General features: G+C 44.5%; 104 protein-coding genes, 6 tRNA genes, 1 pseudogene and 1 riboswitch. Of the genes and pseudogenes, 45 read left to right on the top strand and 66 right to left on the bottom strand.

Going from position 1 to position 108,569, the window contains the following annotated elements:
* Positions 1-381: 381 nt before the first annotated feature.
* Positions 382-1,179, top strand: a complete 798-nt coding sequence (locus I2494_RS15450) for a DUF4184 family protein (RefSeq protein ID WP_218467754.1) — start codon at positions 382-384, stop codon at positions 1,177-1,179.
* Here the strand turns inward: I2494_RS15450 and I2494_RS15445 are convergent.
* Positions 1,149-1,976, bottom strand: coding sequence for a nucleotidyltransferase domain-containing protein (locus I2494_RS15445; protein WP_218467753.1), 828 nt, complete (start codon positions 1,974-1,976; stop codon positions 1,149-1,151). The genes I2494_RS15450 and I2494_RS15445 overlap by 31 nt on opposite strands.
* A 203-nt stretch (positions 1,977-2,179) precedes the next feature.
* Between I2494_RS15445 and rtcR the strand changes: the two genes are divergently transcribed.
* The gene (rtcR, locus tag I2494_RS15440) at positions 2,180-3,778 is read left to right on the top strand and encodes an RNA repair transcriptional activator RtcR (protein WP_218467752.1); all 1,599 of its coding nucleotides are present in this window, start codon (positions 2,180-2,182) and stop codon (positions 3,776-3,778) included.
* A gap of 80 nt (positions 3,779-3,858) precedes the next feature.
* Here the strand turns inward: rtcR and clpB are convergent, their stop codons facing one another.
* The 3 genes from clpB to rluD form a co-directional block, all read right to left on the bottom strand.
* Positions 3,859-6,432, bottom strand: coding sequence for an ATP-dependent chaperone ClpB (clpB, locus tag I2494_RS15435; RefSeq protein ID WP_218467751.1), 2,574 nt, complete (start codon positions 6,430-6,432; stop codon positions 3,859-3,861).
* Between the two features lie 138 nt (positions 6,433-6,570).
* Complete coding sequence (yfiH, locus tag I2494_RS15430) at positions 6,571-7,302, bottom strand: purine nucleoside phosphorylase YfiH (protein ID WP_218467750.1); 732 nt, start codon at positions 7,300-7,302, stop codon at positions 6,571-6,573.
* Positions 7,302-8,279: a 23S rRNA pseudouridine(1911/1915/1917) synthase RluD gene (rluD, locus tag I2494_RS15425; RefSeq protein ID WP_218467749.1), complete on the bottom strand. Its 978-nt coding sequence runs from the start codon at positions 8,277-8,279 to the stop codon at positions 7,302-7,304. The genes yfiH and rluD overlap by 1 nt, the downstream gene beginning before the upstream one ends.
* A gap of 133 nt (positions 8,280-8,412) precedes the next feature.
* On the opposite strand from rluD, the gene bamD reads away from it, so the two are divergent.
* Positions 8,413-9,144: an outer membrane protein assembly factor BamD gene (bamD, locus tag I2494_RS15420; protein WP_218467748.1), complete on the top strand. Its 732-nt coding sequence runs from the start codon at positions 8,413-8,415 to the stop codon at positions 9,142-9,144.
* 209 nt (positions 9,145-9,353) lie between these two features.
* On the top strand, positions 9,354-10,532 hold the full coding sequence (locus I2494_RS15415; protein ID WP_218467747.1) for a pyridoxal phosphate-dependent aminotransferase: 1,179 nt from the start codon (positions 9,354-9,356) through the stop codon (positions 10,530-10,532).
* A 75-nt stretch (positions 10,533-10,607) separates the two neighbouring features.
* Here I2494_RS15415 and rplS read toward each other — a convergent pair whose 3' ends face one another.
* From rplS to I2494_RS15390, 5 genes are all read right to left on the bottom strand, one after another.
* Positions 10,608-10,964: a 50S ribosomal protein L19 gene (gene rplS / locus I2494_RS15410; protein ID WP_130592852.1), complete on the bottom strand. Its 357-nt coding sequence runs from the start codon at positions 10,962-10,964 to the stop codon at positions 10,608-10,610.
* A 56-nt stretch (positions 10,965-11,020) separates the two neighbouring features.
* A complete protein-coding gene (trmD, locus tag I2494_RS15405; RefSeq protein ID WP_218467746.1) occupies positions 11,021-11,767 on the bottom strand; it encodes a tRNA (guanosine(37)-N1)-methyltransferase TrmD in 747 nt (248 codons plus the stop codon).
* Positions 11,768-11,821: 54 nt separating this feature from the next.
* Positions 11,822-12,352 carry a ribosome maturation factor RimM gene (rimM, locus tag I2494_RS15400; RefSeq protein ID WP_130592856.1) on the bottom strand — a complete coding sequence of 177 codons (531 nt, stop codon included), beginning with the start codon at positions 12,350-12,352 and terminating at the stop codon, positions 11,822-11,824.
* Between the two features lie 19 nt (positions 12,353-12,371).
* Positions 12,372-12,620 carry a 30S ribosomal protein S16 gene (rpsP, locus tag I2494_RS15395; protein WP_130592857.1) on the bottom strand — a complete coding sequence of 83 codons (249 nt, stop codon included), beginning with the start codon at positions 12,618-12,620 and terminating at the stop codon, positions 12,372-12,374.
* 275 nt (positions 12,621-12,895) lie between these two features.
* On the bottom strand, positions 12,896-14,311 hold the full coding sequence (locus I2494_RS15390; RefSeq protein ID WP_218467745.1) for an amidohydrolase family protein: 1,416 nt from the start codon (positions 14,309-14,311) through the stop codon (positions 12,896-12,898).
* A gap of 242 nt (positions 14,312-14,553) precedes the next feature.
* On the opposite strand from I2494_RS15390, the gene I2494_RS15385 reads away from it, so the two are divergent.
* Positions 14,554-15,675: a M20 family metallopeptidase gene (locus I2494_RS15385; protein ID WP_218467744.1), complete on the top strand. Its 1,122-nt coding sequence runs from the start codon at positions 14,554-14,556 to the stop codon at positions 15,673-15,675.
* A gap of 68 nt (positions 15,676-15,743) precedes the next feature.
* Here the strand turns inward: I2494_RS15385 and murP are convergent.
* The 4 genes and pseudogenes from murP to ffh all read right to left on the bottom strand — a co-directional run bounded on the left by murP (position 15,744) and on the right by ffh (position 20,565).
* A pseudogene (murP, locus tag I2494_RS15380) lies at positions 15,744-17,199 on the bottom strand (PTS N-acetylmuramic acid transporter subunit IIBC).
* Positions 17,200-17,223: 24 nt separating this feature from the next.
* On the bottom strand, positions 17,224-18,126 hold the full coding sequence (gene murQ / locus I2494_RS15375; RefSeq protein WP_218467743.1) for an N-acetylmuramic acid 6-phosphate etherase: 903 nt from the start codon (positions 18,124-18,126) through the stop codon (positions 17,224-17,226).
* Positions 18,127-18,307: 181 nt separating this feature from the next.
* Entirely contained in the window at positions 18,308-19,168 is an 861-nt protein-coding gene (locus I2494_RS15370; RefSeq protein ID WP_218467742.1) for an SIS domain-containing protein, read from the bottom strand.
* Between the two features lie 38 nt (positions 19,169-19,206).
* Positions 19,207-20,565 (bottom strand): signal recognition particle protein, encoded by a 1,359-nt coding sequence (ffh, locus tag I2494_RS15365; RefSeq protein WP_218467741.1) that lies wholly within the window; start codon positions 20,563-20,565, stop codon positions 19,207-19,209.
* 173 nt (positions 20,566-20,738) lie between these two features.
* Here ffh and I2494_RS15360 point away from each other — a divergent pair, with 173 nt between their 5' ends.
* Positions 20,739-21,530 (top strand): cytochrome C assembly family protein, encoded by a 792-nt coding sequence (locus I2494_RS15360; RefSeq protein WP_218467769.1) that lies wholly within the window; start codon positions 20,739-20,741, stop codon positions 21,528-21,530.
* A 65-nt stretch (positions 21,531-21,595) separates the two neighbouring features.
* Positions 21,596-22,891, top strand: coding sequence for a CNNM domain-containing protein (locus tag I2494_RS15355; RefSeq protein ID WP_218467740.1), 1,296 nt, complete (start codon positions 21,596-21,598; stop codon positions 22,889-22,891).
* Positions 22,892-22,968: 77 nt separating this feature from the next.
* On the opposite strand, the gene luxS is transcribed toward I2494_RS15355, so the two are convergent.
* The 4 genes from luxS to yqaB form a co-directional block, all read right to left on the bottom strand.
* Positions 22,969-23,484, bottom strand: a complete 516-nt coding sequence (gene luxS, locus I2494_RS15350) for an S-ribosylhomocysteine lyase (protein WP_218467739.1) — start codon at positions 23,482-23,484, stop codon at positions 22,969-22,971.
* 155 nt (positions 23,485-23,639) lie between these two features.
* On the bottom strand, positions 23,640-25,202 hold the full coding sequence (gshA, locus tag I2494_RS15345) for a glutamate--cysteine ligase (protein WP_218467738.1): 1,563 nt from the start codon (positions 25,200-25,202) through the stop codon (positions 23,640-23,642).
* Positions 25,203-25,274: 72 nt separating this feature from the next.
* Positions 25,275-25,703, bottom strand: a complete 429-nt coding sequence (locus I2494_RS15340; RefSeq protein WP_218467737.1) for a YqaA family protein — start codon at positions 25,701-25,703, stop codon at positions 25,275-25,277.
* The gene (gene yqaB, locus I2494_RS15335) at positions 25,700-26,266 is read right to left on the bottom strand and encodes a fructose-1-phosphate/6-phosphogluconate phosphatase (RefSeq protein ID WP_218467736.1); all 567 of its coding nucleotides are present in this window, start codon (positions 26,264-26,266) and stop codon (positions 25,700-25,702) included. Before yqaB ends, I2494_RS15340 begins: the two co-directional genes overlap by 4 nt.
* Before the next feature lie 382 nt (positions 26,267-26,648).
* Here yqaB and pagP point away from each other — a divergent pair, with 382 nt between their 5' ends.
* The 4 genes from pagP to mgrA all read left to right on the top strand — a co-directional run bounded on the left by pagP (position 26,649) and on the right by mgrA (position 30,797).
* Positions 26,649-27,200, top strand: coding sequence for a lipid IV(A) palmitoyltransferase PagP (pagP, locus tag I2494_RS15330; RefSeq protein ID WP_218467735.1), 552 nt, complete (start codon positions 26,649-26,651; stop codon positions 27,198-27,200).
* Between the two features lie 171 nt (positions 27,201-27,371).
* Positions 27,372-28,481 (top strand): sodium-potassium/proton antiporter ChaA, encoded by a 1,110-nt coding sequence (gene chaA / locus I2494_RS15325; RefSeq protein ID WP_218467734.1) that lies wholly within the window; start codon positions 27,372-27,374, stop codon positions 28,479-28,481.
* A 203-nt stretch (positions 28,482-28,684) separates the two neighbouring features.
* The gene (locus I2494_RS15320) at positions 28,685-29,722 is read left to right on the top strand and encodes an NADP-dependent oxidoreductase (RefSeq protein WP_218467733.1); all 1,038 of its coding nucleotides are present in this window, start codon (positions 28,685-28,687) and stop codon (positions 29,720-29,722) included.
* Positions 29,723-29,804: 82 nt separating this feature from the next.
* Positions 29,805-30,797 carry an L-glyceraldehyde 3-phosphate reductase gene (mgrA, locus tag I2494_RS15315; RefSeq protein WP_218467732.1) on the top strand — a complete coding sequence of 331 codons (993 nt, stop codon included), beginning with the start codon at positions 29,805-29,807 and terminating at the stop codon, positions 30,795-30,797.
* Positions 30,798-30,846: 49 nt separating this feature from the next.
* Here the strand turns inward: mgrA and I2494_RS15310 are convergent, their stop codons facing one another.
* On the bottom strand, positions 30,847-32,076 hold the full coding sequence (locus I2494_RS15310) for an Nramp family divalent metal transporter (RefSeq protein WP_218467731.1): 1,230 nt from the start codon (positions 32,074-32,076) through the stop codon (positions 30,847-30,849).
* A gap of 596 nt (positions 32,077-32,672) precedes the next feature.
* On the opposite strand from I2494_RS15310, the gene I2494_RS15305 reads away from it, so the two are divergent.
* Positions 32,673-33,650, top strand: coding sequence for an isoaspartyl peptidase/L-asparaginase family protein (locus I2494_RS15305; RefSeq protein WP_218467730.1), 978 nt, complete (start codon positions 32,673-32,675; stop codon positions 33,648-33,650).
* Between the two features lie 86 nt (positions 33,651-33,736).
* Here the strand turns inward: I2494_RS15305 and I2494_RS15300 are convergent.
* Positions 33,737-33,812 (bottom strand) — tRNA-Ala (locus I2494_RS15300).
* Positions 33,813-34,025: 213 nt separating this feature from the next.
* Complete coding sequence (gene gltX / locus I2494_RS15295; protein WP_218467768.1) at positions 34,026-35,441, bottom strand: glutamate--tRNA ligase; 1,416 nt, start codon at positions 35,439-35,441, stop codon at positions 34,026-34,028.
* Between the two features lie 247 nt (positions 35,442-35,688).
* On the opposite strand from gltX, the gene I2494_RS15290 reads away from it, so the two are divergent.
* From I2494_RS15290 to I2494_RS15270, 5 genes are all read left to right on the top strand, one after another.
* Positions 35,689-35,764, top strand: a tRNA-Val gene (locus tag I2494_RS15290).
* A gap of 62 nt (positions 35,765-35,826) precedes the next feature.
* Positions 35,827-35,902: transfer RNA gene (locus I2494_RS15285), tRNA-Val, on the top strand.
* 40 nt (positions 35,903-35,942) lie between these two features.
* Positions 35,943-36,018, top strand: a tRNA-Val gene (locus I2494_RS15280).
* Positions 36,019-36,024: 6 nt separating this feature from the next.
* Positions 36,025-36,100: transfer RNA gene (locus tag I2494_RS15275), tRNA-Lys, on the top strand.
* A 69-nt stretch (positions 36,101-36,169) separates the two neighbouring features.
* Positions 36,170-36,256, top strand: a tRNA-Leu gene (locus I2494_RS15270).
* Between the two features lie 86 nt (positions 36,257-36,342).
* On the opposite strand, the gene I2494_RS15265 is transcribed toward I2494_RS15270, so the two are convergent.
* The 3 genes from I2494_RS15265 to zipA form a co-directional block, all read right to left on the bottom strand.
* The gene (locus I2494_RS15265; RefSeq protein ID WP_218467729.1) at positions 36,343-36,558 is read right to left on the bottom strand and encodes a DUF3820 family protein; all 216 of its coding nucleotides are present in this window, start codon (positions 36,556-36,558) and stop codon (positions 36,343-36,345) included.
* A 23-nt stretch (positions 36,559-36,581) separates the two neighbouring features.
* Positions 36,582-38,603, bottom strand: a complete 2,022-nt coding sequence (gene ligA / locus I2494_RS15260; RefSeq protein ID WP_218467728.1) for an NAD-dependent DNA ligase LigA — start codon at positions 38,601-38,603, stop codon at positions 36,582-36,584.
* A gap of 91 nt (positions 38,604-38,694) precedes the next feature.
* Positions 38,695-39,597, bottom strand: coding sequence for a cell division protein ZipA (gene zipA / locus I2494_RS15255; RefSeq protein WP_218467727.1), 903 nt, complete (start codon positions 39,595-39,597; stop codon positions 38,695-38,697).
* Positions 39,598-39,814: 217 nt separating this feature from the next.
* Here zipA and cysZ point away from each other — a divergent pair, with 217 nt between their 5' ends.
* Positions 39,815-40,576, top strand: coding sequence for a sulfate transporter CysZ (gene cysZ, locus I2494_RS15250; RefSeq protein ID WP_218467726.1), 762 nt, complete (start codon positions 39,815-39,817; stop codon positions 40,574-40,576).
* Positions 40,577-40,628: 52 nt separating this feature from the next.
* Here the strand turns inward: cysZ and I2494_RS15245 are convergent, their stop codons facing one another.
* The 11 genes from I2494_RS15245 to I2494_RS15195 all read right to left on the bottom strand — a co-directional run bounded on the left by I2494_RS15245 (position 40,629) and on the right by I2494_RS15195 (position 51,563).
* Complete coding sequence (locus I2494_RS15245) at positions 40,629-41,033, bottom strand: WbuC family cupin fold metalloprotein (protein ID WP_218467725.1); 405 nt, start codon at positions 41,031-41,033, stop codon at positions 40,629-40,631.
* 1 nt (position 41,034) lies between these two features.
* Positions 41,035-42,234, bottom strand: coding sequence for a glycosyltransferase family 4 protein (locus I2494_RS15240; RefSeq protein ID WP_218467724.1), 1,200 nt, complete (start codon positions 42,232-42,234; stop codon positions 41,035-41,037).
* Positions 42,234-43,364, bottom strand: coding sequence for a non-hydrolyzing UDP-N-acetylglucosamine 2-epimerase (wecB, locus tag I2494_RS15235; RefSeq protein ID WP_218467723.1), 1,131 nt, complete (start codon positions 43,362-43,364; stop codon positions 42,234-42,236). Before wecB ends, I2494_RS15240 begins: the two co-directional genes overlap by 1 nt.
* Positions 43,364-44,467, bottom strand: a complete 1,104-nt coding sequence (wbjC, locus tag I2494_RS15230) for a UDP-2-acetamido-2,6-beta-L-arabino-hexul-4-ose reductase (protein WP_218467722.1) — start codon at positions 44,465-44,467, stop codon at positions 43,364-43,366. The genes wecB and wbjC overlap by 1 nt, the downstream gene beginning before the upstream one ends.
* A 1-nt stretch (position 44,468) precedes the next feature.
* Complete coding sequence (locus I2494_RS15225; RefSeq protein ID WP_218467721.1) at positions 44,469-45,503, bottom strand: polysaccharide biosynthesis protein; 1,035 nt, start codon at positions 45,501-45,503, stop codon at positions 44,469-44,471.
* A gap of 7 nt (positions 45,504-45,510) precedes the next feature.
* Positions 45,511-46,308 (bottom strand): glycosyltransferase, encoded by a 798-nt coding sequence (locus I2494_RS15220; protein ID WP_218467720.1) that lies wholly within the window; start codon positions 46,306-46,308, stop codon positions 45,511-45,513.
* 25 nt (positions 46,309-46,333) lie between these two features.
* Positions 46,334-47,347: an EpsG family protein gene (locus I2494_RS15215; protein WP_218467719.1), complete on the bottom strand. Its 1,014-nt coding sequence runs from the start codon at positions 47,345-47,347 to the stop codon at positions 46,334-46,336.
* A 15-nt stretch (positions 47,348-47,362) separates the two neighbouring features.
* Entirely contained in the window at positions 47,363-48,613 is a 1,251-nt protein-coding gene (locus I2494_RS15210) for a flippase (protein ID WP_218467718.1), read from the bottom strand.
* 61 nt (positions 48,614-48,674) lie between these two features.
* Positions 48,675-49,223 (bottom strand): dTDP-4-dehydrorhamnose 3,5-epimerase, encoded by a 549-nt coding sequence (rfbC, locus tag I2494_RS15205; protein WP_218467717.1) that lies wholly within the window; start codon positions 49,221-49,223, stop codon positions 48,675-48,677.
* A gap of 209 nt (positions 49,224-49,432) precedes the next feature.
* A complete protein-coding gene (gene rfbD / locus I2494_RS15200; RefSeq protein WP_218467716.1) occupies positions 49,433-50,323 on the bottom strand; it encodes a dTDP-4-dehydrorhamnose reductase in 891 nt (296 codons plus the stop codon).
* A 151-nt stretch (positions 50,324-50,474) separates the two neighbouring features.
* Entirely contained in the window at positions 50,475-51,563 is a 1,089-nt protein-coding gene (locus tag I2494_RS15195) for an LPS O-antigen chain length determinant protein WzzB (protein ID WP_218467715.1), read from the bottom strand.
* Positions 51,564-52,155: 592 nt separating this feature from the next.
* Between I2494_RS15195 and cysK the strand changes: the two genes are divergently transcribed.
* From cysK to crr, 4 genes are all read left to right on the top strand, one after another.
* A complete protein-coding gene (gene cysK, locus I2494_RS15190) occupies positions 52,156-53,124 on the top strand; it encodes a cysteine synthase A (RefSeq protein ID WP_218467714.1) in 969 nt (322 codons plus the stop codon).
* Between the two features lie 544 nt (positions 53,125-53,668).
* Positions 53,669-53,926: a phosphocarrier protein Hpr gene (ptsH, locus tag I2494_RS15185; RefSeq protein WP_047781613.1), complete on the top strand. Its 258-nt coding sequence runs from the start codon at positions 53,669-53,671 to the stop codon at positions 53,924-53,926.
* Positions 53,927-53,971: 45 nt separating this feature from the next.
* Positions 53,972-55,699 carry a phosphoenolpyruvate-protein phosphotransferase PtsI gene (gene ptsI, locus I2494_RS15180; protein ID WP_218467713.1) on the top strand — a complete coding sequence of 576 codons (1,728 nt, stop codon included), beginning with the start codon at positions 53,972-53,974 and terminating at the stop codon, positions 55,697-55,699.
* 201 nt (positions 55,700-55,900) lie between these two features.
* Positions 55,901-56,410, top strand: coding sequence for a PTS glucose transporter subunit IIA (gene crr / locus I2494_RS15175; RefSeq protein ID WP_108901690.1), 510 nt, complete (start codon positions 55,901-55,903; stop codon positions 56,408-56,410).
* A 66-nt stretch (positions 56,411-56,476) separates the two neighbouring features.
* Here crr and I2494_RS15170 read toward each other — a convergent pair whose 3' ends face one another.
* The gene (locus I2494_RS15170) at positions 56,477-57,814 is read right to left on the bottom strand and encodes an ATP-binding protein (protein WP_218467712.1); all 1,338 of its coding nucleotides are present in this window, start codon (positions 57,812-57,814) and stop codon (positions 56,477-56,479) included.
* Between the two features lie 6 nt (positions 57,815-57,820).
* A complete protein-coding gene (locus I2494_RS15165; RefSeq protein WP_218467711.1) occupies positions 57,821-58,498 on the bottom strand; it encodes a response regulator transcription factor in 678 nt (225 codons plus the stop codon).
* Positions 58,499-58,765: 267 nt separating this feature from the next.
* Between I2494_RS15165 and I2494_RS15160 the strand changes: the two genes are divergently transcribed.
* Together I2494_RS15160 and I2494_RS15155 are read left to right on the top strand one after the other, a co-directional pair.
* Positions 58,766-59,956: an efflux RND transporter periplasmic adaptor subunit gene (locus tag I2494_RS15160; protein ID WP_218467710.1), complete on the top strand. Its 1,191-nt coding sequence runs from the start codon at positions 58,766-58,768 to the stop codon at positions 59,954-59,956.
* Positions 59,957-59,960: 4 nt separating this feature from the next.
* Positions 59,961-61,922 carry a MacB family efflux pump subunit gene (locus tag I2494_RS15155; protein WP_218467709.1) on the top strand — a complete coding sequence of 654 codons (1,962 nt, stop codon included), beginning with the start codon at positions 59,961-59,963 and terminating at the stop codon, positions 61,920-61,922.
* 63 nt (positions 61,923-61,985) lie between these two features.
* Here I2494_RS15155 and cysM read toward each other — a convergent pair whose 3' ends face one another.
* The 8 genes from cysM to I2494_RS15115 all read right to left on the bottom strand — a co-directional run bounded on the left by cysM (position 61,986) and on the right by I2494_RS15115 (position 69,007).
* On the bottom strand, positions 61,986-62,870 hold the full coding sequence (cysM, locus tag I2494_RS15150) for a cysteine synthase CysM (protein WP_218467708.1): 885 nt from the start codon (positions 62,868-62,870) through the stop codon (positions 61,986-61,988).
* Positions 62,871-62,909: 39 nt separating this feature from the next.
* Positions 62,910-64,004: a sulfate/thiosulfate ABC transporter ATP-binding protein CysA gene (gene cysA, locus I2494_RS15145; protein WP_218467707.1), complete on the bottom strand. Its 1,095-nt coding sequence runs from the start codon at positions 64,002-64,004 to the stop codon at positions 62,910-62,912.
* Positions 63,994-64,869 (bottom strand): sulfate/thiosulfate ABC transporter permease CysW, encoded by an 876-nt coding sequence (cysW, locus tag I2494_RS15140; protein WP_218467706.1) that lies wholly within the window; start codon positions 64,867-64,869, stop codon positions 63,994-63,996. The genes cysA and cysW overlap by 11 nt, the downstream gene beginning before the upstream one ends.
* On the bottom strand, positions 64,869-65,702 hold the full coding sequence (cysT, locus tag I2494_RS15135) for a sulfate/thiosulfate ABC transporter permease CysT (protein WP_218467767.1): 834 nt from the start codon (positions 65,700-65,702) through the stop codon (positions 64,869-64,871). The genes cysW and cysT overlap by 1 nt, the downstream gene beginning before the upstream one ends.
* A 2-nt stretch (positions 65,703-65,704) precedes the next feature.
* Entirely contained in the window at positions 65,705-66,712 is a 1,008-nt protein-coding gene (gene cysP, locus I2494_RS15130) for a thiosulfate ABC transporter substrate-binding protein CysP (RefSeq protein WP_218467705.1), read from the bottom strand.
* 218 nt (positions 66,713-66,930) lie between these two features.
* Positions 66,931-67,827, bottom strand: coding sequence for a Dyp-type peroxidase (locus I2494_RS15125; protein ID WP_218467704.1), 897 nt, complete (start codon positions 67,825-67,827; stop codon positions 66,931-66,933).
* 130 nt (positions 67,828-67,957) lie between these two features.
* Positions 67,958-68,536: an RpoE-regulated lipoprotein gene (locus I2494_RS15120; RefSeq protein ID WP_218467703.1), complete on the bottom strand. Its 579-nt coding sequence runs from the start codon at positions 68,534-68,536 to the stop codon at positions 67,958-67,960.
* Positions 68,537-68,581: 45 nt separating this feature from the next.
* Positions 68,582-69,007, bottom strand: a complete 426-nt coding sequence (locus tag I2494_RS15115) for a GNAT family acetyltransferase (protein WP_218467766.1) — start codon at positions 69,005-69,007, stop codon at positions 68,582-68,584.
* A 157-nt stretch (positions 69,008-69,164) separates the two neighbouring features.
* Between I2494_RS15115 and I2494_RS15110 the strand changes: the two genes are divergently transcribed.
* On the top strand, positions 69,165-69,623 hold the full coding sequence (locus tag I2494_RS15110) for a YaiI/YqxD family protein (protein ID WP_218467702.1): 459 nt from the start codon (positions 69,165-69,167) through the stop codon (positions 69,621-69,623).
* 474 nt (positions 69,624-70,097) lie between these two features.
* On the opposite strand, the gene napC is transcribed toward I2494_RS15110, so the two are convergent.
* From napC to napF, 7 genes are read right to left on the bottom strand one after another with little or no spacing between them, the layout of a single operon-like run.
* On the bottom strand, positions 70,098-70,697 hold the full coding sequence (napC, locus tag I2494_RS15105) for a cytochrome c-type protein NapC (protein WP_218467701.1): 600 nt from the start codon (positions 70,695-70,697) through the stop codon (positions 70,098-70,100).
* Between the two features lie 11 nt (positions 70,698-70,708).
* Positions 70,709-71,158: a nitrate reductase cytochrome c-type subunit gene (gene napB / locus I2494_RS15100; protein ID WP_218467700.1), complete on the bottom strand. Its 450-nt coding sequence runs from the start codon at positions 71,156-71,158 to the stop codon at positions 70,709-70,711.
* Positions 71,155-72,105 (bottom strand): quinol dehydrogenase ferredoxin subunit NapH, encoded by a 951-nt coding sequence (locus I2494_RS15095; RefSeq protein WP_218467699.1) that lies wholly within the window; start codon positions 72,103-72,105, stop codon positions 71,155-71,157. The genes napB and I2494_RS15095 overlap by 4 nt, the downstream gene beginning before the upstream one ends.
* Complete coding sequence (napG, locus tag I2494_RS15090) at positions 72,105-72,857, bottom strand: ferredoxin-type protein NapG (protein WP_218467698.1); 753 nt, start codon at positions 72,855-72,857, stop codon at positions 72,105-72,107. The genes I2494_RS15095 and napG overlap by 1 nt, the downstream gene beginning before the upstream one ends.
* Positions 72,858-72,877: 20 nt before the next feature.
* Positions 72,878-75,361 carry a nitrate reductase catalytic subunit NapA gene (napA, locus tag I2494_RS15085; RefSeq protein WP_218467697.1) on the bottom strand — a complete coding sequence of 828 codons (2,484 nt, stop codon included), beginning with the start codon at positions 75,359-75,361 and terminating at the stop codon, positions 72,878-72,880.
* A complete protein-coding gene (napD, locus tag I2494_RS15080) occupies positions 75,358-75,627 on the bottom strand; it encodes a chaperone NapD (RefSeq protein ID WP_130592917.1) in 270 nt (89 codons plus the stop codon). The genes napA and napD overlap by 4 nt, the downstream gene beginning before the upstream one ends.
* A complete protein-coding gene (gene napF / locus I2494_RS15075; protein ID WP_218467696.1) occupies positions 75,611-76,117 on the bottom strand; it encodes a ferredoxin-type protein NapF in 507 nt (168 codons plus the stop codon). Before napF ends, napD begins: the two co-directional genes overlap by 17 nt.
* Positions 76,118-76,486: 369 nt before the next feature.
* Between napF and narQ the strand changes: the two genes are divergently transcribed.
* From narQ to I2494_RS15045, 6 genes are all read left to right on the top strand, one after another.
* Positions 76,487-78,178, top strand: coding sequence for a nitrate/nitrite two-component system sensor histidine kinase NarQ (gene narQ, locus I2494_RS15070; RefSeq protein ID WP_218467695.1), 1,692 nt, complete (start codon positions 76,487-76,489; stop codon positions 78,176-78,178).
* A gap of 67 nt (positions 78,179-78,245) precedes the next feature.
* The gene (gene narL, locus I2494_RS15065; RefSeq protein WP_228350977.1) at positions 78,246-78,875 is read left to right on the top strand and encodes a two-component system response regulator NarL; all 630 of its coding nucleotides are present in this window, start codon (positions 78,246-78,248) and stop codon (positions 78,873-78,875) included.
* Positions 78,876-79,153: 278 nt separating this feature from the next.
* Positions 79,154-79,519, top strand: coding sequence for an ArsC family reductase (locus I2494_RS15060; RefSeq protein ID WP_228350976.1), 366 nt, complete (start codon positions 79,154-79,156; stop codon positions 79,517-79,519).
* Positions 79,519-80,655 carry a succinyl-diaminopimelate desuccinylase gene (gene dapE / locus I2494_RS15055; protein WP_218467693.1) on the top strand — a complete coding sequence of 379 codons (1,137 nt, stop codon included), beginning with the start codon at positions 79,519-79,521 and terminating at the stop codon, positions 80,653-80,655. The genes I2494_RS15060 and dapE overlap by 1 nt, the downstream gene beginning before the upstream one ends.
* Positions 80,652-81,362 (top strand): M15 family metallopeptidase, encoded by a 711-nt coding sequence (locus tag I2494_RS15050; protein WP_218467692.1) that lies wholly within the window; start codon positions 80,652-80,654, stop codon positions 81,360-81,362. Before dapE ends, I2494_RS15050 begins: the two co-directional genes overlap by 4 nt.
* On the top strand, positions 81,332-81,529 hold the full coding sequence (locus I2494_RS15045; protein ID WP_130592924.1) for a YpfN family protein: 198 nt from the start codon (positions 81,332-81,334) through the stop codon (positions 81,527-81,529). Before I2494_RS15050 ends, I2494_RS15045 begins: the two co-directional genes overlap by 31 nt.
* 10 nt (positions 81,530-81,539) lie before the next feature.
* Here the strand turns inward: I2494_RS15045 and I2494_RS15040 are convergent, their stop codons facing one another.
* Positions 81,540-83,594 carry a tRNA(Met) cytidine acetyltransferase TmcA gene (locus I2494_RS15040; protein ID WP_228350975.1) on the bottom strand — a complete coding sequence of 685 codons (2,055 nt, stop codon included), beginning with the start codon at positions 83,592-83,594 and terminating at the stop codon, positions 81,540-81,542.
* 73 nt (positions 83,595-83,667) lie between these two features.
* Positions 83,668-84,564 carry a LysR substrate-binding domain-containing protein gene (locus tag I2494_RS15035; protein WP_218467691.1) on the bottom strand — a complete coding sequence of 299 codons (897 nt, stop codon included), beginning with the start codon at positions 84,562-84,564 and terminating at the stop codon, positions 83,668-83,670.
* 471 nt (positions 84,565-85,035) lie between these two features.
* On the opposite strand from I2494_RS15035, the gene I2494_RS15030 reads away from it, so the two are divergent.
* Complete coding sequence (locus tag I2494_RS15030) at positions 85,036-85,671, top strand: FMN-dependent NADH-azoreductase (protein WP_218467690.1); 636 nt, start codon at positions 85,036-85,038, stop codon at positions 85,669-85,671.
* Positions 85,672-85,708: 37 nt separating this feature from the next.
* Positions 85,709-86,068, top strand: coding sequence for a helix-turn-helix domain-containing protein (locus tag I2494_RS15025; protein ID WP_218467689.1), 360 nt, complete (start codon positions 85,709-85,711; stop codon positions 86,066-86,068).
* On the opposite strand, the gene I2494_RS15020 is transcribed toward I2494_RS15025, so the two are convergent.
* The 5 genes from I2494_RS15020 to dapA all read right to left on the bottom strand — a co-directional run bounded on the left by I2494_RS15020 (position 86,045) and on the right by dapA (position 90,417).
* Positions 86,045-86,497 (bottom strand): DUF441 domain-containing protein, encoded by a 453-nt coding sequence (locus I2494_RS15020; protein ID WP_218467688.1) that lies wholly within the window; start codon positions 86,495-86,497, stop codon positions 86,045-86,047. The genes I2494_RS15025 and I2494_RS15020 overlap by 24 nt on opposite strands.
* Before the next feature lie 96 nt (positions 86,498-86,593).
* Positions 86,594-87,469, bottom strand: coding sequence for a KPN_02809 family neutral zinc metallopeptidase (ypfJ, locus tag I2494_RS15015; RefSeq protein ID WP_218467687.1), 876 nt, complete (start codon positions 87,467-87,469; stop codon positions 86,594-86,596).
* A gap of 216 nt (positions 87,470-87,685) precedes the next feature.
* Complete coding sequence (gene purC, locus I2494_RS15010; protein ID WP_130592930.1) at positions 87,686-88,399, bottom strand: phosphoribosylaminoimidazolesuccinocarboxamide synthase; 714 nt, start codon at positions 88,397-88,399, stop codon at positions 87,686-87,688.
* 85 nt (positions 88,400-88,484) lie between these two features.
* Entirely contained in the window at positions 88,485-89,522 is a 1,038-nt protein-coding gene (bamC, locus tag I2494_RS15005; protein ID WP_218467686.1) for an outer membrane protein assembly factor BamC, read from the bottom strand.
* Between the two features lie 16 nt (positions 89,523-89,538).
* Complete coding sequence (gene dapA / locus I2494_RS15000) at positions 89,539-90,417, bottom strand: 4-hydroxy-tetrahydrodipicolinate synthase (protein WP_218467685.1); 879 nt, start codon at positions 90,415-90,417, stop codon at positions 89,539-89,541.
* 144 nt (positions 90,418-90,561) lie between these two features.
* Here dapA and I2494_RS14995 point away from each other — a divergent pair, with 144 nt between their 5' ends.
* A complete protein-coding gene (locus I2494_RS14995; RefSeq protein WP_130592933.1) occupies positions 90,562-91,113 on the top strand; it encodes a glycine cleavage system transcriptional repressor in 552 nt (183 codons plus the stop codon).
* A 19-nt stretch (positions 91,114-91,132) separates the two neighbouring features.
* Positions 91,133-91,603, top strand: coding sequence for a thioredoxin-dependent thiol peroxidase (gene bcp, locus I2494_RS14990; RefSeq protein ID WP_130593760.1), 471 nt, complete (start codon positions 91,133-91,135; stop codon positions 91,601-91,603).
* Between the two features lie 61 nt (positions 91,604-91,664).
* On the opposite strand, the gene I2494_RS14985 is transcribed toward bcp, so the two are convergent.
* On the bottom strand, positions 91,665-92,732 hold the full coding sequence (locus tag I2494_RS14985) for an AI-2E family transporter (protein WP_130592934.1): 1,068 nt from the start codon (positions 92,730-92,732) through the stop codon (positions 91,665-91,667).
* A 414-nt stretch (positions 92,733-93,146) separates the two neighbouring features.
* Here I2494_RS14985 and bepA point away from each other — a divergent pair, with 414 nt between their 5' ends.
* Genes bepA through I2494_RS14970 form a run of 3 tightly spaced genes read left to right on the top strand, consistent with a single transcriptional unit; the run spans position 93,147 to position 95,469 of the window.
* Complete coding sequence (gene bepA, locus I2494_RS14980; protein ID WP_218467684.1) at positions 93,147-94,613, top strand: beta-barrel assembly-enhancing protease; 1,467 nt, start codon at positions 93,147-93,149, stop codon at positions 94,611-94,613.
* 25 nt (positions 94,614-94,638) lie between these two features.
* Entirely contained in the window at positions 94,639-94,989 is a 351-nt protein-coding gene (gene arsC, locus I2494_RS14975) for an arsenate reductase (glutaredoxin) (protein ID WP_218467683.1), read from the top strand.
* A gap of 30 nt (positions 94,990-95,019) precedes the next feature.
* Positions 95,020-95,469, top strand: coding sequence for a hypothetical protein (locus tag I2494_RS14970; protein WP_218467682.1), 450 nt, complete (start codon positions 95,020-95,022; stop codon positions 95,467-95,469).
* Between the two features lie 15 nt (positions 95,470-95,484).
* Here I2494_RS14970 and hda read toward each other — a convergent pair whose 3' ends face one another.
* The 4 genes from hda to upp all read right to left on the bottom strand — a co-directional run bounded on the left by hda (position 95,485) and on the right by upp (position 99,438).
* On the bottom strand, positions 95,485-96,192 hold the full coding sequence (hda, locus tag I2494_RS14965) for a DnaA inactivator Hda (RefSeq protein WP_130592938.1): 708 nt from the start codon (positions 96,190-96,192) through the stop codon (positions 95,485-95,487).
* A gap of 87 nt (positions 96,193-96,279) precedes the next feature.
* On the bottom strand, positions 96,280-97,554 hold the full coding sequence (locus I2494_RS14960) for a uracil-xanthine permease family protein (RefSeq protein WP_218467681.1): 1,275 nt from the start codon (positions 97,552-97,554) through the stop codon (positions 96,280-96,282).
* A 277-nt stretch (positions 97,555-97,831) separates the two neighbouring features.
* Positions 97,832-98,674, bottom strand: a complete 843-nt coding sequence (locus I2494_RS14955; protein WP_218467680.1) for an endonuclease/exonuclease/phosphatase family protein — start codon at positions 98,672-98,674, stop codon at positions 97,832-97,834.
* A gap of 137 nt (positions 98,675-98,811) precedes the next feature.
* A complete protein-coding gene (upp, locus tag I2494_RS14950; protein ID WP_130592941.1) occupies positions 98,812-99,438 on the bottom strand; it encodes a uracil phosphoribosyltransferase in 627 nt (208 codons plus the stop codon).
* A 219-nt stretch (positions 99,439-99,657) separates the two neighbouring features.
* On the opposite strand from upp, the gene I2494_RS14945 reads away from it, so the two are divergent.
* The 6 genes from I2494_RS14945 (at position 99,658) to I2494_RS14920 (ending at position 104,932) form a co-directional block, all read left to right on the top strand.
* Positions 99,658-100,644: a M28 family peptidase gene (locus I2494_RS14945; RefSeq protein WP_228350974.1), complete on the top strand. Its 987-nt coding sequence runs from the start codon at positions 99,658-99,660 to the stop codon at positions 100,642-100,644.
* A gap of 130 nt (positions 100,645-100,774) precedes the next feature.
* A complete protein-coding gene (gene purM / locus I2494_RS14940; protein ID WP_218467678.1) occupies positions 100,775-101,812 on the top strand; it encodes a phosphoribosylformylglycinamidine cyclo-ligase in 1,038 nt (345 codons plus the stop codon).
* Positions 101,812-102,450 (top strand): phosphoribosylglycinamide formyltransferase, encoded by a 639-nt coding sequence (gene purN, locus I2494_RS14935; protein WP_218467677.1) that lies wholly within the window; start codon positions 101,812-101,814, stop codon positions 102,448-102,450. Before purM ends, purN begins: the two co-directional genes overlap by 1 nt.
* Positions 102,451-102,616: 166 nt before the next feature.
* Positions 102,617-103,144, top strand: coding sequence for a spermidine N1-acetyltransferase (gene speG, locus I2494_RS14930; protein WP_130592945.1), 528 nt, complete (start codon positions 102,617-102,619; stop codon positions 103,142-103,144).
* A 262-nt stretch (positions 103,145-103,406) separates the two neighbouring features.
* The gene (locus I2494_RS14925) at positions 103,407-104,009 is read left to right on the top strand and encodes a TetR/AcrR family transcriptional regulator (protein WP_218467676.1); all 603 of its coding nucleotides are present in this window, start codon (positions 103,407-103,409) and stop codon (positions 104,007-104,009) included.
* A 23-nt stretch (positions 104,010-104,032) separates the two neighbouring features.
* Complete coding sequence (locus tag I2494_RS14920; RefSeq protein WP_218467675.1) at positions 104,033-104,932, top strand: hypothetical protein; 900 nt, start codon at positions 104,033-104,035, stop codon at positions 104,930-104,932.
* A gap of 18 nt (positions 104,933-104,950) precedes the next feature.
* Here the strand turns inward: I2494_RS14920 and I2494_RS14915 are convergent, their stop codons facing one another.
* Positions 104,951-105,187, bottom strand: coding sequence for a hypothetical protein (locus I2494_RS14915; protein ID WP_218467674.1), 237 nt, complete (start codon positions 105,185-105,187; stop codon positions 104,951-104,953).
* A 248-nt stretch (positions 105,188-105,435) separates the two neighbouring features.
* Here I2494_RS14915 and epd point away from each other — a divergent pair, with 248 nt between their 5' ends.
* Entirely contained in the window at positions 105,436-106,497 is a 1,062-nt protein-coding gene (epd, locus tag I2494_RS14910) for an erythrose-4-phosphate dehydrogenase (protein WP_218467673.1), read from the top strand.
* Between the two features lie 311 nt (positions 106,498-106,808).
* Here the strand turns inward: epd and thiD are convergent, their stop codons facing one another.
* The gene (thiD, locus tag I2494_RS14905; RefSeq protein ID WP_218467672.1) at positions 106,809-107,606 is read right to left on the bottom strand and encodes a bifunctional hydroxymethylpyrimidine kinase/phosphomethylpyrimidine kinase; all 798 of its coding nucleotides are present in this window, start codon (positions 107,604-107,606) and stop codon (positions 106,809-106,811) included.
* The gene (gene thiM / locus I2494_RS14900; protein WP_218467671.1) at positions 107,603-108,418 is read right to left on the bottom strand and encodes a hydroxyethylthiazole kinase; all 816 of its coding nucleotides are present in this window, start codon (positions 108,416-108,418) and stop codon (positions 107,603-107,605) included. Before thiM ends, thiD begins: the two co-directional genes overlap by 4 nt.
* A 34-nt stretch (positions 108,419-108,452) precedes the next feature.
* A riboswitch (TPP riboswitch) is annotated at positions 108,453-108,556 on the bottom strand.
* Between the last annotated feature and the right edge of the window lie 13 nt (positions 108,557-108,569).

Here is a 108,569-nt window from a genome sequence, read left to right as displayed (position 1 = left end):
AGATACCGTCTTGTGAGTGCCCACACAGATTGTCTGATAAATTGTTAAAGAGCATGGCCGACAGAAAGCTGCGCTTCCCGCGGCACGGGCTGCGTATATTACGCGAATCCGTTTCAGAGTCAAGTATTAAAACGTCTTAACGTTAACCTTATTCTCTGCCTGACGACGTTATCCGTTGTCAGTGGAGGCGCATTATAGGGACTCAAAATCTTCTGGCAAGTGTTAATTTTAAAATAAATGCTGACCGTTCATTTATTCACCAACTGATTAATACGCGTCTGATGATATATTCACAGTGAATAAATGATTTCACTTCATGTTGCCTTCACACAATTTCAATAAAGTCAGTAAATTAATTACATAGTCATATTGAAGAACCCGATGCCATTTACTTTCGCACATCCAGCAATCGTTTTACCTTTGGGCACATTTTTTGCCAGAAGATGCTCTCTGACCGGTTTAATTGCTGGCAGTATGGTGCCTGATTTTGAATATTTCTTAAGAATGGAGGTTAAAAGCCTTTACAGTCATTCGCTATCCGGTATTTTTTGGTTTGATCTTCCCGTAGCCCTGTTATTAAGCTTTATTTTTCACGGCGTAATCAGAAATAGTTTAATCAATAATCTGCCTCAGTTTTTATACTGTCGTTTATCCTATCTGACTCGATTGGACTGGCCTGCATATGCATATAAGCATATATCAGTGCTTCTTGGTTCTATTATGCTCGGCATCTTTTCTCATTTGCTTTGGGATAGCTTTACCCACAAAGATGCTTTCTTCGTCAATTATCTTCATTATGCTTCGGTCAATATCGAACTATTGGCCTATTCGGTTCCTGTGCACAAACTATTGCAACACTTAAGCACAGTGTTGGGAGGGTTAACTATCTTTACCTATTTGTGGCTCATGCCTAAAGATAATAAAACCAGCACACATATTTCATTAAAGTATTGGGTAGTCATTCTCGTTCTGTCATTCGTTATTTCTTTTATAAGGATTATGTTGATATACCCGGCCATTTCGCCAGGTATGGTTGTGGTCACATGTTTGTCTGCACTTATGATTTCATTAACACTCACACCTGTAATGCTAAAGATAAAAAGAGCCCGGAAATACTTTCAGGGCTCACGGGGCAAACTGATTAAGGCTCAGGGCATCACACATTCTTTTAATAAATGATCCAATGCCAATACCGATAACCGTTCTTCATCTTTATCCGCGTTAAACTGACTCAAAGCATATCGATCTAACTCTTGTTCAATAAAGTTATGTATCTGTACTAATTTTTCACCGTATTGGGATTCGGTATTTGTTCGTTTAACTTTCAGCAGATAGTCGATTTCACTCAGTAATGCTTTGTCTTCAACAATATCCAGTAATAAAGAAAACGGCATTGGCGGTACGCTTGCCCGTTCATCTATCCACTTAACCGCCAGCAGTGGTCGTAATACATAGAGATACTTTTTCAGTCGAACGGATTCTCCTTGCAAGTAACCACGAAAGTTCTTTTTTGCCATCGATAAATAGTGATAACGAGCTCGTAAACTGGAGAAGTGCTCAACCGCCAGAGTCCGAAATTTGTCCATAAAATCACTATCCTCTTGATAGACTATGGGTGAATCCAGCCATTCTAATAATGTTGGGTTAGCCTTTTTTAATAAACCCAGCGCCTTACGTAATTCCCAGCCGCTGATATCCAACTCATCATCCAGTGGACGTTCTATCACATCTCGTCCAGGTTCAACGGTCAGATACCAGTCGGCTTTATGTACATAGATAAACCGAACGTCATAATCGCTGTCCGTAGATGCAAATCCCCATCCCCTGCTCCCGGATTCACAAGCATACAAAACCTTCACATCAAACTTTTTTTCTATTTCTTCCAGTTCATTCAAAACGCGCTTTTTCATCTCTTCAGATACTGGATGGTCATCAACGGACAAATCTTTACGGTTAGTTAGTAATCCCTTTTGCATTATCATTCTCCTTTTTATTTGTTATTGCTTACAGTGTTACTTCCAGATATTGCAATCAGCCTGCCAACTCTCCCCCGCTGTTCAAAAATAAATTTAATTCATTGTTTTAAATGAAAATTAATATGATTACTTTAATGCTGGAGAATATAGAAGATATAAGATAATTTATTCCTTCAGATAATATTTATATTCAGGGATAAGTTATGAAACGGGTTGCTATTGGTGTATTAGGTACCGTTCTGGATAAACGCGGTAAGCGGGAGAACCGCTGGAATAAATGGCGTCCAACCGTGGGAATGTGTCAGCAGCCTGATTTACATATTGATCGGCTTGAATTAATTCATTCCGCCAGAGATCGAGGCATGGCTGAGCAGCTGGTTCAGGATATCCAACTGGTCTCACCACAGACTGAAGTTAAGCTCAATGCCATTACGTTAAACGATCCCTGGGATATTGAAGAGGTTTATACCAAACTATTAGATTTTTCTGAGCACTACCCTTTTGATCCTGAAAATGAAGAATATTTAGTCCATATCACCACGGGTACCCACATTGTACAAATCTGCTGGTTTCTGCTGACTGAGGCGCGTTATCTTCCTGGTAAGTTAATTCAGACCATGCCAGACAGGCACAATAAAGACGATGAGCTCCCGGGTAAACCAGAAGGTAATTACGCCATTATCGATTTGGACTTAAGCCGTTACGATCAGATCTCCACTCGCTTCCAACAAATCAGTGACAACTCGGTCTCTTATTTAAAAGCCGGTATTGCCACGCGTAATGCCACCTTTAACCGCCTGATTGAAGAAATTGAACGTGTCGCCATTCGTTCTACCGCACCGATATTAATGGTAGGCCCTACCGGTGCGGGTAAATCATTCCTTGCCCGACGTATCTATGAACTCAAACTGGAGCGACATCAAATAAGTGGTCGATTTGTTGAGGTTAACTGCGCCACGCTTCGGGGTGATAGTGCAATGTCGACGTTGTTTGGTCATGTTAAAGGTTCATTTACCGGAGCTCAAACTGACCGCCCAGGCCTGCTTCGGGCTGCCGATAACGGCATGCTATTTTTAGATGAAATTGGAGAGCTGGGGCTGGATGAACAGGCTATGTTATTGAAGGCCATTGAAGAAAAAAAGTTTCTTCCTTTTGGTAGTGATAAAGAAACACAAAGCCACTTTCAGCTGATCGCCGGTACCCATCGGGACTTACGCAAGCAGGTCAGTGAAGGTTTATTCCGTGAGGATCTGTATGCACGGATTAACTTATGGACTTATAAACTTCCCGGCCTGGCTCAGCGTAGCGAAGATATCGAACCCAATCTGGATTATGAATTGGCTCGTTTTGCTCGTGAACAAGGGGAACAAACTCGTTTTAATGCTGAATCACGCCGCAAATATCTCTCTTTTGCCACCTCATCTGAAGCGCTTTGGTCAGGTAATTTCCGTGAGCTGAGTGCCTCCATAACTCGTATGGCAACTCTGGCTGAATCAGGAAGAATTAGTGATGATATTGTAAATGATGAAATAAAGCGCTTGCAGGAAAGCTGGGGATATACCACTAAACCACTTTTATTGCCGGAACTGGATCAGCCAATAGATCTCTTTGACCAATACCAACTGCAAGCGGTTATTGAAATCTGTCATGCCAGCAACAGTCTGTCTGAGGCGGGAAGGAAGCTATTTGCCGTTTCCCGCCAGCAAAAACAGAACCCAAATGATGCAGACAGATTAAGAAAATATCTTTCTCGTTTTGGCCTTAGCTGGGAAGCCCTGAAAAAAGACAAAACAGAAACCTGATTATTTTCCTCTCATCGCATCGGGTAAACAGCCAAAAAAAGAGGGTGACAAATATCACCCTCTTTTTAATTGGTTACTGATTATTGCTTAGCAACAATCTTGTCACCCTCTACATCCAACACTACTGGTACGCCAGGTAATAACTGGCCAGAGAGAATTTGCTGTGCCAGCGGGTTCTCAATTTCCTGCTGAATAGCCCGTTTTAATGGACGTGCGCCATAAACCGGATCGTATCCCTCTTTGGCTAACAGATCCAAAGCCGCTTCGGACATGCTGATGACATAACCGCGGTCATCCAGACGTTGATACAAACGCTGCAACTGAATGCGCGCGATGGATTTAATCATGCTCTCACCCAGAGGATGGAATACCACCGTTTCATCAATACGGTTAATAAACTCCGGACGGAAGTGATGACTAACTACGCTCATCACCAACTCTTTCATCTCACCATAATCCAACTGACCAAAACGCTCCTGAATCATGTCTGAACCCAGGTTGGATGTCATGATCACCACGGTATTACGGAAATCAACAGTACGTCCCTGACCATCGGTTAAACGCCCATCATCCAGTACCTGCAACAGAATATTAAATACATCCGGATGCGCTTTTTCCACTTCGTCCAGCAAGATAACTGAATATGGACGACGGCGAACCGCTTCGGTCAGATAGCCACCTTCTTCGTAACCAACATAGCCCGGAGGTGCACCCACTAAACGAGAAACGCTGTGTTTCTCCATAAATTCAGACATATCGATACGTACCATGGCATCATCACTGTCAAACATAAAGTTAGCCAGTGCTTTCGCCAGCTCGGTTTTACCTACCCCGGTTGGTCCCAGAAACAGGAATGAACCTATCGGTCTGTTTGGATCGGATAAACCAGCCCGGCTACGACGAATCGCATTCGATACCGCTTCAACCGCCTCATTTTGACCAATTACTCGTTGATGCAGCTGTTTTTCCATACGAAGCAGTTTATCGCGTTCCCCTTCCAGCATACGATCAACCGGAATACCCGTTGCTTTAGCCAGTACTTCAGCAATTTCTGCATCTGTCACTTTATTACGCAACAGCTTCATGGTTTTGCCTTCAGAGCTTTCTGCCAGCGCTAACTGCTTTTCCAGTCCCGGAATGGTGCCATATTGCAATTCTGACATTCTGGCCAAATCGCCTACACGACGAGCCTGTTCCAGAGAAGTCCTTGCCTGCTCCAGATCGGACTTAATAGTCTGTGTACCAGAGACCGCAGCCTTTTCCGCTTTCCACTCTTCTTCCAGTTCAGAATACTCACGCTCTTTTTGCTCTAACTCTTCGTTCAGCATTTCAAGGCGTTTCTTGCTGGCTTCATCAGACTCTTTCATCAGTGCCTGCTGTTCCAGCTTTAACTGAATAATACGACGATCCAAACGGTCTAATGACTCAGGTTTAGAGTCCATCTGCATGCGAATGCTGGATGCTGCCTCATCAATCAGGTCAATCGCTTTATCCGGTAACTGACGATCGGAAACATAGCGGTGTGACAAAGTCGCCGCAGCAACAATAGCCGGGTCAGTAATCTGCACATGGTGGTGCAGTTCATAACGTTCTTTTAAACCACGCAGGATAGCGATGGTATCTTCAACGGTTGGTTCTGCAACATAAACTTTCTGGAAACGACGCTCTAATGCCGCATCTTTCTCAATATATTGCCGGTATTCATCCAGCGTTGTGGCACCGACGCAATGTAACTCACCGCGAGCCAGCGCTGGTTTGAGCATGTTGCCGGCATCCATTGCACCATCACCTTTACCGGCACCAACCATGGTATGTAACTCATCGATAAACAGAATGACACTACCTTCCTGTTTCGCCAGATCGCTCAGTACGCCTTTTAAACGTTCTTCAAATTCACCGCGATATTTTGCACCGGCGATCAGGGCTCCCATATCTAACGAAAGCACACGCTTATTCTTCAGCCCTTCAGGTACTTCACCATTCACAATACGCTGCGCCAAACCTTCAACGATTGCGGTTTTACCAACGCCCGGTTCACCAATCAATACCGGGTTATTTTTAGTACGGCGCTGTAATACCTGAATGGTACGGCGGATCTCTTCATCACGGCCGATCACCGGATCGAGTTTGCCTTGCTCTGCCCGTTCAGTCAGGTCGATAGTATATTTCTTCAATGCCTGGCGTTGATCTTCTGCACTCGCATCATCCACGCTTTCACCCCCTCTTAATTGATCAACCGCCTGAGTTAACCTTTCACTGGTTGCACCCGCTTTTTTCAACAGATCGCTTAACTGACCGCGTTCCTGTAGTGCCGCAAGAACAAACAGTTCGGAAGAGATAAATTTATCGTTGCGCTTTTGAGCCAGTTTGTCACACAGGTTCAGAATACGAACCAGTTCATTAGATGGCTGAACATCACCACCTGCGCCTTCCACTTGTGGGGCGCGACTTAATGCATCATCCAGGTCGTGACGCAACCGGTTAACATCAACTCCCGCAGAAGTTAATAATGGACGAATACTCCCACCATCCTGACTGAGCAAAGCGCTCATCAGATGAATAGGTTCTATAAATTGATTATCACGCCCTAACGCTAATGATTGAGCATCGGCCAGAGCGAGTTGAAATTTGCTGGTAAGACGATCCAGACGCATAACACCTCCAAAAACAAATCAACAATATATGTTGCTATGCCATATAGATAAGGGTGCGAATGCGTTTTTCAAGATCAAAGTCAATATAAATTTTTAAGATGGGTTCACAGAAAAAACAACTGATTCAATATCAATAAATTAATCAAACCAAATCAGACTGGCCATTCTGCCGGTATCTCTTTCACGCCGGTATGAAAAAAAGAGTTCAGGTTGGCTAACTGTACAGTAACTGCCGCCATAAATTTTTTGTATACCCAGAGATTGAAGACGCTGACGAGCCAACAGGTAGATATCCGCCAGGTATTTATCAGCTTTAGAGGTAAATGCACTATCAGCAAGCGAATTTACCGCCATAAAAGCATCACGAACTTCTGGCCCGACTTCAAACTGTGTTGGGCCAATTGCCGGCCCTAACCACGCAATAATGTTATCCGGCGTGGTCATAAAGTTTTCAACCGTTCGTTCAAGAACTCCCGCCTGAAGCCCTCGCCAACCGGCATGAGCCGCCGCGACTTCATCACCCTTTACCGAGCAAAATAGAACCGGAAGGCAATCGGCAGTCATGATGGCACAAACTTTACCCGGTGTGCGGGTGTAGCTGGCATCGGCACGTAAAGATGTTGGTATATTTTGCGTCAGTGTTAATACCTCAACGCCATGAACTTGTTCGAGCCAGGTAATATCGCCGGATATATTTAGTTGCTGCTCTAAACGTTGACGATTTTGTGATACCGCTGCGGGTTCATCACCAACATGGTTTCCCAGATTCAACGTTTTATAAGGAGCCTGACTAACACCGCCATTACGCGTAGTGTTAACCGCTTTCACTCCAGCAGGTGCTATCCATTCCGGCGTTATTAATGGGATCATTACCAGTTCAGCTCATCTTTAAAAAGTTCTGTATCAGCACGCAGTGCCGCGATAAGTTGTACCATATCTTCCGGTAATGGCGCATGCCATTCCATCAGCTCACCCGTAATTGGATGATGCAAACGTAGCATAATAGCGTGCAACGCCTGACGATCGAAAGAGCGTAATTGCTGGATAAAAGCTTCGGATGCGCCTTTTGGTGGACGAGGACGACCGCCATATAACGGATCACCAACCAGTGGATGGGTAATATGTGCCATATGTACACGGATTTGGTGAGTTCGACCCGTTTCCAGACGTAAGCGCAAGCGAGTATGAGCTCGGAAGTGCTCCATAATGCGATAGTGAGTAACCGCTGGCTTACCCATAGGATAAACAGACATATGGGTACGCTTGGTTGGATGACGCGCAATCGCTGCATCTACCGTACCGCCACCTGCCATAGTACCAATCGCTACCGCTTCATATTCACGAGTGATTTCTCTGGCCTGCAACGCTTCCACTAAACGAGTCTGGGCTGGTACCGTTTTTGCTACCACCATCAGGCCCGTTGTATCTTTATCCAGACGATGAACAATACCTGCACGAGGTACATCAGCAATTTGCGGATAATGATGTAACAAAGCATTTAACACCGTGCCGTCAGGATTCCCGGCTCCCGGATGCACCACAAAATCCCTTGGTTTGTTAATAACGATAATATCGTCATCTTCATAAACAATATTTAATGCAATATCTTGTGATTCCCAACGTACTTCTTCTTCGATCAGCGCATCAATTGCGATACACTCACCACCCAAAACTTTTTCTTTAGGTTTGGCGATTATTTGACCGTTTACTGATACACGCTCTTCCAAAATCCATTCTTTTATGCGAGAACGTGAATAATCAGGGAACAATTCGGCCAAAGCCTGATCTAAACGTTGTCCGAGTTGTGATTCGGCAACTGTTGCTGTGAGTTGTACTTGCTGTGACATAAAATAACTTCTTAAGTTTTAAGTTGGGTTTTCGCGGCAATGCCGTTTAAAATAATGTGCTATTGTAACTGGTACTCACCGGAAGCTGAATGGATAGCTTCCAGAACAACACTCTGAGGATAAGCAAAACGTCATGATGCGTATGAAATATTTAGTGGCCTCTGCCATATTGAGCCTGACGTTGGCAGGTTGCTCATCGGACACCGTCCCCGATAATCCGCCATCGGAAATGTATGCAACCGCGCAAGAAAAACTACAAAGCGGCAACTTCCGGGGCGCCATCACAGAACTGGAAGCGCTTGATAACCGCTATCCGTTTGGCCCTTATTCACAGCAAGTGCAACTGGATCTGATCTACGCTTATTATAAAGCAGATGAGTTACCAATGGCACAGGCCACTATCGATCGCTTCGCCCGTTTAAACCCTACGCACCCTAACATTGATTATGTTATGTATATGCGTGGCTTAACCGATATGGCGTTCGACGGTAATACCGTACAAGATTTCTTTGGTATTGACCGTTCGGATCGCGATCCACAACACGCACGCGCCGCATTCCGCGACTTTACTCAGTTGGTGCAAAACTTCCCACAAAGCGCCTATGCAGCGGATGCTCAAAAGCGTTTAGTGGCGTTACACAACCGTCTGGCTAACTACGAGCTTTCCGTTGCGCAATATTACACTAAGCGCGGCGCTTTTGTTGCAGTAGTTAACCGCGTTGAGCAAATGATGCGTGATTATCCTGATTCTGAAGCAACGCGCAATGCATTACCGTTAATGGAAAATGCATATCGGCAGTTAAATCTGGCGTCTCAGGCGGATAAAGTCAAAAAGATTATCGAAACTAACGATATCAAAAGCTGATTGATTTAATCATATCCTTCGGTTAATCGCTATGCAGGCAATGCATAGCGATTAACTTATTACTTTGCCTCTTTTCTCTACCACTCCACTTCCTCTTCTTTGCTCTGACTAAATTTATTTCCTGATATTTACAATATTCATAAAACTCGCTAGGTTATTGCGGATAACCCATATTTATTGAATAAATATTCATTATAAGAGAGAAAATTATGGACAGACGTACGCTATTAAAATCATCAGGATTACTACTGGGTGGATTAACCTTTGGCAATTTGGCCACCGGCATGGCCAGAGCCAGCCAGGATAATCAAACCGCCAGTGCTGCAAAAGTTTTACCGACGCCAACCAAAGAGCAACCATTGCTGCTGAACTTTAATGAAAACTCTCTGGGAATGTCTCCTAAAGCGCAACAAGCGGTGGTGAATGCTTTACCTCAAGCCTTTCGCTATCCGGATGCTGCCAGAGAGCAGTTAATTGAAAAAATAGCTGAAAGCCACAAACTCCAGGCAAAAAATATCTCATTAGGCAATGGTTCATCAGAATCCATACAGGCTGTGGTTCAAATGGCTATTTATCAGGCCCAAAAAGCGAGTCAGAAAGTTCAGGTCATCGTTCCTGACCCAACTTTCAACTATGCCGAGCTGTATGCCAAAGCGCTTGGTGTTGCCGTTATTAAAGTGCCATTAAACGATAAGCTGGCGTTTGATATTGAAGGAATGAAGAAGATTGCGGATGAGTTCCCCGGTTTATCCATTGTGTATTTGTGTAATCCGAATAACCCAACAGCGACCATTACACCAGCCGATCAGATTGATCCCTGGATTAAAGCCGCATCGGAACGCACTTTATTTCTACTGGATGAAGCCTACGCTGAGTTCGTCACCGACCCACGTTTTCACAGTGGTATCGAGCTGATTTTAAAGCAGCATAAAAACGTAGTAGTAACCCGTACCTTCTCTAAAATTTATGCATTAGCAGGCCTGCGTATTGGTTACGCTGTTGCTCATGAAGAGATTATTGCTCAGGTTGAAGATTTCATTTCCCTGGATAATACCAATGCTGCGGGTGCGGTTGCTGCTCTCGCCTCGCTGGACGACAAAACTTTCCTGACTATCAGTAAAACCTCAGTAGAAACTGCCCGTAAGATTGTTACCAATGCGCTGGATGAGCTGGGTCTGGAATACTTGCCTTCACAGGCTAACTTTATCTTCCACAAAGTTCCGGGAGAAGTAAAAACCTATCAGGACAGAATGAAGGAATATCATGTGTTTGTTGGCCGTGAGTTCCCACCGGCTAAAGGCTGGAATCGTCTGACGCTGGGTACGCCAGAAGAGATGACAACGTTTGTTAGCGTACTGAAAGAGTTTCGTAGAAAAGGTTGGGTCTGATTACTATAAATCAGATATAAAAAAAGGGCTTAGCATAGCTAAGCCCTGTATATAACTAATAGCTTTGGATGTTGCTTAAGCTTTACTACCAAGACGCTCTTTGATACGAGCAGACTTACCAGCGCGCTCACGCAGATAGTACAGTTTAGCCTGACGAACGGCACCACGACGTTTAACAGTAATGCTGTCAATAACAGGTGAGTGAGTCTGGAATACACGCTCTACACCTTCGCCGTTGGAAATCTTACGAACAGTGAACGCAGAATGCAGACCGCGGTTACGAATAGCGATAACCACGCCCTCGAATGCCTGCAGACGTTTCTTACTACCTTCAACGACCCATACCTTAACTTCCACGGAATCACCCGGACGGAATGCAGGTACGTCCTTTTTCATCTGTTCTTGTTCAATTTGCTTAATAATGTTGCTCATAATATCTCTCTTACCCTAGGTAAACTGAAACTGCGGGAACGATTATCCTTCCCTTATTAGTCTTGCTGTCGGTGTTCCTGTTGGAACTGTTTTAACAGCATTGCTTGCTCATCAGTCAGAGCTAGGCTTTTTAGAAGCTCAGGTCTTCTAAGCCAGGTTCGACCCAGCGACTGTTTCATGCGCCAAAGACGAATATGTTCATGGTTACCCGATAGTAATACTGCCGGTACTTCCATGCCATCTAACACCTCAGGTCGGGTATAGTGCGGACAGTCCAACAAACCGTCGGCAAACGAGTCCTCTTCGGCTGACATTTGATGCCCCAGTACTCCCGGTATAAATCGGGAAACCGAATCAATCAATGTCATCGCGGGAAGCTCGCCGCCACTGAGTACATAATCACCGATAGACCATTCTTCATCGACTTCGGTTTGTATTACGCGCTCATCCACGCCTTCATACCGGCCACAAATCAAAATCAACTTCTGATTAGTCGCCAGCTCGCAAACACCCTGTTGGTCCAGTTTGCGACCCTGTGGAGAAAGATAAATAACTTTCGCCCCTTCGCCTGCCGCTGCTTTTGCCGTGTGTATTGCATCCCGTAAGGGCTGCACCATCATCAACATCCCCGGTCCACCGCCATAAGGCCGGTCGTCCACGGTACGGTGCCGATCGTGCGTGAAGTCGCGTGGACTCCAGCAGGTTACACTCAGCAGGCCATTTTTTACTGCTCGGCCGGTTACCCCATAATCGGTAATCGCGCGGAACATTTCGGGGAACAGGCTAATTACACCAATCCACATACTTAACGTTCCATTTGCTACTACCGCCAGACGCTTAACGCGTCAAATACGGAGTTAGAAACCAGGATCCCAATCAACTTCAATTAATTGAGCAGTGAGATCGATTTTTTTGATAACTTGTCCATCCAGGAACGGGATTAAACGCTCCTTGGCGCCAAAAGCATCTTTCAGATTTGCTCTAACCACTAAAACGTCATTTGAACCGGTTTCCATCATGTCTGTGACTTTACCTAATTCATAACCTGAAGTTGTTACTACCTGACAGCCCATAAGGTCTTTCCAGTAGTAATCACCCTCTTCCAGTGGTGGCAGTTGCTCAGCTTCAACGGCAATTTCGCAATTGGTCAAACTGTTGGCAACTTCGCGATCGTCAACGCCTTTCAGCTTGATGATCAAATCCTGATTGTGGCGTTTCCAGCTTTCCAGCTCGATAACCCGCCATTCACCAGCCCGCTGGATATACCACGGCTGATAATCAAAAATGCTTTCAGATTGCTCGGTGGATGAGAACACTCTGAGCCAACCCCGGATGCCATATGTAGAACCCAGTTTCCCGAGAACTACCGGATTTAGTAGCTTGCTCATTTGTTGACACCCAGACAAATTATGCTGCTTTGTTTGCGTCTTTGATCAGCGAAGCTACGCGATCAGAAACGGTTGCACCCAGACCAGTCCAATGATTGATACGGTCCAGATCTAAACGCAGACGTTCTGCCTGACCGGTAGCAACCGGGTTGAAGAAGCCTACGCGTTCGATGAAGCGACCGTCACGTGCATTACGACTGTCGGTCACAACAACTTGATAAAACGGACGCTTTTTAGCGCCGCCACGAGCTAAACGAATTGTTACCATAACATCCTCTTTAGTTAATAAAACACACAGACCCCATCGAGGAACGGGGTCTGGTGCAATATAAAAAGCCCGAAAATTTTACTCATTTTGGCGCAAAAAGCAACCTAAAGCGCCTGATATTAGTGATTCAATTCCAAAAGTGGCTGGAACAGAGACTACATCACTCAATAAACAGGAGTAACTTACCACATAAATCAATTGCCCATGCCGGAATAAAACGTTTCTCCGCGGTTTAATTTAGTGGCAAATATAAAAACTCAGCAATTTCGCATAGATTAGCGAGTCAAACTCATCGCCAATGGCTTTTGAGAAGGATCAGCCACACAAGTTCTGATACCCCGCTTTTTCAGCGTCTCTTCCCCTTGTCTGGTACAGATAATCGTCGAGCCTTGTCCACATACCAGCCCTTTGTACATCACGATATTTCCACCCACAATAGTAGCAACAGGTGTTCGGCTCTCTATATCCAATACCGTAATATCTGCATCCATTCCAATACCCAGGCTTCCTTTGTTTGATAAACGTAACATGCGTGACGGATTCCAGGATGTTTTGATAATAAATTCATCCAGTGTAATCACATCAAGAAAAACCAATCCTAATCCCTTTTCAACCAAAACATTGCGCGGCAGACAGCCCCCATCAGTTGACAGACAGTCCACCACAAAATCACCTGATTTGCGTTTTGCCTGCGCCAACATAATACGGGGTAATGGAGGATTAACCGGGAACATTCCTCCCAGTTCAGTACCATTTTCGCGCCAGACTTTAATGCCCTCTTCACCGCAAATTCGAATGCTTTCACTACCACCATTGATAACACAGCCCACTTTTCCGGCCCGGAAAGCCTGCTCCATTCCAGCTTCGGTTGCTGTGAATCCCAACTTAATCAAACTATTACAAGTAACTTTGCTAATAGGAACGCCGTCCTTACAGGCCAAACTGGTACCGTTTAACGGTGAAATATAGGATTCACTGTAAATGTTAGGATTATTGATAAGCAGCTCGATGGCTTCTTGCGTCTCTTCCAATTCGCTATTTATTGCGCCACGACAGTAACTATTGATATGGGCCAAATGCAAAAAGTGGCCATTTGCCATAGTCACCGCTTCACGCATTCCTTCAATATTAGATCCATGCTGAGTGGTACCCGCATGCCAGGCGACATAACCACCCTGTATGGCAATTTCCTCGATCAACCGCCCGGAGGCCTCAGGCGTTAATGGGTAATGTCCACCAAGCAGTTTAACGCCATAAGCCCCCTGATGAAGGCTGGTTTCAACCAAGGTACGAATGTCATTTACAGAAGGATTTGAATCCGCCAGCGTATAAGGTGGGCTGGCAAATTGCAGGACTGCCACATTCAATCCTGCGCCATGCTGCGGAACTGAATTAAGGATATCTTCCAGCGGGCCAGCCATATCCAGCGTGGTACAAATACCCGCTTTTGCCAACATGGCCTGGCCGTTATTACTTCCCCAAAACTCACTAACGTGGGTATGAGGATCAATAATGCCGGGAATTGCAGTATATCCGGTTAAGTCGATAACTTTTTTAGCCTGAATAATAGGAATATCGACTTGTGTTACTGAAATTTTTCCATCAGCAATACCGATATCCATCAGACTATCTGTTTTATTAATGGGATCTTTGATATGAACATTCTTAATAACTAAATCATAAAGATACATTATTAACTCCTGATGAATTATCTTGTTATTACTTATTATTAGGGTGATTAATACATCGAAGATAAACCATAACTCACTGAATCATCAGGCTAACAAGCCATGGAGAAAAGTAACAATGCAAAGAAAGCAGGATGCATGCAAAACAAGTATTAGATCCAAATCAAAAGCGTGTTTGATCGGTTTTCTTTTCCTTCATTAGAAACGTTATACTCGGGTTCCTTGCTAAAAATAAGGTTATAATTATGTCAGCAATTTCCTCTTATTTGACTCAACATCAGAGTCACATTTTGGCCGATCTTGAACTATTAGCTAAAGCAGAATCCCCTTCTCATGACAAAACCGCAGTCGATGCCTGTGGTCAGCTTTTACAGAAACTGTTTATGGAACGTTTAGGGGCAAAAGCTGAAGTATTCCCCCAAACTGAATACGGCGACCATCTGGCGTTTGATATTGGTAATGGTTCACAACACACCCTGATTCTGGGTCACTTTGATACCGTCTGGGATATTGGTCGTCTGAGCTTACGTCAGGAAGATGGCAAGCTGTTTGGCCCCGGTGTACTGGATATGAAAGGTGGACTGATTCAGGCAATTTGGGCAGTTAAAGCACTAAAAGAATTAAATCTGCTGGAAGACCGTCACATCCGTTTTCTGTGTAATGCTGATGAAGAATTAGGTAGCCCAAGTTCCCGTCCAATTATTGAAGAACAGGCAAAACACTATCAACAGGTGCTGGTTGCTGAACCAACCACCGCTAGCGGTGCGCTAAAAACCGGTCGTAAAGGTACCGGACGTTTTTATGTTCATATCAAAGGGCGGGCGGCTCATGCCGGTAACAATCCTGAGGACGGTATCAGCGCCATTCAGGAAATGTCTTATCAGATCCAATATCTGCACTCACTTAACGCACCGCAAAATGGCACGACAGTTAATGTCGGGATCGTTAGCGGCGGTAGTAAAATCAATGTGGTCGCAGAAGAAGCTAATCTAAGTATTGATGTTCGGGTAACCAGGCTGGATGAAGCCGAACGTATTCATCAGGCGATATACGGTTCAATAGCCAAACTTGATGGGATCAAGCTAACCGTAACTGGTGGTATGGTTCGCCCACCAATGGAGCGTAATACAGCCTCCGCCGGACTAATGGCGAAAGCACAAGATGCGGCTAAAGCACTGGGCTTTGAAGTCACAGATGCCGCCGTTGGTGGTGGTAGCGACGGTAACTTTACTGCTGCGATGGGCATTCCAACTCTGGATGGATTAGGCTCAACGGGCGCAGGCCCGCATGCAGAATATGAGCATATTAATATTGCTGATATGGCGCCTCGATCTGCACTGCTGGCAGAACTGATTACCCGCTTATAACCAGAGAACTTCATTTATTGAAAAACAAAGGGCACCAAACGGTGCCCTTCCCTATCGCTAAAAATATCTCACGATAAATCGATATCTTTAGTGCCAAAGAAATAGGTCACCACAAAACCACCGAGATAGGAAACTAGCAACCCAGCGGTATACACACCTATACCAGCAAAAATACCGTGATTAGAAGTCATTAAAGGAATAGCCACCAACCCTGATGGCCCAAATACCGTATTTAAACCAACCGGTAATCCCATATAGGCAACCAAACCAATAAAGAATCCCCCGATAGCTCCACCGATACAGGCAGTGACAAACGGCTTAACTCGCGGCAATGTCACACCATAAATCAGTGGTTCCCCCACACCCAGCAGACCGGGGATAATCGCTCCACGAATTTGAGTACGTAATAATGATGCCTTATCTGATTTGGCATACAACGCCAACGCTGCGCCTACCTGCCCGGCGCCAGCCATGGCTAAAATAGGGAATAATGAGTTAAATCCTTGTGCATCCATCAGGGCGAAATAGACCGGAATAAATCCCTGATGGATACCAAACATCACCGATATCAAAAACAGACCAGCCAAAATGGCACAACCAATTGGGTTACCGTTTAAATGCAGGAATAACCAGGACATGCCGCTAAACAGAACGCCACCAAACGGCATAATCGCCACAAAGGTTACCGCCCCCATAATCAGTAACGTAATAGTAGAGGTGAGGATCATATCCAGATTGTCAGGGATAAAACGTCTGACGCCTCGTTCTACATAAGCACCCACAATAGTCGCAATCAGTACTCCGATAATGTTGCCCTTTGGCAGGATATGCAGACCAAAGAAATTATCCATACCGGAATAAATTCCGGCGGTAGCATTTGGGTCATATCCCAGAATAAACAGTGAAGCAATAATTGCACCATTTACACCAGAACCACCAAAAGCCTGCTGAGCGTTATAACCAATCATAATTGCTCAAGAAAGCAAACAGACCTTTACTAAACAACTTCATGTAGGCAATAACATGCAGCAAGTAACCACTGACCTCCTGCCCACTCTGAACGTAAGATTGTTCTATCAGCGTTGCAAAACCTAACAACAGACCAGCAGCAATAAATCCCGGAATCAGTGGCGTAAAGATAGTGGCAAACTTAGTTAAAAAATGATGAACCGCACTATTCTGCTTAGATTTCATCGCCTTCTTTTTCGAAGAGGCAATATCTTTTAGCTGAGTTTCACCAGCAGGTTTGGCTGTGTTTTCTATTGGTTGTTCCGACAGAAGAGCATTCACCAGTTCTGCCGCAGCCTGCGCTTTTCCCGGGCCTACGATAATCTGTAATTGGTTATCGCTCTCTACGACTCCCATCACGCCAGGAATAACCTTGAGGCGACTTTTATCAACCACCTGATTATCTTTCAGCGTTAATCGCAATCTCGTCATGCAATTACCGCTTTTCAGGATATTTTCCCGTCCGCCGATTGCGACAACGATTTCTTCAATCATCTCTCTGGTGATTTTAGCCATTTCTTTTTCTCATTCCCGCGCTAATTATTTAGAGGCGATTGCCGCACGAATAAATCCATGACTGGCTGATAGCGCCTGTTTAGCCTGCTCTGCGCTCATACCGGTTAAGACCATCACAATCGCGGTTTTGCAGTGACGCTGGCACTGTGACAACGCCTGTTCTGCCTCTTCCCGACTACAATCGGTTGCCTGCATGACGATGTTTTTTTGTCTTTCCACCAGTTTGGCGTTAGTTGCTTCCACATCCACCATCAGGTTACCGTACACTTTGCCAATTTTGATCATCGACCCTGTGGTTAACATATTTAAAACCAGTTTTTGAGCCGTTCCTGCTTTCATACGTGATGAGCCGGTAACCACCTCGCCACCAACAACCGGAGTAATAGCAATATCGGCCTGTTGTGCGATTGGGCTATTTGGATTACAGCTAATACTGATAACTTTAGCCCCCTGTGATTTGGCATACGCCATTGAGGCAATCACATAAGGTGTTCTGCCGCTGGCCGCAATGCCAACCAGCACATCTTTATTACTGAAGCCAATCGCCTTCAAATCCTCAATGCCTAACTCCAGACTATCTTCTGCATTTTCTACCGCTTTAAAGATTGCCTGATGACCACCTGCGATCAAGCCAATAACCTGTTCAGGTTTAGTACCGTATGTTGGTGGGCATTCACTGGCATCCAGAATACCCAGTCGTCCGGAAGTCCCGGCGCCGCAGTACACCAGACGACCGCCTTGAGTAAAAGCAGCGCTAATAATGTCTACTGCATCCGCAATATGCTGTAACTCCTTTTCAACGGCCAGTGCGACTTTTTTGTCTTCGTTGTTTATTACTCGTAACATCTCCAGCGTTGATAGCTGGTCGATGTCTTCACTAGCTGTATTGCGACTTTCCGTGACCATGGAGCTTAAATCGATATTCATATGGGCCTCAGTAAACTTATTATGGCTATGACCAATCATGGTTGGAATTTTTTATTCCAAAATTAAAGTTGATTGAATGATAAATTATTCCTTAACGGGAAGAAAAATAGAACTATCAATGTGTGATTGTCATCACACATTAAGCGACAGATAAATAAAAAAGAAGTAGCCGGAGAAATGATTACAAACTGATTTTATTCACTAACTCACGGCTTTGTTGAATCAGTGAATTCGCATGTTCTTGATTGTGCTGAACCAATCCCATAAACAGCAGATCGGTAATCGCATTTTGAGCGGTACGGGAAGAAATAGAGGAACTACGCCACTGACTTTCATCCGCTACGGAATGAAGTGCATAATCAGCCAGATTTTTTAGTGGATTGCTTTTTAAACTGGTGATCGTCACCAGCTTGGCCCCCTGCTTTTTAGCCACTTCCGCAGCCAGAACCACTTCACGACGCATCCCGGAATACGAAACTGCGATTTGAACATCGTCCGGCCCCAGCGTTTGGGCAATCGTTAATTGGACATGGCTGTCCATTTCAGAAAAGGCGGGAATACCTATTTTTAATAATTTATAAGTGAGATCTTTCGCAATTAAAGCTGAACCACCAACACCGGTAATATGCACTTTCTTAGCATTGAAAATCTGTTCAACCACCAGCTCAAAAATTTGAGGCTGTAAAGCATTCATGGTTTCATGCAGTGCACTTTGCTTTTCTAACAACAACTTAGCGGCAATTTCAAGCAGGGTATCATCACCGGTAATTTCATTATGCAGGTGCAGCGCCGATTTACTGGCTACCAGCTCACTACGTCCTAACTCTTCACTGATCGCCAATTTAAAAGCGGTATAGCCTTTAAAACCCAGTTTTTGCGTAAATTTGACTACCCCTGACTGACTGATATTTAAAATTGTCGCCAGTTCCTGAGATGACAGTTCTCTGATTTTTTTGGGGTTTTCCAGTATATATTCAGCAATCTTTTTTTCCATTGGGGGAAACTGAGCCAGATTGGTGGCTATCACAGCTAAACAGGCCATTTATCTCACCTCCCCCATGGAACTATCAATATACCAAATTAACGCATCATACCCGGTGGCATCATACCTTTCATACCGCGCATCATTTTCGCTAATCCGCCCTTCTTCATCTTTTTCATCATGCGCTGCATATCGTCAAACTGTTTCAGCAGGCGGTTAACGTCCTGCACCTGCATACCCGAACCAGCAGCAATACGGCGCTTACGTGAACCTTTGATGATTTCCGGACTGGCACGTTCTTTTAGCGTCATGGAGTTAATAATCGCCTCCATGCGCACCAGCAATTTGTCATCCATCTGAGCTTTCACGTTATCCGGAATCTGGCCTGCTCCGGGCAATTTGCTCATCATGCTGGCCATTCCGCCCATGTTGCGCATCTGCTTCAGTTGGTCAAGGAAGTCGGTCAGGTCAAAACCATCGCCTTTCTTCAGTTTATTCGCCAGCTTTTCTGCTTGTTCACGGTCAACTTTACTCTCAAGATCTTCGATCAAAGAGAGCATATCACCCATGCCCAGAATACGTGATGCTACGCGATCCGGATGGAAAGGCTCCAGCGCTTCAGTCTTCTCGCCAATACCCAGGAACTTAATTGGTTTACCGGTAATATGGCGAATAGAAAGCGCCGCACCACCACGTGCATCACCATCTACTTTGGTCAGTACTACACCCGTTAAAGGCAGTGCTTCATTAAAAGCTTTCGCCGTATTAGCCGCATCCTGACCGGTCATGGCATCAACCACAAACAGCGTTTCTACCGGATTAATAGCGGCATGAACCTGTTTGATTTCGTCCATCATCGCTTCATCGACGTGTAAGCGACCGGCGGTATCAACAATCAGAACGTCATAGAACTTGAGTTTGGCCTGCTTTAAAGCGTTGGTAACAATATCAACCGGTTTTTCCTGAGCATCAGATGGGAAGAAATCAACACTGATGGCTTCAGCCAGCGTTTCTAACTGACGAATTGCCGCCGGACGATATACGTCGGCAGAAACGACCAGCACTTTTTTCTTCTGTTTTTCTTTCAGGAATTTAGCCAGTTTGGCAACGCTGGTGGTTTTACCCGCCCCTTGCAAACCCGCCATTAATATTACTGCCGGTGGCTGAGCAGCCAGATTGAGGCTGTTATTCTCCTCCCCCATGGCCGCAACCAGTTCGTTACGAACAATTTTGACAAACTCTTGTCCCGGAGTCAGGCTCTTATTAACTTCCTGCCCAACAGCGCTCTCTTTTACTTTATTGATGAAATCGCGAACCACCGGTAAAGCTACGTCGGCCTCCAGCAATGCCATACGGACTTCACGCAGTGTATCTTTAATATTTTCTTCGGTCAGTCGCCCACGGCCACTGATGTTGCGCAGCGTGCGCGACAATCTATCGGTTAAGTTTTCAAACATCGTCTTATGCCCAACATGATGGTAATCCGCGACAGCGGTAAAATTTTAGCAAGTATAACACGAACAATACTCAGGTCAGTTACCGATACTTATTGAGAATTGATTGGAGGGAACCGCCACTAACGTTATACTGGTTACACTTTTTTCCATGGTTTATGCAAACATTAATGATTATGCCTGTTTTCGCCATATTATCACTGATCGCATATCTGACTAGCCTTGGGTTGATTATTCCCAGTCTGTTAAGAAAAAAAGGCATTCATCGTCGCTGGACGCTGATATCAGCCACTATTGCGCTCGTTTTTCACGGAATCGCTCTTCAGCAGCGTATTTTTGATGTCGACTATGGACAAAATCTGAGTTTGCTTAATATTGCGTCAGGAACCAGCCTGTTGATCAGTGCCATCATGACATTTGTGGCATCTAAAGATCGCGGTTGGATATTGCTTCCTATTGTTTACAGTTTTTCCATCATCAATCTGGCGCTGGCCAGCTTTACACCATGGGAATTTATTACCCATCTGGAAGATAGCCCAACGCTGCTGGTTCATATCGTTCTGGCTCTGTTCTCTTATGCTACGTTAATTATTGCCGCGCTCTATGCCATTCAAATTGCCTGGATTGACTATCGGCTGAAAAATAAGAAATTGTCCTTCAGCCCGGATATGCCACCACTGCTGTCTATTGAGCGTAAGTGCTTTCATATTACGCAGGTGGGTGTGATCCTGTTGACGCTTACCTTACTGAGCGGCGTACTTTATCTGGATAATTTACTTGGCCAGGAGAATGTGCATAAAACCACATTATCAACCATGGCATGGCTGGTTTATCTGGTCTTACTCTGGGGCCACTACAGTAAAGGCTGGCGTGGTCGTAAAGTGGTATGGTTTAGCCTGAGCGGCGCATTTTTACTGACAATGGGTTATTTTGGCAGCCGTCTGATTCAGGAACTTTTAGCTCATTAACAGCATTTCGCTCGAGCTGTTTATATACTAATGGTATAGCTCATTATAACTGAGGACATTTATCGGTGGACGACGTATCAACCGGTACCCTAATTATCATCTTAATTGTCATGGTGCTGATTTCAGCCTATTTCTCGGCCTCGGAAACGGGGATGATGACGCTGAACCGTTACCGGCTCCGCCACCTTGCCAGTAAGGGCAACCGTCAGGCACGACGAGTAGAAAAACTACTACAACGTCCGGATCGCTTAATCAGCCTGGTTTTAATTGGCAACAATCTGGTTAATATTCTGGCCTCTTCTCTGGCTACCGTTATTGGTATTCGCCTCTACGGCAATCTGGGTGTTGCCATTGCGACTGGTATACTAACCTTTGTCATTCTGGTGTTCGCGGAAGTTCTGCCAAAAACTGTTGCAGCCCTCTATCCTGAACGAGTGGCCTTTCCCAGTAGTTTTCTACTAAAACCATTGCAAAAAATCATGGCGCCGTTGGTCTGGCTACTGAACGGTATAACCCGCCTGATCATGCATTTGTTTGGTTTACGTTCCGACGTTAAAGGCAGTGATGCCGTCAGCAAAGATGAGCTGCGGACTATTGTAAATGCCTCAAATCCGCTGATTTCTCATCGTTACCAAAGCATGTTGTTATCGGTACTGGATTTAGAAGTCGTCAATGTTGATGACATCATGGTTCCACGCCATGAGATTGTTGGAATCAATGTGAATGATGAGTGGAAAGATATTCTTAAGCAGCTAACCCACTCTCCTCACGGTCGTATTGTGTTGTACCGAGATACTCTGGATGATGCCATTGGCATGCTGCGAGTTCGCGAAGCTTATCGTTTGATGATGGAAAAAAGTGAGCTCAATAAAGAAACTATGTTACGGGCCGCGGACAAAATTTACTTTATTCCGGAAGGAACTCCACTGAACGTACAGTTAGTTAAATTCCAACGTAATCGGGAAAAAGTCGGCATCATCGTTGATGAATATGGTGATATTCAGGGACTGGTTAGCGTAGAAGATATTCTTGAGGAGATCGTGGGTGACTTTACTACCTCTATGTCTCCTTCTCTGGCAGAAGAAGTGGTACCTCAGGCAGACGGCTCAGTTTATATTGACGGCAGTGCCAGTATTCGCGAACTGAATAAAGCTTTTGGCTGGCACTTACCAACCTCGACGGCTAAAACTATTAATGGATTGCTGCTGGAACATTTTGAAGATATCCCGGTTGCCGGCACTCACGTTGACTTCAAAAACTATTCTGTCGATATCATTGAAGTAAATAACAATATGATTAAGCAGGTACTGATTCGCCCACTTAACGGTGAACCACCAGCAAAGAATCTGAAAAAGAAATAATTAACTATTGATAACTGATAAATAAAACCCGCTTTCGCGGGTTTTATCTTTTAGCAATTTAACAGCAGATATCTGACTTACAGATGCAATTCAGATAATTTTTCTGCCGGTAATGCCAGTTCGTCGTTGCGATTGACTCTGATGCCGCTGTCAATAATATGGCGGGCAATATCATGAGCCTCTTTCAGTGAATGCATTTCATAAGTACCACACTGAAACTCATTCAGTTCAGGGATCTTATTTTGATCCTGCACTTTAAGAATATCGGCCATCGCAGCTTCCCATGCTTTCGCTACCCGACCTTCTTCAGGCTGACCAATCAGGCTCATATAGAACCCTGTACGACATCCCATCGGGGAAATATCGATGATCTCAACACCATTACCATTCAAATGGTCGCGCATGAATCCGGCAAACAGATGTTCCAGAGTATGGATCCCCTTCTCTGGCAGAATTTCCATATTCGGGCGACAGAAACGTAAATCAAACACCGTGATGGTATCTCCATGGGGTGTTTGCATTGTTTTTGCAACCCGAACAGCGGGTGCAGCCATACGGGTATGGTCAACGGTAAAACTATCTAACAATGGCATTTTCGTCACCTCATAAAAAAAATAACTTTTTTTACTTAAACAGGAAACCTTTCTCGAAAACGTGAGTCCTAATAAGTACAAGAACACTCGTTATCATCATCCCTCTTTAGAGATGTTTATAAGGCCACTAGATATGTGGCCTTTCTTTTATCCAACTAACGCTGGTTTTGTTCAGCCAGATATTCATCAAAACTTATCGTATCCTGCTCTTCCAACGCCTGTTGACGACGAAGAGAAGCGACACGTTCAGATTCCATAGCGTCTTCAGTTAATACACTTAATGGTTCTGACTGTAGCATCTGACGATATTGTTCCGCCAGCGCCAAACCAAAACTGCCGATACCAACATCCTTGATGGCCTGCAGCATTCTGCCAGAGAAGGTCAGTTCAGGATCTTCAAAAGCAGATATCAATTTATTGCATACTTCCTGATATTGCGAATTTTTGTTTGAGCCATCTAACACCTCTGCAACTCGCAATAGATCGGCGAACAGTGATTTACCAACCACTTCCAACGGCTGACGAGCGGTATCACAACCAATACCAATAGTCTGCCCCGGTTTACGCCCTTCAAGTATGACCCGATTCCAGTTATGGCGAGTACACTGAAGTTCTTCACTGCTCATTTCTGGCGCATCTGCCAACGTACACCAAATCAGGAATAAATCGAGGAATCGAGCCTGATCGGCATCAATACCAATAGGTGAGAATGGGTTAATATCCAACGCTCTCACTTCGATATATTCCACGCCACCACGCAATAATGCATCGGATGGTGATTCACCTTTGCGCGTAACGCGCTTCGGCCGGATTGGTGCATAAAATTCGTTTTCTATTTGCAGAACATTACTATTAATCTGTTGGTAATGCCCATTACTCTTCTCATCTAAATGTTTAAATTGTTCAGCTGGAATTGAAATGGCTTTTTTCAATCCTTCCACATAAGTGGCCAGATTATTAAAGGTAATACCAAGGTTACTTTGAGCTGTATTAGTATAGCCCAAATCACTCATGCGTAATGAAGTCGCATAAGGCAGGTAGCAGGCTCCGCTCTTCAGTTTTTCAAAAGGCATTTTGTTTTCACGGCCTTTAATGAAAGAGGAGCAGAGCGCCGGAGAAGCACCAAACAGATAAGGGATCACCCAGCCAAAACGATAATAGTTACGAATCAAACGGAAGTACCCTTCCGAAATTTTCTCTTTACCACTTTCAGCATCAGTTATTCCTTCCCGCGCCTGCCAGAATTCTAATGGCAGCGAAAAGTTATAGTGAACACCGGAAATTGTCTGCATCAATGCGCCGTAGCGATTCTTCAACCCCTCACGATACAAGGTTTTAAATCGACCAACGTTTGAAGTACCGTACTGAGCTAACTCTATTTTGTCTTCTGAACTGATAAAGCACGGCATACTTAATGGCCACATCAGTTCAGAACCCAAATCGCGACTCACATGGCGGTGAATATCACGCAGGAAAGCCAGCAGGTGATCGACATTTTCGTCCACCGGCGTAATAAACTCGAGCAATGCCTCTGCAAAATCCGTAGTTATCCAGCGATGAGTCAATGCCGAACCCAATGATTTAGGGTGTGGGGTCGTCGCCAAATGACCATCCGGTGTTATACGAAGGGTCTCGCGTTCAATACCACGTTGAATACCATTTAGAGCCTGAGGATGCGCTTCCAGCCAGGATAGCGCTTTCGATACGTCCGGGATCAATTCGACCTCCCGTAATCAATGTTCATACAACCTGCCGAAACCGAAGATTCATATCGATACTTCTCTCTTTTGTTAGCTAAAAAAAGAGATGCCCTTTAGCGTAATCACCATCACGAGTAAATAGCGCAGTGATTTCCCTAACAGCATAAAAAAAGTAACCGACCACCAGGGTAAACGTAACCACCCGGCCAGCAGACACAATAAATCACCCATTACGGGCAACCAACTTAATAACAACGCCGGCGAACCATAGCGTTGTAGCCATTTCATAGCCAATTCTAATCGTGGGTGATGTTTAGGTATTGGCGCTATTCGGCCAATGATGACATTCGTCAGCCCTCCTAGCGTATTCCCTATAATCGCTACCACCAGCAATAACCATGGCGCGGTATTTACCGTAGTTAATAAAGTAGCAAATACTACTTCTGAATTGCCTGGCAATATAGTCGCACTCAGAAAACTACTGCTGAATAGCGCCGATAGCGATAGTGCATCACTCACAAATAACGAACATCCACGGCATCCATACCAGCAGCTTTAGCCGCCTGAAGGCCAAATGGCGCATCTTCAAAAACGATGCAAGAATCTGGAGTCACTTTCATTAGCTGCGCACAGAGCAAGAAAGTATCCGGCGCTGGTTTATGATGTTGTACATCATCAGCACCAACAATTGCCGTAAAATAATCTTTTAGACCAACGTGTTGCAAGAGTCTTTCAGCAAAACCATGCATGCTACCTGTACCTACAGCCATCGGGCGTTTCCCATGATAGGACTTAACCACCTCAACAATGGGTAATGGTTTAACCATATCCAATACCATCTCTTCGACAATATCGAATTTTTCCTGTGCTAATTTATAAGGATCCATATCAACCTGATAACTGTTGATAACAAATTCAGCAATTTTCCAGGAAGGTGAACCATTCAGAGCGATAACCTTTTCTAAATCCAGCTCCATACCATATTTTGCCAGTACCTCACTCCAGGCTTTTCGATGCCCTTCTTCGGTATCCAGCAAAGTGCCATCCATGTCAAAGATCAGCCCCTGATAGCGGTCATACATAACAGACCCCTCAATATTTAGATAACAGATAACAAACTATTCGATTACTTTAACTTAAAAGCTAATTAATGTCGCTGATTGAGTTAGCTCGATAGCAGATTATGTAACACAAGATAAATCCCTATATTTATTAAGGTTAATCATCAATACCAATAAAAAATAACTGTTTTCACGACGGCGTCATCTCTCCAGACCAACATCTTGTAACAACTACGCCACATAAATAGCGCGTTTATAGTGAATTCCATACATGATTTTATTATAATAACCAACGGCTCATTGCCAACGAACTATGACAAAACAGATTCTATGCGCGGCTTTTTTTATTTGGAAACGCGCAGAATAGGGACATATACACACACTGGAAAGTAATTCTCAAATTATGAAAGCCGTTATCGCTACATCAGCTCTGTTATTCAGTTTATCTTTCAATGCCGTTGCAGAAGAGGCGGCAGATGACGGTATTTGGGAAACCATTAAGAGCAATGTTAAACAAACCTGGAACTCCCCTACCCGTGACCTCTATGTTCCCTTAAATACATGGCATAACCGTGCCATGTATGACAAAGATAAAACCGACTCTTATAACGAGAGACCTTGGGGGGTTGGTTATGGCGTATCACGGTTTGACAATGAAGGGAACTGGCACTCTATTTACGCGATGGAGTTTCAAGACTCACACAATCAATTTCAACCTATTGCCGGTTATGGCTACCAGAAAAACTGGTATTTTGGTAAAGACAGAGATTGGCGTCTGGGGCTCGGTTTTACTGCGGCGATTACTGCTCGCCACGACTACTCCTATATTCCATTACCGTTACCACTGCCACTATTCTCGATAGAATATAAGCAGTTTGCTATTCAAAATACCTATATTCCTGGTACCTATAACAACGGTAACGTCTTATTTACCTGGGCTCGCTGGCAGTTCTAGCTGAGAGCTTTCTCAGAGCCGGTAACGTTAATCCTTTTTCTCAGGCAGGTTAACGTCCGGCCTGATTATTTAAGCCCTGTGACTAAAGTTCTATTAACATCTATGTTGAATGTAATAAAAGTAGAACTTCACTTTATCGCCTGATTATACCCTTAGCCACAGAGAGAATTTATGGATCAAGCACAACATCATCCTTCGGGCAAAACGCGTCATAAAGAGTATTCACTCATTCTGACCATGATTACCATTCCTGTACTGCTCTTTATGCAGCACAATACTAACCTTCTGATTACTGTCTTAATTAACCTTCTTGCACTGGTTACGATTCTGGGTGCAGCTTTTAGTGTGGTTCGTCACGCCGACGTACTGGCTCACAGACTGGGAGAACCCTACGGTTCACTAATCCTGAGTCTGGCAGTGGTGATACTGGAAGTCAGCCTGATTTCTGCGCTGATGGTTACCGGTGACACCGGACCAACGCTGATGAGGGATACGTTATATTCTGTCATTATGATAGTCATGAGTGGGCTGGTAGGCATATCTTTATTATTGGGTGGCCGCAAATTTGCAACCCAACACGTTAATCTGGCGGGTATCAAGCAATATTTGACAGCATTACTGCCGCTGGCAATTATTGTTTTGGTATTACCTGCGACCTTTGGCAGTGGAACTTTTAGTTCAGGTCAGCTTTTGATTATTGCCCTGTTGTCTGCTGCGATGTACGTCGTATTCCTGACCATACAAACTAAAACTCATCAAAATCTGTTTATATATGAACACGAAGATGAAGGCGATGGCCCGGACGATCATCATGGAAAACCTTCTGCTCATGGCAATGCCTGGCATGCCTGTTGGTTAGTGGTTCATTTGATCGCTGTTATCGCTGTGACTAAAATCAATGCGGGTTCGCTGGAATATTTATTAACTGAATTGCATGCACCACCGCAATTTACCGGCTTCCTGATTGCATTATTAATTCTTTCACCGGAAGGTCTGGGTGCATTGAAGGCTGTAATGAATAATCAGGTACAGCGCGCAATGAATCTGTTCTTCGGCTCGGTGCTGGCAACCATTTCTCTGACCGTACCGGCTGTCGTTATTATCGCAACCATTACTGGTCAACAGCTGATCTTTGGTCTGTCGACCTCTAACATTGTATTACTTGTTACCGTGCTGCTGCTTTGTCAGAGTTCGTTTGCAACGGGCAGAACAAATGTATTGAATGGTGCGGCGCATCTGGCCGTGTTTGTTGCTTATATGCTGGTTCTGATGATGGGATAACTTGCCCTTCTCACCAAAAACGCCACTGATTATCGTGGCGTTTTTATTTCTGCTATTCAGCGATCCCTTCTCCTGCCTGGCTTTTCATTTTTTCGCTTAATTAAACAAACACAAATGCTGTCTATTGACCATGATTAGAGGTACTTTGTGTTACGCGAATAAAGCTCAGTTTCCCCTTATCTGTATTAATAAAGGAAGGCATTATGAGTCAAAGCCCAAATATCAACCGCCGTATTGTTCTTGCCTCCCGCCCTTATGGTGCCCCTACTACAAATGATTTTCGTCTGGAACAACAGCCAATTCCTGTTGCTGGTGCGGGGGAATTATTACTACGTACCGTCTACCTCTCTCTGGATCCATATGTACGAGGGCGCATGAGCGATGCTCCATCTTATTCTCCACCAATGGAGATAGATGACGTCATTGTTGGAGGTACCGTTAGTAAAGTGGTGCAATCGAATCATCCTCAATTCCAGGCTGGTGATTGGGTAGTTGGTCAGGCTGGTTGGCAAGATTATGTGGTGACAGATGGCCAAGGCATTATCAAGCTGGATAGCGTTATTCCTCATCCTTCTTATGCATTAGGAATTCTCGGAATGCCGGGATTTACCGCCTATATGGGGCTTTTAGATATAGGTCAACCCAAATCAGGAGAGACGCTGGTCGTCGCTGCAGCAACGGGGCCTGTGGGCGGAACCGTAGGCCAAATAGCCAAGCTAAAAGGATGCCGGGTCATTGGTATTGCTGGCGGTGCTGAGAAATGTCGTTATGCGGTAGAAACATTAGGATTTGATGTATGTCTCGACCATTACCAGTCAGATTTAGCTCAACAGTTGGCCAAGGCTTGCCCTCAGGGAGTTGATATCTATTATGAAAACGTAGGCGGTAAAGTATTTGATGCTGTTCTTCCTCTGTTAAATCCACGTGCCCGTATCCCGGTTTGTGGCATCATCTCGCAATATAATGCCACTGCACTACCTGATGGCCCTGACCGGCTCAGTCTGCTTGAAAGTATTATTTTGAAAAAGAGAATTCGCATGCAGGGATTCATTATCTTTAATGACTATGCCCACCATTTTGGCGAATTCATCCAGCAAATGGGGCAATGGGTAGCGGAAGGAAAAATCAAATACCGGGAACATCTGGTTCAGGGATTAGAAAATGCACCTGATGCCTTTATCGGCCGGTTAAAAGGCGAGAACTTCGGAAAGTTAGTTATTCAGCTAGGTAATGAGAACTAATTATCATGGCTCAGCTACGATTTATCTGATTTTATTATTCGGTACACCAGCAAACCTCGTGTACCTTCCTAAGGAGATATGAATGTCCCACTTCGTCAATCCACAACGGTATGACTCTATGCAATATGCCCGTTGTGGCCGCAGCGGAATTCAGCTGCCAAAAATATCACTTGGCCTTTGGCACAATTTTGGTGATGTCACGCTGTATGAAAACAGTCGTGAAATGATCCGTACTGCTTTTGATGCAGGCATTACCCATTTTGATTTAGCAAATAACTATGGTCCCCCTCCCGGTTCAGCAGAGATTAATTTTGGGCGTATTTTGAAGCAGGATTTTCAGCACTATCGTGATGAAATGATTATCTCTTCTAAAGCTGGATACACCATGTGGCCGGGCCCTTATGGAGACTTTGGTTCTAAAAAATATCTGGTTTCCAGCCTGGATCAAAGCCTGAAGCGTATGGGTCTCGACTATGTTGATATTTTTTATCACCATCGTCCCGATCCTGATACGCCACTGGAAGAAACCATGTCAGCCCTGGACTTAATTGTTCGTCAGGGTAAGGCGCTGTATGTCGGACTTTCTAACTATCCTGCGGATAAAGCCAAAGAGGCTATTCGTATTCTAAATTCACTGGGAACACCTTGTCTGATTCACCAGCCTAAATACTCTATGTTTGAACGCTGGATTGAAAATGGATTACAAGAGGTTTTACAAGAAGAAGGTGTTGGTTCAATTGCCTTCTCACCTTTAGCTGGTGGTCTTTTAACCGATCGCTATCTATCGGGTATTCCGGAAGGTTCCCGGATCGCCAGTGACAGCCCTTTCCTCACCAGCGACCAGTTAACAGAAGCTCGAGTAACTCAAATTCGTCAACTGAATGAAATTGCCCAACGCCGTGGACAGAAACTGGTTCAAATGGCGCTGGCCTGGGTTTTACGAGAAGGGAAAGTGACCTCAGCATTGATTGGCGCCAGCAAAGTCAGCCAAATCGAAGATGCAGTGGCTACATTGAACAATCTGGAATTTAGCCCGCAGGAACTTAATGAGATAGAAACTATTCTATCCAAATAGGATAGTTAACTCAGATAGCCGCCATTAGGTTTATGGTGGCGGCTGTCTGCTATAAGAAGAAGCTGATTAGCAAATAGATATTCAGACTGACTACCAGCCCGACAATCGCCCGGCCAATATTTTGCATCAATACGCTATTAACTAAATCCCCCATCAGCTCGCGGTTTCCGGTAAAACTCAATAGTGGAATTAACGCCAACGCAATACCAAAACTAAGAAATACCTGACTGACAATCAGAATACGAGTCGCATCCATACCGCTCATAATCACAACAAACGATGGCAGCATCGTCACTGCACGGCGTAGCCAAAGCGGTATTCTGAAGTGAATAAAACCTTGCATCACAACCTGCCCGGCCATGGTTCCAACAACAGTAGAAGATAGACCCGCTGCCACCAAACTAAGACCAAAGGTCACCGCTGCAAATTTACCTAACAGGGGCTCCAGTGTGACATAAGCCTGATCAAGCTCAGTAATTCCTGTTTGCCCATGAAAGTGAAATACTGCCGCCGCCATTGCCATCATCGATAAATTAACAAAACCAGCAATTGTCATCGCCACTGCCACGTCCCATTTCGTGGCTGAATAGCGTTCTTCTCTGCTACCTTTGGAATTTTGCGTTAATGCAGAATGCAGGTAAATAACATGGGGCATGATAGTAGCGCCTAATACTCCTGCAGCCAGAAATACCGCGTCGTTATTTGGTAGCCCGGGTATTAGCATACCGGCAGACAGCTCAGTAACATCAGGGGACGAAAATACCAATTCAATGATATAGGCTCCGGCAACAAACAGCAGAAAAGCGCCAATTACCCGCTCTAAAGGCTTATCCCCTTTACTCTGTAGCATTAAAATCAGGAAGGTACAGATACCGGTTATCACGGCACCGTTTAACAAACTTACACCCAGCAATAGTTTGAATCCAATTGCTGCGCCAATAAACTCAGCCAAATCGGTTGCTATCGCAATTAACTCAGCCTGAACCCAATAAAACCAGACGATCGGACGTGGAAACCGATCGCGAATATGTTCTGCCAAATTTTTATTGGTCGCAATTCCCAACTTGGCAGAAAAAAGCTGTACCACCATTGCCATGATATTGGCCCAGACGACAACCCACAGCAGCTGATAGCCAAAAGCTGAACCAGCCTGAATATTAGTCGCAAAGTTACCCGGGTCGATATAACCGATGGCCGCAATAAAAGCAGGTCCCATCAGAGCAAGTCTAATCTTTCTCGATACTTTACCTGACTGAACTATGGCACCTGAATCTGACATGGATATAATCTCCGAATCACTACACAATTAAATGATAATGATTCTCATTCAAATATCAACTTAATTACACTTATCGTTCAGATAGGCGCAATCAAACAGCCAGATAATAATCCGCATCAAAAACCAGAAGCTGTATTACCTAAATCAACGTAAATATTGCGGTTATTATAATACAGTAGACTATACTACACCCCATAAATGCAACAATTAAGAAACCATGTGTAACAATAATTAAATTAATTAATAACATCCAAGCATCAGCTATAGAGTAAAACAATATAATCCGTTATAGCTGTTCGCAGTAAAAATATCTTCTTGATTCCATAAAAGAATAAATCTGAAGAAAAAACTTATAAGCAATTGAATTTAAATTAATATATGAAAATAAAAAATTGTTCATATCCTTTAATCAATTGAATAAAACGCGGTCATATCCACTGACAATTAATCGGAGATATCTACTATTTCTCAGCCATTTTCCTCTTTACGTACAGCAATCAAAAAACTTATAGTCCAGTAGATCTAATATTCAGTTGCGCATAATTCAATTAATTTAAAATTAAACTAAACACATCAAACAGCGGACTCGAAAAACTATGACACTCACTCCCGTAATTGCCATCCATGGTGGCGCTGGTGCTATTACCAGAACAGCAATGACCGCAGAAAAAGAGTTGGAATTTCGTCAATCGCTCTCCGAGATAGTTACTGCCGGTCAAATCATTCTTGCCGCCGGAGGAAGCGCACTGGATGCAGTAACCGAAGCGGTGAGATTATTGGAAGAGAACCCCCTTTTCAATGCCGGAAAAGGCGCAGTTTTCACTCATGCAGGAACCAACGAACTTGATGCATCAATTATGGATGGTGCTACGTTAAATGCTGGTGCTGTTGCAGGTGTATCTCATATACGTAATCCTATTCTGGCAGCGCGTGCCGTAATGGAACATAGTAATCACGTACTGTTTATTGGTGATGGCGCTGAAGCATTTGCCAAAACTCAGGGAATTGAATTTGTAGAACCTGAATACTACTTCACAGAAGCGCGCTACGAGCAGCTTCAACGTGCCTTGCTAGAGCAAAGTGGTGCTGTACTGGATCACGACGGAGCAACTCAGGCTACTCAAAAACCACAAAGCGAGCCTATCGATCCTGATAAAAAATTCGGTACTGTAGGTGCCGTGGCTATCGATATCCACGGCAATCTGGCAGCAGCCACCTCTACCGGCGGCATGACCAACAAACAAGTGGGCAGAGTTGGTGATTCACCTCTAATCGGCGCTGGCTGCTATGCCAATAACAACACTGTCGCAGTATCCACTACCGGTACCGGGGAAATGTTTATGAGAACCGTTGCTGCCTATGACGTTTCCGCCATGATGGAATATGCGGGAATGTCATTAGAACAAGCAACAAATAAAGTCGTTATGGAAAAGTTACCCGCAATTAATGGACGCGGAGGCTTAATCGCCATCGACTCAAAGGGAAATGTAGCCACACCGTTTAATAGCGAAGGAATGTATCGCGGTATTGGCCGAGTGGGGCAAGCGGTGTATGTGAATATTTATCGGGATTAGTGGTTGGTATGTGGTAGGAGGATCGCGCAAGGCCTCAACCCAGCTTACAATAAAAAAGCCGACTTTTCAGTCGGCTTCTTCGAATTTGGTGGAGCTAGGCGGGATCGAACCGCCGACCTCTTGCATGCCATGCAAGCGCTCTCCCAGCTGAGCTATAACCCCAAATATCATATGATGTGTGTCTGGTAACAACATCATCAGGACGGGCGCATAATATGAAACATCGGGGATGTCTGTCAACGGCTAATTTGCAGATTTAATCTGAATGCTGAAAAAGAGAGCAAAGCTGTGAATTTATAGACAGAAAAATAAAAAAACCGGACTTTTTACAGTCCGGCTTCCATTACTCATCTAAAAGTCTTTGAGTTACTGCATTTATTGCTGTGACTCACGCTCAGCAATAAATGCCAGTGCACGATCGATACGAGCCAGACTACGAGACTTACCCACGGCATGAACAGTTGCATCAACGGCCGGAGACTGACCACATCCAGTTACAGCAACACGCAACGGCATACCAACTTTGCCCATCCCTACTTCCAATTCAGTCGCAGTGCCTTCAATTGCATGATGTACATTCTCAACAGTCCAGTCACTAATCGCACTTAATTTGGCCCGAACCAAATCCAGAGGTTCTTTAGCTACCGGACGCAAATGTTTCTTCGCCGCATCAGCATCAAACTCATCAAACTCTTCATAGAAGTAACGGCAAGACTCCGCCATCTCTTTCAGCGTTTTACAGCGTTCACCCAGCAATTGGACAATTTCTACTAACTGAGGCCCATTCTGAGTATTAAAACCTTGCTCATGAATATGCCATGATAGATGAACTGCCACATACTCTGGTGGTAAATGGTTAATATAGTGGTGGTTTAACCACTGTAACTTTTCAGTATTAAAGGCACTGGCTGATTTACTTACGGCATCTAAAGTAAATAGTTGCTTCATTTCATCAACGCTAAAGATTTCCTGATCGCCGTGTGACCAGCCCAGACGAACCAGATAGTTCAACAGTGCTTCCGGTAAATAACCCGCATCGCGATACTGCATCACGCTAGCCGCACCATTTCGCTTAGACAGCTTTTGACCATCATCACCCAGAATCATTGAGACGTGAGCATATTCAGGAATAGGCGCGCCCAAAGCTTTCAGAATATTAATTTGACGAGGCGTGTTGTTTATATGGTCTTCCCCACGGATCACGTGAGTAATTTCCATATCCCAGTCATCAACCACCACACAGAAGTTATAGGTTGGAGCACCATCGGTACGACGGATAATCAAATCATCCAGCTCCTGATTACTGATTTCAATCGGGCCACGGATTTTGTCATCAAAAATAACCGAACCTTCCTGCGGATTCAGAAAGCGTACTACATGAGGCTCATTATCAGCATGGTTACACTGGTCATGGCGGCAGTGGCCGTCATAACGCGCTTTTTCACCGCGAGCCATTTGCTCTTCACGTAGTGCTTCCAGACGCTCTTTCGAGCAATAACACTTATAAGCAGTACCGGCAGTTAACATTTCATCAATAACGGCATTGTAACGGTCAAAACGTTTGGTCTGAAAATAGGGACCTTCATCCCAATCAATACCTAACCAGTTCATACCATCCATAATCGCATCGATTGCTTTTTGGGTTGAACGCTCCAGATCGGTATCTTCAATTCGTAAAACAAACTCACCGCCCAAATGACGTGAAAACAGCCAGGAATAAAGCGCGGTACGGGCACCACCGACATGTAAATCACCGGTTGGACTTGGAGCAAAACGTGTTTTTATTTTCATGGACATTGAGCGTTAGCCTTGTTGCAAGATTTAATCAGCAAAGATCAATTTAATATCTGTCTTTCACTATAGTGGGGCACATTCTATCACTCCATGCTGAATCCTCAATGTTCAAGGCGCACTGAAAACAGAGATAAATTTAAAAAGAATTTGCCATACTGACTAAAATTACGACGAACAGTCAGTTTCATTCAAAAAATCATTGACTCAGTTGGACGGTTCCCTATAATGCACCTCCACACGAGAAGGGTGATTAGCTCAGTTGGTAGAGCACCTCCTTTACACGGAGGGGGTCGGCGGTTCGAGCCCGTCATCACCCACCATTCTTTGTGTAGTTTTATGTAGTGCAGTAAAAACGCAGTAAAAATAACAGCATGTAGTTTTTGGGTGATTAGCTCAGTTGGTAGAGCACCTCCTTTACACGGAGGGGGTCGGCGGTTCGAGCCCGTCATCACCCACCATTAATTGTGTAGTGTAGTAAAAATAGCAGTATATAGTTTTGGGTGATTAGCTCAGTTGGTAGAGCACCTCCTTTACACGGAGGGGGTCGGCGGTTCGAGCCCGTCATCACCCACCATTAATTGGGTCGTTAGCTCAGTCGGTAGAGCAGTTGACTTTTAATCAATTGGTCGCAGGTTCGAATCCTGCACGACCCACCAATTATGGATAGTTTGTAAAAAGTTAGAAATGGCGCTCAAAGCGCTTTTTTTATATAAACTTCCAGCGTGGCCCGGGTGGTGGAATCGGTAGACACAAGGGATTTAAAATCCCTCGGCGGCAACGCCGTGCGAGTTCAAGTCTCGCCCCGGGCACCATTTCAAGTTCAGCTTCCCACTTGTCTTCTGTTTCTGTTAACAATCCATATAAAAAAAGAGCCTGAAAAATCAGACTCCAAATAACCTTATCCGCGTTTTAACGGCCGGATAACACTATCCAGCCCTTCTATTTTTAATGCTAACGTCAGCTCCATCAATTGCCCTAATGAGCCAACCGGAAAACCTTTTTTGGCAAACCACAATAGATACTCGTCAGGTAAATCTACCAACATTCTGCCCTTATATTTACCAAACGGCATTGGCGTGTTGGCAATCTGAAGCAAATGCTCTTTCTCTATCATTCCATTAATATCCTGTTTATTGCTTATGCGCCAAGCAAACGAATCATCTCTGCTTCATCAATCACCGGAATATCCAACTCCAGGGCTTTAGCCAATTTTGAACCCGCAGCTTCGCCGGCAATAACCATATCGGTCTTTTTCGATACGCTACCACTAACTTTTGCGCCTAAGGCAATTAATTTGGCTTTAGCATCATCCCGGGACATTTGACTCAGTGAGCCAGTAAGTACTACCGTTTTCCCCGCAAAAGGGCTATCTATCTCTTCGGCGACAATCACAACAGGCGCCGGCCAGTGAATCGCTATTTCCGGGCCGGTTAGTTCGTTAATAATTTTCTGGTTATGCTCTTCACGTAAGAAATTAAAGGTGTGTTTGGCCACAACTTCCCCGACATCCTGTACGGTTTTAAGCATATCCATATCCGCAGCTTGCAAAGCCTCAAGAGAACCAAAATGGCTGGCAAGATTAGCCGCCGTAGTCTCTCCAACCTCACGAATACCCAGAGCAAACAGAAAACGAGCAAAGGTGGTATTTTTCGATTTTTCCAGAGCTTCAACCAGATTCTGTGCTGACTTTGGCCCCATACGTTCAAGGCGACTCAGAATACCAATCGACAGACGATATAAATCCGCTGGCGTATGGACATACTCTTTATCCACTAACTGCTCAATGATCTTATCTCCCATCCCTTCCACATCCATTGCCCGACGAGAGACAAAATGTTTCAGAGATTCTTTTCTTTGTGCAGGACAAACTAAACCACCGCTACAGCGAGCTACCGCTTCGCCCTCAATCTTTTCAACACTTGAACCACATACCGGGCAATCAGTTGGAAAAATAATTTCTTTTGCGTCTGAGGGACGCTCTGAGGCGATAACTCCCACTACTTGAGGGATAACATCACCTGCACGGCGAATCACCACCGTATCACCGATACAGAGCCCTAATCGTGCAATTTCATCGGCGTTATGCAAAGTCGCATTGCTAACAGTGACGCCGGCAACAGTAACTGGCTCCAGACGAGCAACTGGCGTTATTGCGCCGGTACGCCCTACCTGAAATTCAACGTCACGTAATACCGTCATCTGTTCCTGGGCTGGAAACTTAAATGCCGTTGCCCAGCGAGGTGCTTTAGCCACAAATCCCAGTTCTCTCTGCAGGGCTAAATCATCTACCTTGATAACAACACCATCAATATCAAAACCAAGATTGGGACGCTGCTCCTGAACCTGATGATAAAAATCCAGTACCTGTTGACTACCTTTACATAGCCGAATACGATCGCTGACAGGTAATCCCCAACGCTTAAATTGCATCAAACGCTCCCAGTGGCTATCAGGAAGCTCTCCCCCATCGATCAAACCCACACCATAGCAAAAGAACGTTAATGGCCTTTTAGCTGTAATCCTTGGGTCCAGTTGCCTTAAAGATCCAGCTGCGGCATTACGTGGGTTAGCAAACACTTTCTCATGGTTGCGTCGCGCGTGCTCATTTAACTGTTCAAAGCCTGATTGCGGCATAAAAACTTCACCCCGAACTTCAAGACGACGCGGAATATTCTCTCCGGTCAAACGTAAAGGAATGGCCCCAATCGTCCTCACGTTCGAAGTAATATTTTCTCCAGTTGTGCCATCTCCCCGGGTGGCTCCTTGTACCAGACGACCATCTTCATACAACAGGCTGACGGCTAAACCATCCAGCTTCAGTTCACAACAAAACGTTATCTCTTCATCACTCTTTAAGCGATCGTGTAAGCGTTTATCAAAAGCTAAGTAGCTTTGTTCATCAAATACGTTATCCAGCGATAACATGGGAACTTCATGGGTTACCTGCTCAAATGCAGATAGCGGGGCTGCACCAACCCGTTGTGTTGGTGAATCATCGGTAATCCATTCAGGATGAGCAGCTTCAATGTCACGCAGTTCACGCATCAAACGATCGTATTCAGCATCAGGAATTTCTGGTGCATCAAGAACATGGTACAGATATTCGTGATGACGCAATTGTTCGCAAAGTTCAATCAAGCGCTGCTTAAGGGATTCCATAACTCACTCACTGATAATGATAAAAAACCCCCGGCTGGCGGGGGTTTTATTGAATAAACAGATAATTAACTAGTAGCCTTACTCATTATGATTACTTGGATGTATTCTCAAGTACTTCTCTGATTTGGGCCTTATAAGTTTCAAGCTTTTGCGGAGTTATCATATGGCGGGCATCATCTAAAACCACGCCACCAACATCGTCCGCAATACGTTGTGCCGACTGAAGCATCAGTTTAAAATTCTGATGAGCATTACCATAAGATGGCACCATCATAAACATGGATATACCTGGTGTTGAGAAGTCAGCCATATTTTCCGGATCAAACGAACCAGGCTTAACCATATTTGCCAGGCTAAACAATACCGGACCGCTTCCAGCAGGATCCACATGGCGATGAAATATACTCATCGCGCCAAACTTAAATCCTGCATGCAGAATACTTTGTAGTAGTACATCGCCAGCAATACTACCGCCATTCAAAGCCGAAACATGCAATACAATGACCAGTTCCTGTGGTTTATCAGTTAACTGGGCTTTAGTCTCTTCCTGTACCTGTTCTGAAACAGCAATAACTTCATCTGTTTTTTGCTCTGCAGCTTTAGGTTCTTCCGGAAAAGCTAAAACATCATCAAAAGACATCTGAATTGGTGAAACCTTATCATCTTCAGGCTCCAGTTCTAATTCAGATTCTGGCTGTTTCAACTCATTTGATACTAATGAGAACTCTGGCAATGGATCATTTTCCACAACCGGTTCCTGGGCAGATAATGGATCGGTTCGAGATACTGAAACAGGACGAATACGAACCTCTCCAACCCCTTCCTCTAAAGAATCAAAAGGTTTTGAGTTTTCCTGTGTTATCCCACGCTTCAGTGGTTTATCCCGAAAAATTGACGAGCGTTCCTTACGGCTGATCCATAAACCGTGTATTAACAACGCTAAAATTGCTATAGCTCCAACAACTATCAATACTAGACGCAAATTCTGCATCATCGCTATCTCTGCTCTTCTAATACATGCCACCGCGGCAAACATTCACCCTACTAATCTATTTGTCCGCGTATCCAAGTGCAAGCCTGTGCTTGATTTTATTGTCGATAAATACGTTTTTTTACTTTTTTGCTTACTTTTTAGTCTTCACAAAGTTCGCAATGTATTTATCATAGAATATGATAACCTGATTTGCGTTTATAACTGGAACTTTTAATGCATGACAATACAATCTGATCAATATGGCCAAACCGCTAAAAGTGGTTTTCACTATATCACACAAGGCTTTAAGCTTGTTACTCTTCCTGGTATCAAACGCTTTGTTATCCTTCCCTTGTTAATCAATATTTTGCTAATCGGTGGGGCATTCTGGTGGTTATACAACCAGTTAGGTGAGTGGATCCCCACTATTATGAGCTATGTTCCAAACTGGCTACAGTGGCTGAGTTATTTGCTCTGGCCTGTGGCAGTGATCACAATTTTGCTAATTTTTGGTTATCTGTTTAGTACCATAGCTAACTGGATCGCGGCACCATTTAATGGCCTACTGGCAGAAAAACTTGAAGCTAAACTGACAGGAAAACCATTACCTGATACCAGCATCATTAAAGACATTCCACGTATAATGAAACGCGAATGGCTAAAACTGGTTTATTACCTGCCTCGAGCCCTGCTGTTATTGATTCTCTATTTCATTCCTGGTGTTGGTCAAACGATATTCCCTGTTTTGTGGTTTCTGTTTAGCGCCTGGATGCTTTCCATTCAGTACAATGACTACCCTTTCGATAACCACAAAGTCAGTTTTAAAGATATGAAATTAACGCTGGGTCAGGAAAAAATCCGAAACATACAGTTCGGCGCAGTCGTTAGCCTGTTTACCATGATACCGTTTCTTAATCTGTTTATTATGCCGGTTGCCGTGTGTGGTGCTACGGCGATGTGGGTTGAGAGGTATCGGGGGAAGTTGGTTGAAAATACTTAAGAAATAAATATGGTAAATTGTTTATATACAAAATAAGTATAGCGACGACTACTTACCATTTAGGGAAAGCTTTCGCATAATTAGGGTCAAAAGGCCCTTCTTTAATTTCTAGCATAAGTGTTTGGTTAGAAATACATTCTACACTGTGAATTTCACCAGGAGAAAATTCAACCAATGAGCTATTTTCTCCTGGCCCAGCTAAAAATGTATTTATAATGTCACCTCCCTCATCATAAATACACACTCTAATACAACCATCCAGCACACTAAACATTTCCCATTGATTATGTAACTCATGAAAATGTGGTTCAACATAACTTCCTTTGATTAAAGCAATCAATAAACGCTGAACTTTATCTTGGTGAGAATAATGTAATTGGTAGTGCGCTCGTTTTCTCTCTGAAATATTAGCTTGTTTATAAAGCTCCTCAATAATTTTTCGATCTATCATTCGCATTTTAATTACCCAATCCTCTTTCAATCTGTTGTGCAGCTGAATTTACAGAAAACTGCTCAATCAATAATTTCTTAGCATTGCATCCAAGTTCACTACGTAATGAATTATCGCGATAAAGCTTTGAAGCTGAAGAAAACAGAAGTTCATCCTCACCATTGATATGAATTAAGCCTGCATTATGATTGTTTATTATATTTAACAAATCATTTCCTGCATTTACGCTTCCTAAAATTGGCAATGACTCCACCATATATCCAAGTAATTTACCTGGGAAATTATGTGCAGAGTGATGTACTGATAGAGAAAACAGACCAACATCTATTTCTGAAAGAATACGTTTAAACTCATTTTGATCAACCGATGGTAAATAAGAATAATTCGACAAATTCCATTTTTTAGCTAATTGATTGATCAATGTAACTTCATCACCTTGCCCGATAAATAAAAAATGAGCATTTTCATACACCTGCATTCGTTTAACCAGACGCATTAAATTTGCCATATCTTGTGCATGACCGATATTTCCACCATAGAAAAAAATGATTTTATCCTGAATATTCAACTTATTTCTAATACTAACATAATCATCATCACGAGAAGATACATGGTTCACGCTAGCCCAATTATGTAATACTTCACAAGAGTAATTTTTATTAATCGAACAAAATAATTCTAGATTATTCTCTGACATAAGACCAATTTTATTTGCCTGCTTATAAGATTGACGCTCAAAAAATCTAAAGTATTTTTCAATTAATGACCCCTGTTTTATTATTCCTGCATCAATTACCCATTGTGGGAATAAATCGCGCAGAACAAGGTAGCTTGGGCAGTTACAACGTTTTTTAATTTTTTTTACTATTCCTCCCCAAAAAATAGAAGGGGAATAATAAACAATACCGTCAAAAGAATCAGACATTACGGATGAATTAATTGCCCGCCATGCCTTAAATGACAACAAAGTTTCATTTATTGCTCGTCGAATCTTACCCACATTCTTTATTTGACCATTTTTAAAACGCCATACAGTAATACCATCAATTTTCTCAATATATAATTCATTATCTTGTTGGTAACTTGGTGTAATAACTGTAATTTTGTGTCCCCTGGAATAAAGCTCAAGAGCCAATTCGTGGAACATTTTCGCTCCTACTCGCGTACTATGAGGCAAATAATCATCAATGATTAAGGCAAGTTTCATTAATACTCTTTCCAAACCACTCGTTTAACATAATCAGTATAAGAATGAATAATTCTAACAACCTTATCTGAAACATTTGGCATACTGTAATCATAGACTTGACGAAGTAAACGATTTTCGCCTCTAGGCTGCGTTTTAATAATATCTAAAGCTTGTAAAATGCGTTCTATTTCCAAACCGACCATCATCACAGAACCTTCTTCAACTGCTTCCGGACGCTCATGGGCTTCACGAATATTTAGCGCTGGGAAATTCATAATTGATGACTCTTCCGAGATTGTACCGCTATCAGATAATACTGCTAAGGCATGCTTTTGCAGATGATTGTAGTCGTGAAAACCCATAGGTTTTAGAAGCTGTATATTCTTATGGAATTCAATCCCGGCAGCCTCAATACGATTACGAGTTCGAGGGTGAGTAGAAATAATAACCGGTAGGTCATATTGTTCTGCAAGTGTGTTTAATATATGAGCCAACTTTTCAAGCTGCTTCGGTGAATCAACATTTTCTTCACGATGCGCACTAACAACGAAGAAAGTATTTTCCTTCAACTTTAAACGTTCAAGAATATCTGAACGATCAATCTGCTCCATGTAATGATTTAAGACTTCATACATTGGGCTACCTGTTTTGATCACTCTGTCAGGAGAAAGTCCTTCGCTCAATAGATAATCACGGGCAATAGTGCTATAAGTCATATTGATATCCGCTGTATGATCAACAATGCGGCGGTTTGTCTCTTCAGGGACTCGCTGATCGAAACAACGGTTTCCCGCCTCCATATGGAAGATAGGCACTTTGCGACGTTTAGCTGGTATGGCTGAAATACAAGAGTTGGTATCACCCAGAATTAACATAGCTTCTGGTTGAACATCTTCCAGAACCTCATCAACTTTGATAATAATCTGACCAATAGTCGTAGCTGCATTTTTACCAGCAGCGTTAAGAAAATAGTCTGGTTTACGGACACCAAGATCAGTAAAGAAAACTTCGTTAAGTTCAAAATCGTAGTTCTGACCCGTATGTACGATAATATGATCGCAAAATTGGTCTAATTTCGCTAACACCCGTGACAAACGAATAATTTCAGGACGGGTACCTACTACAGACATCACCTTCATTTTTTTCATTATAAAGCTCTCGGTATAGTATCAGGTACAGACTTATCAAATATTTCATTAGCCCATAACATAACGATTAGCTCATTTTCGCCTGTATTTGTTATGTCATGAGTCCAGCCAGGAACAGACTCAACTATGGTATAGCTATCAGACGAAGTATCTAAGCTGTATTGCTCACCTGTAATAACATGTTCAAATCTAAAGCAAGCGCTTCCCTGAATAACTAAAAATTTTTCATTTTTAGAATGATGATAATGTCCACCTCGAGTAATACCTGGATGTGCGGAAAAAAAGGAGAACTGACCAGAATCCTGCGTTTTTAGCATTTCACAGAAAACACCGCGCTGATCACTATAAGATGGAACTGAATAACTAAACTGTGTAGGAGAAAGATAACTAAGCCAAGTTGAATATAACGCACGGCAAAAATCAGTTCCTACAGCTTCGGTAATAAGTGTACGGCGACTTTCTTTAAACTTATAAAGTAATTCAGCAACTTCACCAACCGTTGTTTTGTATTCCGGGCTGACTGTTCTGTAACCACTTAAAGATGTGTTTTGTAGCAAAGAGATTAATTCGGAACAAACGTCATCTATATAAACCAATGTTACTGCGGCAGCAGGATCATGAATAGAAATTTCGATATCAGAAGCAATATTGTAACAGAAGGTTGCAACAAATGAATTGTAATTTGGCCGACACCATTTTCCGAAAACATTTGGGAAGCGGTAAATAAAGGCTTTCGCACCCATTTTCTGTACGTAATTATTTAAGGCTATCTCTGCCGCAGCTTTACTTTTACCATAAGGATTATCGTATTCTGCCTGAGTCGAAGAACTCAGCATAAAAGGTGTCGTCAAATTACTTTCTACTAATGTGTCGATGATCTTCTGGGTTAGCTCAGAGTTACCAATTTGAAACTCATTGTCATCCTTCGGGCGGTTAGTACCCGCTAAATGAAAAATAAAATCAGCAGCTTTAACAGCAGATAACAGTTCATCTTCAGTAGCTGTGCGATCAATTTTGATCAGATCGTTGTAGCCGACTTCTTCCAAACGAAGACAAAGATTACGGCCAATAAAACCTTCAGAACCAGTGACAAGAATTTTCATATTACGCATCCAGTTCGTAATTTGTTCCGGCACGCAGTGCATTTATAAAAGGAAGTTTAAGTAATAACTTCTGCATACCCTCAACATCCAGACGGTGGGTATTATGGGAATTATAATCTTGAACTTCTGAAATACGTTTATCACCTTGTTCAACATATTTCCCATAATTTAAATCGCGTAAATCAGGAGGAATACGATAATAATCCCCCATATCTATAGCGGCAATCATCTCTTCACGACTCAGCAGCGCCTCATAGAGTTTCTCTCCGTGACGAGTTCCGATTATGTTTATCGGGTGCTCAGGAACATTCAAAAGACCTTTCAATGCAATCGCAAGAGTTTCAATAGTAGCGGCTGGAGCTTTTTGAACAAAAATATCTCCGTTACTACCATTGGTAAATGCATAAAGCACTAAATCAACAGCGTCTTCCAGAGTCATCATAAAACGTGTCATATTGGGGTCAGTAATAGTCAGAGATTTACCTTCTTTAATAAGGTCAACAAAAAGCGGAATAACAGAGCCTCGAGAAGCCATAACATTACCATAACGAGTACCACAAATAATGGTATTCGTATTGTTAAGATTACGTGATTTAGCAACCATAACCTTTTCCATCATCGCTTTGGATATGCCCATCGCGTTAATTGGATAAACTGCCTTATCGGTACTTAAACAAACGACACGTTTGACTTGATTGGTAATGGCTGCCTCAAGTACATTCTCTGTGCCCAATACATTAGTTTTAACTGCTTCCATCGGATGAAATTCACAAGATGGTACTTGTTTCAGCGCCGCAGCATGATAAATATAATCAACGCCACGTGATGCATTTAAAATACTTGAGCAATCACGAACATCACCAATATAAAATTTTAGCTTCGGATTATTATATTTCTTCCTCATATCATCTTGTTTTTTTTCATCACGGCTAAAAATACGAATTTCATCAATATCTGTATCCAGAAAACGGCGAAGTACTGCATTGCCAAATGACCCTGTACCACCAGTAATTAACAATTTCTTATTTTTAAACATACAAACCTCAAAGATACTTTTTATATTTAGGGTAAGAGTCTTTCATATAATTATATTTAGTTTTTGACGGAACTTTTGATAAAGTAGCACTTTCTTCATGATGAACAATTAAATCATGGTCATAATACATTTTTCCCCCAACCTTCATTAACTGACCGGCTAAAATAGCTTCTTCTCCATACAAAAAAACTTTATCATCAAGCTCTTCAAAATACTTAAAAAATGACGGTAATAATATATAACAAGCCCCGATACCCATATGTATATAGCCAGAGTCTTGGTCGAATGAATTGTTTCTTCCGCCGCGAATATAATTTACAATTTTGCTACCAAAAGTTAAAATCTTAGCTGCGCTATATGACTTAAAATAAATTTCATACAAAAATTTTCTTATCGTGCTTACTCTTTTTCTACAATGAGGATTTTGATTGTAACCATCTTTGGTGATAACATTTGGTGCAATAATCATAACATCATCTGGATACTTTTTATTATTCAGTATCTTTGTAAAGTTATCATCAAAAAACAGATCATTATTGCCAATAATTATAGGACTCTCTTTATCAATCTGCCTGATAGCAATATTTAACCCACCAAAATATCCAATATTCTCTTTATTTTTAATCAGCGTAACTTTATCCTGCTTGTAGTTATTACATATTCTTTCAACCTTATCTAACTCATTTAAATTAGACGAATTATCAACAATTAATGCATGAGTGTTTGGCCCCTGAAGACAAACACTTTCTATAAATTTCTCTGTATATAGTGAATTATTAAAATTAACACATATGTAATAAATCATTTTTTCCTCTATGGAATAATAAAACTCATTCTGGAAAACTAAATATTATATAATCATAATTAATCTGAACCACATAATAAATACCAATAATAACAGCAAAAGCTATTAAATAAGATATAAATATCATTCTATTTAACTTAGGCACTGAAGGTAATACTATACAGGCTAAAAAATACTTTATAACAACAGCATTTCTAAACAATCTATTTATTTCATCCACATACAACAAGAATGGCATAAATAACGTTATGACCATTAAAATAGTATATAGTATCCTTGCTAACTTTTTTCTCTCTGCATCATAAAGATATTTATTTATCATTAATTTCAAAATAAAGAGATCAAATAAAAATGGAACACCCCAAATAAAAATAGAATGCCACTTTATATCATTTGATATATATGCAGATAGAGTTCTAGTATTAAAATATATTAACAACGCTTTGATAGCAAAAGGTACAATTATAAATGATAATACAATACCAATTTTAATTACATAACTAAAATATTTTTTATTTCTAAAAAATAAAGAAGTCCAAAATATCAGATAAAGAACACCTACGCTATGAAAACAAATACAAAGAAATATAAATATACTTGAGCGTATTATATTTGATCTATAAAAATCAATTAAAGAATTTATAAAAAACAATACCATAAATGTATTTCTAATTTGAACAACATCTATAGGCATTGGAAAGATCATATATAGTATAATTAACAATGCAGGTAGTTTAGTTAATATAGCCATTCTATAGAATGTAATTGCAACTAACACCCCTAAAAAAAATACTATAGTTTCATGAGAACCACCTAACTCTTTAACAATTGAAACTAACGAAATATAGCCAATTTCAGCATAAGATTCTGGAATTTTGAATATTTCTAAATATGCTTGATAATCCTGATTCTGGCGATTAAAAGAAAATATTATTCCAATTAACATAATTGGAATAATCAAATTCAATTTATATATTTTATTTTTGTCAACTAAATATGCCCAGCAACTAAATAGAAATATGGAGAGTAAATATACCATTTAACCATCTCAAATTTACAGATTAGAATTTAATCTATTATCAATTAATAATAAAAGAATAAAATCAAAAGTGACACGAAGAGACCACGCAATAGCTGCACCAATAATTCCAAAGTGATCAATACACAAATATAATAAAATTATATATGGTAGAAGCTCTAATATATGAACAATTGCTGTCCACCGAGCATAACCAGAAGCCTGAATACTAGCAAAAGGTATATGAGCAAGGGAATTAAAAAAGTATCCAAATAATAATATCTGAAAGATGATCACAGGAGTACCAATAAACTCTGGTCCCATCCATAACAGCATAATTTTTTCAGAAAAATAACAACCAATAAAAACAATCGGAAAACAACATATACATATCAAAATATAAGCAATTCTTTTATTTCTATTTTTTTCAACATGACTATTTGAATAACTCAATTTTGGAAAAATTGCGCGTGCTAAAGCGCCCGGAATTATCAATAATCGAGAAATCCCTTCCGAAGGAGCACTGTAATTAGCAACATTATTAGCACCGAAAAAATGCGATACAACAAAACGATCAAAATATGCCATGATGGGACTAATAATATTACTTACAGTTATCCATCCACCAAAAGAAATTAACCGTTTAAATGTTAAATAATCAAAAACGGTACCGGAAGATAATATTATTTTTTTTGAAAGAAAAAAAGTCACCATTAATGAAACAATACGACTAATCAATAATGCTAACATAGCGTATATAATATTATTATTATATAATATAAATATTGCAGGAAGACCACTAACTAAACTGCCACTAATACTCTTTTGAACATTCAATATAACGAATTGTTCCTTTCCTTCTAAAATTGCAAACCATAATTGATTAAGTAAAAATATAGGTACAGTCAAGGCTAATATATATATAGAAAATTTCACATCATCTACTATATTAGAACTTACATTTAATATGTTAACGATAAATGATGCATTAATGATAATTATAAAAAAACCTAAAAATCCCAATGCCAAAAGAGAAAGTGTTGCTGTAGATATTATCTTCCGACTAACTTCAATATTATTTCTATTTATTGAAATTTCTCTTACAACAGCTCTAGTAAGCCCCGCATCAAATATGCTCGCATAGCCTACCAATGAAAGCGCAAGAGTAAAAATACCGAATTTCTCCATTCCCATGACTCTTGCCATATAGCCCAAGGCTGGAATAGATATTAATCCAGGCAGAATATATCCACCAATATTTAAAATACTATTTCTTATCAAACTCATGAGCAAACTCTTATGACGTAAAAAAATACATCACTATTACAATGATAACTATAACCAGTTATCATAAAAAATCATCACTCTCATTTAGCAACGGCTGAATCAAATCTTTATTTGACATAATGAAATCACCAAGTTGAGGCCATTCAATTTTTATTGTTTCATCATTCCATATAATTCCTCGATCATATTGAGGAGCATAGTAATTTGTAGTCTTATATAAAAGCTCTGCAGTTTCACTTAAAGTCAAAAAACCATGAGCAAACCCTTCAGGGAGCCATAATTGTTTCTTATTTTCTGCCGATAAATTTACTCCAACCCATTGACCAAATGTTGGAGAGCTCCGTCGAATATCTACAGCAACATCAAAAACCTCACCCACGACACAGCGTACTAATTTTCCTTGTGCATATGGAGGTAATTGATAGTGTAATCCTCGTAACACTCCCTTTGAAGATTGAGAATGATTATCTTGAACAAAATTTACTGGATAACCAATGATATCATTAAAATATTTTTGACTAAAACTCTCAAAAAAAAATCCACGCTCATCACCAAAAATTTTAGGTTCAAAAATTAACACTTCAGGAATTTTTGTTTTAATGACATTCATTTAAATACCCTAAATTATCTCTGATTAACATTACTATAAACAATGATGAAATCATTTTTCTATTTACTATTAGTGATGGATAAAAATTTTGAATAATACAAAGTGTTTTAAATTATATAAAGTTCCTATAAACGATTAACACTTTTCTTTTATAGGTATCGGTATTTTGAATGATTCATATAATTTTATTAGTATATTCAATGATACCATTAGAAGGAAAACAACTCATTTAACATACGCTTAACACCCACATTCCAAGCAGGCAAAGTTATATCAAATGTTTGTTGAAATTTAGTTGTATCTAGTCTTGAGTTTGCAGGGCGTTTAGCCGGTGTGACATAAGAACTTGATGGTATAGGGTTAACTTTATTAATTTTTAGAATTAATCCCGCATTTTTAGCTTCTTTAAAAACTAAATCAGCATATCCATACCAAGTTGTTGTTCCTGATGCAACCAAATGATATATCCCAGCAACCTTAGGCTGATATAATGCTGTTTTTATAGCATGGGCTGTACAATCAGCTAATAACTCAGCCCCTGTCGGAGCTCCAAACTGATCATTGATTACAGAAAGTTCCATTCGTTCCTTTGCCAGTCGTAGCATTGTCTTCGCAAAATTATCACCTCTGCAAGCATAGACCCAACTAGTTCTAAAAATTAAATATTTTTTGCAATGATCTTGAATCGCTTTTTCCCCTGCCAGTTTAGTTTGCCCATAAATATTCAATGGTGAAGGTATATCACTTTCTACCCAAGCTGTATCTCCGGTTCCCGAAAATACATAGTCAGTAGAATAATGAATAAACCATGCCCCTAGCTTCTCTGCTTCTCTAGCAATAATCTCTACACTCGTAGCATTAATTAATTGCGCAAACTCAGGTTCATCTTCAGCTTTATCCACAGCCGTATAAGCTGCAGCATTAACAATTATATCGGGTCTAATTTCTTGTATCGTTTTGGCGATACCTCCAGGATTACTAAAATCACCGCAATATTCAGTTGAATGAACATCAACTGAAATAACATTACCTAATGGTGTCAGAGAACGTTGAAGCTCCCAGCCAACTTGACCATTTTTACCGAATAAAAGAATCTTCATCTGAAAATTTCTCTATCTATTATTAATTATGTTATTGGTATATATCACTTTAATTCATCATTTAGCTATATAATTTACTTACGGTCAAATATAAAAACAGAAAATATGCTATTTAACCCACAAATTACTTATATTGGTAAGTAACTTTATTTTACTTATCAATTTTTCGACGTTTAATTTCATTATATAATAAAACTATTCCAATACCACCTACCAACCCCAAGAAAAGGCCAATGCTTAATATTATTATTCTTTTAGGCTTATCGTTTTCAATAGGCAAGATCGGACTCTTCAAATAACTAAACCCTTTAGCATCAGTACTATTAACTTTAAAATTGATCAAGTTAATCAACTGACGTTGCAAATTATAATAATCATCGCCCAGCACCAATGGTTGTTTTTCAATACTTTCAGACATCGCACTAAGCGCATCTTTTCCCAGTAAAAATAATCTATTACTATCTAGTTTAGTTAAACCCGTTATCTCTGGTTTTTGGATATTAGTTCTTTCAGCAACAGTGAGTGCCATTTTGATATTCTTAATTTCTTCCAAGCGTTGCTCTTCAGCAACTTTCTTGATAGCTAGCATCTGATTTTGGAGTGTTTGTTTTTTATTCTCTATTTGAGACGTTAATTGAGCATACTGAACCTGGCTAACATTGGCATTTACCATTTCAATATATTTTTCTAAGAGTTTTTTGGCTTCTGCTGAAGTAGTGGCAGGAAAGCTAAAAGAGTAAATCGAACTATCTTTTTCTTTAGTAACCTTTACATCACTAATTATTTCATTAAGTAATTTAGCTCTTTTTTGTTCACTCTTCCCTTCAACTAATTTCTTAAAATAGTCACTTTCACTAATAAACTTACTTAATTCATTATAAGAACTCGCTTGCGAAATAAATTGCTTAAATAATTTATCAGCCACCTCTTCTGATGAGATTGACTTGTCAACATTCCCCTCCAATAACCTTGTCCCTTGATAATAGTTATTCATGGAGCTAAACCCAGGCGCATCCACCACAGCAGTTGCCGTCCACTGCTCTTCAGCTGTAAATGCATAGACTGCCGCTAAAAGTGTGGTTACCAGCATGCAACCAACAATCCAACGCCTTTTCTTCCAAAGTTGTGCAATAAAATCAAATAAATCTATATCATCATCGTTTTGTGGAGCTTGATACAGGGGATAGTAACCAGCAATCATCGACTGAGGTTGCGACTGAGATTGTTCTTTATTACTCATTGCTATTCCAATTAGTTGAAATTTAATGTATTTAAGGGGGAGCTCTAATGCTTTTCAAGCATGCTACCGCCCCTAGGTTACAGCTCCCAGAGGCGTGGTAAAAAAGTAATGTAGGACACCAATGGGTATAATTAAGGTTAGTTACTTTTTCCTAAGCTAGTCACAAAGATAATTTTGTCTATAACTTATACTGTTTGATAGTACGGTGTACTTGTTGCGGCTGATTATACTCAGTTAACTCTCAATCGCAAGTTAACCGCCACACAACATATGTACACAAATAGCAAATAACATTTTGATTTATAAAAATACTTACTCAACACAGCTATTTTCGATTAGTGCAAATTAGTCAACAACAAAGATAAATGGACATTAAAAACACAGAAAATTATACTTAAGAGAGTCTGTTTCTTAAAACATTAACTCGTATTTTAAGCTACTATTGATATGTTTTAATAAATCTCATCCCGATAGGAATAAAAACTTATTCCCTAATCACATATAGATATATCAAATCCTTCCTTCACTCTTCAGAATTTGGCGCTATGCTGTATGAGTTCTCCAGAAAATTCATAATATTAAAGGATAAACCATGACTAAGATTTATGAAGACAACTCACAAACCATCGGCCATACCCCGCTGGTACGCCTGAATCGTATTGGGAATGGGAAAATCCTGGCAAAAATAGAGTCCCGTAATCCCAGCTTTAGTGTGAAGTGCCGTATTGGTGCCAACATGATTTGGGATGCAGAAAAGCGTGAAACACTAAAGAAAGGTGTTGAGTTAGTCGAACCAACCAGTGGCAATACGGGTATTGCTTTAGCATTCGTTGCAGCTGCTCGTGGATATAAGTTAACACTTACTATGCCCGAATCAATGAGTCTTGAACGTCGTAAATTGTTAAAAGCGTTGGGTGCGAATCTGGTTCTAACCGAAGCAGCTAAAGGTATGAAAGGTGCAATTGCTAAAGCAGAAGAGATAGTTGCATCCGATCCTGCACATTACTTAATGCTGCAACAGTTTAACAATCCTGCTAACCCGGCAATTCACGAGAAAACGACCGGCCCTGAAATTTGGGAAGATACGGATGGTAACGTAGATGTGTTTATCGCTGGCGTTGGTACTGGCGGCACATTAACTGGTGTAAGCCGCTATATTAAAAATACCAAAGGTAAGAAAATTATTTCAGTCGCGGTAGAACCTACAGACTCTCCTGTTATTAGCCAGGCATTAGCCGGTGAAGAATTGAAACCTGGACCACATAAAATTCAGGGTATTGGCGCCGGATTTATTCCTGGCAACCTTGACCTTAGTCTGATCGATCGGGTTGAAAAAATCAGTAATGAAGAAGCGATTTCTACCGCACGTCGTTTGATGGATGAAGAAGGTATTCTGGCTGGTATTTCATCAGGTGCTGCAGTGGCTGCTGCTTTACGTTTAATTGAGAAGCCAGAATTCGCCGACAAAAACATTGTGGTGATTCTACCTTCATCCGGCGAACGTTACTTAAGTACCCCTCTTTTTGCTGATTTGTTTACTGAAAAAGAGTTGCAACAGTAAGATAGTACTCACTTACCATTAATGTAAAAAGCCACCACAAAACTTTTTGTAGTGGCTTTTTACTTAAATAAATAATCTGCTTTTTCTGACGACCTGAGCGTCATTTTTCTATTATAAATTCGACCGTTACAAAATATTCATTCTGTCTAAATTCACGTTTCAATCAAATAACATTTCTGTAACTAACTCGATTTTTTAAACCGTTTTCTGTGCACCACATCTCGCTTTTAAATAAAAAAATTTGATTTTTTTCGTTTCAACGAGTATCAAGCTAAATACTTTTTTCGATGCGCGAATTAAATCACTTCTTAATCGTTTAGCTCCTTGCTAAAAGGAGCCATATATAATAGCGTAAGTGGTATATTGTAGTTCGGAACAACAAAGGAAAAGCTGTCAAAGCCCCTCACGTAGTTCCTTCTATCCCGCGCATTCCAGCATTAATATGGCAATGTTGCTGTTACGCTAACGCCGTATTAGTAAAAATAATAGGCTAAACTTAAGTGTTAACGCCAAAAGCTTTAATCCAACTAAGTTGAGGATCACTATGTTCCAGCAAGATGTTACAGTAACCGCGCCAAACGGCCTGCATACCCGCCCAGCAGCACAGTTCGTAAAAGAAGCGAAAGCTTTTACTTCTGATATCACGGTTACTTCAAATGGTAAGAGCTCCAGCGCTAAAAGCCTGTTCAAATTACAAACTCTTGGCCTGACTCAAGGTACTGTAGTAACGATTTCAGCTGAAGGCGAAGATGAGCAACAAGCTGTTGAGCATCTTGTAAAATTAATGGCAGAACTTGAATAAGCCCTGTATTACATTTTAACACCCGTTTTAGATTAAGGTAGGCTTATGATTTCAGGCATCCTAGTATCTCCAGGCATTGCATTTGGTAAGGCTCTTATATTAAAAGACGATCCGATCGTCATTAATAACAAGAAGATTTCCAGCGATAACATCGAGCAAGAAATCGCCCGTTTTAAAGCTGGTCGCGATAAAGCCAGCGCCCAGCTTAATGCCATCATGGAAAAAGCGAGCGAAACGTTCGGTGAAGAAAAAGCGGCCATCTTTGAAGGTCATATCATGCTGTTGGAGGACGAAGACCTCGAGCAGGAAGTTGAAAGCCGAATCAAAACGAAATTAGAAACTGCTGATGCCGCCGCTCATGGCGTGTTTGAAGCTCAGGCGATCGAACTTGAAAGTCTGGAAGATGAATACTTAAAAGAGCGCGCTGCTGATATCCGTGATATTGGCAAGCGCTTATTACAAAACATTTTGGGTATGACGATTGTCGATCTGGGTGCTATTCAGGATGAAGCTATTCTGGTTGCAACCGATCTGACGCCATCAGAGACAGCTCAGTTAAATCTGGATAAAGTTCTTGGCTTTATCACTGATTTAGGTGGTCGTACTTCCCACACCTCTATCATGGCGCGTTCACTGGAAATTCCTGCAATTGTGGGTACCAATGATGTCACTAAGCAGGTGAAAAATGGTGATTTTCTGATTCTGGATTGCGTCAACAACAAAGTTTATGTTAATCCACCAGCAGAAACCATCGATCAGTTAAAGGCCGCTCAGGCTCAGTACCTGAGTGATAAAAATGAGTTAGCTAAACTGAAAGATCTACCGGCAATCACGCTGGATGGTCATCAGGTAGAAGTTGCCGCTAACATCGGTACCGTACGTGATGTTCCTGGTGCCGAGCGTAATGGCGCTGAAGGCGTTGGACTCTACCGTACTGAATTCCTGTTTATGGATCGCGATGCTTTTCCAACTGAAGAAGAGCAATTTCAGGCTTATAAAGCCGTGGTTGAAGCCATGGGTGATTTGCCAGTTATTCTGCGTACTATGGACATTGGCGGCGATAAAGATCTGCCGTATATGAATTTGCCTAAAGAGGAAAACCCATTCCTTGGCTGGCGTGCTATTCGTATCTGCTTAGACCGTAAAGAAATCCTTCATGCACAGTTGCGTGCAACTCTGCGTGCATCTGCTTTCGGCAAGCTACGTATTATGTTCCCAATGATCATTTCAGTAGAAGAAGTTCGTTTACTGAAAGCTGAGTTGGAAATGCTAAAAGATCAGCTCAGAAAAGAGAATATTGCTTTTGATGAGTCAATTGAAGTGGGCGTAATGGTAGAAACTCCTGCTGCAGCCACTATTGCACACCATTTAGCAAAAGAAGTTGATTTCTTTAGTATTGGGACAAACGACTTAACCCAGTATACTCTGGCAGTAGATCGTGGCAACGAGCTGATTTCTCATCTCTATAACCCACTCTCTCCATCTGTGTTAACCTTAATCAAACAGGTTATCGATGCTTCTCATAAAGAAGGCAAATGGACTGGGATGTGTGGTGAGTTAGCGGGTGATGAACGTGCAACTCTGTTGCTGCTCGGCATGGGCCTGGATGAGTTTAGTATGAGTGCTATCTCTATACCTCGCATCAAGAAAATTATTCGTAATGCGAACTATTCTGATGTGAAAACACTGGCGGAAAATGCATTAGCACAACCAACAGCGGAACAGGTATTAGCGATCGTAAATAAATTCATTGAAGAAAAAACGCTCTGCTAAGTTAGCTTTATAATAAAAGCCGATCCCTGTAGCAGCTATTGTTACAGCCACTTTGGGCCGAGTTAGTGAACAAATACCTTAAGCGACAAACGTATAATTAAGGTATCAACCACTACTCAGGCCCAAAATAACATGTAAAATAGTCTAATGGGTAAGCATTAAGGCAACGCCGATTAAAATATTATTGCTGAGGAGAAAATCATGGGTCTGTTCGACAAGCTGAAACAACTCGTTTCTGATGATAAGAAAGACGCAGGCAGCATTGAAATTGTTGCTCCGCTGTCCGGTGAAATTGTCAACATTGAAGATGTGCCTGATGTTGTATTTGCTGAAAAAATCGTTGGTGATGGTATTGCGATTAAACCAACCGGCAACAAAATGGTTGCTCCTGTTGATGGCACCATTGGTAAAATCTTCGAAACTAACCATGCGTTCTCTATCGAATCTGATAGTGGTATTGAACTGTTTGTTCACTTCGGTATTGATACCGTTGAACTGAAAGGTGAAGGCTTCAAGCGTATTGCTGAAGAAGGCCAACACGTCAAGAAAGGCGATTTAGTGATCGAATTTGATCTGGCCTTACTTGAAGAGAAAGCCAAGTCTACGCTGACACCTGTAGTAATCTCTAATATGGATGAAATCAAAGAGCTAACTAAGCTTAGCGGCAGCGTTGTCGTGGGAGAAACGCCGGTTATTCGTATTAAGAAGTAATGATTAAGTTTTAAATAAAAACGGCGCCAGAAGGCGCCGTTTTTATTTGTTCAATTCTCACTTGCTTCAATGGTTCTCCCAAAGTGGAAGATGGATATCGATAACCAATCCACCATCAATACCATTCCTGGCTTCGATGATACCTCCGTGGGCATTAACAACTTTTCGGGCAATCGCCAACCCAAGTCCATACCCTTTACCTGAAGCAGCTGATTTTACCCGGACAAACGGATCAAAAATGCTGGAAAGCTTATCTTCATCGACACCAGGCCCCTGATCGCTAACCTTAATGACAAACTCACTTTCAACTTTGCTCAATACCACACGAATTTGCTGTCCGCCTTTAGAAAAACGTAACCCATTGCGCACAATATTTTCTACCGCACGTCTCATCAATTCAGAGTTGCCTTTTATTGTGGCATCTTCTTTGACGGCATCGTCGGCCTCAAGAATAATCTCAACGTCAGGCACCTGAGCTTCATAACGTACATCGCTGACCACCGCTTCGAGTAAACCATACAGGTCAAAATACTCTTCATCCGAAATACCGGCAGCATCAGTACGAGACAGGGTCAGCAGCTCACCTATCATTTTATCCAGGCGCACTGATTCATGTTCAATCCGTTGTAGTGAATTTTCGACATTTTGAGGATTCTGCCGCGCTAATCCTATGGCTAACTGCAAACGCGCCAGCGGAGTACGTAATTCATGAGAAACATCGTGCAATAATGCTTCTCTTGCCCCTACCAACAACTTTAAGCGCTCCACCATAGAGTCGAAATCACGCGCCATATCGCTAAGCTCATCGCGACGTTTATTCATCACCGGATAAAGGCGCACATCCAGATCTCCCTGAGCAACCCGATCGAAACCAGATCTCAGTAGGCGCATTGGACGAGTTAAGTGCCATGCCAATATAAAACTAAACAGGAAACCGCCTATGCCACCTAATATCAATAATGGATTAGGAATATTGAAAAACAGCACCCTGCCTGAGCGATTTGGACGGTACTCTTTCCTGAGTGCCTCCACATCATATTTCAACAGATAGTATTTACCATCTCCGCCTTTAACGTGCTCCACTCTCACGTCATCCGTTAGAGGAATTAATGATGTTCGCCGAGGATTCTGAGTTAATGGAATTTTCAGTGGGATGACTGCAATATGGCGTTGATCGATAGTCGGCCATCCGTCTGTCATACGATTAAGTCCATCAATACCTTCGGTTTCCAGCACGGTGACCGCTGAGGTAAATTGGAGCGAAACGATACGATTAGCGATCCGATTTTCAAACGGCTCTTTCTGACTGGCATAATAGTAAAACACCAGCCACACCGCCTGAGTAATCACAATAAAGGTTACCCAGAAACCAATTAAAATTTTCCAAAACAGGCTTCGACGCATAATTTATTACCTGATGCGGTAGCCAATGCTACGCACAGTCTCAATCGATAAAGTATCGCCAGCAATCTGACTCAGTTTCTGTCGAATATTACTGATATGAACATCAACACTACGGTCATAAGCTTCTCGTGGTCGCCCCAATCCCTGTTCAGACAGTTCGTCTTTAGAGACTACCCGGTCTTTCTCTTTCATTAACAGCATGAGTAAATTAAATTCAGACGCGGTTAATTCAAAAGCCTCGTCCTTCCATGCACTGGTACGTTGAGATGCATCCAGACATAAGTCCCCCAGACAAATAATCGCTTCATCCTGAGGCTCAACATGCTCTTCAAAGCGACGCAATACCGCACGTAATCGCGCTACCAACTCGCGTGGATAACAAGGCTTAGGTACATAATCATCCGCGCCCATCTCCAGCCCAATGACACGATCGATATTGTCCCCTTTCGCCGTCAACATGATGATAGGTAAACGGCTTTTTTTACGTACTTTGTTCAGTACATCAATACCACTCATGTCCGGCAGCATAATATCCAGAATCATGGCGGCATAATCACCTGACATAGCGCCATCAATTCCCGCCTGTCCGGTTAAAGCAACGGTAGCCGAGAAACCTTCCGCCTGTAGGTATTCCCGCAGCATACTGCCAAGTTCTACATCATCATCGACCAAAAGAATTTTCATGCCCTTCTCCTGATTATTATGTTTATATTCGTTATGTTTCATGCCGCAAAAAGACAGGGATCTCGCAAGATAACGGATATATTTTTTATCATTCTTACGTCTTCGGTTGTAATATGCAGCTACTTTTACTTAAACCTTACACTTTCCTTATGATGAGCTTACCCCTGATGCCATAAACTCGTTGTACATTAGTGCATTATTAACAGCGGACAGTGACGTCCTCAGGTTTTTATTCAATATTTAGTACTTTTAAGGCAACTGAAACTTATGCAATTACCTACATCCAAACTTCGATATGTGCTGATTCTTGCAGCCATTTTGATCGCCGGTTGGTTGATAAAACTATTCTTTTTTCCCGAAGTGGTAAAACCTAACTATATTACTACCCCGGCAACGAAGACCAGTATAGAGCAAACCGTTCTGGCAGACGGCTCTATTAAAGCCTTAAAACAGGTTAATGTAGGTGCCCAGGTTTCAGGCCAAATTAAAGCGCTACATGTGGAACTGGGTGATAAAGTCACCAAAGGACAAGCGTTAGCAGAAATCGATGACCTACCGCAAAACAATGATTTGCACAATGCTGAGGCTGGGTTAAAAAGCGTACAAGCCCAACGCCAGGCCAAATTAGCCACACTGAAAAACAATCAATTAGCCTTCAATCGCCAAAGCCAGATTCTGGCAAAAGGTGTTGGCGCTCAGGCAGATTACGATGCGGCTAAAGCCCAACTGGATGCCACTAAGGCAGAGATAGAATCTCTGGATGCGCAAATTATTCAGGCGCAAATCGCTATGGATACCGCCAAATTGAATCTTGGCTATACCAAAATCAGCTCCCCTATTGATGGTGTCGTAGTCGCTATTCCGGTTGAAGAAGGCCAAACGGTTAACGCCGTGCAAAGTGCCCCAACTATCCTGAAAGTTGCTCAGTTGGATACCATGACCATCGAAGCGCAAATTTCCGAAGCCGACGTGCCTAAAGTTAAAACCGGCATGCCGGTTTACTTTACGATTCTGGGTGAGCCCGGCAAGCATTATAGCGCCAAATTACGCGCCATAGAGCCGGCACCAGACTCGATTAACAACAGCGATACCACCACGACCAGCTCATCCAGCTCTACCACCACAGCAATTTACTACAATGGTCTGTTCGATGTGGAAAACCCGGATGGCAAGTTGCGTATTTCCATGACGGCTCAAGTCTATATTGTTCTGGATCAGGCTAAAGACACCATCGTGATCCCAACCACTGCGCTTAATGACACGGATAATCAGGGAAACGCCAGCGTTCAGGTTGTTGACGCTTCAGGAAACGTCGTCCAGAAAAAAGTCAAAACCGGCATTAATAATAATGTTGATGTACAGATTATTTCCGGCCTGGAAGAAGGCGAAAATGTCATTATTAGTGAAACCGGTGGTTCGGGTTCAGCTCAACCGGCACGCATGCGGATGAGGATGTAGTCTGATGAGTCAACCGTTACTGCAACTGGATAACATTTCCCGCCAGTTTCCGGCGGGTGAACAAACCGTTACCGTTTTGAAAGGGATCAATCTAACGATTTATTCTGGTGAAATGGTCGCGATTGTTGGCGCCTCCGGTTCAGGTAAATCAACACTGATGAATATTCTTGGCTGTCTGGATAAGCCAAGCGGTGGTACTTACCGCATTGCCGGACGGGCAACTAATGAACTGGCACCCGATGACTTAGCAGAGTTGCGCCGTGAACACTTTGGCTTTATCTTTCAGCGTTATCACCTGCTGGGTGATCTGACTGCTGCGGATAATGTCGAAGTACCTGCTATCTATGCAGGAACCGAGCGTCAAAAACGCAAGGAGCGAGCCGTAGCGCTCTTAACCCGCCTGGGTTTAGATGAACGTACCAGCTATCGCCCAAGTCAGCTCTCCGGCGGTCAACAGCAGCGTGTGAGTATTGCCCGTGCACTGATGAATGGCGGACAGATAATTCTGGCGGATGAACCTACCGGCGCCTTAGACAAACACAGTGGGCAAGAAGTACTAAAGATTCTTAAAGACTTGCACAGCCAGGGGCATACCGTGGTCATTGTTACCCACGATATGCAAATTGCAGAACACGCCGAACGTATCATTGAAATCAGCGATGGTAATATCATCGCCGATAGAAAAGTACATAAAGAACCAGAAGATACCGTTAAAAAGTCGTCATCATCATCCCATGCAACCAAAACCAATAACGGTTGGTTTGCGCTACGGGATCGGTTTGTTGACGCCTTTAAAATGGCGTTACTGGCTATGTTTTCCCAGCGCTTACGCACCTTCCTGACTATGTTAGGGATTATTATTGGTATCGCTTCGGTAGTTTCCGTAGTGGCATTAGGGGAAGGTTCTCGTCAGAAAATTCTGGCTGATATCAGTTCGATGGGTACCAGTACGCTGGAGGTCTTTCCCGGTAAGGATTTTGGTGATCGCAAAGCTTCTACCATACACACACTGCGTGGAACTGATGCAGATGCCTTAAGCCAGCAAAGCTATGTTCATAGCGTAACCCCCAGTGTTTCTACTTCCACCACTTTTCGTGTGGACAATCAGTCGGTCACCGGAACGGTAAACGGTGTCGGTCAACAGTTCTTTGATGTACGCGGTTATAAAATGGAACTGGGAATGGCCTTCAGCCAGACCAGTGTTGATTCTCTGGCTCAGGATGTCGTAATTGACTCTAACACCAAAGAAAAACTGTTTGGTAAAAACAGTAACCCGGTTGGACAGGTAATACTGTTAGGTAATTTACCAGCCCGTATTATTGGCGTGGCGGAAGAGCAACAGAGTGGTTTTGGCAGCAGTGAAAACCTTGAAGTCTGGCTGCCCTATACTACCGTGATGAAACGTATGCTTGGTCAGTCGTATCTGAGAAGTATCACAGTACGTATCAAAGACGATATTGATATGGATGTGGCAGAACAGGGGGTCACCAAATTATTGACCCAGCGTCACGGCACTCAGGACTTCTTTATCCTGAACACTGACAGTATCCGACAGACCATTGAAAGTACTACTGCAGCCCTGACGCTGCTAGTTTCTATGATTGCTGTTATCTCTTTGATAGTGGGGGGGATTGGCGTAATGAATATTATGCTGGTTTCAGTCACTGAACGAACCAGAGAAATTGGAGTGCGTATGGCCGTTGGTGCTCGCTCCAGCGATATTATGCAACAATTCCTGATTGAAGCGATTCTGGTCTGCCTGTTAGGTGGTGCTTTAGGTGTAGGATTGGCGTTAGGTGTTGGCGTTATCTTTGACCAACTGGTCAGCAGCTTTTCTATGGTCTACTCCATAACGTCAATCATTGCTGCATTTGTATGTTCAACCATGATTGGGATGGTATTTGGATTCTTTCCGGCTCGCAGAGCCGCAAGAATGGATCCTATTAACGCTCTGGAACGAGAATAACACTTTTCATAAAACAAGATGCCCACAACAACGGTGGGCATCCATCATCAATAATATTCAACACTAATCATCAAACACGCCAGTCGACAAATACCGATCCCCACGATCGCAAATAACCGTCACAATCACCGCATTTTTATGCTGAGCAGCAATACGTAATGCCCCGGCAACAGCACCGCCGGAACTTACTCCGCAAAAAATACCTTCACGCATCGCCAACTGCTTCATTGTAAATTCCGCCTCCACCTGGCTGATATCCATAACCGTATCGACCAGTTCAGGACGAAAAATACCCGGTAGATACCCGGGAGACCAACGCCTGATACCCGGAATACTACTGCCTTCCGCAGGTTGTAAACCGATAACCTGAACAGCAGGATTTTGTGATTTCAAATAGCGGCTAACACCAGTGATTGTTCCGGTGGTTCCCATACTGGAAACAAAGTGACTAACCTGACCGGAAGTTTGCTGCCAGATTTCCGGGCCGGTAGTAGTGAAGTGTGCATAAGGGTTATCATCGTTATTGAACTGATCGAGGATCTTCCCCTGTCCCTCCGCGGCCATCTGCTGCGCCAGATCACGGGCACCTTCCATTCCTTGTTCACGGCTGACCAAAATTAACTCCGCCCCATAAGCACGCATAGAAGCCTGACGCTCGCGGCTCATATTGTCAGGCATAATCAAACGCAGAGAATACCCCTTCAGCGCAGCAATCATTGCTAATGCAATGCCGGTATTACCACTGGTAGCTTCAATCAGTCTATCGCCCGGATGAATCTCACCCCGCTGTTCAGCCCGCAGGATCATTGATAACGCAGCACGGTCTTTCACCGACCCTGCCGGGTTATTACCTTCCAACTTAACCCAAACTTCGCTTTCCAGCTCTTCTGTCAGCCGCTGTAACCTGACCAGCGGCGTCTTTCCAATATAGTCTTCTAAAGTTGACACATGCTTTCCCGAATGCAGATAGCTATTCACATAGAGGCCTCAGGCACTTTTTGCGTAGGGATAGCTTTGTAGCAGCAATTTGTCCCCGGCGTACAGTCGCGCCCGCTCTCCTCCAATATAGTAGCGCTCGCCTTTTTGTGGCGGTACGCCATGTTCATGACTAAAGGTAACGCTAAGTGGCGTTTGTTGCCAGCCCGATGGTTGCAATGTGAGCTGCCAGTAATGACCCTTCGGGATAATATCCGTTACCTGTACCGGCAATACACAACGCGATGTAGGTTGTGCACTTAGCTCTATTTCCCACGGGCGTAAATAGAGCTCCACGGCACCCTGATGTATTGGCGATACTTCCAACGGCCAGTGATGTTGTCCCACCAATAAGCGATTACCTTTAATTTCTGCCTTAATCTGGTTAACTTCACCAAGAAACTCAAGCACAAAGCGGCTTTCCGGTTCGCGCATCACCTCATCCGGTGTGCCAACCTGCTCAATGTGCCCCTGACTCATCACCACTACCCGATCGGCAATTTCCATCGCTTCTTCCTGATCGTGAGTCACAAATACGCTGGTAAATTTTAGCTCTTCATGTAACTGGCGCAGCCAGGTACGTAGTTCTTTACGCACCTGCGCATCCAATGCGCCAAAGGGTTCATCCAGCAATAGAATTTGTGGGTCGACTGCCAGTGCCCGTGCCAGTGCTACCCGCTGGCGCTGACCGCCGGATAGTTGGGAAGGAAAACGATTTGCCAGATGGCTCAGTTGTACCATTTCCAGCAGGCCATCGACTTTTTGCTTAATTGCTGCGGCGGTTGGACGCTCACGACGAGGCAGTACCGTCAAGCCAAAGGCAACATTATCGAACACTGTCATATGACGGAATAACGCATAGTGCTGGAAGACAAAACCAACCTGACGATCCCGGGCATGAAGGCGGCTAACATCTTTGCCGTTAAAACTCAGCAGACCAGCACTTTGATACTCCAACCCGGCAATAATTCTCAACAGCGTTGTTTTGCCAGAACCGGATGGCCCTAGCAGCGCCAGCATTTCACCGGAATGGATATCCAGAGAGATGTCCTGCAAGACTCTGGTTTGGTCAAAGTATTTATTAATACCTTTAATCTCAATGCTCATGATTTATCTCCTGAGTATCTTGCTTTTTCTGACGGGCAATACGCCATTGCAGGGTACTTTTTAAGAATAACGTCACTATCGCCATCAGGGTTAACAGCCCCGCAGCAGTAAAGGCAGCAGCGGTGTTGTAGTCTTGATGAAGTAGCTCAACTTGTAACGGTAAGGTATAGGTTTCGCCGCGAATAGAGCCTGACACGACCGAAACCGCACCAAACTCACCAATCGCCCGGGCATTGGTCAATACCACGCCATACAATAGCGCCCAGCGAATATTGGGTAGCGTAACCCGACGAAACATTTGCCAGCCGGAAGCCCCCAACAGCACCGCTGCCTCATCTTCCTGACTACCCTGACTCATCATGACGGGAACCAGTTCACGCACCACAAACGGACAGGTTACGAAAATAGTGACCAGCACCATGCCCTGCCATGAAAACATCAGTTGGATATTATGTGATTCCAACCAACCACCAACCACACCGTTTGAACCGTAAAACAGCAAGTACAACAAACCAGCAACCACTGGTGACACAGCAAAAGGAATATCAATCAATGTCAGTAGCAGTTGGCGACCACGAAATTCAAACCGTGTAACCAGCCATGCCAGCAAAGTACCGAAAACCAGATTCACCGGTACGGTAATCAACGCAATGAGTACCGTTAGCCAAACGGCGTGCAGCATGTCCGGATCGCTCAAATTGTTCCACAGGGCGTCGATTCCGGCAGAAAATGCGGTGACAAAGATCGCCACCATCGGTATCACCAGTAGTAACACTGAAATCACCACCCCGGTGATAATAAGCGCCCACTTACCCCAATTAATCTGACGGGAACTGAATGTCTGTTGGAAAGTAAAATCTGTCATTAGTGACCCCCAACTCGTTTGCCATAACGGCTCTGCAAAACGTTAGCAATAAATAGCAACACCAGAGAGGCGGCCAGAATCACCGAAGCAATAGCGCTGGCCGCCGCATAGTTAAACTCTTGCAGACGAATAAAGATCATCAATGAGGTTACTTCAGTCTTCCAGGCGATATTGCCGGCAATAAATATAACCGCACCGAACTCCCCCAAACTGCGGGTAAATGAAAGCACAGTGCCGGTCATTAGCGCCGGAGCAACTTCTGGTAAAACGACCCGACGAAAACTTTGCCAGCGGCTGGCTCCCAGAGTTTCGGCTGCTTCCTCATACTCAGGCCCCAGCTCTTCCAGTACTGGCTGAACGGTTCTCACCACAAAAGGAATGCTGGTAAATGCCATGGCAACAGCAATACCTAACCAGGTAAATGAAACTTTAATTCCCAGCTCCGCCAACCAGGTACCGTACCAGCCCGTGGTTGAAAACAGACTGGCCAGCGTTAAACCTGCAACCGCCGTTGGCAGTGCAAAGGGTAAATCCATCAGACCATCCAGCAAGGTACGGCCGGGAAAGCGATAACGGGTTAAAATCCACGCCATCAGCATACCGAAGGCCGCATTGAAGATACTGGCTACCGCCGCCGCTGCCAGCGTCACTTTATAAGCCGCCACCACCTGAGGATGGGTAACTACCTGCCAGTATTCATGCCAGCTCATATTGGCGAGCTGCATGACTAATGCGCTCATGGGCAACAGCAGAATTAAGCAGGTAAACAACAGGCTGCTCCCTAAACTCAGAGAGAAACCCGGTAATACACGCTTAGCAGGTATCGATAACAACATTAGCTTTTATGCCCCGCCGCCAACAGTTGATCCAGCACGCCATCGGTATTGAAATGCACTTTCATTACCTGCTCCCAGTTACCAAACTGATCTTCCACTTTAAACAGTTTTACCTGCGGGAATTGATCCTTCACCGCATCCATCGCGGCTTTGTCATATACGCGGTAGTTATAGCGAGTGAAGATTTGCTGAGCTTCCGGGGTATACAGAAAATCCAGATAGGCTTTAGCTTGTTTCTCTGTGCCATTGCGTTCAACATTGCGATCCACCCAGGCCACCGGAAACTCTGCCAGAATATCAACCTCAGGAACCACGACATCGTAGTTATCGGCACCGTACTGCTTTTGAATATTCTTCACTTCAGATTCAAAACTGATCAACACATCACCCAGCCCGCGCTCGACAAATGAGGTAGTAGCGCCACGCCCACCCACGTCAAATACCGCTACGTTTTTCAGAAAGCGAGTCATCCATTCGCGAGTTTTTTGTTCATTGCCGCCATCGGCCAGGTTAGTGGCTCCCCAGGCAGCCAGATAGGTATAACGACCGTTACCGGAAGTTTTAGGATTAGGGAAAACCAGCTTCACATCATCACGAACCAGATCGTTCCAGTTGTGAATCTTTTTTGGGTTTCCTTTACGTACCAAAAACGCCATAGTGGAGTAATAAGGAGAACTGTTATTCGCCAGACGGCTTTGCCAGTTGGCGGGAATCAAGTTGCCTTTATCATGCAAAATCTGCACATCAGTCACCTGATTGTAAGTAACCACATCCGCTTTCAAACCTTGTAGAATTGCCAACGCTTGCTTTGATGAGCCAGCATGAGACTGTTTGATAGTTAACTCTTCACCGGTTTTTTGCTTCCAGGCTTTTTCAAATACCGGATTAATTTCAGCAAACAGCTCACGGGAAATATCATATGAGCTATTCAGTAACTCAGCCGCAGAGACAGAAGAGGTCGCAATCATCGTTGCGATAACCCAGCTTTTCAGCCCTAATTTTTTCATTTTATACTCTCACTTATCGCCAAAAATGATGCTTTGATAAGTCATAGTGTATGGGCTGAATTCACTTTTTTATAACAATTTCATATACCGTTTAGCACTGATTAAGAGCAAAAAAGAATATGCAGTATGGACGCCAACATGAGGGAAATGACAGAAGGGAAATTATCAGAAAAAACATCGGGGCAGCACAGATTACTTCCGCGCAGCCCCGATTCAATTTATAGAGAGAGTAACTTATCTAACGATGGAGCAAAGAAATAGCTGCCGGTTACCGGTTTGCTGAATCTTAGCAGTTGGTCGGTTTTACCATCCCGCTCACCAAACATGCTCAGCAATTGCTGTTCGATATTGTGCAGATGTGCGCAATAAGCAATAAAGAACAGACCGTGCTCGCCGCTGGCAGTACCATATGGCAGACTCTGGCGAATAATTTTCAGCCCTTTGCCATCTTCTTTCAGGTCAACACGTCCCAGGTGAGAGGTTGGCTGGCGCTTGTCCGATGGTAACTCTTCGTTATCTACTTTGGTTCGGCCCATGGCGTTTTCTTGCGCTTTCACCGGCATGTTGTTCCAGACATCAAGATTATGTACATAACGTTGTACCATCACATAACTACCGCCAGCATCCTCCCCTTCAGGAATGATACCTACGCCAGGACGCGCGTCCCCTGCCGGGTTTTCTGTGCCGTCAACAAAACCGCTTAAATCACGCTCTTCTGTCCAGCGAAAACCGTGAGTTTCTTCTTCCACGGTAATGGCTGAACCAAAGGCTTTTAATGCGGCCTGAGCCAGAGTGAAGTTAACATCATGACGCTGAGACAGGATATGAATCAACATATCGCGTTGAGTGGCTGGCGCTAATCCGTTACCTAATGGCGTAAATGGCTTAAGTTCACTGGCGCCCTGACCATTAGACAGTGTCTTCCACAGCTCGGAACCGAAAGAGATAACCGCACCTAATGCAGCTTCAGGAAATTTTTGTTGCAGTTCGGTCAACGTATTCACAAACGTTTTGCAGCCGGTACGGATCTGCTCTAAATCCTCGCCAACCTTTGCTTCAATAAAAATACCAAAACGACAATGTTCCGGCAAAATACCGCTCTGAACCTGAGCCATGCCTCAATCCTCATATCAATGAAAAGCGGTGCTGTTTACTGGCACCGCTTCAACTAAACATAAGTCTATAATAACTAAATCAGACGGCGCTATCATGCGCTAACTCAAATCTGAATAAAGATTTAGTCTATTACTTTGATTGCCATATCATTTTACTGATAGTCCAGACTTTTAACTTATCGTCGGAAGGCATGATCTCTGTTGGCCCCATCCACTCACCAGTAAACACATAAGTAATGCGCGTACTTTCCGGTGAGCGACAAAGTACTTTGCCACTGTCATCCCCGGCACCAACCCGGCAAACATCGAAGGCTTTCTGATAAAGATCGCTGAATGGCGTACCAATATGAGAACCATTTGGCGTTTCAATAGACTTGTCCATGACTTCGATACGCTCAACCCGATTTGATGAGTTACCATGGAAGACCAGCATCACTTTATCGTCATCCAGCGCTTCATAATAGCTGATCACCTGACCATTGCTCATTCCCATCCCTTTACGCAAACGATAATCACCGTTCAACGTTTGATTCAGGGCTTTCTCTTCCATTGGCGTTACTGAAGAAATGGCACCTAATCCTGCATTATTTAACTCCAAAGAGCTGCTAAACCAGTTAGTTGGAGATAGATTAGACCAGGAAAAATTACTGACTGTCGAACATCCTGTAATGAAAAATGGAACCAACAGTAAAACAATACGTATATTCATCTATTATCCTATTAAGTGAATAAAATCAGGGTATAACGCAACGCCTTAATACTCCTGATCCTCAATCAGGCGTTTACCAATGCACACCGTATCCTGGATTTCATAACCCAGTTTCTCATACATACCAATAACGGCATCGTTATCATCACGCACTAAAAGCTGTAACTTTGGACAGCCACGCGCTATCAGCTTCTTTTCCAGACGACTGATAAGCGCATTGGCAATACCCCGGCCACGATAATCGGGGTGTACGCCAAGGTAATAGGCAGAGCCGCGATGGCCATCATATCCGCCCATAATCGTGCCAACTACCTCACCTCCGACCTCCGCAACTAAAAACAGTTCAGGATCATTATTTTGTTTACGTTCAATATCGGTTTCAGGATCGTTCCACGGGCGCAATAAATCGCAACGCTCCCACAGCGTTATCACATCTTCAAAGTCATCTTGTTTATAGATACGGATTTCCATCATATTCACCGTTTAACCCTGTTATAGTGCACGATTATGGTAAGTTTAGCGTTAAGTGCAACAGATAAGTGAAGATTCCCCGGTTCATTGCTTAAATTAAGTGCGGAATCTTCACCGAATTTTCCTGATGATCACATCAGAGCAATAAGGATCAACTATGCAAATCTGGGTCGATGCCGATGCCTGCCCCAATGTAATAAAAGACGTCCTGTTTCGCGCGGCAGATCGTGCACAGGTGATGGTAACGCTGGTGGCCAATCAATATATTAAAACGCCACCATCCCCATACATCCGCAGCATGCAGGTTGCATCAGGCTTTGATGTAGCAGATAACGAAATCGTTAAACGCACTGAACCCGGCGATCTGGTGATCACCGCCGATATTCCTCTGGCTGCCGAAGTACTGGAAAAAGGCGGAGCCGCCATTAACCCAAGGGGCGAACGCTACTCCCCCGCCACCATTCGCGAAAGGCTCACCATGCGTGATTTTATGGACACTATGCGCTCCAGCGGCATCCAAACCGGCGGCCCCAGCACCCTGAATCAACGCGATCGCCAACAGTTCGCTAATGAGCTGGATAAGTGGTTGTTGACGTTTAAGCAGCAGAAATGTTGAGCGCTGACAAACCAAATTAATCAATATCCGTGAATATTCCGACCGTAAAAGCCGTGTGCTTTAATGAACACCGAATACGGTCGGGAGAACCACCATACTTAGCTACCGTGTGCGCCGGGCCCAGGCCGCTTAGGGGCACTTACAAAACACCTTCGGTGTTTTGCCCTTCGGGCCATCGCCCTCTCTCGGCGATTGACATTTTAAGTTCTGTCATCAATCAAATGGCTCAAACAGCAGAAATAGAAAAGCCTGCAATACAATTTGCAGGCTTCAAATACTACGATGATTACAATGCTAAACTGAGGGAGAGACCGCCGTTGGCGGTCGTAGCAGCTTTAGCTGCCGGAAGCTCTCAAATACTAAGTACTAATGGTCTTCCGGCCGGGCACCATGCTCATATAAGCACAATGACCTTTACGGCCGGAATACCCTCAGCAGCCGATTAAAACAATCTCGTCAGCCATAACCTCAGCATCAGAACCCATTCGGGATCCCCGTCATATCCGGAAGCTTATGCGCAATCCCCTTATGACAATCAATACAGGTTTTACCCTCTTTAATGGCCATCGAGTGCATCTTCCCGGCTACGGTTTTCTGCTCGGTAAAGTCCATATAATCAAAGCTATGGCAGTTACGGCACTCTTGAGAGTTATTACCCTCCATACGCGCCCACTCATTCTTCGCCATTTGCAAACGATGCTCATCAAACTTCTGTGGCGTATCGATAATGCCCATCGCTTTACCATACAGCTCTTTGGATGCCTTGATCTTACGGATCATCTTAGGAACAAACTCTTTCGGTACGTGACAGTCAGAACAAACGGCGCGTACGCCAGTCCGGTTGCTGTAGTGCACCGTATCCATATATTCCTGATAGACGTTATCGCGCATCTCATGGCAACTGATACAGAACTTCTCGCTGTTCATGACTTCCATACCGGTATTGAAACCGCCCCAGAAGACCACACCTGCTACAAAGCCCATTGCCAGTAGGGTACCTATCGCCAGACGACTGGGGGTTCTGAACCAAGTCCATGCCCGGCGAATTACACCTGGTTTTTTATCTTTACTCATGAATCCCCCGATTACTTACCATATCCCGGTGCCGGTGTGAACGTATTATCAATGATTGGCGCAGCGTCAGCCTGAGGCACATGACAGGACTGGCAGAAGTAGCGGCGTGGTGCCACATTGCTGCTGACATGACCTGCACTATCAACAAAGTGAGTCGGGCTGATACGCGGTGCGCCGGTAGTACGATAGCTTTGTACTCCGTGGCACTTCAGACAGGTATTCACTTTCGTTGTCACCTGATAGCCGTCCACGCTGTGTGGAATCATCGGTGGTTGGTTAACATAATCGAGTGCCATACGAGACTGTTCTTTAGGCATAATAACTGAGCCTTCAGGGGTACCAGACACTTCCGGTGACTGACTCAAATCAACGCTATCTGCAGCAAACGCCACACTACCGGAAACTAATGCCACCAGCATAGTCCATAAGGTAAGCTGCTTTTTCAAGACGTTACTCTTCATTCCTCTACTCCCGAACGATGGAATCGTGTTTTTATTTGAAATACTTTCTCTGAACAGACATCAATACAGCGACCGCAGGAGATACAGTCTTTACTCAGCACTAATGGGCTCTCCTGTTTACCAAACAGTGGGCCACGCAGCACCTGCGGTTCCGGGCAGATATGAATACAGTCCATACAACGGGTACAGTTCTGGCGATTTTCCGCACTGATACGCAATACACCTTTACAGCCAATTGCTCCATAAAGCGCACCAACGGGGCATAGATGACCACACCAGCCGTGCTCCACCACCAACAGGTCAAACAGGAATACCACCACAATCAGCCAAATACTGGCACCAAAACCGAAGACTAAACCGGTAATAATGCCAGACGATGCCGAGTGACCGAATCCACTAATTAACCCCCGACCAAATGCGGATACCGGGTTTACCCATTCCCACACCAGCGTACCGGTAATGGCACTGCCGATAATAATGGCAACCAGAATGCCATAGCGCAGCGTTGCCGGAATCGTCGCGCTGCTGCGCAGCCCCAGCTTACGCCGCAACCAGGCAGCAAAATCGGTTACCAAACCGAGTGGACAAACCCAACCGCAAAACAGCCGACTGGCAAACAGTGCATAAGCCAGTGCGATAATCACGCCACCAATCAGGGCATACCACTCAGACCATGCTGCCCAACCAGATTGCTCTGGCACCTGAGGAAGATGACCGCTGGCCAGCGTTTGCAGCATCATTAATGGATCGCTAAGCGGGATAGTATCCAGCAGCATACTGCCGCTATAGTTACCCCGCAGGATCCAGACGCCGAGAAGTGGCCCGGTCAGATACATCGACAGAATAAGCAGTTGACTGATACGACGAAAAACCAGGAAGCGATGGCTATACCACCAACCAAACTTCGTTTGGGCCTCATGGCCTGCGTTTTTAGCTGCATTTGCCATTATTGCCCTCCTTCCGGTTTACGGGTTGGCAGAGTCAGAGCCTCAGGGATTAATGAATGCCCTGCCTTATCTTTCTCTACCCATCCCAGCCGATAGTGTTTACCCAGTTTGCCCTGTGCCAGTGATAGCGGAAGTACCTTGATTGCCGCTTCTTCCAGTACGCAAGCCTCTTCGCATTTACCGCAACCGGTACAGTATTCACTGTGCACGGTGGGTAAAAACATCGCGTGTTTATTCGTTCGCTCATTACGATGTAGTTCCAACGTAATGGCTTTATTAATTAACGGACATACGCGATGGCAAACGTCGCAGCGCAAGCCCTGCCAGTTCAGGCAGTTCTCGTGGTCAAGCAATACCGCCAGCCCCATACGGGAATTATCAATTTCTGTCAGAGAAGAATCGAGGGCGCCACTCGGACAGGCTTTAACGCAAGGAATATCTTCACACATCTCACAGGGGATCTGGCGAGCCACAAAGTACGGTGTGCCCGACGATACAGGTGACAACAACGTTGCCAGCTTTAATGTATCGTACGGACAATCCTGTACGCATTGCCCACAGCGGATACAGGCGCGGTTAAACGCCTCTTCAGGCAGCGCGCCAGGTGGACGCAGCGCGACCCCCTCACGTGCCTGAGACTGTTTCTGCGGAATACCCAGCAGCAGCGTCAGCCCGGCCAGGCCGCCTGCGCTGCGTGCTACGTCGCGTAAAAAGCGGCGACGTGCGGGTCCTTTATCCCTTTCATTAGCCATAATCGTGCGCCCTGCTTTCCTTATATTTTAACGACTTTAACCGCACATTTTTTGTAGTCAGTCTCTTTTGACAGTGGATCGGTTGCATCCAGTGTCAGTGCGTTAACTAACTGTGCAGCGTCAAAGAACGCCATATATACCAGCCCTTGCGGTACGCGGTTACGACCACGGGTTTCCACAATCGTGATAACTTCACCACGTCGTGACTGAATCTTCACTTTATCACCACGACGCATGCCACGTTTCTGGGCATCCTGCGGGTGAATAAACAGTACTGACTCAGGGAAAGAGCGGTGCAGTTCCGGTACGCGACGCGTCATTGAACCTGTGTGCCAGTGTTCCAGCACGCGGCCGGTTGACAGCCACAGGTCATATTCCGCATCCGGACTTTCTGCAGGTGGTTCATAAGGCAGAGCAAAAATAACCGCTTTACCATCTGGCTTACCGTAGAATCTAACGCCTTCACCGGCCTTAACATACGGGTCATAGCCTTCACGATAACGCCACAGAGTTTCTTTGCCATCAACTACCGGCCAGCGCAGGCCGCGAGCTTTGTGGTAATCATCGAACGGAGCCAGATCGTGAGCGTGGCCACGACCAAAGCTGGCGTACTCTTCAAACAGCCCTTTTTGCAGATAGAAACCATAATCATGGGATTCATCGTTTAACTGGCCTTCTGCCAGCTCATCCAGTTTGAACTTATCAACCTGACCGTTAGCAAACAGAATGTCGTACAGGGTCTTACCACGATATTCCGGGTTTTTATCTAATAGCTCGGCTGGCCAAACTTCATCGGTTTTGAAGTATTTAGAGAACTGAACGATTTGCCACAGGTCAGATTTTGCCTCACCCGGCGCTTTAACTTGTTGACGCCAGAATTGACCACGACGCTCAGCGTTACCATAAGCACCCTCTTTTTCCACCCACATTGCGGTAGGTAGAATCAGGTCTGCAGACAGCGCACTGATGGTTGGATAAGGATCAGATACCACCACGAAGTTACGCGGATCGCGCCAGCCCGGCATACGGTCTTCATTGATGTTTGGGCCAGCCTGCATATTGTTAGTACACAGCGTCCAGTAAGCATTTAACTTACCGTCTTTCAGTGCACGGTCTTGAGCTACGGCATGCAGGCCGATAGAGCCCAGAATGGTACCTTCCGGCAGCTTCCACTTCTGTTCTGAAATCTTACGGTGTTCTTCGTTAGTGACCACCATGTCCGCAGGCAGACGGTGTGCGAAAGTACCTACTTCGCGCGCAGTACCACAGGCAGAAGGCTGACCGGTCAGAGAGAATGGCCCGCAACCCGGTAGAGAAATCTTACCGGTTAACAGGTGAATGTTGTAACACAGGTTGTTAGCCCATACGCCACGGGTATGCTGGTTGAAACCCATAGTCCAGTAAGAAACCACTTTTACATTTGGATCGGCATACAGTTTCGCCAGTTCAACCAGTGAATCTTTTGGTACGCCGGTCATTTCAGCGGTTTTCTCCAATGTGTACTCTGCAACGAACGCTTTATATTCGTCGAAAGTCATTGGAACTGACTTGTCGCTGTTTGGGTTTTTAGCCGCTTTTTCTAATGGATGGTTTGGACGTAAACCATAGCCGATATCGGTATCACCACGGCGAATGTTCACGTGTTTGTCCAGGAAGTCCTGGTTCACTGCGTTATTCTGAATGATGTAGTTAGCGATATAGTTCAGGATAACCAGATCGGTTTGCGGTTTAAAGATAATCGGGTTATCGGCTAATTCGAAGCTGCGATGTTCATAGGTCGACATGACCGCAACTTTCACGTTTGGATTAGACAAACGACGGTCAGTAATGCGCGACCACAAGATCGGGTGCATTTCTGCCATGTTGGAGCCCCAAAGTACGAAGGCATCAGCATGCTCGATATCATCGTAGCAACCCATTGGCTCATCCATACCAAAAGTACGCATAAAGCCAACTACGGCGCTCGCCATACAGTGACGGGCATTCGGGTCAATGTTGTTAGAACGGAAACCCGCTTTGAATAATTTAGCCGCAGCGTAGCCTTCCCAAATGGTGAACTGACCGGAGGCAAACATACCGCCACCATTTGGCCCTTGTTCTTTAAAGGCTTTTTTATATTTTTCACTCATCACGGTGAAGGCTTTATCCCAGCTAACCGGAGTAAATTCACCGTTCTTGTCGTATTCGCCGTTCTTCATCCGCAGCAGCGGCTGAGTTAAACGGTCTTTTCCGTACATAATCTTAGGTAAGAAGTAACCCTTGATACAGTTTAACCCACGGTTAACTGGTGCATCCGGATCACCCTGAGAAGCCACAACACGACCATTTTGCGTACCAACCAGTACGCTACAACCGGTACCACAGAAGCGGCACGGAGCTTTATCCCACTTAATTGATTGATCCCCGTCAGCAGCAACCGCTACTGTCGGAATAGTCATTCCTGCGGCAACTGCGGCTGCAGCCACTGCATTTGCTTTCATGAAGTCTCGACGACTGAGTTTCATGGCGTATCCTCACCTTGCTCATCTTGCTGGTGATAAACCAGCGACACCGCCAACACACCGGCTATATCACGTGCTGACTCAATTTGGGCAAACAGAACATCTGAATTGTCCGCCTGCATAACAACAATTAACTTTCCTTCGTCTTCATTCACTCCGGGAATCTCTGTTCCTGGTAGTGCATACAGCGCTTCGCTTACTTTAGGTATGTCTTCCGGACGTACCTGAACAATCAAACTACAAACGTGCCAGTCATTGTTTTCCGTCATTATCTTGATCACTCTCACGGGTTGTTATTGCCTGAACCGGACAGCTTCGGACACAGCCCCCGCATCCTGTACAGCTCTCTTTTTCCAGTTCCGGTTGGGCAATACCCCCCAACCGTAATTTGAATTTAATCGCATAGGGCTCACAGGCGTCCTGACAGCTTCGACAGGCCACCCCCTGATAAGTGAGACACGTTTGATTAATCACTGCATAACGCTGCCAGGGTTGACGTTCTGTCGAATGAAATATCGGCTCCGGGCAAACTTCTGCACAACGTTTGCAAAACGTGCACTCAGCACGTTGAAAATCCAGCTCAGGGAAACTCTGGTTACCACTTACCGTGATGACGCCGGTTTCACAGGCTTCAACGCAAGCATGGCAACGGCTACAGCCATCGGTAAATAACGCTTCATCTACCGACCACGGCGGCCTGATTGCATCGTGGCCTCGCCATTGACCACGTAACAGATTTCGCCGGGATAAAATTGACATGCTTTATTACTCCACTCACTCAGGAGGACATCATTATTACTTTCATCGTCTCTGTTATGTTATCTGAAACGACATATTTAGAGACTCTGGCCAGAGTAAGTTAATCCTTGCGAAGTAGAGATATAATTACTCTTAAGGGGTAAATAGGTAGGTAGCTTGCGCTAGATCAATCGTTCGTTGCATTTTTAACCCAATATTTGACCTGCACGGCATTTTATTTGGTTATTTTTGAGTTAAAACCCAGCAGAATAATCAGTAGACTAACCAAAAAGCAGCTTACCATCACCACAGATTAGCATTGATAGGGTGATAATTTGCTCTGGTTTATGAATATAACAAGGTACAAATCAATTAACGCTTTGGGGATTTATGGCTTCAGTTAAACGCTCAGTAACCAATAGTATCGCCCGTATGCTGATCGCAATCGTGATCCTCTCCATTCTTTCTACCGGGCTTGCTTTGATTTCGTTAGCTGCCAGCCGTACGGATGCCGAAGCCATCAATATATCGGGTTCTTTGCGTATGCAGAGTTACCGTCTGGCCTATGACCTGACCACCAACTCCCCTTACCTGAACTCCCATATCCGACAGTATGCATTGTCGATTAATGCTCCCGCATTAAAAGAGATTAACGAATTTTACTTTCCGGCGGATATACAACAAAAGTACCAAACTTTACTGGATCGCTGGCAGGAACTTGAACAAGAACTGACGCACAATAACGGCGATGTCTATATCAATCAGTTAGCCGATTACGTTAATGAAATTAATGAGTTCGTACTTGCCATTCAGCTATTTTCTGAACTGAAACTCAAAGCCGCGGTTTTTATCAGTATCATCAGCGTGTTGAGCACCATTGGACTGGTATTTTATGTTATTCACTTCAGCCGTCGGGAAATTGTCGATCCGCTTAACCGCATGGTAACAGCCAGCCACTATATTCAGACCGGGCGTTTTGACCACCAGCCGTTAGATGTAGGACAACATAATGAATTGGGCGTATTAGCTACGGCTTTTACCTCCATGTCATCTGATTTAGAAAAGATGTACCAATCGCTGGCAGAAAAAGTAGAAGAGAAAACCGTCAAACTAACTCAGGCCAATCGCTCACTGGGCGTTTTGTACGATTGTCTTCAAGCCCTGAGTGTCAGCCAGGTTGATCGTCAGTGTTTCGAACAGGTTCTGCATATTGTCCGTACCAGTGAAAATATGGTGGCGATTCGTCTGGAAATTCAGGATAGCGGAGAAGGTCGTTGGGTACTTGAAGAAGGTGATGAAGATGAAAACCGCGTTTGGCAGCATCTTCCTCTACAACAAGATGAACAGATTCTGGGTAAGATGAGTTGGCAATGTTCAGACACCGCCGTTCATCCACAATTAATTGAAAACGTAAGTAATATTCTTAGCCGGGGAATCTATTTTAACCGGGCACAAAAGCGTTACTTGCAAGTATTACTGATGGAAGAACGAGCCACGATAGCCCGTGAACTTCACGACTCGCTGGCACAATCACTTTCTTTTTTGCGTATTCAACTCACCTTGCTAAAACGTGTTATTCCCAGTAATAATGAGCAAGCTATGAGTGTAATTACTGATTTTGATCAGGCGCTGTCCAGTGCTTATCGTCAGCTTAGGGAACTATTAGCCACATTCCGACTCACAATTCAGGAAGCTGACTTGCACGAAGCGCTAAATCAGTTAATCACCCCATTACAAGCGCAAACAGAGGTTCCTATTCAAATGCACTGTGCCCTTTCGTCACAGGCATTAAATGCACAACAACAGGTTCACGCATTACAAATTGTTCGTGAGGCGGTTCTGAATGCCATAAAACACGCTAATGCGAGCCTGATTAGTATCCACTGTGAGCCTACGAATGACGGTAACAATATGATTACCATTACCGACAACGGGGCCGGTATAAAAAGTTTAGATGAGCCCGAAGGACATTACGGACTCAACATTATGAGCGAGCGAGCTTCACGTTTAGGTGGAACGTTAACCATTGGGCCGCATGAAGGCGGTGGGACATTAGTACGTCTCATCTTCCCTCAACAATAAGAATGGCAAGGTTATAAATAGATTTGCGGCACCTTTCAATAATTTTAAAAAGAATGGAGTAATAACAGTGCAAGAACAGTGCAATATTTTGATCGTAGACGATCATCCCCTGATGCGACGTGGAGTCCGGCAATTGCTTGAACTGGAACCTTCACTCAATATTGTGGCAGAAGCCAGTAACGGCAATGAAGCTGTGACTTATGCCTGTCAGTTGCTACCTGACCTGATTCTGCTAGACCTGAACATGAAAGGTCTGTCGGGTCTGGACACCTTAAAAGCCCTGCGTAATGAGGGAATTGCGGCTCGGATTATTGTGCTAACGGTATCTGATTCCCGCAGCGATATTTATGCACTAATTGATGCCGGAGCCGATGGTTATTTGCTGAAAGACAGCGAGCCGGAGCTACTACTGAAGAAAATTCTGCAGGCAGCCAACGGCGAGAATGTGTTTAGCGACATTATTCTTGAATATCTCGAGACCCGGGATGATCAAAGCGATCCATTTGAATCATTAACTGAACGTGAGTTAGATGTGTTGCAGGAAGTGGCTCGCGGTATGTCTAACAAACAAATCGCCTCTCATTTACACATTTCCGAAGAGACGGTAAAAGTACATATCCGTAATATGCTGCGTAAGCTGAACGTTCGTTCACGCGTGGCGGCAACCGTGATGTATCTGGAAAGAAAAAGCCAGTAACGTTAAGTTAAGATTCAATTCGGTGAAAGAACCGGGCTTTCGATGGGGAGTCCGGTTTTTTATTGCCAACCGTTAACTGTCGAACCGCATTTAATGGATTGGTAATTTTTTATTAGCTTTTCATCTTCTCTTTTATACTTTAATACCTTTGAAATACTTTCCCCATCCCCGCTGATTTAATGGTAAATTTATTAGCTATCCTCTCTGCTTTGTCAGCCTTTTGCTGAACGGGTAAGTTTACGGCAGGTGTACTAATTTTGACTGATGAGGGAACCTCTTTGAAAACGACATACAGCCTCTACGGCATTAAGAATTGCGATACCATCAAAAAAGCCCGCCGCTGGCTGGAAGAACACCAGATCGACTATCGTTTTCACGATTACCGCACCGATGGTCTAGATGACCAATTGCTACAACAGCTTATTGATGGTTTAGGCTGGGAGCCGCTGCTCAACACTCGCGGAACAACCTGGCGCAAGCTGACTGACGATCAAAAGGCAGCGGCAGCTACTGAGGCCGGCGCTAAAACACTCATGCTGGAACAACCATCCATCATTAAACGTCCGGTGCTGGTTGCTGATGACAAAATGCTGTTAGGATTTTCGGTGGACAGCTATCAGCAATTTACCGGTGGAGATAAATAATGTTCTGTCCGGTGATTACTCTGGCACAGCAGTTAATTAAGCGCCCTTCTTTAAGCCCGCATGATGAAGGCTGCCAGCAGATGATGATTGAACGGCTAAAAGCCATAGGCTTTACCGTTGAAGAGATGAATTTTGGCGACACCCTTAACTTCTGGGCATGGCGCGGCGGTCATGATGGCGCCCCTACTCTGGCGTTTGCTGGTCATACCGATGTGGTTCCAGCCGGTGATGAAAGCCATTGGCATCAACCCCCGTTTGAACCCACCATTCAGGACGGCTTTCTGTATGGTCGTGGTGCAGCAGATATGAAAGGCTCTTTGGCTGCCATGGTGGTGGCTGCCGAACGTTTTGTTGCCGCTGATCCTAACCATAGTGGACGTCTGGCCTTTCTCATCACTTCCGATGAAGAAGCCAGTGCGGTTAACGGCACGGTTAAAGTGGTTGAAGCATTAGCCGCTCGCCGTGAGCGGGTTGATTACTGCCTGGTGGGAGAACCCTCCAGCACCGAACGCGTAGGCGACGTGGTTAAAAACGGGCGCAGAGGTTCAATCACCGCCAATTTGACCATCCATGGTACTCAGGGGCACGTGGCTTATCCTCATCTGGCGGATAACCCGGTTCACCGCGCTACGCCATTTATCAATGAACTGGTGAATACCGAATGGGACAGAGGCAATGAATTCTTCCCGGCCACCAGCATGCAAATCGCCAATATCCGCGCCGGAACCGGTAGTAATAACGTGATTCCCGGAAAGATGTTTGTGCAGTTCAACTTCCGTTACAGTACAGAGCTGACCCACGAACAAATTATGCATCAGGTGCAAGCCATGCTGGAGCGTCACCAGTTACGCTATACCATCGAATGGAACCTGTCCGGAAAACCCTTCCTGACCCCGCGCGGTAAACTGGTTGATGCGGTGTCCCATGCGGTGGAGTATTACGCGGCGACTACACCCCAGTTACTGACGAACGGCGGCACTTCTGACGGTCGTTTTATTGCTCAATTAGGAACTCAGGTAGTAGAACTTGGGCCGGTGAATGCGACCATTCATAAAGTGAACGAATGCGTTAAAGCATCTGATTTGCAGCTGCTTAGCCGTATGTACCAAAAAATCATGGAGCAGCTATTAGTATGATGACTCCTGCTATGTTGACCGGCCAGAGCGAAGAACATCTGGTTACACTGACAGGAAATCATCGCCTACAGTTGGAAGCGGTTAACGCTTTCCTTGCTATGCAGGCCGCGGCAAAAGAGGCTGGATTTAACCTTCAGCCTGCCAGTACCTTTCGTGATTTTGCCCGTCAGCAAATGATTTGGAATGAAAAGTTTATCGGCCGGCGTCCGGTGATGGATGCCATGAGCCAACCGATGGATATATCAGCACTGGACGATGAACAACGCTGCTGCGCAATTTTACGCTGGTCAGCAATGCCGGGAGCCAGCCGTCATCATTGGGGTACCGATCTGGATATTTACGATCCCGACCTGTTACCTGAAGGGGAAAAACTACAGTTGGAACCCTGGGAATATGAAGAAAATGGTTATTTTTATCCGCTAACCTGTTGGTTAAGCGCTAATATGAATAGATACGGTTTCTATCGACCTTTCGTCAGCGACCAAGGCGGTGTTGCCGTAGAGCCATGGCACCTCAGCTATTATCCACTGGCTCAACAGGCTGAACATCTGTTGACACCAGAGCTGTTGCTGTCGGCCTGGCAGGATAAAGACATTGCGGGTTTTAGCTGGCTCTCTTGCCATCTTAACCAGATATTTAAACGTTTTATCACCCCACCCAACGGAGTGTCATCATCATGCATTGGCTCGCAGACTACTGGTGGGTAATCCTGATCATTCTGGTCGGTATGATTATCAATGGCATAAAAGCACTGTACAAAGTGAATTATGACCGCTCAATGAAAGAGAACTCAAAGCTTCCTCCTCACCGGGATAACAACGCGGCATGGGACAAAGAGGAAGACGAAGAGTGGAACCGTAATAATAAGAAGTAGACTATCGCCCCTAAGCTACCGGACTGATAGCCGGTAGCCGGGCGACTACCCAGTTTTTCCAGTAGCGGCATTTCTCTGAATTTAGTATCAACAGCGCCTCAGCAACTTCTTGTCGCCATTGCTGCACCAACGATTTACGTCCACTGAGATTACCTTCTTTTATCAACTGCTCTACGGTTGCCTGCCCTTCTAACAACGGCCTTAAACTATGACACTGAGCGACCTGATGGCGTAACAGGCGATACAGTGATACCTGACAGGCCTCCAGTGTACGATGGGCAAACGCAAAGCCAGCCAGCTCACGCCAGTCCTCTTCGGCTAATTCTGCCGGGGCAATATCATTAACATGATGCAATTTGACACAAGACAGCAGCTGATTAAGTAAAAACTGCCGTTTGGCCCTTCTGGCGAGTAACACCGCGTCCTGACTAAAAGGCACAATCGCCATTGCCGCATAGCATCCACTGCTGGCTTCCTGATGGCTTCCCATATGAATGAGCTCAAAACCACAGGCCTGCCAAAATTGCCATAATTCGTCGGTATAGCCAAAACTCACTGACAGATAGTCCAAACCACGCTGTTTTGTCCGTTCAATTTGCTGAGCAATAAGAGCTCGGGCAATACCCTGACGGCGCATAGAAGAGACAACAGCAATACGGCTAATTCTGGCAGAACGTAACTGAGGCGCCAGATATTCGGCGCCATGCGCCGCTAATGACTGTGCCACCAGATTCCCCCGGGGTCGCCGACGCCCAGCCCAGACTTCGCGTGCCAAATCCGGAGAGAGTCCGCCTTCATCCACCAACCACAGTGCGGCAATCACTGACTGTTTGTCATCCAGACCAACGGAAAACGATAAGCCCGGCGCATCAAACAAGCGGCGTAAGTCCAGCGGAGTAGTACGGTAATGGGCGCTGGTTAATAAACCGTAGAATTGATTAAGTAGCTTTTCGTTATTGGCTAATTGATGCTGATTAATCTCGATAATCTGCTGCAGCTTACCCGGTTGCTCACTCAGGCTATTTTCAGCTTCTACCAGCAATAATTGATGAATACAGCGTTCCAGCGGATCGTTTTCCGCCCAGCGAATGGGCTGTTGCAGATTTAGCAGGTGCATATCGGCCAGCCCCGCACAGAACTTTAATAAAAACCCTCTACCGCTCCCCTCATAGCCCTGAACGGTGGTGGTGAGTAATACTCTGGGAAAACAGGCAATTAAACGATAAAGTTGTGAAGTCGGTATTGCAGCGGCTTCATCAATAATTAGCCAGTCGACATGTTGCGGTAATTCTTTCTGACACTGCGCCAACAGTGCATCCGGCGCCCAAAAGCTAACCTTCCCGTCGGCCCATTGTTGTAAAGTATTTCCGGATGCCTGAGCCGGTGCCGTTAACCAGCATTCACCTTTGCCAGTCCACTGAGCAGCAAGCATACCTGCCAGTGCAGATTTCCCCCGTCCGCGACCGGCAATTAATACATAGGTACCGGTATCTGCCTGCCGTAGACTCTCCAGTAAATGTTGTTGCTCTTCTGTTGGAGAACCATCGGGCATCAGCCATGTTTTTCGTTCTGTCAGTAATTGACCGGTAAATTCACCGTCCTGTAGCCAGAGTAGTACCTCAGGGGCAGTATTCAGTTGGCGTTTAATATGCTGAATAAAATTGGGAGTCTTAATCGCTTCAGATGCTTCACTCCAGCGCAAACTGTCATTATCCGGTTGCTGCTCCAGACGGCTCCATTCCGGTAGCAACAACACCAGCAGGCTCCCGAATGACAAAGTACCGGAAACGGCAATTAATGCTTCCGCATTGAGACCTTCAGTGGCATCAAACACTGCATGGTGAAACTCTGAGCCTAACAGATTTTGCACCGCTTCTGGTTTTCGCTGTAGATGCGGGTAATCTGATAATGAGCTATCAGCTATCCACAGCCAGTCACCGGAATATTGACGGGTGAAACCTAACGCCTGCTGGCGACACCACTCCACCTCACCGCTTAAAATCAGCAGGCGACGTACGCCATACTGCTGCATCTGACTAAGGTAAGGCGCTAAATCAATATTCATCGCTGATCTATCACTTTATGATTGATTGATGTGTTTGGTAGCTGATTATATGCATATTATGGGTGAATACATATCAGTTAAATCTGGGACGTAATTGTTCAGCCATATAATCCAGAAAGGTGCGACAGACCAGAGATAACCCCTTACTGGAAGCAAAGATGGCATGCACATGAGTTGATGGCGAGCGCCACTGTGGTAACACCTGAACCAAACGTCCGTCATCGATAGCTTTGTAACAGTCATATTCCGGAATTAACGTAACGCCCAAGCCCTTAGCCGCCGCCTGAACCAGCACATTAAGGTTGTTTGCTGACAGCCGAGGCTGTATATCTATTTTCACCCGCTGCTGTTGCTCATTCTCTAATACCCAATGACTCATCCGGCTACGACTCAGGGTAGGTAAACAACTTAATCCTTCCAGAGTTAATTGATTACTGTTCTGAGCAACGAAATCAGGGCTGGCAACCAGCCAGTCCCGCTGATTTCCCAGACTTTTCATATGTAAATTCGAATCAGCCAACGGTAATGGCTTGGCCTGAAATGCAATGTCTATTCCTTCATCAAGAATATCCACATCACGATTAATCGCCAGTAAGTCAATTTGCACTTCATGATATTGAGCCAGAAAGTCCTGTACCAAAGGGCCGATCAAAACTTCACTCATCATCACTGGAGCACTGATCCTTAAGCGCCCTTTTGGCTGACCGGAGATATCATCAATTATCTGTTGGGCCACTTCTGCCTGCTCCAGCATTTTGACGCACTGTTCAGCATATTTTTGCCCAATGTCGGTAATTTGCAGCTTACGGGAAGAGCGCTGTAACAACCTGACTCCCAAATGCGTCTCCAGTTCCGCTACCCGTCGACTGATTAAGGATTTCGAAACGCCCAGCGCTTTACCTGCCGCAGTAAAACCATGGTGCTGAACAACCGCAGCAAAATAGGCCATATCATTTAAATCCCGACTCATTTCTTATTGTCCTGAAAATGGAACGATATGTTTCAAATTTAAATATTTCACATTAATTATGCAACGAATATTCTTATCCCGGTTAATAAAACACAAGCAATAGGAAACGAACTATTGATTAAGAGAGGTCTTGACCTTCCAGAATAGCACTGGAATTCAGCCGACAACTGAATGAGGGTAGCACGCCAAACATGGAAGTTTGGCGAGGCATGGCTTCGTCTGGAACGAATCCATGCCGGTGCGTAAACCCGAATAAAGGCGGAGGGAAGTCGCCGTCAGGCGACCTGGATTCGGGTGCGAAGGCGCGGAGGTGCAGGAGGCGTTCGCCTTAACGCCTCCTGCTCGGCCACTCGCACTATGGTTAATTTAGATACTGCACTATTAGTGGACGAAACATACTCAAAACTGAATGTCTTTTTATTAACAAGCAATATGTTAGGTAAAAAACACAAACAACAGGAACAAATTTTTATGAATATCTTACATATCGACTCCAGCCCCTTTATCGAAAACTCTGTCTCCCGGGAGCTGTCAGCCGCCATTGTTACCGCATTGCAGCGAACAGAGCCTGAAGTCAATGTCGTTTATCAGGACTATGGCACTAATCCACCGCCACACCTGTCAGCAGAAGCCATGACCTGCCAGCGTTCACACCAGAGCACAAATCTATCAGATAACGCCCTGGCAGAAATCGCAGCCGTTAATCAGGCCATCGAACAGCTGAAAATGTGTGATGTTTTGGTTATTGGCTCTCCAATGTACAACCACTCCATTTCCAGCCATCTGAAAACCTGGCTGGATCTGATTTGTCAGGCAGGAAAAACCTTCCGTTACGCATCTGGTGGCCCGGTTGGCTTACTGAAAGACAGACCTGTATTTATCGCCTCATCTCGCGGCGGTATTTATAGCCGTGGGGAAGGTTTAGCTCATGATTTTCAGGAGCCTTATCTGGTTTCCATGTTGGGCACATTAGGTTTAAAGGACATTCATATGGTTCGGGCAGAGGGTGTCAGTATGTCCCATCCCGGCAGAGATGTAGCAGTGGCTAATGCTATGCAGCAAATCAGTCAGATGTTTAATTTACCAGCGATGGCACAACCAGCCTGAATCACAGTCAGACAATCACTCACAGGAGGGAAAACGCATGTTTCACACCAATGTGATCAATCAACTCACTAACTGGATTGAGGATAATCTTCAGGAGCCGCTTAATATCAAAACTGTTGCTTCGAGGTCAGGCTACTCTCCATGGCATCTGCAGCGAATGTTTAAGAGCATCACCGGTTATCCACTCGCCTCTTACATTCGCATCCAGCGACTCAATAATGCTGCCAGTGAATTAAAAAAGAGCCGGGTAACCGTGGCCGATATCGCGGCGAAATATCAATTTGATTCTCAGCAAAGCTTTTGTCGGGCATTTAAAAAGTATTTTGCCACTTCACCATCCCGCTATCGCCGGTTTTCACTAACCAATCAATCGTCAGGTTCGGCCAACAATCAGTGATACCATTCCGGCAGCAATCAATGGGCCTACCGGCACTCCGCGGAAAAATGCCACGCCAATAATGGTACCAATCAGCAGACCCGCCACAATGGTGGGCTGGCTGGTCATCAGCGTTACCCCTCGCCCCCCCAGCCAGGCTACGGCAATCCCGATAATGATTGCGACTATCGACTTCCAGTTAACAAACACCTGCAACAACATGGCCGGACTCATTTTACCGTTAGCCAGCGGTGTCATCACCGCGATGGTCAATATGGTAATACCCACGGTTAATCCATATTTCTGCACCATTGGAAATGCAGCTTCGAGTGGGGTCAGGCGGAGGATAAGCAGAACAAGAATGGCGATAGTGACGGTATTGTTGTGGCTAAGAATACCTAGCCCGGCCAATACCAGCAGGATAATCAGTGTGGGGTCAATACTGGGCATTTGCGGTAATTCTCATAAATGAAGATACAAATAAATGCTTGATGAATATCGGTTAAGAAATTCCGATATTCATCATACCGCAAATAATCAAAAGCGTTACAGTTTATCGGTTGAGAAAGTATCACACTGGCGGAAATCACCCGAATCAAAACCGCGTTTGAACCAGGTATAACGCTGCTGTGAAGTACCGTGAGTAAAACTATCCGGAATAACGCGGCCGCTGCTTTGCTTTTGCAGGCGGTCATCACCAATCGCCTGAGCTGCGTTGAGCGCTTCTTCCATATCACCCATTTCTAGTACTTGCTGTTTTTGCATACTGTGCCCCCAGACTCCGGCAAAGCAGTCTGCCTGCAACTCTTGCTTCACAGAGAGACGGTTCACTTCGGCCTGGCTACGGGATTGCTGCTGCATCGCACGAACTTTATTAGCAATACCCATCAGATTTTGTACATGGTGGCCAACTTCATGAGCAACAACGTAGGCCTGAGCAAAATCACCACCGGCTTTCAGACGAGTTTCCATATCCTGATAAAACGACAGATCGATATATACGGTCTTATCCGCCGGGCAATAGAATGGCCCCATCACTGATTCACCGGTACCGCAACCGGTACGGGTTGCGCCGCGATACAGCACCAGTTTAGGATCCTGATAGTTACCGCCCTCTTTTTTAAAGATGGCATCCCAGGTGTCTTCGGTAGAGGCCAGCACCACTGAGGTGAATTTAGCCTTTTCGTTATCCTGCGGAGAAAGAGCCTGGCTTTGCTGAGTAGGTTGTACATCGCCACCGTTTAGCAGTGGCGTCAGATCTACGCCGTAGTATCCGGCCACCAGCACCACTACCAGCAGAACCAATCCACCTTTACCCCTGGGTACTCGCATACCGCCGCCACCCATTCCACGAGAAAAACCACCTGACTCACTACGGCGATCTTCAACGTTATCGCTTTCCCGACGACCTTGCCAACGCATAATCTTGTCTCTCATCATCAACGGCCATAATTCAGGCCAATACTTACATTATATAACCTGAGTATATGCAGCAAAACATAAAAAGCTCTGGTGAAGCAGGATAACACGAATAATAAAGCATATTTTTATTGTAAAAATCACCATCACCAGATAAGCAAAAAGCCGGATAAACCGGCTTTTAACAGTGACACAGACCTTACGGAATCGATTGCGCAACTAGTCCAAATTAATACCGAGACGGTGTGCTACCTCTTCGTACGCTTCAATCAAGCCACCCAGGCTTTGGCGGAAACGGTCTTTATCCATTTTGTTAAGCGTTGTTTTATCCCACAGGCGGCTACCGTCCGGGGAGAACTCATCACCCAACACAATTTCGCCTTTAAACAGACCAAACTCCAGCTTAAAGTCCACCAGAATCAGACCGGCATCATCAAACAGTTTTTTCAGCACGTCGTTGGCTTTATAGGTCAGCTCTTTCATACGCGCCAGATTAGACTCATTCACCCAGCCAAAAGTGGTGCAATAAGATTCGTTGATCATTGGGTCATGCATGGCATCGTTTTTCAAAAACAGGTCGAACAGCGGTGGGCTAAGTTCCATTCCCTCTTTTACGCCTAAACGACGCACCAGAGATCCCGCAGCACGGTTGCGGATTACACATTCAACCGGCACCATCTCCAGCTTCTTAACCAGTACTTCAGTATCAGAAAGCAGACGCACCATCTGAGTCGGAATTCCCGCCTCTTCCAGCTTGCTCATAATGAAATAGTTAAATTTATTATTGACCATTCCTTTACGATCGAACTGCTCAATGCGCTCACCGTCCAGGGCTGAAGTGTCATTACGAAATTCCAGAACTAGCAGATCCGGATCCTCTGTTGTATAAACGGTTTTTGCCTTACCACGATAAAGTTCGGCTACCTTTTGCATCTTCAGTTTTCTCCGTTGATTTCAAATGTGATGGTTTTTATTACTAAACGTGAAATAAAAAAGGGGCGCTTAGCCCCTTTTTTCATTATTCAGCTATCAAGCTATGGTTAAATGCGGATTGCAGAACCGTAACCAGTGCGTTGTTTTCTGACTCTTTCAACACCTGGCCTTTATCGGTACTAAATTGCAGGCTGCTGCGATTATCTAAATCGCCCACCTGAATTTTGTAATCACCGTTTTTCAAATCTGGATTTGGCACACTCAATGCTGCCCAGTTACTGTTTGATGACTTGAAGGTCACGGTAATTAAGCCAAGTTGCTTATTACGATCGTTAATCTTCATGCCTACATTTTCCAGCACCGTTGGCAGACGCTCCCAAACGTTAGTATAAGGCGCGCGTACAATGACTACTGGTAAACCAGTATCATCGTGAGCAGCTTGCAGAACGATACTACCACCTGCTTTTGCAGCCTGTTGAGAACTCAGGTTGCTCTGAGTTTTATCTAAACCTTCAGTAATAGCATTCAGCATACTGATACTGTAGCGCTGCATGGAAGCTGCATCAGACACCGTTTTATCACCGGCTTTCAGTTCCAGCACTTTCACTGACAGTTGGTTCTGATAACCCTGAGGCTGAACCGCGATTTGATAACGGGCACTGTGAGCGACGTTTTCATCGCTACGCTGCCAGTTAACCCAGTCAGTTGTCAGCGTTTGGTTGGCATCCTGACGATCGGCAATGCGATAGCCTTTCTGCTCAAGAACCGCAATAACCTGAGACCACAACGCCTGATACTTGCTGCTGTTCTCTAATGAAAGCGTGGCGGTATTTGCACTGTACTGTACTCGCGATCCGGTCATCAGAGCCAGAGGCTGAGATGGCGGGCGAATATCCAGTGCTAAACCAACGTTACCGGTTGAGACAGCGTTATTACTTACCGCATACTGACCGTTCTGAACAGGCAATATCATTCCTGCCGGCGCGCGTAATTCCTTTAACGCAGGGGCTTTTAAATAGTCTTCATCGCCACTTACCTGATGCTTATATGTCTGATCGTTAGAACAAGCAGCCAGCAGCACAACCAGCGAGACACCAACTATTTTCTGTAATGAATGAACCATTAATTTTTCCTAAAATTTATAGCAGACCAGCAGACTTTAACGCCTGTTCAACTATCGGCCGGGCGCTTTGCGCCAGCGGAGTCATTGGTAACCGCATTGTATCATCAGCAATTAAACCTAAACGATAACATGCCCACTTCACTGGAATTGGGTTGGATTCAACAAACAATTTCAGATGCAAAGGCATTATCCGTTCATTAAGACAACGAGCTTCTGCAAAGTTTCCTTGCGCAGCCAATTCACATAATTTGGCGATTTCACGCGCAGCAACGTTTGCCGTAACGGAAATCACACCGTGACCACCTAACTGCATAAACTCTAAAGAGGTCGCATCGTCACCGCTGAGCAATTTAAAATCATTTCCTACCAGCGCCTGAGTCTGGCTAACCCGGCTTAAGTTACCGGTTGCATCTTTCAATGCAACAATGTTTGGCACTTCCGCTAAACGGGCAACGGTTTCAGGTAACATATCACAACCGGTGCGACCAGGAACATTATAAAGGATCTGAGGCAAATCGGTATGCTCGGCGATCGCTTTAAAATGCTGGAATAAACCTTCCTGAGTTGGCTTATTGTAATAGGGTGTTACTGATAAACAACCAATAACGCCGGTATCGTTGAAATGCTGAGTCAGAGAAATGGCTTCCGCCGTCGCATTCGCACCGGTTCCGGCGATCACAGGAATACGACCATCGGCTAAATCTAACGTTAATTTCACTACATCAACATGTTCATGATGATTAAGCGTGGCGGATTCCCCGGTGGTGCCTACGGAAACGATCGCGACAGTGCCGCTAGCCACATGATAATCAATCAGTTTTTTTAAACTGGCGCGGTCAACTGAACCTGTTGAGTCCATTGGCGTAACCAGTGCAACCATACTTCCCGTAAACATAAGCGATTCCCCTTAATAGACATATCGAACATGGTACTTTTGACCAATAGCGAAAAGCAAGCAACAACATCACTCTAACTGCTTGTCTGGGTGATTTTTTTATGTTTACCATAGTATCACCATTTTCAGGCAGGAAGTTTTAACGTGCCACAGCAATCTGAATATTACCTTGTCATTACCGCCTTGGGTACCGATCGCCCGGGAATAGTCAATACTATTACCCGGCATGTCAGTAGCTGCGGCTGTAATATAGAGGATAGCCGTCTGGCACTGTTGGGTGAAGAATTTACTTTTATTATGCTGCTTTCCGGTGGATGGAGCGCCATGATGCTGCTCGAATCTACTTTGCCACAAAAAGGGGTGGAATTAGAGCTATTGATTGTGATGAAGCGCACAACTCAGCACCCTCGCCCTCCCATGCCGGTCACGATGTGGGTAAAAGTAGAGGTAAAAGATTCACCCCACTTGATTGAACGCTTTACCAACTTATTTGATGCAGCAGAAACCAGCATTGCTGAACTTACTTCAAAAACCAGCATTTGCGAAATAACAAAAGAAGCTAAGCTGTATATTGAGATTACTTTACACAGTGCCCTGACCGGCACGCATAAAAAGGTTGAACAAGATTTCTATTGCCTCTGTACAGAACTAAATGCACAAGGCAGTATTAACATCGTAATCAATCCACAAGCATGAAAAAAGGACGGAACTAGTGATAAACCCATTAAAAGCCGGTGATACCGCCCCTGAATTTACACTCCCGGATCAAGATGGTGAAGATATCAGCCTGAGTGATTTTCAAGGGCAGAGAGTTCTTATCTATTTTTATCCAAAAGCCATGACGCCAGGTTGTACCGTACAAGCCTGCGGATTACGGGATAACATGGATGAACTAAAAAAACTCGGCGTAGACATTCTGGGTATCAGTACTGATAAACCAGAAAAGCTATCTCGCTTTGTTGAAAGAGATCTGCTGAACTTTACGCTGCTTTCTGACGAGGAACATCAAGTTTGCGAACTGTTTGGTGTTTGGGGTGAAAAAACCTTTATGGGTAAAACCTATGATGGAATTCATCGCATCAGCTTTTTAGTTGGCACTGATGGAAAAATTGAAAAAGTCTTTGATGATTTCAAAACCAACAACCACCATGAGATTGTACTGAACTATCTAAACGGTAAAGGTTGACGGATTTTTATGGCAACGGCTACCCCATCAGGGGAGGTAGCCGTTGTTTGTTTCGTTTTTTTTAACGCAGATTCTCTGCTATCAAATCGTCCGGCCAAACGTGAATAACCGCTTTAACCAGTGTCGCCAGAGGAATCGCAAAGAACACACCCCAGAATCCCCACAGCCCACCAAAAATCACTACCGACAGAATAATCACCAACGGATGCAGGTTAACTGCTTCTGAAAATAAAAATGGCACCAGTATGTTACTGTCCAGCCCCTGAACCACCAGATAGGCAATAACCAGCGTCCAGAAATCAGGCCCGATTCCCCACTGAAATAACGCCACAATAAACACCGGTATGGTGATTAGCACTGCGCCGATATAAGGAATTAATACCGATATCCCAACCAATACCGCCAACAACAGGGAATAGCGCATATCCATAAACCAGAACACCAGATAAGTGGCCACACCAACAATCACAATCTCAACTACTTTGCCGCGAATATAGTTAGTAATTTGTTGGTTCATCTCCAGCCATACTTTACCTGCCAACCCACGGTTACGCGGTAATATGCGATGTACCGCATAAATCATCTGACGTTTATCTTTCAGCAAGAAGAACACCATCAGCGGCACCAGAATCAAATAGATCGCCAGCGTTAATAGCCCCATCAGTGATGCCATCGAGTATTTCACTACTGAATCCGCCAGACCGGCCAGTTTGGTACGCAGATTTTCCGCAAATAAATCAATAATGCCTGCGTCAACTAACGCCGGATAACGAGCAGGAAGCGTTGCAGCGAAATCATGAAAACGATTTAGCATCTTCGGCATATCCGCAACCAGATTCACCCCCTGCTGCCATGCTGCCGGCATCACGACCAGAATGGCTACACACATGATTCCACCAAACAGAATGATCACGCTGGTCGCAGCTAAACCACGAGAAAGCCCCATATCTTGTATTTTGGTGGTTGGCCATTCCAGTAAATAAGCCAGTACAATTGCCACTAATAGCGGCGCCAAAATACCATGGAAAAAATAGATAATACCGAAGCCTACAACTAAAATAATCAATAACGCTACGGCCTGGGGGTCAGTGAAACGCCGGCGATACCAGCGAGACAACATCTCCAACATAACAACCTCCGGGGGAGAAAATCTTTCATTGAATCCGTTTCAGTGCTTCATATAGATTCGAATAAAAAAACCTATAGGAAGAACAGAAATAGACAGGACAAAACATGATATTCGTTGTCTACATTATCAGGTGAGTAAACTATCGCCCGGAAATGCCTCAGCTAAGCTTCAGTTATTCGGTGCAACCGCCGCATAACAGTGATAATTTATCATGTATTGCATACTGAAGGATGGCTAACCGGAGCTATCGCTATAATAGCAACAAACCACCCGTTAACACGATAAGATTTAAGGTAACCCGATGGTTTTATCGGGAAAATGCAGACCAATGTAAGTTTAGGGAAAACGGCTCTTATTGCATCAGCAACAGAGCATGTTATGTAGGTTAATATAACTTCTGGAATTGATATCGATATGTCCACCCGTTTTGGTAAATCCTTACTCGTCACCTTATTAGGTAGTACGCTGCTATGCAGCCCGGTCATTCCGGTTATCGCTGATACTGCCAGCGACCTGCCGGATATTGGTACCACTGCCGGTGGTACACTCAGTATTAATCAAGAACTGCTGATGGGTGACTTTTACCTGCGGCAACTGCGCTCCGGCGCCCCACTGATTTACGATCCATTACTGACCGATTATGTAAATAGCCTCGGTCAAAAGCTGGTTTCTAAAGCCGATGCGGTAAGAACACCCTTTCATTTTTATCTTATCCAGAATAATGAGATCAACGCCTTCGCCTTCTTTGGCGGCAACGTAGTTCTGCACTCTTCCCTGTTTCGCGAAACGGACGATGAGAGTCAGTTAGCTTCAGTCATGGCTCACGAAATTTCACACGTTACTCAACGCCATTTAGCGCGCGCTATGGAAGAACAGCAGCGTAATGCGCCATTGACCTGGGTTGGTGCTTTAGGTTCGATTTTACTGGCGATGGCTAACCCACAGGCAGGCATGGCGGCATTAAGCACGACTATTGCCGGAACCCAACAGGGTATGATCAGTTTCACTCAGTCTAATGAACAGGAAGCTGACCGTATCGGCATTCGCGTACTGCAACGCGCTGGTTTTGATCCAATGGCGATGCCTGACTTTATGCAAAAACTGGCGGATAAATATCGTTATGCCAGTAAACCACCAGAAATGTTACTGACTCACCCATTGCCAGACAGTCGTATGTCTGACACCCGCAGCCGTGCAGCACAGTTAGGTCATAAAGTGGTCGCCTCTTCACAGGATTATCTGTTCGCTAAACTGCGGGTACTGGGCATGTACGGCGGTATGGATGGGCTAAGCCAGTTTATGCTGGATGATTATAAAAAAGGCAATGCCCGTGAACAGATGGCAGGAAAATATGGTCAGGCGATCCTCTACTACAAATCCAAGCAGTTCGATGCCGCTCGTAACATTATTCAGCCACTGTTAACTCAGCAACCCAACAATGTTTGGTTCCTCGATCTGGCCACCGATATCGATTTGGAGCAAAACCGAGCTCCACAAGCTGTCAGCCGTTTAGAACAGGCAATTAAGAGCCAGCCAAACAGTGCTGTATTACAGCTCAATCTGGGTAATGCCTATATTGAAGCCCGCCAGACAGCCAAAGCGACCACCTTGCTTAATCGCTATACCTATAGCCACCCGGAAGATCCTAACGGTTGGGACTTGCTGGCGAAAGCCGCTGCCGATCAGGGGTTACGTGACGAAGAGTTAGCAGCCCGGGCAGAGAGTATGGCACTGGTAGGTCGCCTCGATCAGGCGATTAATATGCTGACTACCGCCAGCGCTTCGGTGCAGGTTGGAAGCCTGAAACAGGCTCGTTATGACGCACGTATCGACCAATTACGCCAGTTGCAACAGCGCTTTAAACAGTTTGACCGATCTTAAGAATGACCTCAGGAGAACAATAATAATGACTAAAACCGTAACTATTTTTCATAACCCTCGTTGTAGTACCAGTAGAAAAACGCTGGAGCTGTTAGAAGAAAAAGGGATTAAACCTGATGTTGTGTTGTATATGGATACACCACCCGACAGCAAACAGATTCACACCCTGTTAAAACAGTTAAACTTCAGTTCCGCTCGTCAACTTATCCGCACTAAAGAAGACTTGTATAAAGAGCTAAATCTGGCGGATGCCTCAGAGCAGGCACTGATTGACGCGATGACCACTAACCCTAAACTGATTGAACGCCCTATTGTGGTAGTCGGTAAGCATGCAAGATTAGGTCGACCACCAGAAAATGTACTGGAAATTATCTGAATCTACGCCCACGTTATTTAAGGATGAATAATGAAAAAGTCACATCTACACTCATTATTTATGGGTAACCTGTTCTTTGCCGGTTTGGTTATGTCTGGCAGCCTTTTCGCCGCTGAGTATATTCCCTCTCTGGAGAAAACCAGGCTATTTACCGAAATAACCCATGACTGTAGGGATGTTGTACTAAAAGACTGGAAGCCTGCAACCCGTGATGTTTTAGCCAAATACGATGTCGATGTCACCGCGGCTAAAGTATGTAATGGTGGGGATTACCCGGTATTTTATGTCAGTCTCAAATACGATCCTCAAGGGCAAACCGCTGACTTTTATCAACCGTTTTATGAGGCGATGAAAAAAGCCAATAAAGACCGGCCCTATTCGATGGTTTCCGACCTTGATGAACTGATCATTAATGTCACTTATGGTCAAATGGGTGAAACCAGAACTGATTTCGAGCGTTTTCAGCCCTGTACGTTATGAAATGGTGTATGAAGCTTATAGCTCCAGCGCTTCTTTAACAAAAGGAATGGTTAATTTACGTTGGGCCGTGATAGATGCCGAATCTAAACGGTCCAACGTTTCAAACAGAGTTCGCATATCCCGCTCAAGTCTCTTCAGCAGAAAACGCCCCACGTCTTCCGGTAGTTCAAAACCGCGTAGTTTTGCCCGTAGAATCAGCGCCTGAAGTTTGTCTTCGTCTGACAATGGATGTAATCGATAGATTTGCCCCCAATCCAGACGTGAAGCCAAATCGGGCAGAGACAGGTTCAGTTGACGAGGTGGAACATCGCCGCTAATCAACAGCCGGGTAAATCCGGTTTCAAGGATGCGGTTATACAGGTTGAAGATGGCCATTTCCCACTCGCTGTCACCGGCAATACATTCAATATTATCAATACAGACCAGTGCCAGTTGCTCCATACCGTCCAGCACTTCAGGCACAAAATAGGTGCGCTTATCTAAGGGTACATAGCCTACAGCCATACCCTTTTGAGAGAGTGCAGAACAGGCAGCATTAAGCAGATGGCTCTTTCCACTGGCATCGCCAGACCAGAAGTAGATATAAGTACTGTGTTCTTGTTCCAGTGCGGAATGAATAGCAGAAAGCAGCGACGCATTTTCGCCGGGATAAAAGCTGGCAAACCGCTCATCATCAGAAAGATAGAGAGGAAAAGATAGCTGCGTCGATGTATTCAGAAACACCTCAAACTAAAAAAACCAAAAACCGCATCAGTCTATCATACCGAAGTGAGAGGGAGAACCGGCAACACAAGGTTGCCGGTAGCCAAATTAATGGACTGATTTCTCTGATTCAGGATGAACCGGCGCTTTAGGCAGGATCAGGTTTAACAGAATCGCGATCACACCACACAGGCTGATACCTTGTAGTGAATACTGACCAAAGTTAAACACCATACCACCGATACCGAACACCAGAACGATAGAGACGATACACAAATTACGTGCAACGGACAGATCTACCCGATTTTTCACCAGAATATTGATACCTACTGCCGCAATTGAACCAAACAGCAGCACCATGATACCGCCCATCACCACCGATGGAATAGTATTCAGGAAAGCACCAATCTTACCGATAAATGACATGAACACTGCCCAACAGGCAGCAAAAGTCATCACTAATGGATTAAAGTTACGAGTCAGTGTGACTGCCCCGATAACTTCTGCATAGGTAATACAAGGAGGGCCACCAAAGCAGGCGGCCGCCGAAGTGGCCAGGCCATCGCCCGCCAGCGTACGGTGCAGCCCCGGGTCTTTCGCGTAATCTTTACCGGAAACCGAACTAATCGCCATAATATCGCCAACGTGCTCAATCGTTGGCGCAATCACTACCGGTAACATAAACAGAATCGCCTGCCAGTGAAATTCCGGTGCGGTAAAGTTAGGAATAGCAAACCACGGCGCATCCAATACCGGTTGGAAGTTAACGATCCCCATCATTAGTGCGGCAACATAGCCAACCACAATACCGGATAAAATTGGGATTAAACGGAAAATACCTTTAGCCCAAACGGCTACCAGTAAGGTAGTCAACAGTGACAGCATAGAAATAAACAGTGCGGTACGGTAATCCCCCAGAATCACTGAACCACCATCTCCGCTTTTGCCTAATGCCATGTTGACCGCCGCAGGTGCCAGTGTCAGACCAATGATTGCAATCATTGGGCCGGTAACAACCGGTGGCAGCAGCCTTTCGATAATATTTGAACCGCGCAGCTTAATCAGGCCACCAAAAATCATGTACATCACACCGGCTGCAAACAGTCCACCCATGGTGGCCGGGATCCCCCAGGTTTGAACGCCGTAACTGATAGGAACAATAAAGGCGAAAGATGACGCCAGAAATACCGGCACCTTACCTTTAGTACAGAGTTGAAACAACAAGGTACCGAAGCCTGCGGTAAACAGTGCTACGTTGGTATCTAACCCTGTGATCAGCGGTACCAGTACTAACGCACCAAATGCCACAAACAGCATTTGAGCTCCCACCAGAACGTTCTGCCAGGCAGGTGGCTGTGCGCCGGTCATTGACGGCTGTTGCATAAAATAAACCTCTAGTTTGAAATGATGTTGTTATCCGGCGCTGCTACACACTTACTTGAACGCCGGTCGTCTTGCCTGTAACTAATTTCTTATGACTTATTATTACTACTGTAGGCTGATTTTTTAGCCTGATAACACCCGGATACTTAGGCAAACCACCATACTATTAGCCAACTTGCATCCATAAATATGGGCGATCCTGTCGCCCATATTTATCTGTTTATTGCTCAGTCATCCTGAGTTCCGCCACGATGGGGAGATGGTCACTGACCGATGGTCAGTTAATACCTGCCCACTCACCGGTGGCATTTGGAATAGTAAGATTATCCAGATGCCAACGTTGTGCATTGCCGGTAAAGATATAGTCTACCTTGATTTCGGCATTTTCAGCAGGCCAACTGCGACCATCTTTGTCACCCGGTTGAATATCATTCCAGTAACGATTTAATTCCTGCCAGGTTACGCTCTGTGGCACATCGTTCATATCGCCGAACAACAGCTTGATACCGCGGATTTCAATGGTGCGGTCGTTTAGCTCTCTCACCTGATCCAAACGCATCGCCGGATCTTCTTTAGTATCCAGATGAGCATTCACTACGGTAACGGGTACTGCGAAATTAGGTATTTCAACCTTAGCCACAAACGCAATGCGTTGTTCCCGCTGGCCTGAAGGTAGGGGATAAATCACCTGATCTTTAATTGGATATTTAGACAGATAAGCCAGACCGTATTCGCCACCATCATAGTCAATAGCCCGACCAAACACACCGTGCATACCGGTTAGCTTCATTAATTCAGCCAATTGATCCACTTTACCGCTACGTGCAGTCAGTTTGTCCACTTCCTGTAGCGCAACAATATCAACATTCATGGCTTTAATGGCTTTAGCTATCGCCGTCATATCACTGACTTTACCGGCAGCGATATTGAAAGAAGCCACCTTCAGTACTGGCGCTTCTTTTAAGGAAAATGTCTTGTTGGTGATACCACCCAGTGCACTGGCCACTTCCCGGCTATTGGCATTGCTGTTGGCATGATTAACAGGGGCTTCACTACTCCAGACCGGAGAAGCGAAAGATAAGGAGAATATTGCAGCTAAAAAATAATTGTAACGTGGCATACGACACACCTTATTTTTATTAATAACCAAACGGGTACCGGCTACTGATGCTCCACCATAATTATCAGAGGTAGAATGGGTAGCGCAATCAACACCGGTCCCGGCAACAACATCCTTGTTGGATATCAGTTAACTAATTACTTAGTACCAAAGATTTTATCGCCCGCGTCACCCAGACCCGGAATGATATAGCCTTTTTCGTTTAAGCCCTGATCGATAGAAGCGGTATACAGCTCAACGTCCGGATGTGCTTTTTCTAAGGCTTCAACGCCTTCAGGTGCAGCAACCAGTACCAGAACTTTAATTGACTGACAGCCTGCTTTTTTCAGTAAGTCGATGGTTGCAATCATCGAGCCACCGGTTGCCAACATAGGGTCAACTACCAGTGCCATACGCTCTTCAATATTGGAAACCAGTTTTTGGAAATAAGGCACCGGTTGCAGAGTTTCTTCGTCACGGTACACACCCACGACGCTGATACGTGCGCTTGGAACGTGCTCTAATACCCCTTCCATCATGCCCAAACCGGCACGCAGAATTGGTACAACAGTGATTTTCTTACCTTTAATTTGCTCGATTTCTACCGGGCCGTTCCAGCCATTGATAGTAACTTTTTCAGTTTCTAAATCTGCGGTTGCTTCGTAAGTCAGTAAACTACCAACCTCTGAGGCTAATTCACGAAAACGTTTAGTGCTGATATCTTCTTCACGCATCAGGCCTAACTTATGCTTAACCAGCGGATGCTTAACTACAACGATCTTCATTTATTCCTCTCCCATATCGCGGATGGTGTACTGTCGCTCTCAAAAAAATCGGCAAATTATACCTGATAATGCGTGAGCCGTAACAAAGAAATGCATGACTCAGATCATGATAGGCTATAGATTGTGCTAATACTGTTAACAGAGCGCTGTTTTTTTCAATTAACCATTGGCCGTGGATAAAAACCTCACGCAGGCATTAGGGAGTTTAAATTCAGGGATATGAAGGCATCTTTTAATATCAACAAAAAGTGGCTAAAGGTGACGATAACTTGCTTGTTGACCGTCAGCCTGACCTCTTGTTCGCTGTTTACTCAATCTTCGGTGGAAGCCAGGTACAGTACCGCCCCGGATGTTTCTGGCGAACGGTTAACCCAACACGTCAGGCAGTTATCCGAAACCTATTACCCGAGAGATTACACCCATCCGGAAAATCTTAACGCCAGCGCTGATTACATTATGCAGCAGCTTGAACCTTATACCGACAGGCTATCAGAGCAGAAATTTACCGTAAGAGATAAGCCTTATCGCAATATCATTGCCCGTTTTGGACCAGCGGAAGGCGAGTTAATTGTGGTTGGTGCTCACTATGACTCCTACTATAAAACTCGCGGTGCGGATGATAACGCCAGTGGGGTCGCCGGTTTACTGGAATTAGCCCGCTTGTTAAAGCAGCATCCGCCTTCATCGCCAGTGGAACTGGTGGCTTACAGTCTGGAAGAACCGCCCTTTTTCAGCACTGACGAAATGGGAAGCGCTTTCCATGCACGGCAATTAGCGGAAACTCAACGACCGGTAAAACTGATGATGTCGCTGGAGATGATTGGTTATTTCAGTGATGAGACCGACTCACAAGATTTTCCATTAAGTATAATGAAATCGCTCTACAGTGATAAAGGGCACTTTATTACGGTCATTAGCAATATGAGTAATAGAGACATCACCGCACAAGTGAAAAGCCTGATGATGGGCGCCAGTGATTTACCGGTTTACTCACTGAATGCTCCCTCGTTCATTCCCGGAATCGATTATTCTGACCATCTGCATTACTGGAAGCAGGACTTCCCGGCGGTAATGATTACCGATACCGCATTTTATCGTAATCACCACTACCATGAATCTAACGGAGATACCTGGGATCAACTGGATTATCAGCGTATGGCAAAAGTGGTACAGGGTGTTTATTCCACTATTCAGAATCTGGATTAGCGCTAAATGTGCGCTGATAAGCCAGTGAGTTTATACATCAGAGATAAAAACCATAGGCAAACGTTTGCTATAACTGATAGAATTACGCCGTTTCTGTTAAATATCACCTATCTCCATGGGGAACCCCGCAGTGACCGATAAAACTTCTCTAAGCTACAAAGACGCTGGTGTTGACATTGATGCTGGTAACGCTTTAGTCGATAGAATCAAAGGTGTAGTAAAACAAACCCGCCGTCCTGAAGTGATGGGGGGACTCGGAGGGTTTGGAGCACTTTGCGCACTGCCGCAAAAATACCGTGAACCAATTCTGGTTTCAGGCACCGATGGTGTCGGCACTAAACTTCGGTTAGCCATGGACTTAAAACGCCACGACACCATTGGTATCGATTTGGTTGCCATGTGCGTTAATGACCTGATTGTTCAGGGTGCAGAGCCACTGTTTTTCCTCGACTATTACGCCACCGGCAAGCTGGATGTAGATACCGCAGCCCGCGTAGTTACCGGCATTGGCGAAGGCTGTAAACAGTCTGGCTGTGCGCTGGTTGGTGGAGAAACGGCCGAAATGCCCGGCATGTACCATGGTGAAGATTATGACGTAGCCGGTTTCTGCGTTGGTGTGGTAGAAAAATCTGAAATCATTGACGGTAGCAAAGTCTCCGAAGGTGACACGCTGATCGCTCTGGCCTCCAGCGGCCCACACTCTAACGGCTACTCGCTGGTACGTAAAATTCTTGAAGTCAGCAAAACCGATCCACAAGCGACAATGCTGGCCGGTAAATCACTGGCAGACCATCTGCTGGCTCCTACTAAAATTTATGTGAAGTCCATTCTGCAAATGCTGGAGCAGATCGAGGTTCACGCTATCGCCCATATCACCGGCGGCGGCTTCTGGGAGAATATTCCCCGCGTATTGCCACAGGGCACTCAGGCGGTTATCGACGAATCAAGCTGGCAGTGGCCAGAGGTGTTTAACTGGTTACAACAGGCCGGTAATGTCAGCCGCCACGAAATGTATCGAACCTTTAACTGCGGCGTGGGCATGGTCATCGCCCTGCCGGAAGCGCAAGCCAATGCAGCCATTGCTCAATTACAATCTACCGGTGAAATGGCGTGGAAAATTGGCACTATCAAAGCTTCCACTTCTGATGAGCAGGTGGTTATCGGCTAATGAAAAGTATCGTTGTACTCATCTCCGGCAGCGGCTCCAATCTTCAGGCTATCATTGATGCCTGTGATAGTGAGCAAATCGACGGAACTATTAGCGCAGTGTTCAGCAATGTTCCTGAGGCTTATGGACTGGTACGGGCACAACAGTCCGGCATTATTACTGAAGTCGTCGAGCCTAAGTATTTTAGCAGCCGTACTGATTATGACCTGGCACTGGCAGATACCATCGATCGCTATAAGCCTGACCTGATTGTTTTAGCTGGCTATATGCGTATTCTGAGCCCGGTATTTGTTAATCGCTATGCCGGTAAGCTGCTGAATATTCACCCTTCTCTGTTGCCTAAATATCCTGGTTTGCACACTCACAGTCAGGCACTGAGTAACGGCGACAAGCAACACGGCGCAACCATTCATTTTGTTACCGAAGAGTTGGATGGCGGCCCGATTATTCTACAAGCGGCAGTACCAGTATTACCGCAGGATAGCGAAGCCGGGTTGATTAAACGGGTACAAGTAGAAGAGCATCGCATCTATCCGCTGGTTGTTAGTTGGTTTATGGATGGCCGACTGGCAATGCGTGATGGCAAAGCCTGGATGGATAACCAACCTTTACCCCCTCAGGGTTACACCGAAGCCTGATATACAGCGTTATGGCTACGATATCCATTACCGGTGTCGTAGCCCTATCTCCCTGCACTTAGCCCGAAATAGTACTTGCCCACAACACATTAACCTGACTAAGCTAGATAAGTTGTAGCCATGCTACAGCAAATTATGTTTAAACAAATAGCTATCAGGAGTTCCCATGTCGGGTAAACCCAGCGTCAAGCTACGTCCGCTTGAACGTGAAGATCTCAGATTCGTCCATCAGCTCGATAATAATGCCAGCGTCATGCGCTATTGGTTTGAAGAACCTTATGAAGCCTTTGTTGAGCTGTCAGACCTGTACGACAAACATATCCATGACCAGAGCGAACGACGCTTTATTATTGAAGCAGATAATAACCGCGTGGGGCTGGTTGAACTGGTGGAAATTAACCATATACACCGCCGGGCAGAATTTCAGATCATTATCGATCCGGCATGGCAGGGGCATGGTTATGCCAGTGCCGCAGCGCAGTCTGCAATGGAATATGGCTTTTCGGTACTTAACCTGTATAAGCTCTATTTAATTGTTGACAGAGAAAATGAAAAAGCCATCCATATTTACACCAAATTAGGGTTTGAAACCGAAGGTATTCTTAAGCACGAATTCTTTATTAATGGAGAATATCGCGACACTATTCGTATGTGTATTTTTCAGCCCCAATATTTAGCCCGATTAAAACCGTAAAATTAATCAGCTAAAGGAGAGTTATCCATTGGATACTCTCCTGATTATTTATCTCTCTCAATTCCTTTCCCCCTGTTTGATTAAGATAATCCCCTTTCTGGCTATTCTTATTTATAATGTGTCCAAAATAAAAATAGCATCTGATGTTATTCGCCAGAATATTCAGCGCAACGTAACAGATTTAATCTTTAACCAATAAAATAAGATAAACTGTCTGAAAAATAACGGTATTCTTATAGCAGGAGATCAGAGAGGTTCGACTATGCGCCCATCAACAAAACTAAAACAACAAAAAATTATTGAGGTAGCAACCCAACTGTTTCTCAAACAAGGGTACCATCAGACCAATCTGGATCAGATTATTGAGCAATGCGGCGGTTCCAAACAGACTATTTACAGCTATTTTGGTGACAAACGGGGTTTACTCACCGCGGTTATTGGCCGCTGTATTGAAGAGGTTGAAGCGATATTCAACTTTAAAAATGACGACAATAAAACTCTGGAACAACAATTGATTCAGTTTGGTACCAACTATCTGGATACCATTTTATCCCCCACCTTACTGAACACTTTTCGTATTTTACTGACTGAATCCCAGCACGATCAGGAACTGGCTGATTTTTATTTAAATCAGGGCCCCTACCGTATAACCAACTATTTAAGGCAGTTTCTACTCTCCCATATGGAGCAAGGGCATCTGAAGAATGGCGATCCATCGGTCGCCTGCGGTCATCTGCTTAGTTTACTGAAAGGTTATATTCAGCACGAAGCGCTGTTTGGGGTAAGAGTACCACCTAAATTGGTGATCAAACAGCATGTGCAGTCGGCGGTAGACTGTTTCCTTAATGGTTATCGCCCTGTTTAACCCATTATGATAGAAAGATAATTATGATTAAAGTTGCCCTTACCCCTATTCAACATCAATCCCGCGGTGAGCTGGTTGCCTGCTCGTGGAGCACCGCCGATCGTCTGATGGTATTGGAAGCAGAATCCATTCCGGAACGCATTAACGGCCAGTTTGTTCCCAGTCAAACCGATAAGCGAAACTGGTTTGTCTCAATCTATCAACATGGTGAACTGATATTATCCGTTCCTTCTATTGAATCAAAAACCAACTTTCACTACCTGCAAATACTGGATGATCAGCATATTTTGTTGGTGGGTGCTCGCTGCCACTACAATCATGGCGATCCGGAAAAGAATGCTGAAGTTTACAATCTGGATGGACAACGAGTGCGTCGTTTCACCCTGGGTGATGGTATTGAAGATGTTAATGTCACTGCAGACAGCGCTATCTGGGTTAGCTATTTCGATGAGGGAGTATTCGGCAATTACGGCTGGGGGCAACCTCTCGGACAATATGGTTTGGTAAAATTTGATGCGGAAGGCAATATTCTCTGGCAGGCCGAGCAGTTTGATATTGATGACTGCTATGCCGTGAATGCTGAAAGTGAGCACTCATTTTGGTTTTACTACTATTCTGATTTCCAGTTAGTTCATTTAAACAAACTGCAAGCCACTTCTTATCGTATTCCTGTTCAGGGCAGCCATAACTTTGCACTAAGTCACCCCTACTTAATCATGGGTGGAGGCTATGGGAACAATGATAATTTTCACGTATTTAAATTCAATGCTTCCTCGCTGAAGAAGACCGGAAAACTGGCATTTACCGATTCTGATGGCAAATCGCTGAAGCAATGTGTTTATAACATGCGCGGAAATCGGGTTATAGCCTTTGATCAAAGCGGTATTTATTACACCATTCTGACACCGGACTGCTGCCAGTAATTTAATCCTGAATACCGATTACCAGCCAAATATGGTGCCCTGATCGGTAGATTTATCCGCTGCGCCTTGATCCCGAATCCGTTCCATACGGCGATCCCGCTTCATGCTATCGGAACCCGGGTCATAGTCATAAATTGGTCGTTCCCGATCGTTAACCACACAGCCGGAACCTCGTGGACAGGGCTCGGTATAAGACTCTGAAGTGCATCCCAGTAAAAACAAGGCAATACAAGAAATTAACGATAGTCTAATCATAAAAGCTCCGACATTATTGCCACGGCATAATTACCATAGTTAATTATAATTTATAGAATTATACAAGGATGATATTAGCGCGCTTTACACGGATACCTGAAGTCTGCCATCTTGTTGATCATCATCCGATATAATCAATGGGATTATCTTCGGCCTGACTATTGATATTGTGATCTCACAACACTCACATTTTCTTGCATTACATTATGCTAACCAGCCGGCATGATAACGAATAATAAAGGTATAACATGACCATCCGAGTAGCTATTAATGGCTTTGGCCGTATTGGTCGCAGCGTTTTACGCGCTTTGTACGAGTCAGAACATCACAAAAAAATCAGTGTGGTAGCAATTAATGAACTGGCTGACCCTAATGGTATGGCACACTTATTAAAATACGATTCAACCCACGGGCGTTTTGCCCGCCGCATTCGTCAGGAAGGAAGAATGCTATGGGTAGATGATGATGCAATACAGTTATTCCATCAAAAAGAGATTGCCAACCTGCCGTGGAAATCATTAAACGTCGATATTGTGCTGGATTGCAGTGGTGTTTACGGTAGTCGGGCCGATGGAGAAGCGCATATCGCTGCCGGTGCTAAAAAGGTTCTATTCTCCCACCCTGGGGGAAATGACTTAGATGCAACCATCGTTTATGGTGTAAACCACCATGAATTAAAGGCCGGGGATCGTATCGTTTCCAATGCCTCTTGTACCACTAACTGCATTATTCCGGTAATCAAACTGCTGGATGATGCCTTTGAAATTCGCTCAGGCACGGTCACCACTATTCACGCCGCGATGAACGATCAGCCAGTGATTGACGCTTACCACAAAGACTTACGCCGTACCCGAGCGGCAAATCAGTCAATCATTCCGGTCGACACCAAACTGGCGGCGGGGATTACCCGTATCTTCCCTAAGTTTTGCGATCGATTTGAAGCGATTTCGGTGCGTGTACCCACTATTAACGTAACGGCTATCGATCTGAGCGTTACGCTGGAAGTCCCGGTGAGCGTGCAGGATATAAATCAGCTGTTGGAACATGCGGCTAATAGCAACTTTCAGGGCATTGTGGATTATACCGAGTTACCGCTGGTTTCTACCGATTTTAACCATGATCCGCACAGTGCCATTGTTGATGGCACACAAACCCGGGTCAGCGGTCAGCATCTGGTAAAAATGTTGGTATGGTGTGATAACGAATGGGGTTTTGCCAACCGTATGCTGGATACCACGTTGGCGATGGTTGCCAGTGAGCAGGTATCGCAAGAAAGCTCTGTCGGAAAAATTACGGAGCAAAGCTTGTAGTATTCACTGCATTTATTATCTGGCGGGAAAACCTAATAAATAAGCGTCAATGGACATTCCGGTCGTAAAACCTAAAGTACGTATATTGGTTTCGTGCTCGACCCGAAAACCATCTGTACTTAGCCATAAAGCGCGTCGGGCCTGGCCCTCAGGGTGAAACACCTTATGGTGTTTCACCCTGAGGGTTAGCTCAAGCACTGTCGATCCCAACGGCGGTCTCTCCCAACAATTAACTATGTTGAGACATCAAACTAAATCATCTTACTTTGTCAGTAATCTGACGTACCAGTTAATTACCAGCAGGTTTATGTTCACCACCAGCGATGAAAATGGTGTACCGGGCCGATGCCGTGCCCCACTTCCAGACTGTCTGCCATTATCAATGCCTGCTGTAAATAATCTTTAGCCAACTGTACCGTCTGTTCCCAGCTATCACAGCGAGGGCGCAACGCCGCCAGCGCGGCAGAAAGCGTACATCCGGTTCCATGAGTATGTTTAGTGGCAATCCTTTGGGCACTAAAGCGCAGCGTTTGCTGTGGGGTAATCAACCAGTCGGGGCTTTCCGCTTCACTTAAATGCCCCCCTTTCATTAATACCGCCGGGCAGCCCATTCCTAACAGCGCTTTCCCCTGTTCCAGCATTTCAGCTTCACTGGTGGCAACGGAGCAATCAAGCAGAGCGGCTGCTTCCGGCAGATTAGGTGTAATCAAAGAAACAATCGGTAGCAATTGACGACGAATCGCCTCTACCGCATCCGGAGCCAGTAACGGATCGCCACTTTTTGCTACCATCACCGTATCCAGCACCACATAAGGAATGGGATAACGCTTTAGTGATTCAGCCACCACCTGCACAATATCTGACTCGGCCAGCATACCAATTTTGGCGGTATCGATACGCACATCGTCCAGCACCGAACGAAGCTGGGCAGCCACAAAATCAGGCTCAATGCGATAAACCGACTGTACGCCCAGCGTATTTTGCGCAACCAACGCAGTCATCACGCTGGTGCCATAAGCTTCCAACGCAGAGAAGGTTTTTAAGTCAGCCTGAATACCTGCACCACCGCTTGGGTCGGTGCCAGCAATAGTTAATGCATTAATTCTCATAGTGTTTTACCCATCAGATGTTCTGGTTGCAGTTGATAAAGCAGGTCGAGGAAACGGGGAACAAAGCTCCCCGACCCGGCAGATTCATGGGCGGCAACACCACCGCAAAAAGCCATCACCATGCAGGCGCTGGCAACCAGCTCAAGAGTCTTCTCTTTATCCAGTGATAAAAATGCAGCCACCACCGCTGACAACGCGCAGCCCGTTCCCACCACTCTGGTCATTAACGGATCGCCAAAAGGTAAGGCGTAGCCAGTTTGTCCATCGGTTACATAGTCAATAGCGCCGGTCACCGCAACAATGGCACCTGTGTTGTTGGCTAACTCAATCGCAGCCGGTAATGCGGCCAGAGAATCGTCGGTGCTGTCAACACCGCGTCCTGCTGAACTCAAACCCGCCAGCGCCATAATTTCGGAAGCATTACCGCGAATAGCCGCAGGTTTCATGGCCAATAATTGATGGGCGAAATCGGTACGATAGCTCAACCCGCCTACCGCTACCGGATCCAAAACCCAGGGAACATTCGCGCGATTAGCTGATTCCACCGCCAGCAACATGGCTTCAGCCTGGGTTTCATTCAGGGTACCCACATTGACCAAAAGCCCGCTGGCAATGGCGCTAAAATCACCGGCCTCCTGTCGAGCCACCACCATTGCCGGTGAGGATCCTAACGCCAGCAGCACATTGGCGGTAAAATTTTGTACCACCTGATTTGTCAGGCAATGAACTAAAGGGGAAGTGGTTCGCAGTTGCGTCAGCCAGTGGGCCGCAGCGGAACCGGGAAAGGGTTGAAGGTTGTGAGATGAATTCATAAAACTCCCAACCGGCGTTAAAGAAGGCAGTACCGGTGGGATACCGTGACTTCCCTACGCTGGCATAATCCAGATCAGGTAATACGGGTGATATCTCAGCCGCTGTACGTGTTGCACAGGGCACCCCGAGTCGAAGTTACATATTAGACGA

The organism is Limnobaculum allomyrinae (assembly GCF_016649425.1).
Classification (GTDB): Bacteria; Pseudomonadota; Gammaproteobacteria; order Enterobacterales; family Enterobacteriaceae; genus Limnobaculum; species Limnobaculum allomyrinae.
This window is presented reverse-complemented; position numbering and strand designations above follow the sequence as displayed.

Excerpts from the sequence above, each read along its gene's own strand:
- napB (WP_218467700.1), bottom strand. The coding sequence starts at position 71,158 with ATGAAGAGTAACGTCTTGAAAAAGCAGCTTACCTTATGGACTATGCTG.
- speG (WP_130592945.1), top strand. The coding sequence starts at position 102,617 with ATGTCGGGTAAACCCAGCGTCAAGCTACGTCCGCTTGAACGTGAAGAT.
- gltX (WP_218467768.1), bottom strand. The coding sequence starts at position 35,441 with ATGAAAATAAAAACACGTTTTGCTCCAAGTCCAACCGGTGATTTACAT.
- cysW (WP_218467706.1), bottom strand. The coding sequence starts at position 64,869 with ATGACAGATTTTACTTTCCAACAGACATTCAGTTCCCGTCAGATTAAT.
- I2494_RS15450 (WP_218467754.1), top strand. The coding sequence starts at position 382 with ATGCCATTTACTTTCGCACATCCAGCAATCGTTTTACCTTTGGGCACA.
- I2494_RS15165 (WP_218467711.1), bottom strand. The coding sequence starts at position 58,498 with ATGAAAATTCTTTTGGTCGATGATGATGTAGAACTTGGCAGTATGCTG.
- I2494_RS15385 (WP_218467744.1), top strand. The coding sequence starts at position 14,554 with ATGTCAGCAATTTCCTCTTATTTGACTCAACATCAGAGTCACATTTTG.
- I2494_RS15245 (WP_218467725.1), bottom strand. The coding sequence starts at position 41,033 with ATGCGAATGATAGATCGAAAAATTATTGAGGAGCTTTATAAACAAGCT.
- I2494_RS15310 (WP_218467731.1), bottom strand. The coding sequence starts at position 32,076 with ATGTCAGATTCAGGTGCCATAGTTCAGTCAGGTAAAGTATCGAGAAAG.
- mgrA (WP_218467732.1), top strand. The coding sequence starts at position 29,805 with ATGTCCCACTTCGTCAATCCACAACGGTATGACTCTATGCAATATGCC.
- I2494_RS15370 (WP_218467742.1), bottom strand. The coding sequence starts at position 19,168 with ATGGCCTGTTTAGCTGTGATAGCCACCAATCTGGCTCAGTTTCCCCCA.
- I2494_RS15305 (WP_218467730.1), top strand. The coding sequence starts at position 32,673 with ATGACACTCACTCCCGTAATTGCCATCCATGGTGGCGCTGGTGCTATT.
- epd (WP_218467673.1), top strand. The coding sequence starts at position 105,436 with ATGACCATCCGAGTAGCTATTAATGGCTTTGGCCGTATTGGTCGCAGC.
- I2494_RS14985 (WP_130592934.1), bottom strand. The coding sequence starts at position 92,732 with ATGTTGGAGATGTTGTCTCGCTGGTATCGCCGGCGTTTCACTGACCCC.
- yfiH (WP_218467750.1), bottom strand. The coding sequence starts at position 7,302 with ATGATCCCATTAATAACGCCGGAATGGATAGCACCTGCTGGAGTGAAA.
- I2494_RS15020 (WP_218467688.1), bottom strand. The coding sequence starts at position 86,497 with ATGCCCAGTATTGACCCCACACTGATTATCCTGCTGGTATTGGCCGGG.
- purC (WP_130592930.1), bottom strand. The coding sequence starts at position 88,399 with ATGCAAAAGGTAGCCGAACTTTATCGTGGTAAGGCAAAAACCGTTTAT.
- I2494_RS14955 (WP_218467680.1), bottom strand. The coding sequence starts at position 98,674 with ATGCCACGTTACAATTATTTTTTAGCTGCAATATTCTCCTTATCTTTC.
- I2494_RS15115 (WP_218467766.1), bottom strand. The coding sequence starts at position 69,007 with ATGGAAATCCGTATCTATAAACAAGATGACTTTGAAGATGTGATAACG.
- rpsP (WP_130592857.1), bottom strand. The coding sequence starts at position 12,620 with ATGGTAACAATTCGTTTAGCTCGTGGCGGCGCTAAAAAGCGTCCGTTT.
- I2494_RS15240 (WP_218467724.1), bottom strand. The coding sequence starts at position 42,234 with ATGAAACTTGCCTTAATCATTGATGATTATTTGCCTCATAGTACGCGA.
- bepA (WP_218467684.1), top strand. The coding sequence starts at position 93,147 with ATGTCCACCCGTTTTGGTAAATCCTTACTCGTCACCTTATTAGGTAGT.
- I2494_RS15045 (WP_130592924.1), top strand. The coding sequence starts at position 81,332 with ATGCATTGGCTCGCAGACTACTGGTGGGTAATCCTGATCATTCTGGTC.
- I2494_RS15195 (WP_218467715.1), bottom strand. The coding sequence starts at position 51,563 with ATGAGTAATAAAGAACAATCTCAGTCGCAACCTCAGTCGATGATTGCT.
- rfbD (WP_218467716.1), bottom strand. The coding sequence starts at position 50,323 with ATGAAGATTCTTTTATTCGGTAAAAATGGTCAAGTTGGCTGGGAGCTT.
- cysK (WP_218467714.1), top strand. The coding sequence starts at position 52,156 with ATGACTAAGATTTATGAAGACAACTCACAAACCATCGGCCATACCCCG.
- wbjC (WP_218467722.1), bottom strand. The coding sequence starts at position 44,467 with ATGAAAATTCTTGTCACTGGTTCTGAAGGTTTTATTGGCCGTAATCTT.
- I2494_RS15095 (WP_218467699.1), bottom strand. The coding sequence starts at position 72,105 with ATGGCAAATGCAGCTAAAAACGCAGGCCATGAGGCCCAAACGAAGTTT.
- I2494_RS15160 (WP_218467710.1), top strand. The coding sequence starts at position 58,766 with ATGCAATTACCTACATCCAAACTTCGATATGTGCTGATTCTTGCAGCC.
- napC (WP_218467701.1), bottom strand. The coding sequence starts at position 70,697 with ATGAGTAAAGATAAAAAACCAGGTGTAATTCGCCGGGCATGGACTTGG.
- I2494_RS15170 (WP_218467712.1), bottom strand. The coding sequence starts at position 57,814 with ATGCGTCGAAGCCTGTTTTGGAAAATTTTAATTGGTTTCTGGGTAACC.
- I2494_RS15360 (WP_218467769.1), top strand. The coding sequence starts at position 20,739 with ATGCCTGTTTTCGCCATATTATCACTGATCGCATATCTGACTAGCCTT.
- I2494_RS15215 (WP_218467719.1), bottom strand. The coding sequence starts at position 47,347 with ATGGTATATTTACTCTCCATATTTCTATTTAGTTGCTGGGCATATTTA.
- I2494_RS15390 (WP_218467745.1), bottom strand. The coding sequence starts at position 14,311 with ATGTATCTTTATGATTTAGTTATTAAGAATGTTCATATCAAAGATCCC.
- ligA (WP_218467728.1), bottom strand. The coding sequence starts at position 38,603 with ATGGAATCCCTTAAGCAGCGCTTGATTGAACTTTGCGAACAATTGCGT.
- chaA (WP_218467734.1), top strand. The coding sequence starts at position 27,372 with ATGGATCAAGCACAACATCATCCTTCGGGCAAAACGCGTCATAAAGAG.
- bamD (WP_218467748.1), top strand. The coding sequence starts at position 8,413 with ATGATGCGTATGAAATATTTAGTGGCCTCTGCCATATTGAGCCTGACG.
- thiM (WP_218467671.1), bottom strand. The coding sequence starts at position 108,418 with ATGAATTCATCTCACAACCTTCAACCCTTTCCCGGTTCCGCTGCGGCC.
- ptsI (WP_218467713.1), top strand. The coding sequence starts at position 53,972 with ATGATTTCAGGCATCCTAGTATCTCCAGGCATTGCATTTGGTAAGGCT.
- dapA (WP_218467685.1), bottom strand. The coding sequence starts at position 90,417 with ATGTTTACGGGAAGTATGGTTGCACTGGTTACGCCAATGGACTCAACA.
- luxS (WP_218467739.1), bottom strand. The coding sequence starts at position 23,484 with ATGCCATTGTTAGATAGTTTTACCGTTGACCATACCCGTATGGCTGCA.
- I2494_RS15025 (WP_218467689.1), top strand. The coding sequence starts at position 85,709 with ATGTTTCACACCAATGTGATCAATCAACTCACTAACTGGATTGAGGAT.
- I2494_RS14945 (WP_228350974.1), top strand. The coding sequence starts at position 99,658 with ATGAAGGCATCTTTTAATATCAACAAAAAGTGGCTAAAGGTGACGATA.
- I2494_RS15265 (WP_218467729.1), bottom strand. The coding sequence starts at position 36,558 with ATGATAGAGAAAGAGCATTTGCTTCAGATTGCCAACACGCCAATGCCG.
- napG (WP_218467698.1), bottom strand. The coding sequence starts at position 72,857 with ATGGCTAATGAAAGGGATAAAGGACCCGCACGTCGCCGCTTTTTACGC.
- crr (WP_108901690.1), top strand. The coding sequence starts at position 55,901 with ATGGGTCTGTTCGACAAGCTGAAACAACTCGTTTCTGATGATAAGAAA.
- upp (WP_130592941.1), bottom strand. The coding sequence starts at position 99,438 with ATGAAGATCGTTGTAGTTAAGCATCCGCTGGTTAAGCATAAGTTAGGC.
- ypfJ (WP_218467687.1), bottom strand. The coding sequence starts at position 87,469 with ATGCGTTGGCAAGGTCGTCGGGAAAGCGATAACGTTGAAGATCGCCGT.
- narQ (WP_218467695.1), top strand. The coding sequence starts at position 76,487 with ATGGCTTCAGTTAAACGCTCAGTAACCAATAGTATCGCCCGTATGCTG.
- I2494_RS15220 (WP_218467720.1), bottom strand. The coding sequence starts at position 46,308 with ATGATTTATTACATATGTGTTAATTTTAATAATTCACTATATACAGAG.
- rimM (WP_130592856.1), bottom strand. The coding sequence starts at position 12,352 with ATGAGCAAGCTACTAAATCCGGTAGTTCTCGGGAAACTGGGTTCTACA.
- cysA (WP_218467707.1), bottom strand. The coding sequence starts at position 64,004 with ATGAGCATTGAGATTAAAGGTATTAATAAATACTTTGACCAAACCAGA.
- dapE (WP_218467693.1), top strand. The coding sequence starts at position 79,519 with ATGTTCTGTCCGGTGATTACTCTGGCACAGCAGTTAATTAAGCGCCCT.
- I2494_RS15120 (WP_218467703.1), bottom strand. The coding sequence starts at position 68,536 with ATGAATATACGTATTGTTTTACTGTTGGTTCCATTTTTCATTACAGGA.
- rfbC (WP_218467717.1), bottom strand. The coding sequence starts at position 49,223 with ATGAATGTCATTAAAACAAAAATTCCTGAAGTGTTAATTTTTGAACCT.
- murQ (WP_218467743.1), bottom strand. The coding sequence starts at position 18,126 with ATGAATATCGATTTAAGCTCCATGGTCACGGAAAGTCGCAATACAGCT.
- I2494_RS14915 (WP_218467674.1), bottom strand. The coding sequence starts at position 105,187 with ATGATTAGACTATCGTTAATTTCTTGTATTGCCTTGTTTTTACTGGGA.
- I2494_RS15210 (WP_218467718.1), bottom strand. The coding sequence starts at position 48,613 with ATGAGTTTGATAAGAAATAGTATTTTAAATATTGGTGGATATATTCTG.
- napF (WP_218467696.1), bottom strand. The coding sequence starts at position 76,117 with ATGTCAATTTTATCCCGGCGAAATCTGTTACGTGGTCAATGGCGAGGC.
- I2494_RS15155 (WP_218467709.1), top strand. The coding sequence starts at position 59,961 with ATGAGTCAACCGTTACTGCAACTGGATAACATTTCCCGCCAGTTTCCG.
- napD (WP_130592917.1), bottom strand. The coding sequence starts at position 75,627 with ATGACGGAAAACAATGACTGGCACGTTTGTAGTTTGATTGTTCAGGTA.
- I2494_RS15030 (WP_218467690.1), top strand. The coding sequence starts at position 85,036 with ATGAATATCTTACATATCGACTCCAGCCCCTTTATCGAAAACTCTGTC.
- cysZ (WP_218467726.1), top strand. The coding sequence starts at position 39,815 with ATGACAATACAATCTGATCAATATGGCCAAACCGCTAAAAGTGGTTTT.
- I2494_RS15040 (WP_228350975.1), bottom strand. The coding sequence starts at position 83,594 with ATGAATATTGATTTAGCGCCTTACCTTAGTCAGATGCAGCAGTATGGC.
- I2494_RS15035 (WP_218467691.1), bottom strand. The coding sequence starts at position 84,564 with ATGAGTCGGGATTTAAATGATATGGCCTATTTTGCTGCGGTTGTTCAG.
- I2494_RS14970 (WP_218467682.1), top strand. The coding sequence starts at position 95,020 with ATGAAAAAGTCACATCTACACTCATTATTTATGGGTAACCTGTTCTTT.
- I2494_RS14920 (WP_218467675.1), top strand. The coding sequence starts at position 104,033 with ATGATTAAAGTTGCCCTTACCCCTATTCAACATCAATCCCGCGGTGAG.
- cysP (WP_218467705.1), bottom strand. The coding sequence starts at position 66,712 with ATGAAAAAATTAGGGCTGAAAAGCTGGGTTATCGCAACGATGATTGCG.
- bamC (WP_218467686.1), bottom strand. The coding sequence starts at position 89,522 with ATGGTTCATTCATTACAGAAAATAGTTGGTGTCTCGCTGGTTGTGCTG.
- yqaB (WP_218467736.1), bottom strand. The coding sequence starts at position 26,266 with ATGTATGACCGCTATCAGGGGCTGATCTTTGACATGGATGGCACTTTG.
- pagP (WP_218467735.1), top strand. The coding sequence starts at position 26,649 with ATGAAAGCCGTTATCGCTACATCAGCTCTGTTATTCAGTTTATCTTTC.
- I2494_RS15050 (WP_218467692.1), top strand. The coding sequence starts at position 80,652 with ATGATGACTCCTGCTATGTTGACCGGCCAGAGCGAAGAACATCTGGTT.
- arsC (WP_218467683.1), top strand. The coding sequence starts at position 94,639 with ATGACTAAAACCGTAACTATTTTTCATAACCCTCGTTGTAGTACCAGT.
- rplS (WP_130592852.1), bottom strand. The coding sequence starts at position 10,964 with ATGAGCAACATTATTAAGCAAATTGAACAAGAACAGATGAAAAAGGAC.
- ffh (WP_218467741.1), bottom strand. The coding sequence starts at position 20,565 with ATGTTTGAAAACTTAACCGATAGATTGTCGCGCACGCTGCGCAACATC.
- I2494_RS15125 (WP_218467704.1), bottom strand. The coding sequence starts at position 67,827 with ATGGCTCAGGTTCAGAGCGGTATTTTGCCGGAACATTGTCGTTTTGGT.
- wecB (WP_218467723.1), bottom strand. The coding sequence starts at position 43,364 with ATGAAAAAAATGAAGGTGATGTCTGTAGTAGGTACCCGTCCTGAAATT.
- I2494_RS15320 (WP_218467733.1), top strand. The coding sequence starts at position 28,685 with ATGAGTCAAAGCCCAAATATCAACCGCCGTATTGTTCTTGCCTCCCGC.
- napA (WP_218467697.1), bottom strand. The coding sequence starts at position 75,361 with ATGAAACTCAGTCGTCGAGACTTCATGAAAGCAAATGCAGTGGCTGCA.
- I2494_RS15415 (WP_218467747.1), top strand. The coding sequence starts at position 9,354 with ATGGACAGACGTACGCTATTAAAATCATCAGGATTACTACTGGGTGGA.
- rluD (WP_218467749.1), bottom strand. The coding sequence starts at position 8,279 with ATGTCACAGCAAGTACAACTCACAGCAACAGTTGCCGAATCACAACTC.
- zipA (WP_218467727.1), bottom strand. The coding sequence starts at position 39,597 with ATGATGCAGAATTTGCGTCTAGTATTGATAGTTGTTGGAGCTATAGCA.
- thiD (WP_218467672.1), bottom strand. The coding sequence starts at position 107,606 with ATGAGAATTAATGCATTAACTATTGCTGGCACCGACCCAAGCGGTGGT.
- I2494_RS15110 (WP_218467702.1), top strand. The coding sequence starts at position 69,165 with ATGCAAATCTGGGTCGATGCCGATGCCTGCCCCAATGTAATAAAAGAC.
- purN (WP_218467677.1), top strand. The coding sequence starts at position 101,812 with ATGAAAAGTATCGTTGTACTCATCTCCGGCAGCGGCTCCAATCTTCAG.
- rtcR (WP_218467752.1), top strand. The coding sequence starts at position 2,180 with ATGAAACGGGTTGCTATTGGTGTATTAGGTACCGTTCTGGATAAACGC.
- I2494_RS14960 (WP_218467681.1), bottom strand. The coding sequence starts at position 97,554 with ATGCAACAGCCGTCAATGACCGGCGCACAGCCACCTGCCTGGCAGAAC.
- I2494_RS15445 (WP_218467753.1), bottom strand. The coding sequence starts at position 1,976 with ATGCAAAAGGGATTACTAACTAACCGTAAAGATTTGTCCGTTGATGAC.
- trmD (WP_218467746.1), bottom strand. The coding sequence starts at position 11,767 with ATGTGGATTGGTGTAATTAGCCTGTTCCCCGAAATGTTCCGCGCGATT.
- I2494_RS15225 (WP_218467721.1), bottom strand. The coding sequence starts at position 45,503 with ATGTTTAAAAATAAGAAATTGTTAATTACTGGTGGTACAGGGTCATTT.
- I2494_RS14925 (WP_218467676.1), top strand. The coding sequence starts at position 103,407 with ATGCGCCCATCAACAAAACTAAAACAACAAAAAATTATTGAGGTAGCA.
- ptsH (WP_047781613.1), top strand. The coding sequence starts at position 53,669 with ATGTTCCAGCAAGATGTTACAGTAACCGCGCCAAACGGCCTGCATACC.
- clpB (WP_218467751.1), bottom strand. The coding sequence starts at position 6,432 with ATGCGTCTGGATCGTCTTACCAGCAAATTTCAACTCGCTCTGGCCGAT.